108 protein-coding genes and 3 pseudogenes (1 of these 111 cut by a window edge) are annotated in these 113,290 nt (G+C 60.0%); 50 read left to right on the top strand and 61 right to left on the bottom strand.

What is annotated here, in order from left to right:
• The first annotated feature begins 351 nt into the window (after positions 1-351).
• The 5 genes from ACWKV5_RS00005 to ACWKV5_RS00025 all read left to right on the top strand — a co-directional run bounded on the left by ACWKV5_RS00005 (position 352) and on the right by ACWKV5_RS00025 (position 4,458).
• Positions 352-735, top strand: a complete 384-nt coding sequence (locus ACWKV5_RS00005) for a tautomerase family protein (protein ID WP_483839594.1) — start codon at positions 352-354, stop codon at positions 733-735.
• 30 nt (positions 736-765) lie between these two features.
• Positions 766-1,365, top strand: a complete 600-nt coding sequence (locus ACWKV5_RS00010; RefSeq protein ID WP_483839595.1) for a TetR/AcrR family transcriptional regulator — start codon at positions 766-768, stop codon at positions 1,363-1,365.
• Between the two features lie 103 nt (positions 1,366-1,468).
• Positions 1,469-2,434, top strand: coding sequence for a 2-hydroxyacid dehydrogenase (locus ACWKV5_RS00015; RefSeq protein ID WP_483839596.1), 966 nt, complete (start codon positions 1,469-1,471; stop codon positions 2,432-2,434).
• Positions 2,435-2,578: 144 nt separating this feature from the next.
• On the top strand, positions 2,579-3,646 hold the full coding sequence (locus ACWKV5_RS00020) for a phosphotransferase family protein (RefSeq protein WP_123435664.1): 1,068 nt from the start codon (positions 2,579-2,581) through the stop codon (positions 3,644-3,646).
• A gap of 44 nt (positions 3,647-3,690) precedes the next feature.
• Positions 3,691-4,458 (top strand): SDR family oxidoreductase, encoded by a 768-nt coding sequence (locus ACWKV5_RS00025; protein ID WP_007948679.1) that lies wholly within the window; start codon positions 3,691-3,693, stop codon positions 4,456-4,458.
• A 205-nt stretch (positions 4,459-4,663) separates the two neighbouring features.
• Here the strand turns inward: ACWKV5_RS00025 and ACWKV5_RS00030 are convergent, their stop codons facing one another.
• The 5 genes from ACWKV5_RS00030 to ACWKV5_RS00050 all read right to left on the bottom strand — a co-directional run bounded on the left by ACWKV5_RS00030 (position 4,664) and on the right by ACWKV5_RS00050 (position 11,115).
• Positions 4,664-5,233 (bottom strand): hypothetical protein, encoded by a 570-nt coding sequence (locus tag ACWKV5_RS00030; protein WP_483839597.1) that lies wholly within the window; start codon positions 5,231-5,233, stop codon positions 4,664-4,666.
• Positions 5,234-6,042: 809 nt separating this feature from the next.
• The gene (locus ACWKV5_RS00035; protein WP_483839598.1) at positions 6,043-6,294 is read right to left on the bottom strand and encodes a DUF1652 domain-containing protein; all 252 of its coding nucleotides are present in this window, start codon (positions 6,292-6,294) and stop codon (positions 6,043-6,045) included.
• A 197-nt stretch (positions 6,295-6,491) separates the two neighbouring features.
• Positions 6,492-7,988, bottom strand: a complete 1,497-nt coding sequence (locus tag ACWKV5_RS00040) for a helix-turn-helix transcriptional regulator (RefSeq protein ID WP_483839599.1) — start codon at positions 7,986-7,988, stop codon at positions 6,492-6,494.
• Between the two features lie 217 nt (positions 7,989-8,205).
• Positions 8,206-9,489, bottom strand: coding sequence for a Zn-dependent hydrolase (locus ACWKV5_RS00045; protein ID WP_483839600.1), 1,284 nt, complete (start codon positions 9,487-9,489; stop codon positions 8,206-8,208).
• Positions 9,490-9,630: 141 nt separating this feature from the next.
• A complete protein-coding gene (locus ACWKV5_RS00050; RefSeq protein WP_483839601.1) occupies positions 9,631-11,115 on the bottom strand; it encodes an NCS1 family nucleobase:cation symporter-1 in 1,485 nt (494 codons plus the stop codon).
• Positions 11,116-11,656: 541 nt separating this feature from the next.
• On the opposite strand from ACWKV5_RS00050, the gene hydA reads away from it, so the two are divergent.
• The 3 genes from hydA to preA all read left to right on the top strand — a co-directional run bounded on the left by hydA (position 11,657) and on the right by preA (position 15,893).
• Positions 11,657-13,096 (top strand): dihydropyrimidinase, encoded by a 1,440-nt coding sequence (gene hydA / locus ACWKV5_RS00055; RefSeq protein WP_483839602.1) that lies wholly within the window; start codon positions 11,657-11,659, stop codon positions 13,094-13,096.
• Positions 13,097-13,250: 154 nt separating this feature from the next.
• Complete coding sequence (locus ACWKV5_RS00060) at positions 13,251-14,618, top strand: NAD(P)-dependent oxidoreductase (protein ID WP_483839603.1); 1,368 nt, start codon at positions 13,251-13,253, stop codon at positions 14,616-14,618.
• Complete coding sequence (gene preA, locus ACWKV5_RS00065; RefSeq protein ID WP_483839604.1) at positions 14,619-15,893, top strand: NAD-dependent dihydropyrimidine dehydrogenase subunit PreA; 1,275 nt, start codon at positions 14,619-14,621, stop codon at positions 15,891-15,893.
• A 116-nt stretch (positions 15,894-16,009) separates the two neighbouring features.
• On the opposite strand, the gene ACWKV5_RS00070 is transcribed toward preA, so the two are convergent.
• Entirely contained in the window at positions 16,010-16,630 is a 621-nt protein-coding gene (locus ACWKV5_RS00070) for a TetR/AcrR family transcriptional regulator (RefSeq protein ID WP_483839605.1), read from the bottom strand.
• A 138-nt stretch (positions 16,631-16,768) separates the two neighbouring features.
• On the opposite strand from ACWKV5_RS00070, the gene copC reads away from it, so the two are divergent.
• The 6 genes from copC to ACWKV5_RS00100 all read left to right on the top strand — a co-directional run bounded on the left by copC (position 16,769) and on the right by ACWKV5_RS00100 (position 22,491).
• On the top strand, positions 16,769-17,131 hold the full coding sequence (copC, locus tag ACWKV5_RS00075) for a copper homeostasis periplasmic binding protein CopC (RefSeq protein WP_483839606.1): 363 nt from the start codon (positions 16,769-16,771) through the stop codon (positions 17,129-17,131).
• A gap of 3 nt (positions 17,132-17,134) precedes the next feature.
• Positions 17,135-17,995 carry a copper homeostasis membrane protein CopD gene (gene copD, locus ACWKV5_RS00080; RefSeq protein WP_483839607.1) on the top strand — a complete coding sequence of 287 codons (861 nt, stop codon included), beginning with the start codon at positions 17,135-17,137 and terminating at the stop codon, positions 17,993-17,995.
• Between the two features lie 187 nt (positions 17,996-18,182).
• Positions 18,183-19,481, top strand: a complete 1,299-nt coding sequence (locus ACWKV5_RS00085) for an OprD family porin (protein WP_483839608.1) — start codon at positions 18,183-18,185, stop codon at positions 19,479-19,481.
• Between the two features lie 209 nt (positions 19,482-19,690).
• Entirely contained in the window at positions 19,691-20,512 is an 822-nt protein-coding gene (locus tag ACWKV5_RS00090; protein ID WP_483839609.1) for an NAD-dependent epimerase/dehydratase family protein, read from the top strand.
• Between the two features lie 35 nt (positions 20,513-20,547).
• The gene (locus tag ACWKV5_RS00095) at positions 20,548-21,456 is read left to right on the top strand and encodes an SMP-30/gluconolactonase/LRE family protein (RefSeq protein ID WP_483839610.1); all 909 of its coding nucleotides are present in this window, start codon (positions 20,548-20,550) and stop codon (positions 21,454-21,456) included.
• A 162-nt stretch (positions 21,457-21,618) separates the two neighbouring features.
• Positions 21,619-22,491 (top strand): aldose 1-epimerase, encoded by an 873-nt coding sequence (locus ACWKV5_RS00100; protein WP_483839611.1) that lies wholly within the window; start codon positions 21,619-21,621, stop codon positions 22,489-22,491.
• Here ACWKV5_RS00100 and ACWKV5_RS00105 read toward each other — a convergent pair.
• From ACWKV5_RS00105 to pedF, 13 genes are all read right to left on the bottom strand, one after another.
• Entirely contained in the window at positions 22,484-24,217 is a 1,734-nt protein-coding gene (locus tag ACWKV5_RS00105; protein ID WP_483839612.1) for a PAS domain-containing hybrid sensor histidine kinase/response regulator, read from the bottom strand. The two genes, ACWKV5_RS00100 and ACWKV5_RS00105, sit on opposite strands and share 8 nt — an antisense overlap.
• A complete protein-coding gene (ercA, locus tag ACWKV5_RS00110) occupies positions 24,201-25,364 on the bottom strand; it encodes an alcohol dehydrogenase-like regulatory protein ErcA (protein WP_059180994.1) in 1,164 nt (387 codons plus the stop codon). The genes ACWKV5_RS00105 and ercA overlap by 17 nt, the downstream gene beginning before the upstream one ends.
• Before the next feature lie 119 nt (positions 25,365-25,483).
• Positions 25,484-26,626 carry a pyrroloquinoline quinone biosynthesis protein PqqE gene (gene pqqE / locus ACWKV5_RS00115; protein WP_483839613.1) on the bottom strand — a complete coding sequence of 381 codons (1,143 nt, stop codon included), beginning with the start codon at positions 26,624-26,626 and terminating at the stop codon, positions 25,484-25,486.
• Positions 26,604-26,876, bottom strand: coding sequence for a pyrroloquinoline quinone biosynthesis peptide chaperone PqqD (gene pqqD, locus ACWKV5_RS00120; protein ID WP_483839614.1), 273 nt, complete (start codon positions 26,874-26,876; stop codon positions 26,604-26,606). Before pqqD ends, pqqE begins: the two co-directional genes overlap by 23 nt.
• A complete protein-coding gene (gene pqqC, locus ACWKV5_RS00125) occupies positions 26,873-27,625 on the bottom strand; it encodes a pyrroloquinoline-quinone synthase PqqC (protein WP_483839615.1) in 753 nt (250 codons plus the stop codon). The genes pqqD and pqqC overlap by 4 nt, the downstream gene beginning before the upstream one ends.
• 117 nt (positions 27,626-27,742) lie before the next feature.
• Positions 27,743-28,657: a pyrroloquinoline quinone biosynthesis protein PqqB gene (gene pqqB, locus ACWKV5_RS00130; protein WP_483839616.1), complete on the bottom strand. Its 915-nt coding sequence runs from the start codon at positions 28,655-28,657 to the stop codon at positions 27,743-27,745.
• Between the two features lie 55 nt (positions 28,658-28,712).
• The gene (pqqA, locus tag ACWKV5_RS00135; RefSeq protein ID WP_003253598.1) at positions 28,713-28,784 is read right to left on the bottom strand and encodes a pyrroloquinoline quinone precursor peptide PqqA; all 72 of its coding nucleotides are present in this window, start codon (positions 28,782-28,784) and stop codon (positions 28,713-28,715) included.
• A 258-nt stretch (positions 28,785-29,042) separates the two neighbouring features.
• On the bottom strand, positions 29,043-30,563 hold the full coding sequence (gene exaC, locus ACWKV5_RS00140; protein ID WP_483839617.1) for an acetaldehyde dehydrogenase ExaC: 1,521 nt from the start codon (positions 30,561-30,563) through the stop codon (positions 29,043-29,045).
• A 151-nt stretch (positions 30,564-30,714) separates the two neighbouring features.
• Positions 30,715-32,490 carry a PQQ-dependent methanol/ethanol family dehydrogenase gene (locus ACWKV5_RS00145; RefSeq protein ID WP_483839618.1) on the bottom strand — a complete coding sequence of 592 codons (1,776 nt, stop codon included), beginning with the start codon at positions 32,488-32,490 and terminating at the stop codon, positions 30,715-30,717.
• A gap of 143 nt (positions 32,491-32,633) precedes the next feature.
• Positions 32,634-33,572, bottom strand: a complete 939-nt coding sequence (locus ACWKV5_RS00150) for a quinoprotein relay system zinc metallohydrolase 1 (protein ID WP_483839619.1) — start codon at positions 33,570-33,572, stop codon at positions 32,634-32,636.
• Between the two features lie 16 nt (positions 33,573-33,588).
• Positions 33,589-34,350: a quinoprotein dehydrogenase-associated SoxYZ-like carrier gene (locus tag ACWKV5_RS00155; RefSeq protein WP_483839620.1), complete on the bottom strand. Its 762-nt coding sequence runs from the start codon at positions 34,348-34,350 to the stop codon at positions 33,589-33,591.
• Positions 34,351-34,359: 9 nt separating this feature from the next.
• Complete coding sequence (locus ACWKV5_RS00160; protein ID WP_483839621.1) at positions 34,360-35,235, bottom strand: substrate-binding periplasmic protein; 876 nt, start codon at positions 35,233-35,235, stop codon at positions 34,360-34,362.
• Between the two features lie 4 nt (positions 35,236-35,239).
• Positions 35,240-35,701 carry a cytochrome c-550 PedF gene (gene pedF, locus ACWKV5_RS00165; protein ID WP_483839622.1) on the bottom strand — a complete coding sequence of 154 codons (462 nt, stop codon included), beginning with the start codon at positions 35,699-35,701 and terminating at the stop codon, positions 35,240-35,242.
• 280 nt (positions 35,702-35,981) lie between these two features.
• Between pedF and ACWKV5_RS00170 the strand changes: the two genes are divergently transcribed.
• From ACWKV5_RS00170 to ACWKV5_RS00195, 6 genes are all read left to right on the top strand, one after another.
• Positions 35,982-37,166 (top strand): ABC transporter substrate-binding protein, encoded by a 1,185-nt coding sequence (locus tag ACWKV5_RS00170; protein WP_483839623.1) that lies wholly within the window; start codon positions 35,982-35,984, stop codon positions 37,164-37,166.
• A gap of 40 nt (positions 37,167-37,206) precedes the next feature.
• Positions 37,207-38,181 (top strand): YVTN family beta-propeller repeat protein, encoded by a 975-nt coding sequence (locus ACWKV5_RS00175; protein ID WP_483839624.1) that lies wholly within the window; start codon positions 37,207-37,209, stop codon positions 38,179-38,181.
• On the top strand, positions 38,178-38,909 hold the full coding sequence (locus ACWKV5_RS00180; RefSeq protein WP_483839625.1) for an ATP-binding cassette domain-containing protein: 732 nt from the start codon (positions 38,178-38,180) through the stop codon (positions 38,907-38,909). Before ACWKV5_RS00175 ends, ACWKV5_RS00180 begins: the two co-directional genes overlap by 4 nt.
• A complete protein-coding gene (locus ACWKV5_RS00185) occupies positions 38,906-39,697 on the top strand; it encodes an ABC transporter permease (RefSeq protein ID WP_483839626.1) in 792 nt (263 codons plus the stop codon). Before ACWKV5_RS00180 ends, ACWKV5_RS00185 begins: the two co-directional genes overlap by 4 nt.
• Positions 39,698-39,816: 119 nt before the next feature.
• Positions 39,817-40,374: a PQQ-dependent catabolism-associated CXXCW motif protein gene (locus ACWKV5_RS00190; RefSeq protein WP_483839627.1), complete on the top strand. Its 558-nt coding sequence runs from the start codon at positions 39,817-39,819 to the stop codon at positions 40,372-40,374.
• A 56-nt stretch (positions 40,375-40,430) separates the two neighbouring features.
• Complete coding sequence (locus tag ACWKV5_RS00195; protein ID WP_483839628.1) at positions 40,431-41,096, top strand: response regulator; 666 nt, start codon at positions 40,431-40,433, stop codon at positions 41,094-41,096.
• 110 nt (positions 41,097-41,206) lie between these two features.
• Here ACWKV5_RS00195 and nahK read toward each other — a convergent pair whose 3' ends face one another.
• The 4 genes from nahK to ACWKV5_RS00215 form a co-directional block, all read right to left on the bottom strand.
• A complete protein-coding gene (gene nahK / locus ACWKV5_RS00200) occupies positions 41,207-43,840 on the bottom strand; it encodes a hybrid sensor histidine kinase/response regulator NahK/ErcS' (RefSeq protein ID WP_483839629.1) in 2,634 nt (877 codons plus the stop codon).
• A complete protein-coding gene (gene nosP, locus ACWKV5_RS00205; RefSeq protein WP_483839630.1) occupies positions 43,770-44,933 on the bottom strand; it encodes a nitric oxide-sensing protein NosP in 1,164 nt (387 codons plus the stop codon). Before nosP ends, nahK begins: the two co-directional genes overlap by 71 nt.
• Before the next feature lie 154 nt (positions 44,934-45,087).
• The gene (locus ACWKV5_RS00210) at positions 45,088-46,272 is read right to left on the bottom strand and encodes a porin (RefSeq protein WP_483839631.1); all 1,185 of its coding nucleotides are present in this window, start codon (positions 46,270-46,272) and stop codon (positions 45,088-45,090) included.
• A 209-nt stretch (positions 46,273-46,481) separates the two neighbouring features.
• Positions 46,482-47,288, bottom strand: a complete 807-nt coding sequence (locus ACWKV5_RS00215; RefSeq protein ID WP_483839632.1) for a sulfite exporter TauE/SafE family protein — start codon at positions 47,286-47,288, stop codon at positions 46,482-46,484.
• A gap of 163 nt (positions 47,289-47,451) precedes the next feature.
• On the opposite strand from ACWKV5_RS00215, the gene ACWKV5_RS00220 reads away from it, so the two are divergent.
• Positions 47,452-48,315 carry an MBL fold metallo-hydrolase gene (locus ACWKV5_RS00220; RefSeq protein WP_483839633.1) on the top strand — a complete coding sequence of 288 codons (864 nt, stop codon included), beginning with the start codon at positions 47,452-47,454 and terminating at the stop codon, positions 48,313-48,315.
• 21 nt (positions 48,316-48,336) lie between these two features.
• On the opposite strand, the gene bkdR is transcribed toward ACWKV5_RS00220, so the two are convergent.
• Positions 48,337-48,825, bottom strand: coding sequence for a Bkd operon transcriptional regulator BkdR (bkdR, locus tag ACWKV5_RS00225; protein ID WP_027923281.1), 489 nt, complete (start codon positions 48,823-48,825; stop codon positions 48,337-48,339).
• Positions 48,826-49,010: 185 nt separating this feature from the next.
• On the opposite strand from bkdR, the gene ACWKV5_RS00230 reads away from it, so the two are divergent.
• The 5 genes from ACWKV5_RS00230 to ACWKV5_RS00250 all read left to right on the top strand — a co-directional run bounded on the left by ACWKV5_RS00230 (position 49,011) and on the right by ACWKV5_RS00250 (position 55,254).
• Entirely contained in the window at positions 49,011-50,246 is a 1,236-nt protein-coding gene (locus ACWKV5_RS00230; protein WP_483839634.1) for a thiamine pyrophosphate-dependent enzyme, read from the top strand.
• 1 nt (position 50,247) lies between these two features.
• Positions 50,248-51,306: an alpha-ketoacid dehydrogenase subunit beta gene (locus ACWKV5_RS00235; protein ID WP_123435708.1), complete on the top strand. Its 1,059-nt coding sequence runs from the start codon at positions 50,248-50,250 to the stop codon at positions 51,304-51,306.
• Positions 51,307-52,584, top strand: coding sequence for a dihydrolipoamide acetyltransferase family protein (locus ACWKV5_RS00240; protein ID WP_483839635.1), 1,278 nt, complete (start codon positions 51,307-51,309; stop codon positions 52,582-52,584). It begins immediately after the preceding gene.
• A gap of 18 nt (positions 52,585-52,602) precedes the next feature.
• Positions 52,603-53,985 (top strand): dihydrolipoyl dehydrogenase, encoded by a 1,383-nt coding sequence (gene lpdA / locus ACWKV5_RS00245; RefSeq protein WP_483839636.1) that lies wholly within the window; start codon positions 52,603-52,605, stop codon positions 53,983-53,985.
• 249 nt (positions 53,986-54,234) lie between these two features.
• Positions 54,235-55,254 carry a branched-chain amino acid aminotransferase gene (locus tag ACWKV5_RS00250; protein WP_483839637.1) on the top strand — a complete coding sequence of 340 codons (1,020 nt, stop codon included), beginning with the start codon at positions 54,235-54,237 and terminating at the stop codon, positions 55,252-55,254.
• 102 nt (positions 55,255-55,356) lie between these two features.
• On the opposite strand, the gene ACWKV5_RS00255 is transcribed toward ACWKV5_RS00250, so the two are convergent.
• Complete coding sequence (locus ACWKV5_RS00255; RefSeq protein WP_483839638.1) at positions 55,357-56,112, bottom strand: ArsR/SmtB family transcription factor; 756 nt, start codon at positions 56,110-56,112, stop codon at positions 55,357-55,359.
• A gap of 82 nt (positions 56,113-56,194) precedes the next feature.
• Here ACWKV5_RS00255 and ACWKV5_RS00260 point away from each other — a divergent pair, with 82 nt between their 5' ends.
• The gene (locus ACWKV5_RS00260; RefSeq protein ID WP_483839639.1) at positions 56,195-57,301 is read left to right on the top strand and encodes a cytochrome P450; all 1,107 of its coding nucleotides are present in this window, start codon (positions 56,195-56,197) and stop codon (positions 57,299-57,301) included.
• Here the strand turns inward: ACWKV5_RS00260 and ACWKV5_RS00265 are convergent.
• A complete protein-coding gene (locus ACWKV5_RS00265) occupies positions 57,260-58,123 on the bottom strand; it encodes a LysR family transcriptional regulator (RefSeq protein WP_483839640.1) in 864 nt (287 codons plus the stop codon). The two genes, ACWKV5_RS00260 and ACWKV5_RS00265, sit on opposite strands and share 42 nt — an antisense overlap.
• 117 nt (positions 58,124-58,240) lie before the next feature.
• Between ACWKV5_RS00265 and ACWKV5_RS00270 the strand changes: the two genes are divergently transcribed.
• Both ACWKV5_RS00270 and ACWKV5_RS00275 read left to right on the top strand, forming a co-directional pair.
• Positions 58,241-59,272, top strand: coding sequence for a D-cysteine desulfhydrase family protein (locus ACWKV5_RS00270; RefSeq protein ID WP_483839641.1), 1,032 nt, complete (start codon positions 58,241-58,243; stop codon positions 59,270-59,272).
• Between the two features lie 103 nt (positions 59,273-59,375).
• Positions 59,376-59,678: a pyocin S6 family toxin immunity protein gene (locus ACWKV5_RS00275; protein ID WP_483839642.1), complete on the top strand. Its 303-nt coding sequence runs from the start codon at positions 59,376-59,378 to the stop codon at positions 59,676-59,678.
• 8 nt (positions 59,679-59,686) lie between these two features.
• Here the strand turns inward: ACWKV5_RS00275 and ACWKV5_RS00280 are convergent, their stop codons facing one another.
• The 3 genes from ACWKV5_RS00280 to ACWKV5_RS00290 all read right to left on the bottom strand — a co-directional run bounded on the left by ACWKV5_RS00280 (position 59,687) and on the right by ACWKV5_RS00290 (position 61,384).
• A complete protein-coding gene (locus ACWKV5_RS00280; RefSeq protein ID WP_483839643.1) occupies positions 59,687-60,025 on the bottom strand; it encodes an FKBP-type peptidyl-prolyl cis-trans isomerase in 339 nt (112 codons plus the stop codon).
• A 70-nt stretch (positions 60,026-60,095) separates the two neighbouring features.
• Entirely contained in the window at positions 60,096-60,614 is a 519-nt protein-coding gene (locus ACWKV5_RS00285; RefSeq protein WP_483839644.1) for a hypothetical protein, read from the bottom strand.
• Between the two features lie 35 nt (positions 60,615-60,649).
• Entirely contained in the window at positions 60,650-61,384 is a 735-nt protein-coding gene (locus ACWKV5_RS00290) for a hypothetical protein (protein ID WP_483839645.1), read from the bottom strand.
• A gap of 157 nt (positions 61,385-61,541) precedes the next feature.
• On the opposite strand from ACWKV5_RS00290, the gene ACWKV5_RS00295 reads away from it, so the two are divergent.
• Positions 61,542-62,615 (top strand): diguanylate cyclase domain-containing protein, encoded by a 1,074-nt coding sequence (locus ACWKV5_RS00295; protein WP_483839646.1) that lies wholly within the window; start codon positions 61,542-61,544, stop codon positions 62,613-62,615.
• Here the strand turns inward: ACWKV5_RS00295 and ACWKV5_RS00300 are convergent.
• Both ACWKV5_RS00300 and ACWKV5_RS00305 read right to left on the bottom strand, forming a co-directional pair.
• Positions 62,597-63,085, bottom strand: coding sequence for a hypothetical protein (locus ACWKV5_RS00300; RefSeq protein WP_483839647.1), 489 nt, complete (start codon positions 63,083-63,085; stop codon positions 62,597-62,599). The genes ACWKV5_RS00295 and ACWKV5_RS00300 overlap by 19 nt on opposite strands.
• A 99-nt stretch (positions 63,086-63,184) precedes the next feature.
• A complete protein-coding gene (locus ACWKV5_RS00305) occupies positions 63,185-63,493 on the bottom strand; it encodes an RcnB family protein (protein ID WP_483839648.1) in 309 nt (102 codons plus the stop codon).
• Positions 63,494-63,645: 152 nt separating this feature from the next.
• Between ACWKV5_RS00305 and ACWKV5_RS00310 the strand changes: the two genes are divergently transcribed.
• Both ACWKV5_RS00310 and ACWKV5_RS00315 read left to right on the top strand, forming a co-directional pair.
• Positions 63,646-64,251, top strand: a complete 606-nt coding sequence (locus ACWKV5_RS00310; RefSeq protein ID WP_483839649.1) for a DJ-1/PfpI family protein — start codon at positions 63,646-63,648, stop codon at positions 64,249-64,251.
• 204 nt (positions 64,252-64,455) lie between these two features.
• Positions 64,456-66,267 (top strand): monovalent cation:proton antiporter-2 (CPA2) family protein, encoded by a 1,812-nt coding sequence (locus ACWKV5_RS00315; RefSeq protein ID WP_483839650.1) that lies wholly within the window; start codon positions 64,456-64,458, stop codon positions 66,265-66,267.
• A gap of 130 nt (positions 66,268-66,397) precedes the next feature.
• On the opposite strand, the gene ACWKV5_RS00320 is transcribed toward ACWKV5_RS00315, so the two are convergent.
• Complete coding sequence (locus ACWKV5_RS00320; RefSeq protein ID WP_483839651.1) at positions 66,398-66,937, bottom strand: hypothetical protein; 540 nt, start codon at positions 66,935-66,937, stop codon at positions 66,398-66,400.
• A gap of 212 nt (positions 66,938-67,149) precedes the next feature.
• Positions 67,150-68,079 carry a hypothetical protein gene (locus ACWKV5_RS00325; protein WP_483839652.1) on the bottom strand — a complete coding sequence of 310 codons (930 nt, stop codon included), beginning with the start codon at positions 68,077-68,079 and terminating at the stop codon, positions 67,150-67,152.
• Between the two features lie 278 nt (positions 68,080-68,357).
• On the opposite strand from ACWKV5_RS00325, the gene ACWKV5_RS00330 reads away from it, so the two are divergent.
• Positions 68,358-69,041, top strand: coding sequence for a response regulator transcription factor (locus ACWKV5_RS00330; protein ID WP_140669879.1), 684 nt, complete (start codon positions 68,358-68,360; stop codon positions 69,039-69,041).
• Entirely contained in the window at positions 69,019-70,413 is a 1,395-nt protein-coding gene (locus ACWKV5_RS00335) for a sensor histidine kinase (RefSeq protein WP_483839653.1), read from the top strand. Before ACWKV5_RS00330 ends, ACWKV5_RS00335 begins: the two co-directional genes overlap by 23 nt.
• A 137-nt stretch (positions 70,414-70,550) precedes the next feature.
• On the opposite strand, the gene ACWKV5_RS00340 is transcribed toward ACWKV5_RS00335, so the two are convergent.
• The 3 genes from ACWKV5_RS00340 to ACWKV5_RS00350 are packed head-to-tail and all read right to left on the bottom strand — an operon-like array spanning position 70,551 to position 72,804.
• Entirely contained in the window at positions 70,551-70,961 is a 411-nt protein-coding gene (locus tag ACWKV5_RS00340) for an SRPBCC family protein (RefSeq protein ID WP_483839654.1), read from the bottom strand.
• A gap of 26 nt (positions 70,962-70,987) precedes the next feature.
• Complete coding sequence (locus ACWKV5_RS00345; RefSeq protein ID WP_483839655.1) at positions 70,988-71,785, bottom strand: SDR family NAD(P)-dependent oxidoreductase; 798 nt, start codon at positions 71,783-71,785, stop codon at positions 70,988-70,990.
• 2 nt (positions 71,786-71,787) lie between these two features.
• Positions 71,788-72,804, bottom strand: a complete 1,017-nt coding sequence (locus tag ACWKV5_RS00350; RefSeq protein WP_483839656.1) for an aldo/keto reductase — start codon at positions 72,802-72,804, stop codon at positions 71,788-71,790.
• Positions 72,805-73,022: 218 nt separating this feature from the next.
• On the opposite strand from ACWKV5_RS00350, the gene ACWKV5_RS00355 reads away from it, so the two are divergent.
• Entirely contained in the window at positions 73,023-73,913 is an 891-nt protein-coding gene (locus ACWKV5_RS00355) for a LysR substrate-binding domain-containing protein (RefSeq protein WP_483839657.1), read from the top strand.
• 176 nt (positions 73,914-74,089) lie between these two features.
• On the opposite strand, the gene ACWKV5_RS00360 is transcribed toward ACWKV5_RS00355, so the two are convergent.
• Positions 74,090-74,455, bottom strand: coding sequence for a DUF6124 family protein (locus ACWKV5_RS00360; protein WP_483839658.1), 366 nt, complete (start codon positions 74,453-74,455; stop codon positions 74,090-74,092).
• 400 nt (positions 74,456-74,855) lie between these two features.
• On the opposite strand from ACWKV5_RS00360, the gene ACWKV5_RS00365 reads away from it, so the two are divergent.
• Positions 74,856-75,785, top strand: coding sequence for a LysR substrate-binding domain-containing protein (locus ACWKV5_RS00365; RefSeq protein ID WP_483839659.1), 930 nt, complete (start codon positions 74,856-74,858; stop codon positions 75,783-75,785).
• Here the strand turns inward: ACWKV5_RS00365 and ACWKV5_RS00370 are convergent.
• The 3 genes and pseudogenes from ACWKV5_RS00370 to ACWKV5_RS00380 form a co-directional block, all read right to left on the bottom strand.
• Entirely contained in the window at positions 75,697-76,293 is a 597-nt protein-coding gene (locus tag ACWKV5_RS00370) for a DinB family protein (RefSeq protein ID WP_483839660.1), read from the bottom strand. The two genes, ACWKV5_RS00365 and ACWKV5_RS00370, sit on opposite strands and share 89 nt — an antisense overlap.
• Positions 76,294-76,385: 92 nt before the next feature.
• A pseudogene (locus tag ACWKV5_RS00375) lies at positions 76,386-76,583 on the bottom strand (FAD-dependent oxidoreductase); the annotation flags it as partial.
• The gene (locus ACWKV5_RS00380) at positions 76,576-76,704 is read right to left on the bottom strand and encodes a hypothetical protein (protein WP_483839661.1); all 129 of its coding nucleotides are present in this window, start codon (positions 76,702-76,704) and stop codon (positions 76,576-76,578) included. The pseudogene ACWKV5_RS00375 and the gene ACWKV5_RS00380, both read right to left, overlap by 8 nt.
• A 361-nt stretch (positions 76,705-77,065) precedes the next feature.
• Between ACWKV5_RS00380 and ACWKV5_RS00385 the strand changes: the two genes are divergently transcribed.
• The 5 genes and pseudogenes from ACWKV5_RS00385 to ACWKV5_RS00405 all read left to right on the top strand — a co-directional run bounded on the left by ACWKV5_RS00385 (position 77,066) and on the right by ACWKV5_RS00405 (position 82,762).
• Entirely contained in the window at positions 77,066-77,329 is a 264-nt protein-coding gene (locus ACWKV5_RS00385; RefSeq protein WP_483839662.1) for a hypothetical protein, read from the top strand.
• Between the two features lie 303 nt (positions 77,330-77,632).
• Positions 77,633-80,353: a magnesium-translocating P-type ATPase gene (mgtA, locus tag ACWKV5_RS00390; RefSeq protein ID WP_483839663.1), complete on the top strand. Its 2,721-nt coding sequence runs from the start codon at positions 77,633-77,635 to the stop codon at positions 80,351-80,353.
• 149 nt (positions 80,354-80,502) lie between these two features.
• Positions 80,503-82,158, top strand: coding sequence for a Na/Pi cotransporter family protein (locus ACWKV5_RS00395; RefSeq protein WP_483839664.1), 1,656 nt, complete (start codon positions 80,503-80,505; stop codon positions 82,156-82,158).
• A 32-nt stretch (positions 82,159-82,190) separates the two neighbouring features.
• Positions 82,191-82,364: pseudogene (locus tag ACWKV5_RS00400) on the top strand (hypothetical protein); the annotation flags it as partial.
• Positions 82,365-82,459: 95 nt separating this feature from the next.
• Positions 82,460-82,762, top strand: a complete 303-nt coding sequence (locus ACWKV5_RS00405; RefSeq protein ID WP_483839665.1) for a DUF2388 domain-containing protein — start codon at positions 82,460-82,462, stop codon at positions 82,760-82,762.
• 43 nt (positions 82,763-82,805) lie between these two features.
• Here ACWKV5_RS00405 and ACWKV5_RS00410 read toward each other — a convergent pair.
• Together ACWKV5_RS00410 and ACWKV5_RS00415 are read right to left on the bottom strand one after the other, a co-directional pair.
• Positions 82,806-83,716: pseudogene (locus ACWKV5_RS00410) on the bottom strand (pyridoxal-phosphate dependent enzyme).
• 216 nt (positions 83,717-83,932) lie between these two features.
• A complete protein-coding gene (locus ACWKV5_RS00415) occupies positions 83,933-84,724 on the bottom strand; it encodes an SDR family NAD(P)-dependent oxidoreductase (protein WP_483839666.1) in 792 nt (263 codons plus the stop codon).
• Between the two features lie 124 nt (positions 84,725-84,848).
• On the opposite strand from ACWKV5_RS00415, the gene ACWKV5_RS00420 reads away from it, so the two are divergent.
• A complete protein-coding gene (locus tag ACWKV5_RS00420; protein WP_483839667.1) occupies positions 84,849-85,796 on the top strand; it encodes a GlxA family transcriptional regulator in 948 nt (315 codons plus the stop codon).
• On the opposite strand, the gene ACWKV5_RS00425 is transcribed toward ACWKV5_RS00420, so the two are convergent.
• Entirely contained in the window at positions 85,731-86,633 is a 903-nt protein-coding gene (locus ACWKV5_RS00425; protein WP_483839668.1) for an MBL fold metallo-hydrolase, read from the bottom strand. The genes ACWKV5_RS00420 and ACWKV5_RS00425 overlap by 66 nt on opposite strands.
• Positions 86,634-86,940: 307 nt before the next feature.
• Here ACWKV5_RS00425 and ACWKV5_RS00430 point away from each other — a divergent pair, with 307 nt between their 5' ends.
• Positions 86,941-87,600 carry a methyltransferase family protein gene (locus ACWKV5_RS00430; protein WP_483839669.1) on the top strand — a complete coding sequence of 220 codons (660 nt, stop codon included), beginning with the start codon at positions 86,941-86,943 and terminating at the stop codon, positions 87,598-87,600.
• Between the two features lie 107 nt (positions 87,601-87,707).
• On the opposite strand, the gene ACWKV5_RS00435 is transcribed toward ACWKV5_RS00430, so the two are convergent.
• From ACWKV5_RS00435 to ACWKV5_RS00465, 7 genes are all read right to left on the bottom strand, one after another.
• Positions 87,708-88,376 carry an HAD-IA family hydrolase gene (locus ACWKV5_RS00435; protein WP_483839670.1) on the bottom strand — a complete coding sequence of 223 codons (669 nt, stop codon included), beginning with the start codon at positions 88,374-88,376 and terminating at the stop codon, positions 87,708-87,710.
• Between the two features lie 88 nt (positions 88,377-88,464).
• Complete coding sequence (locus tag ACWKV5_RS00440) at positions 88,465-88,872, bottom strand: response regulator (RefSeq protein ID WP_483839671.1); 408 nt, start codon at positions 88,870-88,872, stop codon at positions 88,465-88,467.
• A 113-nt stretch (positions 88,873-88,985) separates the two neighbouring features.
• Entirely contained in the window at positions 88,986-90,593 is a 1,608-nt protein-coding gene (locus tag ACWKV5_RS00445) for a GMC family oxidoreductase (protein WP_483839672.1), read from the bottom strand.
• A gap of 190 nt (positions 90,594-90,783) precedes the next feature.
• Positions 90,784-92,001, bottom strand: a complete 1,218-nt coding sequence (locus ACWKV5_RS00450) for a mandelate racemase/muconate lactonizing enzyme family protein (protein ID WP_483839673.1) — start codon at positions 91,999-92,001, stop codon at positions 90,784-90,786.
• 1 nt (position 92,002) lies between these two features.
• Positions 92,003-93,322, bottom strand: coding sequence for an MFS transporter (locus ACWKV5_RS00455; RefSeq protein WP_483839674.1), 1,320 nt, complete (start codon positions 93,320-93,322; stop codon positions 92,003-92,005).
• A gap of 84 nt (positions 93,323-93,406) precedes the next feature.
• Positions 93,407-94,831, bottom strand: coding sequence for an aldehyde dehydrogenase (gene aldA, locus ACWKV5_RS00460; RefSeq protein ID WP_483840301.1), 1,425 nt, complete (start codon positions 94,829-94,831; stop codon positions 93,407-93,409).
• 232 nt (positions 94,832-95,063) lie between these two features.
• Entirely contained in the window at positions 95,064-95,996 is a 933-nt protein-coding gene (locus ACWKV5_RS00465) for a LysR substrate-binding domain-containing protein (RefSeq protein ID WP_483839675.1), read from the bottom strand.
• A gap of 185 nt (positions 95,997-96,181) precedes the next feature.
• On the opposite strand from ACWKV5_RS00465, the gene ACWKV5_RS00470 reads away from it, so the two are divergent.
• Positions 96,182-97,360 carry a hypothetical protein gene (locus tag ACWKV5_RS00470; protein WP_483839676.1) on the top strand — a complete coding sequence of 393 codons (1,179 nt, stop codon included), beginning with the start codon at positions 96,182-96,184 and terminating at the stop codon, positions 97,358-97,360.
• Between the two features lie 143 nt (positions 97,361-97,503).
• A complete protein-coding gene (locus ACWKV5_RS00475; protein WP_483839677.1) occupies positions 97,504-98,379 on the top strand; it encodes a LysR substrate-binding domain-containing protein in 876 nt (291 codons plus the stop codon).
• Positions 98,380-98,504: 125 nt separating this feature from the next.
• Here ACWKV5_RS00475 and ACWKV5_RS00480 read toward each other — a convergent pair whose 3' ends face one another.
• The 7 genes from ACWKV5_RS00480 to ACWKV5_RS00510 form a co-directional block, all read right to left on the bottom strand.
• Entirely contained in the window at positions 98,505-99,869 is a 1,365-nt protein-coding gene (locus ACWKV5_RS00480) for an MFS transporter (protein ID WP_027924704.1), read from the bottom strand.
• A 72-nt stretch (positions 99,870-99,941) separates the two neighbouring features.
• Positions 99,942-101,375: an NAD-dependent succinate-semialdehyde dehydrogenase gene (locus ACWKV5_RS00485; RefSeq protein WP_483839678.1), complete on the bottom strand. Its 1,434-nt coding sequence runs from the start codon at positions 101,373-101,375 to the stop codon at positions 99,942-99,944.
• Positions 101,372-102,406 (bottom strand): aldo/keto reductase, encoded by a 1,035-nt coding sequence (locus tag ACWKV5_RS00490; protein WP_483839679.1) that lies wholly within the window; start codon positions 102,404-102,406, stop codon positions 101,372-101,374. Before ACWKV5_RS00490 ends, ACWKV5_RS00485 begins: the two co-directional genes overlap by 4 nt.
• A 10-nt stretch (positions 102,407-102,416) precedes the next feature.
• The gene (fae, locus tag ACWKV5_RS00495; RefSeq protein WP_008043405.1) at positions 102,417-102,929 is read right to left on the bottom strand and encodes a formaldehyde-activating enzyme; all 513 of its coding nucleotides are present in this window, start codon (positions 102,927-102,929) and stop codon (positions 102,417-102,419) included.
• Positions 102,930-103,303: 374 nt separating this feature from the next.
• Entirely contained in the window at positions 103,304-103,573 is a 270-nt protein-coding gene (locus ACWKV5_RS00500; RefSeq protein ID WP_483839680.1) for a pentapeptide MXKDX repeat protein, read from the bottom strand.
• 46 nt (positions 103,574-103,619) lie between these two features.
• Positions 103,620-104,405, bottom strand: a complete 786-nt coding sequence (locus ACWKV5_RS00505) for a molybdopterin-dependent oxidoreductase (RefSeq protein ID WP_483839681.1) — start codon at positions 104,403-104,405, stop codon at positions 103,620-103,622.
• On the bottom strand, positions 104,402-105,022 hold the full coding sequence (locus ACWKV5_RS00510) for a cytochrome b/b6 domain-containing protein (protein ID WP_483839682.1): 621 nt from the start codon (positions 105,020-105,022) through the stop codon (positions 104,402-104,404). The genes ACWKV5_RS00505 and ACWKV5_RS00510 overlap by 4 nt, the downstream gene beginning before the upstream one ends.
• A 165-nt stretch (positions 105,023-105,187) precedes the next feature.
• Between ACWKV5_RS00510 and ACWKV5_RS00515 the strand changes: the two genes are divergently transcribed.
• On the top strand, positions 105,188-106,129 hold the full coding sequence (locus ACWKV5_RS00515; RefSeq protein ID WP_483839683.1) for a class I SAM-dependent methyltransferase: 942 nt from the start codon (positions 105,188-105,190) through the stop codon (positions 106,127-106,129).
• 67 nt (positions 106,130-106,196) lie between these two features.
• Here the strand turns inward: ACWKV5_RS00515 and ACWKV5_RS00520 are convergent, their stop codons facing one another.
• Entirely contained in the window at positions 106,197-106,970 is a 774-nt protein-coding gene (locus tag ACWKV5_RS00520; RefSeq protein WP_483839684.1) for a helix-turn-helix transcriptional regulator, read from the bottom strand.
• Between the two features lie 111 nt (positions 106,971-107,081).
• Here ACWKV5_RS00520 and ACWKV5_RS00525 point away from each other — a divergent pair, with 111 nt between their 5' ends.
• Positions 107,082-108,185 carry a polyamine ABC transporter substrate-binding protein gene (locus ACWKV5_RS00525; RefSeq protein WP_483839685.1) on the top strand — a complete coding sequence of 368 codons (1,104 nt, stop codon included), beginning with the start codon at positions 107,082-107,084 and terminating at the stop codon, positions 108,183-108,185.
• Positions 108,186-108,362: 177 nt separating this feature from the next.
• Positions 108,363-109,481 (top strand): DmpA family aminopeptidase, encoded by a 1,119-nt coding sequence (locus tag ACWKV5_RS00530; protein ID WP_483839686.1) that lies wholly within the window; start codon positions 108,363-108,365, stop codon positions 109,479-109,481.
• 37 nt (positions 109,482-109,518) lie between these two features.
• Here ACWKV5_RS00530 and ACWKV5_RS00535 read toward each other — a convergent pair whose 3' ends face one another.
• Both ACWKV5_RS00535 and ACWKV5_RS00540 read right to left on the bottom strand, forming a co-directional pair.
• Entirely contained in the window at positions 109,519-109,974 is a 456-nt protein-coding gene (locus ACWKV5_RS00535; RefSeq protein WP_483839687.1) for a cupin domain-containing protein, read from the bottom strand.
• Between the two features lie 220 nt (positions 109,975-110,194).
• Positions 110,195-110,728, bottom strand: coding sequence for a winged helix-turn-helix transcriptional regulator (locus tag ACWKV5_RS00540; protein WP_483839688.1), 534 nt, complete (start codon positions 110,726-110,728; stop codon positions 110,195-110,197).
• Positions 110,729-110,828: 100 nt separating this feature from the next.
• Here ACWKV5_RS00540 and ACWKV5_RS00545 point away from each other — a divergent pair, with 100 nt between their 5' ends.
• Both ACWKV5_RS00545 and ACWKV5_RS00550 read left to right on the top strand, forming a co-directional pair.
• Positions 110,829-111,464 carry a cysteine hydrolase family protein gene (locus ACWKV5_RS00545; RefSeq protein ID WP_483839689.1) on the top strand — a complete coding sequence of 212 codons (636 nt, stop codon included), beginning with the start codon at positions 110,829-110,831 and terminating at the stop codon, positions 111,462-111,464.
• The gene (locus ACWKV5_RS00550) at positions 111,461-113,026 is read left to right on the top strand and encodes an aldehyde dehydrogenase (NADP(+)) (protein WP_483839690.1); all 1,566 of its coding nucleotides are present in this window, start codon (positions 111,461-111,463) and stop codon (positions 113,024-113,026) included. Before ACWKV5_RS00545 ends, ACWKV5_RS00550 begins: the two co-directional genes overlap by 4 nt.
• 16 nt (positions 113,027-113,042) lie before the next feature.
• Here ACWKV5_RS00550 and ACWKV5_RS00555 read toward each other — a convergent pair whose 3' ends face one another.
• On the bottom strand, positions 113,043-113,290 hold the 3' end of the coding sequence (locus ACWKV5_RS00555; RefSeq protein WP_027924718.1) for a Ppx/GppA family phosphatase. The gene runs 688 nt beyond the window's last position; the window shows 248 of its 936 coding nt (coding positions 689-936); its start codon lies off the right edge, out of view; the stop codon is at positions 113,043-113,045.

Below are 113,290 nucleotides of genomic sequence, written 5' to 3' on the forward strand. Positions count from 1 at the left end.
CGCCCTGCTGAACGGGCAGAGCGAATACCAATCGAAAACCAGTTGAGGGCTTCCCCTCAACCATAGAATCTCCCACATTGGTTTCGGGGTGTCAGCAAATCCCTCGCCCCACACAGATCCCCTGTGGGAGCGAGCCTGCTCGCGAAGGCTGACTGACATTCAACATCAATGTCGACTGAGCCACCGCTTTCGCGAGCAGGCTCGCTCCCACATTGATTTCGGGGTATCAGCAAAGCCTCCTGGCCACCCACAAAGACATGCAGGTGTTTCATCGCCAGACAACAGCTTTCGCTTGATAAAGGACATCCGTCATGTATTTTTATCTGACCAGCCTTTTTCTGGAGACATCCCATGCCACTGGTTCGTGTCGACATCAAAAAACACCAAGACCCTACCTTCGCCAAACGCGCCGGCCAGCTGATTTACGCGGCCATGCACAGCGCCATTGCGGTCCCGGAGAACGATAACTTCCAGATCCTGACGGAACACGATGAACACCATTTCATCTTCGACCCCGGATACTTGGGCATCGACCGCACCGACAATCTGATCATCATCCAGATCACGCTGAGCGAAGGCCGCACGGACGAGAAGAAAAAACTCCTCTACAAAACCATCGCCGAGAGCCTGAATCGCGAACTGGCGGTACGCCTGGAGGATGTTTTCATCAATCTGGTGGAAGTGAAAAAAGAGAACTGGTCGTTCGGCAACGGGATTGCCCAATACGCCCTTTGATTCCCCACCTTTTATACCTGTGAGCCACTGATGCCCCGAGTTTCCCGCAAGCAAGCCGACCTCAACCGCGAAATCATCGTCGAGGCCGCCACGCGGCTGTTTCGCGAGCGAGGCGTGCACGGCATCAGTGTCGTCGACGTCATGGGCGCCGCAGGCCTCACCCATGGCGGCTTCTATGGGCATTTCGAGTCCAAGGAGGCATTGGCGCAGGAAGCCAGTGGTCGGGCGTTCGAGCAGTCGGCTGAACGCTGGCGTGAACGGATCGCCGCCCATGTCGACGACAAGGATGCCGCCCGTCGTGCGCTGATCGAGCCTTACCTGTCGCAGGCCAGCCGCGACAACCCGGGGGACAGTTGCCCGGTGGCGGCCTTTGCCGGGGACATGTGCCACGAAGCGGCCGACAGTGGTTTGCGTCAGACCTTCATGGAGGGGCTCAACCGGTTGCTGAAATCCTATGGCTCGCTGCTGGACTCAGGCGATATTGATGCCGATCGGCAACAGGCGCTGGTGGAGTACTCGCTGATGGTGGGTGCGCTGACCCTGGCCCGCGCCAGCCGCGGTGAGGCGGTATCGGATGAAATTCTCGACGCCGCACGCACCTTTCTGACCTCAAAGGGTTCATCAAACTGAACATCCGCGTGTGCGACTGTTGGCCGTTGCTAAACTGTTCGGGAGCCCGCAATCTGAAGCAACGTTCGAGCCCCGACAATTCCGATGCCCACAGGAGCGCAGCATGCCTGCAACCGTTCTGGTACTGGTTGAAACCATCAATGATTACTTGCCGATTCTCGAACATCAGGGTTTCCACCTGATACTTGCCCCGACCCCCGCCGAACGCGCGGCGGCCATCAGCCGTCATGGCGCGCAGATCGATGCCGTGCTGACACGCGGCCCATTGGGTCTATATGCCGATGAAATCGCCGCCCTGCCCAATCTCAAGATCATCTGCGTGATCGGCGCCGGGTACGAACACGTCGACCTGCAAGCCGCCGCCGACCGCGGCATTACAGTGACCAACGGTGCCGGGGTGAATGCGTCATCGGTCGCCGACCACGCCATGGCCATGCTGCTGGCGCTGGTGCGTGACATCCCGCGCTGTGATGCGGCGGTGCGTCGCGGTGAGTGGCCAAAGATCATGCGCCCTTCCCTCGCTGGCAAGCGCCTGGGCATCCTGGGCCTCGGCGCTGTCGGCATGGCCATCGCCAAACGCGCCGCCAATGGCTTCGACATGACGGTCAGCTACCACAACCGCCAGCATCGCAGCGATGTGCCCTACACCTTCTGCTCAACGCCCACCGAACTGGCGCGCACCTCGGATTTCCTGATCATCGCCACCCCTGGCGGCATTGGCACCAAACACCTGATCAACAAGCCTGTCCTTGAGGCCTTGGGGCCCAACGGGTTCCTCGTCAACATCGCCCGCGCCAGCGTGATCGTCAGCACCGATCTGATCAGTGCGCTTGAGCAACGACGCATTGCCGGTGCCGCACTCGACGTGTTCGATGCCGAACCGCATGTGCCGGAGGCGCTCAAGTCGCTGGCCAACGTGATCCTGACACCTCATGTGGCGGGTTTGTCCCCGGAAGCGACACAAGGCACCGTCGAACTGGTGGGACGCAATCTGGCGGCGTTCTTCTCCGGCAACCCGGTGTTGACCCCCATCGAACTGCCGTCATCGCTGAGCAGCGCTGTGATTTGAGGTTCATTCAAACAGGTGTATCAAAAGCAATGATTGCCCGGCAACACGCTCACCTATAAGGGCCGTTCATGGTTGTGGGTGCCGGGTGCGCGGATTAGATTAGCCAATAGTCGCAGGCCTCCAAAATAAGCAGAAGGGATAAGCATGGCGCTTACTGACCAGTCCACCCGTATCCGCTCTGGCGAAGAACTTGATGCCAGCCTGATCGATCCGTACCTCAAGGCACACATTCCGGGCCTCAGTGGTTTGCCGCAGATCAGCCAGTTTCCCGGCGGCGCGTCGAACCTGACGTACCTGCTGGAATACCCTGAGCAGGAATTCGTCCTGCGTCGCCCGCCGTTCGGCCACAAGGCCAAGTCCGCCCACGACATGGGCCGCGAATTCCGCATTCTCAATCAGCTCAAGGACGGCTTCCCGTACTGCCCCAAAGCCTACGTGCACTGCACCGACGAATCGGTGATCGGCGCCGAGTTCTATGTGATGGAACGGGTCAACGGGATCATCCTGCGCTCCGAACTGCCGCCGGAACTGGGTCTGGATTCGGCAAAAACCGAAGCCCTGTGCAAAAGCTTCATCGACAAGTTCGTTGAACTGCACCGCGTCGACTACAACGCCTACGGCCTGGGTGATCTCGGTAAACCCGAAGGCTATGTCGCCCGCCAGATCAAAGGCTGGAGCGATCGCTACGAAAAAGCCCTGACCCCGGACGCACCACAGTGGGACGTGGTCAAAGCCTGGCTCAACGACAAGATGCCGGCCGACCACCCGACGTCCAGCATCGTCCACAACGACTATCGCTTTGACAACGTGATCCTCGACCCGCAAAACCCGATGCAAATCATCGGTGTGCTCGACTGGGAACTGACGACACTCGGCGACCCGTTGATGGATTTGGGCAACACCCTCGCCTACTGGATCGAAGCCGGCGACCCGGCACCGGTGCAGCTGATGCGCCGCCAGCCCAGCCACGCACCGGGCATGCTGACCCGCCGTGAATTCGTCGACTACTACGCTGAACGCTCGGGCATCCAGATCGACAATTTCGACTTCTACTACACCTATGGCCTGTTCCGCCTGGCGGGCATCGTGCAGCAAATCTACTACCGCTTCTTCCATGGTCAGACCCAGGACAAACGCTTCGCGCAGTTCATTCACATGAACAAACTGCTGGAGCAGATGAGCCTGCAAGTCATCCAGAAATCCAGCCTTTGATTACGCGCCTGGCCCAATAACAAGACTTTTCATAAGAGAACCCCATGTCCAAGACTCAGTTGTTCGACCTCGACGGCAAGATCGCTTTCGTTTCCGGCGCCAGCCGTGGCATCGGTGAAGCCATCGCCAAACTCCTGGCCCAGCAAGGCGCCCACGTCATCGTCTCGAGCCGCAAGCTCGACGGTTGCCAGCATGTGGCCGACGCGATCATCGCCGCCGGCGGCAAAGCCACCGCCGTCGCTTGCCACATCGGTGAAATGGAACAGATCAGCCAGGTCTTCGCCGGCATCAAGGAACAGTTCGGCCGTCTCGACATTCTGGTCAACAACGCAGCGACCAACCCACAGTTCTGCAACGTGCTGGACACCGACCTCAGCGCCTTCCAGAAAACCGTCGACGTCAACATCCGCGGCTACTTCTTCATGTCGGTGGAAGCCGGCAAAATCATGCGCGAAAACGGTGGCGGCAGCATCATCAACGTCGCCTCGATCAACGGCGTCTCGCCGGGCATCTTCCAGGGCATCTACTCGGTGACCAAGGCCGCTGTGATCAACATGACCAAAGTGTTCGCCAAGGAATGCGCGCAGTTCGGCATCCGCTGCAACGCCCTGTTGCCGGGCCTGACCGACACCAAGTTTGCCTCGGCGCTGGTCAAGAACGATGCGATCCTGAAGACTGCATTGCAGCAGATTCCGCTCAAGCGTGTTGCTGATCCGAGTGAAATGGCGGGCGCGGTGTTGTATCTGGCGAGTGATGCGTCGAGCTACACCACTGGGGTTTCGCTGAATGTGGACGGTGGGTTTTTGTCCTGATTTGATTTGCAGGGTGAGCACAAGGCAACCTTGAAACTAATGCCAGTCAGTTAAGCTGACTGGCATTTTTATTTCTGGAAACGAGAAAAGCCTTGGACACTTAGACCTACAGGGCTTCTCGGCAGACTGAGCATTCGAACCCTATGTCAGTATGAGCATCGAATTTTCATTGTCTAGGCGCAACAGTCGCAGCCATACCAACTAACTATTTGGAGAAAGAAAACCCAACTAGAGCACGCTCGAAGGCAGCCACAAGCATAATATAATCTCCAGGGCTTATTTTAAATTCAAGAGCGGCATCAAGCATAACAGCTTCTTCCGGAGTAATTTTACGCCTAAAATAAGCTACAAACTCAATAGCACGCTCAGCACTCAATGGATCAAATACACCAACTTTATCATAATCTACATATTCACTAACCTCTTCAAAATAAATATTTTTTAAAACGCCAGTAACAAAATGAGCTTTCAAATATCCATCATTCCAAAATTTAAAATCATCAGGCTTGCTAGGAAACTCATAAAAATCAGGAATATCAGGAACTTCACTTCCATTCTTCAAGATTGAATCGATAGTTGAGAACTTTATTACTTCAGGCACCTGCTTCCCATTAACAAACATAGAATATGGGCTCAGGATAGATACAGACGTATCATCGAAACTAACAAGGGTTGCCTTTCGCTCACCGCCCCTACCAAAGCTCCCCTTAAGCTCTATCGGATTCCCTACACCTATTACAACAGTGAGTTTTTTCTGCGCTTTGTTGCTGTCCATAATCAAAGCTCCAATTGCCCCAATGAAAACAGACTGTAGCCGTTCGGGTACTTGGCTTCACCTGTCATAACTGACAGTTTTTTAGAGCTATTTGAAATTAAAACCTGTTCTTGCCCCGGAAGCTTTAACCCATGAATCGGCGGAACTGAGTGCGCCAACTGTAGAAGTCGTTCCAGCAACGAGTATGTTTTGCCTGCAATTTCTTAACTGACCGGCATTAATTTCGGGGTAGCCTTTTTCATGGATATTTTTTCAGATAGATAGCGGGTGTCCGGGCGGGCCTCTTCGCGAGCAAGCTCGCTCCCACCATTGCTGTGATCCATTGTGGGAGAGGGCTTGCTCGCGAAGCAGGCAACTCGGTCTATCAGACTTTACCCAGAAGCTTCGGCAGTCTGGGCAGAATTATTCAAGCACCCAGACTTATTGGGTAATGCAACGCGTAGTCGTAGTCATCCGGGTTACTTGCCCATTCTCCGCTCTCGGTTCACCCAACACTTCGGTATTGTCGAGTTTTTCGCAGTGGCGTTCTACCGGGGGAAGCGGAGGTGGTGGAGGCGGCGGACTGGAGCAACCACTGAGGATCGCAATGCAGAAGGCAAGCGACAGCGGCGAAAAAGCACGTTTTCCAAGACTGTTCATAGGCTGACCTGTGGTAAGTAATCGACGTTTTCCGCGACACGACAACAACACCGCGAAGTCGCGGAGCGGTCACAGAAAATTTTACCCTCGCATTTCTTATAGCCCAGCTACCGGCCAATGCCAGCAAATGAACCCCTCAGGCCGATTTTTATCCCGAAAAACGACAGCTCTTACTGATTCTCGCCTGGGCGATGCAAACTATTGCTCTGCAACTCGTAACGCAGCTCTTCAATCAGCGACGCCACCGCTTGCGGCGAACTGAGGCTCGACACCTTCAACCCGCTGACCACAAGGTCGACCTCACCCGAGTCCGGGTGATACAGCTTTACCGTCACCGAGTTGTCTCCCGAGACGCTGCATTCGCAGGCACGAGGTGAAAAGTGTTGCTCCAGCAGCGTACGCAATTGCGTCAGGTAAATCATTGCGATTCTCCCTTCGGCTGACTCGCAACCTCGTCGATTGAAACGCTGTTGAGTGGGCGACACATAGGGCAGTTCCTTGAGCTGTTTCGTAGAGGACGCGAAGGGGTCAAAGACTCCTTTCGCACCCTGACAGCCTAAGGACTGGCGTCTGGCACCAACACCCCCATTTGCACCGCCTGCGCTAGTGCATTTGCACCCTAGCGCTGGCCCTTTGGGCGCCATTCACTGGAGAACAATCCGCGTTCGCGCGCCCACACGATCGCCTCGCTGCGACTGTGAACGTCCAGTTTGGAATACACCGTCGACACGTGGTTGCGCACCGTGTTCAGCGCCAGTTTCAGGCGGACGGCGATCTCCTTGTCGGCCAGCCCTTCGCAGATCAGGCCGAGCACATCGCGCTCGCGAGCCGTCAGGTCGGTGAAGGACACGCTGGGTAACTTTGGTGAGTTGACGCTTTTCACGTTGGCGAGTTTTTCGATCAGCGTACGGCTGAACCAGGAGGCATCTTTCATCACCTCCTCGATCGCCGCGACCAGTTCAAGCTCGGTGCGTTTGCGTTCTGTGATGTCCATCAACACCAACAAATAGCAGGGACTGTCTTGAATATTCACGGTGTCGGCCGAGATCGTGCAGTCGATCAGGAGCGTGTCTTTCTTGCGGACCCTGACATCGACGCGGTCCAGGCTCCCGGCCTTCTCCAGCGCCGCAAACAGCTGCGTGCGTGCGGCCTTGTCGTCGATGAAGTCGATCTCGGCGAGGGTCTTGCCGAGCACTTCCTCACTGGGATACGCCAGGGTGTCGAGAAAGGCTTCGTTAACGTCGATCACCACTTGATCCTGCGCGCTGCACACCAGCGTTGGCACCGGTGTCAGGCGAAAGGCCTTGGCGAAGCGCTCCTCGCTCTGGCGCAGGGCAATTTCGGCTTTATGCCGGGGCTCCATGTCGACGAACGAAAACAGCATGCAGTCTTCTTCGTTCAATTCCAGCGGCTGCCCGGCAACGATCACCTGTTTGCTGCCACCGTCAGCCAAACGCAACTCCGCCTGCATCTGTGGAATCGTGGCGTGCTCGCGCAGACGCTCGATGGCCAGGTCTTTCTTTTCGGCGCCTTCAAGGATGTCCAGTTCATAGGTTGATACGCCGATCACCTGATCGCGGGTGAAACCGGTCATCTCCAGAAAACCGCTGTTGACCTTGATGTAACGCAAATCACTGAGGCGACAGATCACGGCCGGAGCCGGGTTGGCATTGAAGGTCTTTTCGAAGCGCTGCTCGGCACTGGCCCATTCAGTGACGTCGTCCATGATCAGCACCAGCGACTCCGGCTCACCGGCGCTGTCGGCCAGCACCATGCTGCGCACCCGGTGCACCCACAGGCGCTCCTCATCGCCGGTCGGACTCACTTCAACCAGCACATCACTGAACGTTTCGCCCCGGGCGACGCGACTGATCGGATAATTTTCCTTCGGCACCGGGTGATTGTTGCGATAGCGCAAGGCGAAGCGCTTGGCGTACTCCCGGGCGTTGGCGCCCAGTTCGCTGATCTGCCCGAGACCGTGCATGGCCAGCGCTGCGTCATTGGCCCAGAGGATCGTCTGATCGAGCTCCAGCAGAATCACGCCGTCGGACAAACCGGCAATAATCTGCTGTAGCTGGCGACGATTGGTTTCGGTGCTCAGGACGTCCTGGCTCATTGGATCTCCACACATTTAGCGGCACCCATGCACGGCGCCCAGTGAAGATTACGACCGCGCAGGAGTGGGATCGTGCAAAGAACCTGTGCGAGCGAGCTTGCTCGCTCCCACAGGTTTCGAGGGGTGTCAGTCGGGGCCGGACTGCATGTCCAACGAATCCCGCAACCCCGCCAGTTTGCCCGGATTACGCATGATGAAAATCCCCAAGTCAGGCATTTCAGGCCGCCAGTTCACCGCTGGCAATCGCCGCCGACGCCGCCAGCATCGCCCGCAGCAACACCGCACACCCCGCCGCCAGATCATCCGGCGCGGCGTTTTCGATTTCGTTGTGGCTGATGCCGCCTTCGCATGGCACGAAGATCATCCCGGCAGGGCCGAGTTCGGCGAGGAAGATTGCGTCGTGCCCTGCTCCGCTGACGATGTCCATGTGCGACAAGCCCAGGCCTTGCGCGGCGTTGCGCACCGCGTCGACGCAGCCTGGGTCGAAGTACAGCGGCGGGAAGTCTGCCGTCGGGGTGAGTTCGAAGGTCAGGCCGTGTTCATCGCAGGTGGTTTCGATGATTTGGTGGACTTCGGCGATCATCGAGTCCAGGCGTGCCGGCTCCAGATGGCGGAAGTCGAGGGTCATGCGCACTTCGCCGGGGATGACGTTGCGTGAGCCCGGGTAGGCTTGCAGGCAACCGACGGTGCCGCAGGCGTGGGGTTGATGGCCCAGCGCGGCGCGATTGACCGCACCGACGATCACGGCGGCGCCGACCAGGGCGTCCTTGCGCAGGTGCATAGGGGTCGGGCCGGCGTGGGCTTCGACGCCGCGAAGTTTCAGATCGAACCACTTCTGGCCGAGCGCGCCCATCACCACGCCGATGGTTTTGTGCTCGTCTTCGAGGATCGGCCCTTGCTCGATGTGCGCTTCAAAATAAGCGCCGACCGCATGGCCGCTGACCTGACGCGGACCAGCGTAGCCGATGGCGTTGAGTGCCTGGCCCACGGTGATGCCTTCGGCGTCGACCTTGGCAAGGGTTTCTTCGAGGGTGAATTTTTCGGCGAAGACCCCGGAGCCCATCATGCATGGGGCGAAGCGCGAGCCTTCTTCGTTGGTCCAGACCACCACTTCCAGCGGCGCTTCGGTTTCGATGTTCAGGTCGTTGAGGGTGCGTAGCACTTCGACGCCGGCCAGCACGCCGAAGCAGCCATCGAACTTGCCGCCGGTGGGTTGGGTGTCGATGTGGCTGCCGGTCATGACCGGTGGCAGGCTCGGGTTGCGGCCCGGACGGCGGGCGAAGATGTTGCCAACGGCGTCGACGCTGACGGTGCAGCCGGCGTCTTTACACCAGTTGACGAAGATGTCGCGGGCCTGGCGATCGAGGTCCGTCAAGGCCAGGCGGCAGACGCCGCCCTTGACCGTGGCGCCGAGTTTGGCGAGCTCCATGAGGGATTGCCACAGGCGGTCGCGGTTGATGTGCTGATGGGTGGATTGCAGAACGTCTACGGCTGCGTTCATGGTGATCTCCTCAGGCAGTTGTTATAGATTTTTTCTGGTAGTGCTTTGGTGTTGTCGAGGCCGTCTTCGCGAGCAGGCTCGCTCCCACAGGGGACCGTATTCCTAATGTGGGAGCGAGCCTGCTCGCGAAGGGGCCATCCGCTACACCGCAGATTTCGCGACAGAGGGGCTAGGCCGCAACGAGCACAACCCGTAATAAATCACCCCACCCAACGCCGAGCCGGTAAACCAGCCGTAGCTGTAAAACCAGCTGAACGCGTCGCTGCCCAGCGACAGCAGCGTCAACACCACCGGCACACCGAACGCGATAAAGCCGAACCAGTTCCACGCCGGGTAAACGTCATCGCGATACAACCCGGCCAGGTCCAGTTGCTGTTTCTTGATCAGGAAATAGTCCACCACCATGATCCCGGCAATCGGCCCGAGCAAGCTGGAATACCCCAGCAACCAGTTGGAGTAGACCGTCTCCAGGCTCAGGTCTGAAACGATCAACCCAAGCTTTTTCAGCAGCTCATGCCCCATCAGCAACAACCCCACCACCCCGGTGAGTAACACCGCTTTGGTACGGTTGATCAACTTGGGCGCGACGTTCTGGAAATCGTTGGTTGGCGACACGATGTTGGCCGCGGTGTTGGTCGACAGCGTGGCGATGATGATCAGCGCCATGGCCAGCGCGACCCAGACCGGGCTCTGGATATGCCCGATCAGCGTCACCGGGTCGGAGACGGTCACGCCCACCAGTTTCACCGAAGCGGCGGTCATGACCACGCCCAGCGAGGCGAACAGGAACATGGTCAGCGGCAGGCCGATAATCTGCCCGATGATCTGGTCTTTCTGGCTTTTGGCGTAGCGGCTGAAGTCGGGAATGTTCAACGACAAGGTGGCCCAGAAACCGACCATCGCGGTCAGGCCGGCGGCGAAGTAACCCGCCACGCTCGCGCCCTCAGGACGCTTGGCCGGGATCGCCAGCAACTCGGTCATCGACACATTCGGCAGCGCCCACACCAGCAGGCCTGCACCGACCAATATCAACAACGGCGCGGACAGGGTTTCCAGCCATTTGATCGACTCGGCGCCGCGAATCACCACCCACAGGTTAAGCGCCCAGAACACCATGAAACCAATGACTTCGCCGGTGCCGCCCAACGACTTCCAGCCCTCAAATACCGAGCCCAGGAACAGGTGAATGGCCAACCCGCCGAACATCGTCTGAATCCCGAACCAGCCACACGCGACCAGGGCGCGGATCAGGCAAGGAATATTGGAACCGAGAATGCCGAAGCTCGAACGCAGCAGCACCGGAAACGGAATGCCGTACTTGGTGCCGGCGAAAGCGTTCAGCGTCAGGGGGATCAGCACGATGATGTTGGCAAACAGGATCGCCAGCAGCGCCTCACCCACGGACAGCCCGAAATACGCGGTGAGCACGCCACCCAAGGTGTAGGTCGGCACGCAAATCGCCATGCCGATCCACAGCGCGGTGATGTGCCATTTGTTCCAGGTTCGCTCATGCAACTTGGTGGGTGCCATGTCGTGGTTGTAACGGGGACTGTCGAGGACGTCGCTGCCGGCTTCGAGTTCATATAAACCGTTGCGCTCGGTCACTTGCGATCTGATCTGTTGCATGGCCGCTCCACTGTTCTTTGAATTATTTTTTGCTCATCAAGGTGCCGGGACATCAATAAACGTGCCGGTCCACTCGATTACGCATCGGGCAGTTCCATAAAACGTTACAACCAACTGTTTTTATTCATATATCCAGCAAGTCTTCGGCGACATGCCTGTTCACTCAGGCTGAATGCCAGGCAAGTTGTCCGAATCGTCAGGACTCAAACTGGTGCATCAAACTTTTTTGAAACGTTGCGCATCAACCATAGACCATCCTCAAGCGGCTGATTTCACATAGAAAATCTCGTCTATTTTTGGAACCTGTCAAGTGCGTCAAAATGGTGAGAAGCCTCACCATTTTGGTGATTTGTGTATTTAATCCTTATTAATCAAATAGTTAAAACAGATATAAGCTTATAAAAAATATTCTTGCTGATTTCATAAACTCAGACTAGCTTCAATTCCTGACAGCGTTGACAGGAATACACCTGTTGGCGGCAGTTTTATATAAAACACCTAGAACCGGCATAAGCCGGTCATTGCCTGCGAGGAACTCGGAATGTCTCTGTTGATCCGTGGCGCCACCGTTATTACCCATGATGAAAGTTATCGCGCCGACGTCTATTGCGCCGACGGCGTGATCAAAGCCATTGGCGATAATCTTGATGTTCCGGCAGGTGCCGAAGTGCTCGACGGCAGCGGCCAGTACCTGATGCCCGGCGGCATCGATCCGCACACGCACATGCAACTGCCCTTCATGGGCACCGTGGCCAGTGAAGATTTTTTCAGTGGCACGGCGGCAGGACTGGCCGGTGGCACCACGTCGATCATCGACTTCGTGATTCCCAATCCGCAGCAATCGCTGATGGAAGCGTTTCACCAGTGGCGCGGCTGGGCCGAGAAGTCAGCCTCGGATTACGGCTTCCATGTGGCGATCACCTGGTGGAGCGAGCAGGTGCGCGAGGAGATGGCGGAGCTGGTCAGCCACCACGGGGTCAACAGCTTCAAGCATTTCATGGCCTACAAGAACGCGATCATGGCCGCTGACGACACGCTGGTGGCGAGTTTCGAGCGTTGCCTGGAGCTCGGCGCGGTGCCGACCGTGCATGCGGAAAATGGCGAGCTGGTCTATCACCTGCAACGCAAATTGATGGCCCAGGGCATCACCGGCCCGGAAGCGCATCCGCTGTCACGGCCTTCGCAGGTGGAAGGCGAAGCCGCCAGTCGGGCGATCCGCATTGCCGAGACGCTGGGCACGCCGCTGTATCTGGTGCACGTCTCGACCAAAGAAGCCCTCGACGAAATCACCTACGCCCGCAGCAAGGGCCAACAAGTCTACGGCGAAGTGCTGGCCGGGCATTTGCTGCTGGACGACAGCGTTTACCAACACCCGGACTGGCAGACCGCCGCCGGTTACGTGATGAGCCCGCCCTTCCGTCCTCGCGGCCATCAAGAGGCACTGTGGCATGGCTTGCAGTCCGGCAACCTGCACACCACCGCGACCGACCATTGCTGCTTCTGCGCCGAGCAAAAAGCTGCCGGCCGCGACGACTTCAGCAAAATCCCCAACGGCACCGCCGGTATCGAAGACCGCATGGCGGTGCTCTGGGATGAGGGGGTCAACACCGGGCGTCTGTCGATGCAGCACTTCGTGGCGCTGACCTCTACCAACACTGCGAAGATCTTCAACCTCTACCCGCGCAAAGGCGCGATTCGAGTGGGCGCCGATGCGGACCTGGTGCTGTGGGACCCGGAAGGCACGCGGACGATTTCAGCCAAGACCCATCACCAGCAGGTCGACTTCAACATCTTTGAAGGCAAGACCGTGCGCGGCGTGCCGAGCCACACCGTCAGCCAGGGCCGCGTGGTCTGGGCCGATGGTGATTTGCGCGCCGAGCGGGGGGCGGGACGGTATGTCGAACGGCCGGCGTATCCGGCGGTGTTTGATTTGCTGACAAAGCGGGCTGAGTTGAACAGGCCTACTGCTGTGAAACGCTGAAATCGAGGCCTGCGGCCTTCGCGAGCAGGCTCGCTCCCACATTTGGAATGCGTTCCCCTGTGGGAGCGAGCCTGCTCGCGAAGGGGCCAGAACTGGCAATACAAAAACCAATGCCCACCAGAGGCAGCACCTCCATCACCGTGAGGCCACTACCGTGATCAAGACCCTGAACCACCTCCCGCATCCTTACGAGAATGCCGCCGCCCTCGCCGGCCATTTCACCGACCTGGCGCCGCCGCTCAACGACCGCCAGGCTCACCTCGAAGCCTCGCGCTGCCTGTATTGCTACGACGCGCCCTGCGTAAACGCCTGTCCCAGCGAGATCGACATCCCGTCCTTCATCCGCAATATTCATCAAGAAAACGTTCAGGGCGCCGCGCAGAAAATCCTCTCGGCGAACATTCTCGGTGGCAGCTGCGCCCGTGTGTGCCCGACGGAAATCCTCTGCCAGCAAGCCTGCGTGCGCAACAACGACCATGAATGCGCCCCGGTCTTGATCGGCTTGCTGCAACGTTACGCCGTCGACAATGCGCACTTCAGCGAACACCCGTTCCCGCGTGCGGCCTCAACCGGCAAACGCATCGCCGTGGTCGGTGCCGGCCCGGCCGGTTTGTCCTGTGCGCACCGCAGCGCGATGCATGGCCATGACGTGGTGATTTTCGAAGCCCGGGAAAAGGCCGGCGGCCTCAACGAATACGGGATCGCCAAGTACAAACTGGTGGACGATTACGCGCAAAAGGAACTGGAGTTCCTGCTGCAAATCGGGGGCATCGAAATCCGTCACGGGCAAAAACTCGGCGACAACCTGACCCTCAGCGACTTGCATCAACAATTCGACGCGGTGTTTCTCGGCCTCGGCCTGAATGCCAGCAAACAACTCGGCCTGGCCCATGAAGAGGCGCCCGGCTTGCTCGCCGCCACCGAGTACATTCGCGAACTGCGCCAGGCCGATGACCTGACGCAACTGCCGCTGGCCGATCACTGCATCGTCCTCGGCGCCGGCAACACCGCCATCGACATGGCCGTGCAAATGGCTCGTCTCGGCGCTCGCGACGTCAATCTGGTGTACCGCCGTGGCGTTGAAGAAATGGGCGCCACCGGTCACGAACAGGACATCGCCAAGGCCAATCAGGTGCGTTTACTGACGTGGGCGCAACCGGAAGAAGTGCTGCTCGACGACCAAGGCAAGGTGCGCGGCATGCGCTTCGCCCGCACGCATCTGGTGGACGGCCGCCTGCAAACCACTGGACAAACCTTCGAACTGGCCGCTGACGCCATCTTCAAAGCCATCGGCCAGGCCTTTGACGGCAGCGCCCTCGCCGACCCGCTGGCCCGTGAACTCAAGCGTCAGGGCGAACGGATTCAGGTCGACGACCAGCTGCGCACCAGCATCCCCGGCGTGTATGCCGGCGGCGACTGCACCAGCCTCGATCAGGACCTCACCGTGCAAGCCGTACAACATGGCAAACGCGCCGCCGAGGCGATCAACGCTCAATTGATGCTCAACGTGGAGGCTGCGTAAATGGCCGATCTCTCGATTGTCTTCGCCGGCATCAAAGCGCCCAATCCGTTCTGGCTTGCGTCCGCGCCACCGACCGACAAAGCGTACAACGTGGTCCGCGCCTTCGAGGCAGGCTGGGGCGGCGTGGTCTGGAAAACCCTGGGTGAAGACCCGGCGGCGGTCAACGTGTCGTCGCGCTATTCGGCGCATTTCGGTGCCAACCGTGAGGTGGTGGGCTTCAACAACATCGAGCTGATCACCGACCGCTCGCTGGAGATCAACCTGCGGGAAATCACCCAGGTCAAAAAGGACTGGCCGGACCGCGCGTTGATCGTGTCGCTGATGGTGCCCTGTGTTGAAGAGTCATGGAAATTCATCCTGCCGCTGGTGGAAGCCACCGGCGCCGACGGCATCGAACTGAACTTCGGCTGCCCTCACGGCATGCCGGAACGCGGCATGGGCGCGGCCGTTGGCCAGGTGCCGGAGTATGTCGAACAGGTGACTCGCTGGTGCAAGACGTATTGCTCGCTGCCGGTGATCGTCAAGCTCACACCGAACATCACCGACATCCGCGTCGCCGCCCGCGCGGCCCATCGCGGGGGTGCGGATGCGGTGTCGCTGATCAACACCATCAACTCGATCACCAGCGTCAACCTCGAGCGCATGGTCGCCAACCCGGTCGTGGGCAGCCAAAGCACCCATGGCGGTTATTGCGGGTCGGCGGTGAAGCCGATTGCGCTGAACATGGTCGCCGAAATCGCCCGTGACCCGCAGACCCAGGGCCTGCCGATCTCTGGCATTGGCGGCATTGGCAGTTGGCGCGATGCGGCGGAATTTATTGCGTTGGGCAGCGGCTCGGTGCAGGTCTGCACGGCGGCGATGCTGCACGGCTTCAGGATTGTCGAGGAGATGAAGGACGGTTTGTCACGCTGGATGGACAGTCAGGGCTACGCCAGTATTTCGGAGTTTTCCGGCCGGGCCGTGGGCAATACCACGGACTGGAAGTACCTCGATATCAACTATCAGGTGATCGCCAAGATTGATCAGGAAGCATGCATCGGTTGTGGGCGCTGCCACATTGCTTGCGAGGATACGTCGCACCAGGCGATTGCCAGCGTGAAGCAGGCGGACGGGACGCATCAGTATTCAGTGATTGATGAGGAGTGTGTGGGCTGCAATCTGTGCCAGATTACCTGCCCGGTGCAGGATTGCATCGAGATGGTGCCGATGGACACGGGCAAGCCGTTTCTGGATTGGAATCATGATCCGAGGAATCCGTACCATGTAGCTGTCTGAGTTTTGCTGCGCCTGAACTGGCCCCTTCGCGAGCAGGCTCGCTCCCACATTTTGAATGCATTTCAACTGTGGGAGCGAGCCTGCTCGCGAAGGGGCCTACAGCAACACCGCACAAATCACGGCTCCAACCCGATCCCCCGCAAAATCACACTGGTCACCGTCTGCACCGCCCGCTCGAACTGCATGTCCGACAACGGCTGGTGATCATTCAGGATATTCACCTGATGATCAAAGTCCGCGTAGTGCTGGGTCGACGCCCAGATCATGTACAGCAGGCTCGAAGGCTCCACCGGCAGGATGCGTTTATCGCACACCCACTGACGGATTTTCGCTTCTTTCATCTTCGCCCAGTCGTACAGGCTGACGTCCAGCGCCTCACCGAGTGTCGGCGCGCCGTGGATGATCTCGTTAGCCCAGACTTTCGACCCGTAAGGCCGGCTGCGTGAATGGTTCATCTTGGCGCGGATGTAGCTGCTGAGGACCACACGCGGATCGTCGAACATCTCGAAGCACAACGCGTCCTGCTTCCACACTTCCAGCAGATCGAACAACACCGCGCTGTACAGTTCGGTCTTGGTGCTGAAGTAGTAATGCAGGTTGGAGCGCGGCAGTTGCACCTCGGCAGCGATGTCGGCCATGGCGGTGCCGCCAAAGCCTTTTTCGGCGAAGACCTTTTCCGCTCCCAGCAGAATTTTCTCGACGTTACTGCGACGAATCCCGATCTTGTGATTGCCCATGAGGGCTCCCTGACGCCAGCGTTGACCAAGACTAGCATCCGGCTCCACGTCACGGCGACAGGCTAAAACGAAACTTCGACACTCAGCTGTCGGCGGGTAAACTGGCGTCACTTCGAACCTGCCTCAGAGGTATTCACGATGCTCAAGAAAGCCCTGGTCACCACCGCCCTCCTCGGCTCGCTGCTGGCCGCTTCGTCGGTATGGGCCCACGCCCATCTCAAAGGCCAAACCCCGGCCGCCGACAGCACCGTGAGCGCGCCATTAGAGTTGCGCCTGGAATTTTCCGAAGGCGTTGAAGCGACGTTCACCAAGGTCACGATCACCAAGGACGGCGTCGCGGTGCCGCTCAAGAGCCTCGCCACCGAAGGCAGCGACAAGAAAATCCTGATCGTCACGCCTGCCGCGCCGCTGACCGCGGGCGCCTACAAAGTCGAGTGGCACGCGGTGTCCGTCGACACCCACAAAAGCGAAGGCGCCTACGGCTTCAAGGTTGGCCAGTAATTCATGACGAGCGCGATGGTGCTGTGTCGCTTTGTGCATTTCACCATGGTGCTGATGCTGTTCGGGGCGTGGGTGTTTCGGCCGTTGTTGCTCAACGGCAGCGCTGAACACCTGGATCGAAAGCTGGCGTTGACCAGTCGTTGGCTGGCGACGGTGGCGCTGGGCAGCGGCGTTGCCTGGTTGCTGCTGATCACCGCGAGCATGGCCGGTGCGTGGGACGCGGCGTTCGATCTGTCGACCCTGCACCTGGTGTTGGGCAATACGTTTTTTGGCCAGGTCTGGCGCTGGCACTTGCTGCTCAATGGGGTGTTGGTGGCGTTGCTGATGAGTCCGTGGCGGGCCAACATGCCGCTGCGAATCGGCCTCGCCAGCCTGTTGCTGGCGACCCTCGCGCCGGTCGGTCACGGCGCAATGCTCGACGGGCTCAATGGCCAATTGTTGATGCTCAACCAAGTCGTTCACCTGACCTGCGTGGGCGCCTGGCTCGGCGGATTGATGCTGTTGGTGATGATCTTGCGTCAACCGGCAGAGCAACCCGTCAAAGCGATATTGCAGCGGTTTAGTGGTGTCGGTTACGCCTTGGTGGCGGGATTGCTGATCACAGGGTTGATCAACGTCCGGGTCTTGACCGGGGTGTTTTGGCCGACACCATTGTTCACTGGATTTGCGTTGATCCTGTTGATCAAAGTGGCGCTGATTGCGGCGATGCTCGGTTTGGCGCTGTTCAATCGCCTGCGCATCAACGATTGCGAGCAGCGTCTGTCGACACTGAAAACCAGCGTGATTCTCGAATGGCTGCTGGGCATGGGCGCGGTCGCAGCCGTGTCCCTCCTCGGCACCATGCCCCCCATGATTTCCGCCTGATAATCCAATCCCTGTGGGAGCGAGCCGGCTCGCTCCCACAGGGTTTTTCTGTGTCCAGACCAATGGCGACAGGTCATCGTACAACTTCTGATTGACAAGCCCTCAAGCCCTCGCAAATAATCGCCGGCAATGTTGTACGACGACGTATGACAAAAATAAAAACAACAAGAAGTATGGGAGCGTCACAGTGAGCAAGCTCGTCCGCAATTCGTCCGCCCGCACCCCAAATCCGATTTTCAAACGCCGTCATACCCTGAGCCTCATTGGTTGCAGCGGCCTGGCCCTCGCCCTGCCGATGTCCGGCCATGCCGAAGGGTTCACTGACGACGCCAAGGCCACGCTGAACCTGCGCAACGCCTACTTCAACCGCAACTACACCAACCCGGCGTATCCGCAGGGCAAGGCTGAAGAGTGGACGCAAAACTTCATCCTCGACGCCAAATCCGGTTTCACCCAGGGCACCGTCGGGTTCGGCCTGGATGTGCTGGGACTGTACTCGGTCAAACTCGATGGCGGTAAAGGCACCGGCGGTACCCAACTGCTGCCGCTGGACCATGATGGCCGCCCGGCGGACACCTTCGGTCGCACCGACGTAGCATTCAAGACCCGGCTGTCGAAGACCGAGTTGAAGATCGGTGACTGGATGCCGGTGCTTCCGATCCTGCGCTCCGATGATGGTCGTTCCCTGCCGCAAACCTTCCGCGGTGGCCAGGTGACGTCCACCGAGATCAGCGGTCTGACGCTGTATGGCGGCCAGTTCCAGAAAAACAGCCCGCGCAATGACTCGAGCATGGATGACATGTTCATGAACGGCAAATCCGCCTCCATCACCTCAGATCGTTTCAACTTCGGCGGCGGTGAATACACGTTCAACGACAAACACACTCAGGTCGGCGTTTGGTACGACGAGCTCAGCGACATCTACCAGCAACAGTATTTCAACCTGAACCACACCCAACCGCTTGGCGACTGGACCCTCGGCGCCAACCTTGGTTACTTCATCGGTAAGGAAAACGGCAGCGCCCTGGCCGGCGATCTCGACAACAAAACCGCGTTCGCCATGCTCTCGGCCAAATACGGCGGCAACACTTTCTATGTCGGTCTGCAAAAGCTGACCGGCGATGATCAATGGATGCGCGTCAACGGTACCAGCGGCGGCACCCTGGCCAACGACAGCTACAACTCCAGCTACGATAACGCCAGGGAAAAATCCTGGCAGGTGCGCCACGACTACAACTTCGTTGCCCTCGGTATTCCCGGCCTGACCATGATGAACCGGTACATTAGCGGCGATAACGTACACACCGGCACGATCACCGACGGCGAAGAATGGGGCCGTGAATCCGAACTGGCCTACACCGTACAGAGCGGGCCGTTGAAAAACCTCAACGTCAAATGGCGTAACGCGAGCATTCGCAAGAGCTTCAGCACCAACGAATTCGATGAGAACCGTATTTTCATCAACTACCCGATTTCGCTGTTGTAATAGCAATCTTTCACTGACTGGGATGAACCCTGTGGCGAGGGGGCTTGCCCCCTCGCCACAAAATTAATGTGTTTATGATGAGAAACGACCCTCCGTCCATTTCAACCAACGTCGCGTTGACAAGACCCGGAGAGCCTTACGATACTTCAGCAAAGTCGTACGACAACCTACAACGACTCAATAACAACAACTGTTTGTCCAGGATTCCCATGACTACTACAACCACCCGCCTCCCTTTCAATCGCCTGCTGCTGACCGGTGCCGCCGGTGGCCTGGGTAAAGTCTTGCGCGAAACCCTGCGCCCTTATGCCAATGTCATTCGCCTGTCCGACATCGCTGACATAGCCCCGGCCATCGATGACCGCGAAGAAATCGTGCCGTGCGATCTGGCAGACAAGCAGGCCGTGCATCAACTGGTCGAAGGCGTGGACGCGATCCTGCACTTTGGCGGCGTTTCGACCGAGCACTCGTTCGAGCAGATCCTCGGTGCCAACATCTGCGGCGTGTTCCACATCTACGAAGCCGCGCGCCGCCACGGTGTGAAGCGCGTGATCTTCGCCAGCTCCAACCACGTGATCGGTTTCTACAAGCAAGACCAGGTCATCGACGCCCACTCCCCACGTCGCCCGGACAGCTATTACGGTTTGTCCAAGTCCTACGGCGAGGACATGGCCAGTTTTTACTTCGATCGCTACGGCATCGAGACCGTCAGCGTGCGTATCGGCTCCTCGTTCGCAGAACCGCAAAACCGCCGCATGATGAGCACGTGGCTGAGCTTCGGCGACCTGACCCAATTGCTGGAGTGCGCGTTGTACGCCCCGAACGTCGGCCACACCGTGGTGTATGGCGTGTCCGACAACAAGAACGTTTGGTGGGACAATCGCTTCGCATCCGGCCTGGGTTATCAACCACAGGACAACTCCGAAGTATTCCGCGAAAAAGTCGAGGCCCAACCGATGCCGGCCGCTGATGACCCGGCGATGGTTTACCAGGGTGGTGCGTTTGTCGCGTCGGGTCCGTTCGGCGACTGACCCCCAACAACAAAAAACCAAGGGAATGAGTGGCCATGCAAGCCGAATTGATTGTCGATGCCCGTAACGCTGTCGGTGAATGCCCGGTGTGGGTCCCTGAGGAAAACGCCCTGTACTGGGTCGATATTCCTGCCGGCGCCCTGCAACGCTGGAGTGCCGCGAGCGGAAAAGTCGATACGTGGACCGCGCCGGAAATGCTCGCGTGCATCACCCGCCACCGCGACGGTGGCTGGGTGGCCGGGATGGAAAGCGGGTTCTTCCATCTGCACCCGCACACTGACGGCAGCCTCGACAGTCAATTGCTCGCCCACGTCGACCACGCCCGCACGGACATGCGTCTGAACGATGGTCGTTGCGACCGTCAGGGACGTTTCTGGGCGGGCAGCATGGTGCTGAACATGGGCGCCAACGCGGCGGACGGTACGCTTTACCGCTACAGCGCCGGTCAACACGGGCCGATTGAGGCACGACTGGGCGGGTTTATCGTTCCCAACGGCCTGGGTTTCAGCCCGGATGGGCGGACGATGTACCTGTCCGACTCGCATCCTCACGTTCAGAAAATCTGGGCCTTTGACTACGACCTCGACAGCGGCACGCCGTCGAATCGGCGGTTGTTTGTCGACATGAATCAATTCGCCGGTCGTCCTGACGGTGCGGCGGTGGATGCCGACGGTTGCTACTGGATCTGCGGCAATGACGCCGGGGTGATTCACCGCTTTACCCCTGACGGCCGACTGGATCGCTCCCTCGCCGTCCCGGTGAAAAAACCCAGCATGTGCGCCTTCGGTGGCAGTCGCCTGGACACGCTGTTTGTGACCTCGATCCGCCCCGGTGACGACCAGGATGAGCAGTCGCTGGCCGGCGGTGTGTTTGCCCTCGATCCGGGTGTCACCGGGTTGCCGGAACCGCTGTTCAATGATTCCCTGACTGCATTTAAAAGATAAGCCCCAGCCCCCTGTGGCGAGGGAGCTTGCTCCCGCTGGGTCGCGCAGCGGCCCACGACAATCTTTCATTTGTAACGAGGCAGCTTTATTGGCGACTGCTTCGCAGCCGAGCGGGAGCAAGCTCCCTCGCCACGATGTCCTCATTGAGCCAGGCATTTCACAATGACAATGACACTTCTCGAACTCGAAGACGAACTGACCCACCTCACCCTCGCGCCCGAGCTCGGTGGCAGCCTCGTCAACTGGACGGTTCGCAGCACCGGTCAACCGCTGCTCCGTCACAATGACGCCCAGGCGCTGAACACTGGCCTGCCGGGCAAACTCGGTTGCTATCCCCTGGCGCCGTGGTCCAACCGCATCGCCGAAGGTGGTTTCGATTGCCCCGAGGGCTGGCTGGCCTTGACGCCCAACAGCCTCACCGATCCGCTGCCGATTCACGGCAGCGCCTGGCAGCAACCGTGGCAAGTGGTGTCGCAATCAGCCAACGAAGTGGTCCTGCAACTCGACAGCAGCACGCCGTTCGCTTATCGCGCCCGGCAACGGTTTCATCTGAGCAAGGGCCAGCTGAGCATCGATTTACAGGTCACCCACCTGGCCGACCGCGCCGCGTGGCATGGCCTCGGTTTGCACCCCTACTTTCCGCGCACGACGAACACGCAGCTACAGGCCAAGGCCGAAAAAGTCTGGTTGTGCGATGGCTCGAAACTGCCGACCGAGTTGATCGAGTTGCCCGCCGATTGGGACTTCCGTCAACTGGGCGCCTTACCCGCAACCCTGGTCGACAACGGTTTCTGCCACTGGGACGGTCATTGCCTGATCCAGCAACCCGACCTTGGATATACGTTGGAATGCCAGGCCACGGGAAGCGATTACTACCTGCTCTACTGCCCGGTCGGTCTGGGGTTTTTCTGCATCGAACCAGTGAGCCACCCCGTCAACGCGCATCACCTGCCCGGCCGGCCAGGGCTGCGGTTGCTGGAGCAAGGTCAGTCGGCGGAACTTGGGTTCAGCCTGCAGTATCGAGCGCTCAGATAACGCCAAGCATCTGACTCAGCGCCGCACGCAGCTTGCCGGGTTTCACCGGTTTGTTCAGCAGCGGCGCGCCGAGTCGCTGCAACGAGCGTCGACACTGATCCGTGCGGTCCGCCGTGATAATCACCGCCGGAATCACCTGGCCGTAATGCTCACGCAAATGCCTGACCACATCGCAGCCCACTACGCCATGATCGAGGTGATAGTCCGCCAGGATCAGTTCCGGGGCTTGCCCACGCAGCGCCGCCAACGCCGAGGATTCATCCGTGGCCGTGACCACCTCGCACCCCCACTGCCCGAGCAGCGCGCTCATGCTCTCAAGAATGCTGACTTCGTTGTCCAGCACCAGCAGGCGTCGGCCCGGCAAGGGATTGCCCGTGGTCAACTGAGGCGCAGCCTGACGGATCGGCAGCGGTATCTCATGGGAAATCGGTACGTCGATGCTGAACATCGAACCTCGTCCCGGCACCGACTTAACCCGAATCCGATAACCGAGAATCTTGCCGATGCGCTCGACAATGGCCAGGCCCAACCCCACGCCTTTGCGGTCAGAGGCGCGTCCGACGTCGAGTTGGTTGAACTCCAGGAAAATCGAGTCCAGTCGGTCCGCGGCGATGCCACGCCCGGTGTCCCAGACCTCCAGGCGCAGCATTTCGCCGCGACGCCGTGCGCCCAGCAGGATGCTGCCCTCGTCGGTATAGCGACAGGCATTACTGAGGAAGTTACGCAGGATGCGCGTCATCAGGCGCAAGTCGGTGCTGATGGCGTGCTCGCCCACATGCACGCGCAGGTTCAACCCGGCCGCCTCGGCGACCGACTGGAATTCGGACACCAGCGGCCCGAGCAATTCGTCGAGACGATAAAGGGCAACGTCGGGTTTCACCGCGGCCTGATCGAGCCGGGAAATATCCAGCAAATCAGTGAGCAAATCTTCCGCACCTTCCAGCGCCTGATGAGTGCGCTCGACCAGGACCTGTTCAACGTCCGGCAGTTTTCGTTCACGCAACGTCGAGATCAGCAAGCGCGCGGCGTTAAGCGGTTGCAGCAGGTCGTGACTGGCCGCCGCGAGGTACTTGTCCTTGCTGCGATTGGCGGCCTCGGCGGCGTCGCGGGCATCGCGCAAGGCTTCGGCGATCTGCTTGCGCTGGGTGATTTGCTGTTGCAGGTTACGGTTGGCTTCCAGTAACTCATCGGTGCGTGCAGTGACCCGTTGCTCCAGCTCATCGTTGAGTTGTTGTAAACGCTGCTGCGCTTGTTTGCGTTCGGTGATGTCGGCGACAAACCCTTCAACCAGGCCTTCCTGATCGGGCTTGAGCAACAGGTTCATCAATACATCGAGGCTGCTGCCGTCCTTGCGCCGCAACTGGGTTTCATACCCGTGCAGGCTGCGTTGATGCTTGAGGATCTCGCCGATATTTTCCAGCTCACTGGCCCCGCCGACAAACAGGTTGCTCGCCAGATCCGCCAGGGAAAACAGCACCTCTTGCGGGTCCTGATAGCCGAGCATGTGCGCCAACGCCGGGTTGGCGGCTCGCATGCCTTCTTGCAGGCTGGCCTGGAAAATCCCCTGGACTGCGTTTTCGAACAACCATTTGTAGCGATTGCGCTCGGCTTCCAGTTCGTCGAGCCGCGCGGCCAGTTCCGGGTAATGGCTCTTGCGCGCCGAATGGCTGCCTAACCCCAGTAACCCCGCCAGCGCCCGTTGCTGATCGTCAGAGGGCTTCGCCATAGACGACCTCGACATCACGCTGACTGGATTCGCGCGGATTGGTCAGGATGCACGGGTCGTGCATGGCGTGTTGTGACAGGAACGGAATGTCCGCCGTACTGACCCCGTGCAAGCCCAGGGTCTCGTGGAAGCCGATTGCGTGTTTGAGCGCAATCAGGTGCTCCACCAGCCGCGCGCAGATCTGCCGATGGTTCAGGCCACGGCAATCGATGCCGAACGTCTCGGCGATGACCTTGAAGCGATCGGGCGCCGAGCTGTAGTTGAACGCCACCACATGTTCCACCAACACCGCGTTGCACAGGCCATGGGGCAGGTCGAGAAACCCGCCCAGGCTATGGGACATGGCGTGCACCGCGCCGAGAATCGCGTTGGAGAACGCCAGCCCGGCTTGCATGCTGCCGAGCATGATCTTCTCGCGCAGGGCGATGTCCGTGGGGTTGGCAATCATTTGCACCAGGTTGCCGTTGATCAACCGCATCGCTTCCAGCGCATGGGGATCGGTCAGTGGCCCGTGGCCGGTGGAGACAAAGGCCTCGATGGCGTGCACCAACGCGTCGATGCCGGTACACGCCGACAGGAACGGGTCCATGCTCAGGGTCGTTTCCGGGTCGATCAACGAGACGTCCGGCACCACCGCTTTGCTGACGATGGAGAACTTCATGCGTTCTTGCTGGTTGGAAATGATCACGAACTGCGACACATCAGCCGACGTGCCGGCGGTGGTCGGAATCAGGATCAGGGGCGGGCTGGGCACGCGAATGGTGTCCACGCCTTCGAATTCGAGAATGCTGCGTCCGTGAGCCACGACAATGCCGATGCCTTTGCCGCAATCCATCGGGCTGCCACCGCCGACGGCGACGATCACATCGCAATGGTTTTCCCGGTACAGCTCGGCGCCGAGCATCACTTCTTCGACCCGTGGGTTGGGCGAGACATCGGCGTACAGGAAGTAATCGATACCCAAGGCTTGCAGGCTGGCCTCGACATCGGCGACCCAACCGGCGGCAATCACCCCGGGGTCGCTGACCACCAGCACTTTGCGGGCACCGAAGGTCTTGGCGTAATTACCGACGTTGTGCCGACAGCCGGCACCGAAGATGATTTCTGGAGACACGAACTTACGCAGCTGGCTGAGACTCTGGCTCATTGGAAAGCCTGTTTTTATTGTTTTGGAAGTTAGAACCCACACTAAACCATCCGGCTGCGAATGCAATCAGACCAAAGAACACTCTGAATTCACCGCAAAGCTCGCTCCCACAAGGGCGACTATCCGCGGTAGATCAGCTGCGAAGCCTTCTCGTTGCGCAGCGTCAGGTGTTCCATGCCCTGCCCCACCGCCTCGGCTTCTTCCCGGGCCTTGAGGATCACGCCGTGGTGCGGTGACTTGCTGCACACCGGGTCGGCATTGGCGGCATCACCGGTGAGCATGAACGCCTGGCAACGGCAGCCGCCCAGATCCTTGTGCTTTTCATCGCAGGAGCGGCACGGTTCCTTCATCCAGTCATCGCCACGAAAACGGTTGAAGCCAAACGAATCGGTCCAGATGTGCTCGATGCTGTGCTCGCGCACGTTGGGAAACTGCACCGGCAACTGGCGGGCGCTGTGGCAAGGCAGCGCGGTACCGTCCGGGGTGATGTCGAGAAACAGATTGGCCCAACCATTCATGCAGGTTTTGGGGCGCTCTTCGTAATAATCCGGGGTGACGAAGATCAGCTTGCACGGATGGCCCTGGGCCTCAAGCCGCGCGCGATACTCGTTGGTGATGCGCTCGGCCCGCTGCAGTTGTTCGCGGGTTGGCAGCAGGCCGACGCGATTGAGTTCGGCCCAGCCGTAGAATTGGCACGTAGCCAACTCGACAAAATCCGCTTCCAGCGCCAGGCACAAGTCGATGATCTGTGCGATCTGGTCAATATTGTGCCGATGGGTGACGAAGTTCAGCACCATGGGATACCCCTGCGCTTTTACCGCGCGGGCCATGGCCAGTTTCTGGGCGAAGGCCTTGCGGGAGCCAGCGAGCATGTTGTTGACCGCTTCGTCCGCCGCCTGAAAGCTGATCTGGATATGGTCCAGCCCGGCCACCTTGAAGTCGCGGACCTTCTGCTCGGTCAAGCCGATGCCCGAGGTGATCAGGTTGGTGTAGTAGCCCATGTCTCGCGCGGCTTTGATCAGTTCGGCCAGGTCCTGTCGCACCAATGGCTCTCCGCCGGAAAAACCCAATTGCGCGGCACCCATTTCGCGGGCCTCGCGAAACACCCGAATCCACTCTTCGGTACTCAGTTCCTCGCCATGCCGGGCAAAATCCAGCGGGTTGGAACAATACGGGCATTGCAGCGGGCAACGGTAGGTCAGCTCCGCCAACAGCCACAGCGGTGGGCCGACGGGTGAATCATTCAATCCAGAATTGCGCATGGGCCACCTCCAGGAATGCCAGCACATCCTCATCAATCCCAGGCACACCCGGAAAACTCGCGGTCAGTAGCGCAATGATCGCCGAGACACTGCGCCGGCCATTCACCAGATCGAGGATCTGCCCGGCGCTGGCGTTGAGTTTGATCATGCCTTCGGGGTACAGCAGCACGTGACAGTCCTGACGGGGCTCCCATTGCAAACGAAAGCCCTGGCGCAACGACGGCAATAACTCGCGATGGATCAGGCTCACAGGGCAATCCCCCGGTGCCAGACGTTGCTGGCCGTGACGGTGTGATAAGGCGGGCGTTCCAGCTCGTAGGCCATGCTCATGGCGTCGAGCATGCTCCACAGCACGTCAAGTTTGAATTGCAGGATCTCGAGCATGCGTTGCTGCGCCTCGCGCGTGACGTAGTGCGCCAGGGTAATGCGCAAGCCGTGCTCAACATCGCGCCGGGCCTGACTCAAACGGGTGCGAAAATAGTCATAACCGGCAACGTCGATCCACGGGTAATGCGTCGGCCAGGCGTCGAGTCGAGACTGATGGATCTGCGGGGCGAACAACTCGGTCAGCGAACTGCTCGCCGCTTCCTGCCAGCAGGCACGACGGGCGAAATTGACATAGGCATCGACGGCGAACCTCACGCCGGGCAGCACCCGTTCCTGGGACAGAATCTGTTCGCGATCAAGCCCCACCGCTTCGCCCAGACGCAGCCAGGCTTCGATGCCGCCTTCACTGCCGGGCACGCCGTCGTGGTCGAGAATCCGTTGCAACCACTCACGGCGCACCTCACGGTCCGGGCAGTTGGCGAGGATCGCGGCATCCTTGAGCGGAATGTTTACCTGGTAGTAAAAACGATTGGCGACCCAGCCCTGAATCTGCTCGCGGCTCGCGCGGCCGGCGTACATGGCCTGGTGGAATGGGTGATGGATGTGGTAGTAGGCGCCTTTCGCGCGCAGGGCGGCTTCGAATTCGGTGGGGGTCATGGGTGTGTCAGTCATTTTTATTCTCCTTCGCGTTCTGCGGTGCCCGGACTGTCCTCTTCGCGAGCAGGCTCGCTCCCACAAGGTTCGAGGTGATCCCTGTGGGAGCGAGCCTGCTCGCGATGGGGCCATCCGCTACAGCTCGATACTCATGCCGTCATAAGCCACTTCAATCCCGCGCCGTTCCAGCAAGGCCCGTTCGGCCGAGTCTTCGTCGAGGATCGGGTTGGTGTTGTTGATGTGGATCAGCACCTTGCGCTGGCGGGTAAAACCTTCCAGCACCTCAAGCATCCCGCCGGGGCCGCTTTGCGACAGGTGGCCCATTTCGCGGCCCAGGCTCTGACCGACTTCGCAGACGCGCATTTCGTCGTCACGCCACAGGGTGCCGTCCAGCAGCAGGCAATCGGCACGCCGCATCCAGCCCAGTACTTCGTCATCGACTTGCCCCAGGCCCGGTGCGTAAAACAACGATGCGCCGCTGCGTCGGTCTTCTATGAACAAACCAATGGTGTCGCCCGGTTGCGGATGGCCGCGGTTGGGCGAGTACGGCGGTGCGTTGCTCACCAGGGGAATCGCACGCCAGCGCAAGTGCTGGCAGGCAGGAATGCTGAACGGCTGACGATCCAGGCCGATCGGTTGCCACTGCAACCCGCCGTTCCAGTGGCGCAGCATGTTGAACAGCGGGAAGCCGCTGCTCAGGTCCTGGTGAACCCGTTCGGTACACCAGACGGCATGCGGACAGCCTTCGCGCAGGCTCAGCAAGCCGGTGCAGTGATCGATCTGGCTGTCGAGCAGCACGACGCCGGCGATGGCGCTGTCACGCAACTGGCGAGCCGGCTGCAACAGCGGAAAACTCGCGAGCTGCGCACGAATGTCCGGTGAGGCATTGCACAGCACCCAATCCACACTGTTGTCGCTCAGGGCAATCGAGGACTGAGTGCGCGGTTGTGCCCGCAGGCTGGCATTGCGCATCCCGGCGCACTGGTAGCAGTTGCAATTCCACTGCGGGAAACCGCCACCAGCAGCGGAGCCGAGAACGCGAATGTGCATGGAAGAGGCTCCAGAAGGCAGGCCCGGCCAACCCGATGGCTGGCCGGGTGAGCAATCAACGATTGGCGAAATACATCGTCACTTCGAAGCCAATGCGCAGATCGGTAAACGCGGGTTTAGTCCACATGGGTCAATCCTCTTCTTGTGCCGGGCGATTCCGGTAAAGCCATTAATGCACGGGGCGTCGGGCGCCCGAATGCTACTTTCGAAGGAGAATGCGGGGTGCGTTGGTAGGGGGTGTTGCAGATCTTCAAGGACATCCAAAACCTAATGTGGGAGCGAGCCTGCTCGCGAAAGCGGTCTATCAGTCAACAGTGATGTTGAATGTGATGCCGTCTTCGCGAGCAGGCTCGCTCCCACAGGGGGGTTGCGTTGATTCCGAGGGTTAGAAGAACCCCAGCGGATTGATGTCGTAGCTCACCAACAGGTTTTTGGTCTGCTGATAATGGTCGAGCATCATCTTGTGGTTTTCCCGCCCGACGCCGGACTTCTTGTAACCACCGAACGCCGCGTGCGCCGGATACAGGTGGTAGCAGTTGGTCCACACGCGCCCGGCCTTGATCGCCCGGCCCATGCGGTAGGCGCGGTTGATGTCGCGGGTCCAGAGGCCGGCACCGAGGCCGAACTCGCTGTCGTTGGCAATCGCCAGCGCTTCAGCTTCGTCCTTGAAGGTGGTGACACCCACCACCGGGCCAAAGATTTCCTCCTGGAACACACGCATCTTGTTGTGGCCCTTGAGCAGCGTCGGCTGGATGTAATAGCCGCTGGACAGGTCACCTTCAAGCCGCTCGGCGGCGCCACCGGTGAGGAGTTCAGCACCCTCCTCCTGAGCGATTTTGAGGTACGAGAGGATCTTGTCGTATTGCTGCTCCGACGCCTGGGCGCCGACCATGGTTTCGGTGTCCAGCGGGTTGCCGCGTTTGATCTTGACGATCTTCTTCATCACCTCGGCCATGAACGGCTCGTAGATCGACTCTTGCACCAGCGCCCGCGATGGACAGGTGCAGACTTCGCCCTGGTTGAAGAACGCGAGCACCAGGCCTTCGGCGGCTTTTTCGATGAACTGTGGCTCGGCGTTCATGATGTCTTCGAAGAAGATGTTCGGCGACTTGCCGCCCAGCTCGACGGTGCTCGGGATAATGTTCTCGGCGGCGCAATGCATGATGTGCGCGCCGACCGGGGTGGAACCGGTGAAGGCGATCTTGGCGATGCGCTTGCTGGTGGCCAGCGCTTCGCCGGCTTCACGGCCGAAGCCCTGGACGATGTTCAACACGCCCGCCGGCAGCAAATCGGCGATCAGTTCGGCGAAGACCATGATCGACAGCGGCGTCTGTTCTGCCGGTTTGAGCACAACGCAGTTACCGGCGGCCAGGGCCGGGGCGAGTTTCCAGGCCGCCATCAGCAGCGGGAAATTCCACGGAATAATTTGCCCGACCACGCCCAGCGGCTCGTGAAAATGGTAGGCGGTGGTCAGTTCGTTGATCTCGGCAGCGCCGCCTTCCTGGGCGCGAATGCAACCGGCAAAGTAACGGAAATGGTCGGCAGCCAACGGCACGTCGGCGTTCAGGGTTTCGCGCACGGCCTTGCCGTTGTCCCAGGTTTCGGTGACCGCAAGAATTTCCAGGTTTTGTTCGATGCGATCGGCGATTTTCAGCAGCACCAACGAACGGTCCTGGGCCGAGGTCTTGCCCCAGGCATCCGCAGCGGCGTGTGCCGCGTCGAGGGCCTTTTCGATGTCGGCGGCGCTGGAGCGTGGGAATTCGGCGATCACCTCACCGGTCACCGGCGAGGTGTTGGTGAAGTATTCGCCATTGATCGGCGCGACAAACTCGCCGCCGATGAAGTTGCCATAGCGCGGCTTGAAGGAAACAACGGCGCCTGGGGTTCCGGGTTGTGCGTAGATCATGATGGGCCTCTGTCTGGGTCGATGCCTGTCGTGCCGACAAGCGATGAATCGATACTAGAGAGCCCCGCCTGCCGGACGAATGCGCCGTTGGCAGGAGGGCTCTCGTTATTTGGTCGTAGGTTTCCCACAGGGGTTATGCGGTGGGCTTGGGTTAGTGCTTGGCCACCAGGTCCTTCGGTAATTTGAAGGTCCAGAGCATGCCGCCCTGGTTGAAATCCTTGATCCGCTTGGCCACTTCCCCGCCCCACAACGGTACGGCGCCGCCCCAGCCGGAGAGGACAGACACGTACTGTTCGCCGTCCATTTCCCAGGTCACAGGCGAACCGAGTACGCCGGAACCGGTCTGGAATTCCCAGACTTTCTCGCCGGTCTTGGCGTTGAACGCCTGGAGGAAACCTTCCGGCGTGCCGGTGAACACCAGGTTGCCCTTGGTGGTCAGTACCCCGCCCCACAGCGGCGCGTAATTCTTGTGACGCCAGACTTCCTTGCCGGTTTTCGGGTCGATGGCGCGCAACACGCCGATGTAGTCCTCATTCAACGGTTTGATGGTGAAACCGGCGCCGAGGAATGCCGCGCCTTTTTTGTAGGCGATGCCTTCGTTCCAGATGTCCATGCCCCACTCGTTGGATGGCACGTAAAACAACCCGGTGTCGCGGTTGTAAGCCATCGGCATCCAGTTTTTCGCGCCCAGGAACGCAGGCGCTACAAAGACTGAACTGCCCTTGGGTTCGGAACCCGGAGCGCCTGGGCGGCTGGCTTCGTTGTAGATCGGCCGGCCGTCTTTATCCAGGCCGGTGGCCCAGGTGATCTTGTCCACGAACGGGAAGCCGCGGATGAATTTGCCATTGGTACGGTCCAGCACGTAGAAGAAACCGTTGCGGTCCGCCGTGGCCGCGGCTTTGATTTCCTTGCCGCCCTCGGAGTAGTTGAACGAAACCAGCTCGTTCACGCCGTCATAGTCCCAACCGTCGTGGGGTGTGCTCTGGAAGTGCCATTTGATGGTGCCGTCGTCCGGGTTGAGCGCCAGACGCGACGACGAATAGAGGTTATCGCCAGGACGCAAATGCGAGTTCCACGGAGCCGGGTTGCCGGTGCCGAACAGCAGCAGATTGGTTTCCGGGTCGTAGTAACCGCCGAGCCAGGGCGCGGCACCGCCGGTCTTCCACAGGTCACCCGGCCAGGTCTTGCCGGCTTCACCGCCGGAGATGCCGTTCTCGATGGCTTTGCCGTCCTTGTAGACGTAGCCCATATGGCCTTCGACGGTCGGACGGACCCACAACAGGTCGCCGTTTTTCGGGTCGTACGCCGAAATCTTGCCCACCACACCGAACTCGCCGCCGGCCACGCCGGTAATCAGCTTGCCGTTAATCACCAAGGGCGCGGCGCTGATCGAATAGCCTTCCTTGTGGTCGGCCACCTGCTTGCTCCACACCACCTTGCCAGTGTCTTTATTCAGGGCCACCAGCTTGGCGTCGAGCGTGCCGAAGAACACCAGGTCGCCATACAGCGCCACGCCTCGGTTGATCACGTCGCAGCACGGACGGATGTCATCCGGCAGGCGCGCATCGTATTGCCAGAGTTTCTTGCCGGTACGGGCATCGACCGCGAACACTCGCGAGTAGGACCCGGTCATGTACATCACGCCGTCCTTGATCATCGGCTGTGCTTGCTGGCCACGCTGTTTTTCGCCGCCGAAGGAGAATGCCCAGGCAGGTCGCAACTCCTTCACGTTGTCGACGTTGAGAATATCCAGCGGGCTGTAGCGTTGCCCCTGGACGCCGAGGCCGTTGGTGACGATTTGCTCCGGGTTTTTCGGGTCCTGGAGAATGTCCTGGTCGGTGACCGCGGCCAATGCCTGGCCAGACAACAGCATGGCACTGAGCAGCAGGCTCAAGACGAAGGGCTGGCGACGTGCGGGTTGAGTCATGACGGCTACCTCTGCGGTTTTTTGTTATTCGCGGGAAAGTTTCCCGGCGTAGTGCAGATTCTTGGGCGCCGTCGCCCCGACAACAATTACCCGCAATATGGAGATTCCTAATCCCTTAGTAGCGGGTCGAATGCGTTCAAGCGTTACTTGGCAGCAGCGGAATCAACCCGCGTCATCTGCCCACGCTCGTAGCGCGGGTACAAATGACTGACGCTGCGGATCAATTCATAACGGCTCAGGGTGATCCCGGCGAAACGTTCGGGGATCGGACTGCGGATCATCTCGGCCATGTCGCTGCCGGTAGCCGCCCCCGCTTGCAGCAGCTGGTCGAGCCAGGTCAGGTAATCGCGCATTTGTTCGAAGGGTTGTGGGTCGCTGGACACGGGGCCGTGACCCGGCACGATCAGCGTCCAGGGCAAGCCCTGCAGGGTGGCAATGTCCGCCAGCCACACAGACAATCCGGGGCTGTTGGGGGTGGTCAAGGCTCGTTGATAAAACACCAGGTCCCCGGCAAACAGCACGCCGGTTCGCTGGTCGAGAATAGCCAGATCCGCTCCCGTATGCCCACCCAGGCCCAGCAAGCGTAAATCGTGATTCCCAAAACTGCGTACCCCTGGCGTCACGACTTGATTGGGCAACACCACTTCGGTGCCACGCATCCAGTCACCCACCATTCGATACATGTTCTCAGCCAGCGCATCACCTTGTTGATGCAGCAGCTCGGCCGTCCCCGCCAGTGCGCCGATGGGCACATCAGCAAACGCCTGATTGCCCAGCACATGATCCGGGTGATGGTGGGTCAGGAATACCTGAACCACCGGTTTATCCGTAATCCCGGCAATCGCCTTGCGCATCGCTTCGCCGTAGCGCTTCGACGGCCCGGTGTCGATGACCACTACCCCGCCCTCGGTAACAATGAACGCGGTGTTGACGATATTGCCGCCGTTGGCCTTAGCGAAATTATCCGTACTGCCTTCCAGCAGCCAAGTGTCTTCGGCGATCTGCCGTGGCTTGAGCGAATACTCAAGATCGGCCATGGCCGGCAGGCTGATGCTCAACACCAACAGCAGTATCCAGCGCATGAGGCGCTCCTCTGGCTCAGGGAATCGACGCATCAAATTCATTGCCGCTGTTGTCCCGAATAATCAGACGCGTCTGCCCTGCCCCTTCGATGTCGAAGGCCAGGTTGGGGTTTTCACTGACGGCAGGAAACAGCTCCAGCCGCGCCAACAGCTGGTCATCAGCGCTTCGCAGTTCGGCATGGTTGATGAAAAATTCCGGGATGCCACTCACCATGCCGTTGTCCATCGGATGCGCCACCTGCACGCGCAATCGGCTGAAGTCATTACGCGGATAGCGCGCGCCCAACACTTCGCCAATGTGTTCCTCCCAGCCGGGCTGGGTACGCACCACACTGGGCGCGGTGCAACCACCGCCCGCCGCATCGATCAGGGTCGAACCGACATGCCACAGCCCATCGCGCGTCAGGACCGCGGCGCGCAAAGGGGTGGCCTGTTCGATACGGATACGGATCGACAACCACGGCAACACGCGGTCCAGCGGCTGGAAGTCGACGATCTTCGGCAGCGGATTGAGCTCGGCCCAGGCGAAGATTTTCACCACCTCGCCCTTGAACGCTCGCGCATCGATTTCCAGTGGCACCTGCCGGGCATCTTCGGCGAACGGCGGCGCCAGCAGCTTGACCCGGTCATCGAAGACAAAAGGAGCGTCGCCAAGCATTTGCTTGTGATAGAACGCCCACATCACCGAGGGCACCGGGTCTTTGCCCGGATCGATACTCGCGGCGTGCGCGGCCAAGGGTAACCAGCAGGCCAACAAACACTTGATTCGCCAGCTCATCACCCGCTCCTATTGATACATCTCCGGGACGTCATACCGCAGGCCGTAATGGCTGTAGATCGTCTTTACGGCACCCTCACGGATCAGGCCTTCCAGCGCCTCTTCCACGGCATAGGCCAGTTGCCGGTTGCTTTCGTGCACGGCCATGCCGATTTCCCAGAGTTGCTTGCCCATGTTCGGATAGGCGTTTTGCGCCAACGCCAGTTGCGGGTCGGCCGCCTCATGCACCTGCCAGTCGATTTCGCCACGCATGGCCATGACCGCGTCGACCTCACCGGCCTTCATCGCCGCAAAGGCCTGCGGTACGCCCGGGTAGTGGTGGGTTTTGCCCGCGAGCATGCCGTTGAACACCGACGTCAGGTAAAACGACGGCACACTGTCGACTTCCACGCCTATCGGATGCGAGTCGAACACCGCCACGCTGCCGACCTTATCCAGTCGGCGCTGATCGTAGGCCACCTGCCATTGTTCGGTCTGATAGGGCCCGAACATCACCACATGACCGTTTTCCATTTCACCGAACTCGTTGCGCTTCTGGGCGTAGTCACGGTCATAAGGCACACGCATCATCAGGTCGGCCAGTTGCTGGTTGTGCAAGGCACTGGTACGCCAGATGTAATCACGCAGGTCGTCATCGAGTTTTTCCCCGGCAGGGGCCCAGATCAATGTTAGGTGTACACCGAGCGCCTTGGCCAGCGCCTCGGCGAGCTCGACATCGACGCCCCGGGCCTGACCGGCCTGCTCAAAACTGTAGGGGGCGAAGTCCTTGTAGACCGCCACTTTCAGCTCCCCGGCGGCGATCATTTCGTCATAGTTGCGAACCTGCGCCTGCACCGTCTGGCAACACAGCCACAGCGCACTGATCAACACCGCGAGCAGACGCATGGGATCACTCCTCGACGTGAACGCTGTCCAGGTACGTGCGCACTGCCCACAACGCTTCCTGGCTCAGGTAATCGGCCATTTTCGGCATGTAGACCCGACCGTCACGCACGGCGCCATGACGCACGCGCTCGACAAACCATTCGTCACCCGCCTCACCGACATCGAGCATGCGCAAGTCGGGGGCGATCCCACCCGACTTGGCTTCCAGACCATGACACGCCGCACAGTTCTGGTTGTAGGCGGACGAGCCGATTTCCAGGGCTCTGTCGTGCTCCGGGGAGGTTCGATAGGGGTTGGCCGCGGCCCAGCCATCGCCGTCCACCGTTACACCGGCGTCCTTGATCGGTGTCAGACCTTGGGTTTCAACCGCTTGCGGCACCACGTTGCCGTGAGCCCACACGGACCCCGCACTGATAAAGCCGGCCAGCAGACCGACGACGAGCAAGGCGTTGCGTTTTGTTGTCATTGTTATGCCCTCAGGATTGCACGCAAAACCTCTTGGCAGAGGCTATGGCACTCATCTTAGAAACGGCATCGCCAACACCCCATGCTGCTTTGGTGGTCGCCTTCTAGTCCCTTGGTAGTAAGGCGTTGGATGCACACCTCAGGGACGTCGCCAACAGGCCTGGTGTCCCGGCGCAACCGGCAGAATGCTTACGACCTTGGTACTGGCTCACCGGTACTTTCTGCATATTTCTTCTGTTCCGCAGGCTTCCTATGCTGGCGCTACCTGAAAGGAGTGCCTTATGCGCCTGCTTGCCCCTTACGCCTTGCTGTACCTGCTGGCGATTGCCTGCGCCGCCGGCGTGGCCACCCAGAGCCAGGCTGCGCAGGCGCCACTGGAGGTGCGGATCGGCTACCTGGGTTATCGCCCTGATCCGGGGCCGCTCCTGTCGAACGTGATTCCCGAACCGACCGATGCCGGATTGCGCGGCGCCGAACTGGCGATCACCGACAGCAACAGCACCGGACGTTTTCTCAACCACAGCTACGCCCTGGTCAGCGCCAGCGTCGACAGCCCCGAAGCCTTGCTCGATGCGGCCAACGCCCAACACGCGCAGGGTCTGCGGCTGTTTGTAGTGAACGCCCCGGCCGACAGCTTGCGCCAGCTCAGCGCCGCCCTGCCCGACAGCCTGATATTCAACGCCGGCAGCCCCGACGACCGCTTGCGCAGCACCGATTGCCTGTCGAACGTGCTGCACACCCTGCCGAGTCGCGCGATGCTCGCCGATGCGCTGGCGCAATTTCTGGTGGTACGCAAATGGCAGCGCGCGCTGCTGATCGTTGGCCCGACCGCCGACGATCAAGCCTACGCCGCCGCCCTGCGTCGCGCGGCAAAACGCTTCGGCCTGCAACTGGTGGCGGAAAAGGCCTGGAGCTTTGATAACGACCAACGTCGCAGTGCCCAGGCCGACATGCCGCTGTTCACTCAGACGGCCGAATATGACGTGGTGCTGGTGGCCGATGAACGCGGCGACTTCGGCGAATACGTGCCCTACCAGACCTGGTATCCGCGCCCGGTCGCTGGCACCCAAGGGCTGACCCCGGTGGGTTGGCACAAAACCGTGGAAACCTACGGTGCCGCGCAGTTGCAAAAGCGTTTTGAAGCATTCGCCGGTCGCTGGATGAACGACCGCGATTTCGCGGCCTGGATGGCCGTGCGCAGCCTCGCCGCCGCAGTGACCAAACTGCGCCAGACCGAACCGATGGCGATCCGTCAGCTGGAAATCAGCGATCAACTGCCGCTGGACGGCTTCAAGGGACGCAAGCTCAGTTATCGCCCGTGGAACGGCCAGTTGCGCCAACCGATTCCCATCGTCCAGCCCCGCGCCCTGGTCAGCACGTCGCCGCAGGACGGCTTTCTTCATCCCTTCAACGAAATGGACAGCCTGGGTTACGACAAACCCGAGGTCAGTTGCCGCTTTCCCTGATCCAGCTTTCCGCAAGAACGACAACAAAAAGGAATCCGCCATGCGTCGCACCCTGCTCTGCCGCTCCCTGCTTTCCTGGGCCCTTCTATTCGCCGCCGGGCATGCCGCCGCCAGCACCGCGTGGGTGTCCAACGAAAAGGACAACAGCCTGAGCCTGATCGACATGCAGACCCTGCAAGTCACCGACACCCTGCCTGTCGGGCAGCGCCCACGTGGCCTGTTGCTGTCCCATGACAACAAGTTGCTGTACATCTGCGCCAGCGATTCCGACCGGGTCCAGGTGATGGACGTGGCCACGCGCAAGATCATCAAGGAACTGCCCTCGGGCAAAGACCCCGAGCAATTCGCCCTGCACCCCAACAACCGTTGGCTGTACGTCTCCAACGAAGACGATGCGCTGGTCACGGTGATCGACACCGAAACCTCCAAAGTGCTCAGCCAGATCAACGTCGGCGTCGAACCCGAAGGCATGGCCGTCAGTCCCGATGGCAAGTGGGCCGTGAACACCAGCGAAACTACCAACATGCTGCACTGGATCGACACCAGCACCCAGACCCTGGCCGACAGCACGCTGGTGGACCAGCGGCCACGCTTTGTCGAGTTCAATCAGGACGGTTCACAGCTCTGGGCGTCAGCGGAAATCGGCGGCACGGTGACGATTCTCGACGTCGCCAGCCGCAAGATCCTCAAGACCCTGAACTTCCAGATCAAAGGCGTACACCCGGATAAAGTCCAGCCTGTGGGCATCAAACTCAGCGCTGACGGCAAGTACGCTTTCGTCGCACTGGGCCCGGCCAATCATGTGGCGGTGATCGATGCCAGGACGTTCGAGATTCTCGACTATTTGCTGGTCGGACGACGGGTCTGGCAGCTGGCGTTCACGCCCGATCAAAAGCAACTGCTCGCCACCAACGGCGTCAGCGGTGACGTGTCGGTGATTGATGTCGACAGCCTGAAGGTGAGCAAATCGGTGAAAGTCGGCCGCTACCCTTGGGGCGTGGTGGTGACGCCATGAACGCTCTGGAAGTCAGCGAACTGAGTTTTGCCTATGGGGCTCGGGAAGCCTTGCGCCACGTGAACTTCGATCTGGCCCCGGGGCGTTTCGCCGCGTTGCTGGGGCCCAACGGCGCCGGCAAATCGACCCTGATCGCCCTGTTGACCCGGCTTTATGATCTTCAGCACGGCGACATCCGGGTCGGCGGCTGTTCATTGCGCGATGCGCCCCGCCCGGCGCTCAAGCAGTTGGGCGTCGTGTTCCAGCAAAGCACCCTGGACCTGGACCTCAGCGTCGAGCAGAACCTGCGGTATCACGCCGCGCTGCATGGTCTGTCCCGGCGTCAGAGCGGTGTCCGGGTTGACGCCGAGCTGGCCCGTCAAGCCCTGACCGAACGCCGCCGCGAACGGGTGCGCGAACTCAATGGCGGCCACCGTCGCCGGGTGGAAATCGCCCGGGCCCTGCTGCATGAGCCGCGCCTGCTGCTGCTTGACGAAGCCAGTGTCGGCCTCGATCCCGCCAGTCGCCTGGCGCTCAATCAACACATGCGCACCTTGTGCAGTGAACACGCCATCAGCGTGCTCTGGACCACGCACTTGCTCGACGAAGTGCAGTCCAGCGACGATTTGCTGATCCTCCATCAAGGTCGGCTGGTGGCCAGCGGACAGGCCGATGCACTGAGCCTGGAACATGGCGGCGACCTGGGTTCGGCCTTCACTCACCTGACCACTTCAGGAGCGGCGCGATGAATGCGTACTGGCATTGCTTCAGCGGAATCGTGCTGCGCGAATGGCTGCGTTTTGTGTTGCAGCGCACGCGGTTTCTCAGTGCCCTGGTGCGGCCGCTGTTATGGCTGCTGGTGTTCGCGGCCGGTTTCCGGGCAGCCTTGGGGATCGCCATTATCGAACCCTACGACACCTACATTCCTTACGAGGTCTACATCATCCCGGGCCTTGCCTGCATGATCCTGCTGTTCAATGGCATGCAAGGCTCACTGTCGATGGTCTATGACCGCGAGATGGGCAGCATGCGCGTGCTGCTGACCAGCCCACTGCCCCGGACCTTTCTGCTGTGCAGCAAGCTGCTGGCCACGTCGCTGATTTCCCTGTTGCAGGTGTATGCCTTTTTGGCGATCGCCTGGCTCTATGGCGTGCAACCACCGGCCATGGGGTTATTGATCGCGCTGCCGGCGTTACTGCTAGTGGCGTTGATGCTCAGCGCGCTGGGCCTGCTGCTGTCGAACGCCATTCGGCAGTTGGAGAACTTTGCCGGGGTCATGAATTTCGTGATCTTTCCGTTGTTTTTCCTGTCCTCGGCGCTGTATCCGCTGTGGAAAATGCGTGAGGCTAGCGAGTGGTTGTACTGGCTGTGCGCGGTGAACCCGTTCACCCATGCAGTGGAGTTGGTGCGGTTCGCCCTTTATGAACGTTTCAATCCGCTGGCGCTGGCGGTGTGTGCAGGGTTGACCGTGGTGTTCACGCTACTCGCCATACTCACCTTCAACCCACAGCACGCAGCCCTGCGCAAATCCACCTGACCCCGCAAAGGTTCTCCATCAATAATTACTACTTTAGTACTGGTTTCCCTGTCTATCGTCGCATTCCCAATGCGCCCCGCCTGGCATGTAATAGGTCCATAACTATAAGGATCGAACCCATGCCGCGTGCCCGACGTTGTCTGTTGCGCCCTTCTCTCGCTGCGCTGCCGCTCTGCCTGTTGCTGAGTACCGCGCACGCCGAATCACCGCTGTTTTCCGCCGACGGCTATCGCATCAACCTGTACCGCAGCCCGACGCCGGACAGCCTGCAAGGCGCGACCATCGTTGACACCCCGGCCTTGCAAACACTGCTCAGTCAAACGCCGCCACCGGTGCTGATCGATGTCTACCGCCGCCAATGGCTGCAAGGCCAATTCATCGAAGACCAGCCCCATGAAAACCTGCCCGGCAGCCACTGGCTGGCCAATACCGGCGACGGTGACCTGACACCCGACTGGCAAGGCTATTTTGCGCGTAACCTCAAGGCATTGACCGCCGAGGATCCGGCACGACCGCTGGTCTTTTACTGCCGCGCTGACTGCTGGCTGAGCTGGAACGCCGTCAAACGAGCGTCCGCCATGGGCTATAAGACACTGTATTGGTATCGCGACGGCCTCGATGCCTGGCAAGCGGCCGGGCTTGCCGTGACACCGGCCCGGCCCGAGCCTTTCCCCTGATCTTTACGCTGGCGTGTTGTTGCCACACCCTAATCAAAATAATGAGGTGAAAGGCTATGTACAAAATTCTGATTGCCGACGATCACCCGCTGTTCCGCGAAGCGATTCATAACGTCATCAGCGACGGTTTCCCGGACTCCGAAGTCATGGAAACCGCCGACCTCGACAGTGCCCTGGCCCTGACCCAGGAACACGACGACCTGGACCTGATCCTGCTCGACCTGAACATGCCTGGCATGCATGGGCTCAATGGCTTGATCAACCTGCGCAATGAAGCCCCGACCATTCCGGTGGTGATCGTCTCGGCCGAGCAGGACAAACAGATCGTCCTGCAAGCCATTACCTACGGCGCGGTCGGTTTCATCACCAAGTCGTCCCCGCGCACGCAAATGACCGAGGCCATCCAGCAAATTCTCAATGGCAACGTGTATCTGCCCCCGGACATCATCCGCACCACCCGAACCAACACCCCCCGCCGGATGAACGACACGCCGAGCTTCCCCCCTGAATTGCTCCAGGCCCTGACCCGCAAGCAATTGCAGGTGCTTGAACGCATGACCAAGGGCGAATCGAACAAACAGATCGCCTACACCCTGGAAATCGCCGAGACCACCGTCAAGGCACACGTCTCGGCGATCCTGCGCAAACTCAACGTGCACAACCGGGTGCAGGCGATCCTGAGTGCAGGGGATATTGATTTCGGGTCTTACATGCGGCGTTGAGTCAGCTAGACCGCGTAGCCCCATTCGCGAGCAGGCTCGCTCCCACATTTGATCTGTTTAATGTGGGCGCGAGCCTGCTCGCGAAGAGGCCGGTACAAGCGCCCGTGGAATCAAGGTCGTGCGAGCAAATGACTCATCGCCGTCTTCAGCTTCATCGGCCGCACCGGTTTATGCATCAGGGTGTGGCCCAGTTCGCGGATCTGCTGTTTGAGTTCGTTGCTGTAGTTGGCGGTGATCATCATGGCCGGGATCGGTGATGTACGACAGGCATTGATCCGGGCCACGGCGTCCACGCCGTTCTGATCGTTGTCCAGATGGTAATCGGCGATCAACAGGTCAACCCCCGCGTGGTAGTTGTCCACTTTTCGCGCCAGGTCCTCTTCCGACAGCGCCGTCACCACCCGACAGCCCCAGCCTTCGAGCAAGGTGCGCATGCCGGCGCAAATGGTGGCGTCATTGTCCAGCACCCACACTCTCGCCCCGCGCAGGCGTTCAAGCATCGGTTCGCTCATTTGCAAGGCCGGCAATGGCTTGGGCGCGGTTGCGCTCAACGGCACTTCCACCGAAAACATCGAGCCCCTGCCTGGCCATGAGCGCACATGAATCCGATGCCCGAGGATGCCGGCGATTTTCTCGACAATGGCCAGGCCCAACCCCAGGCCGCGATCCTGATCCGGACGCTGCACGTCACCGCGTTTGAACTCCTGAAAAATCTCCTCCAGGCGGTTGTCGGCGATGCCCATGCCGGTGTCCCAGACCTGGATCAACAACCGCTGATGCAAGCGCCGGCACCCGAGCACCACCCGGCCACTGTAGGTGTAGCGAATCGCATTGCTCAGCAGATTGCGCAGGATACGCGCCAGCAACTGGATGTCACTGCGTACCAGCGCCGAACAGGCAATGAAATGCAGCTCAAGGCCCTCGCTGCGTGCCACCTGAGTGTATTCAGCCGCGAGGTTTTCCAGCAGCTCGCTCAGGGCGAACGGCGCCACATCGGCTTTGATGACCCCGGCATCGAGCTTGGAAATGTCCACCAGCGTGCCCAGCAGGTTCTCCACATCTTCCAGGGAATTACTGACATTACGCACCAGAATCTCGTTGCAGATGGGTTCGCGTCGTTCCAGCAACGCGCTGGTAAACAAGCGGGCGGCGTTTAGCGGTTGCAGCAAATCGTGGCTGACGGCCGCCAGAAATTTGGTCTTTGACAGATTGGCGTGCTCGGCTTCGAGCTTGGCCTCGCGCAAACGTGACTCGACCTCGCGGCGCTCTTCGATTTCACGCAACAACTGATCATTGAGGGTGGTCAGCTCTGCCGTGCGTTCACGCACCCGCAGCTCAAGATTCTGATACGCCTGATGCAGCGCCTCGGCCGTGCGGCGACGCTCGGTGATGTCGCGGATCAACACGAAAATCCCCACCACTTCCCCGGTGGCCAGGCGATTAGGCACGTAGGAGCGCAGCATGTAGCGTTCCTGATTATTGACGTTGGTCTCGGCGAACTCGAACGTCACGCTTTCGCCGGCCAGCGCTCTCGCCACGTAAGACTCCAGACGCTGGTAATGCTGTTCGCTGTGCACTTCGCGCAGGCTTTGGCCGAGCATCACGCCTCGGGGCCAGCAATACCATTCCTCATAGACCTTGTTGGTGAACTCGTACACCAGATCGGCATTGAGGTAGGCGATCAACGCCGGTACATGGTCGGTGATCAGGCGAATCCAGCGCTCGCTTTCACTCAGCGCCTGGGCGTGCTGATAGCGTTCGGTGATGTCGGTGAAGGTGTTGACGAAACCGCCGGTCGGCAACGGGTGCGTGCGGATTTCCAGGACTCGTCCGTCATAGAGGCGTTGCTCGCATTCCTGTACTGGCCGTCCATTGCCATCGTGACTGGCCGGGGTCAGCAGGTTCAATTCACTGTCCACCATCACTTCAGCAAACGGTCGGTGGGCCGCAACCGGCGCCAACCCGCTCAATTCGAGGAAACGCCGGTTCCACAACTCCAGAATGCCCTCGGCGTTGACCATGGCCACACCCTGGGACAGGTTATCGACCGCCCGCTGTAACAAATGCGACTTCTGCGCCACGGCTTGTTCGCGGCGAACGGTTTCACTGAGTTTGACCTCGGTAATGTCGGTGAACAGAATCACCCGCCCACCTTCCTGGGTCGGCCGCTCGCTGACTTGCAGCCAACGCCCGTTCTGCAAGCGATACAGCAGACTCTCGTCGGCATGCCCGCGCGGTTCTTCGGTGAAAAGCCCATTGCTCATCATCAGGCGCTTGACCTCGGTCAGGCGCATGCCCGCGTTGATCCGCACCCGGCTACTGCGCCAGAACGCCTTGAAGCGACTGTTGAACAGGACGATGCGCTGCTCGGCGTCGAACAATACGAAGGCATCGGAAATGCTCTCGATGGCATCGATCAGATGTCGATGCGCGGTCTCGGCGCGCAGGCGGGCCTCGCTGAGCAAATGGTTGCCGGCCTTGAGTTCGGCCATGGCCTGGTTCAAGGCATCGGTGCGCTCACGGACCTGCTCGGCCAGCACCACCGAATGCTGGAACGCCGCGTACGGGTCATTGCCCCGGGTGATGCCCGACTCGATGCGCTCGATCAGCGCCGCGTTGATGCGCTGCAGTTTATGGTTGTCGTGGCGCAGGCTGGCCAGTTCGGTCTGCAGCTCAGCGATGTCCTGGGGCACGGCCGCGGGCAATGGCAACGCCGGTGAAGGTCTGGTTGATGTGCATGCCATTGAACTGTTCTCCGTAGGTGTTGAAACCCATCACCCGTTGCTCGCGCAAAAACGTCCCGATCTCATCGAGACTGCCGTCGACTTCCAGCTCCAGACGCCTGAGAAAACAGTCGCAACCGATGGTCAGCAACAACTCACCCAAGCGTTCCTCCAATCCTTCGAACAGGCTTTTCAGGTTCGGCAGCATGGGCCCCGGGGTCATGGCGGTCAGCACGATGCCATTCTCCACGGCGCAGTAAAAACTCAGGCTCAAGTCCGCGTGCACCTGCTGGATGGCCCGCACGTAATACTGTTCGTTGATCCTCACGGCCAACGGGTGCGCGGCGAAAATCCGGTGATCCAGTTCGTTCACGGGTACGCCGATGAGCCGCGCGTACTCGGCGGCGGCGGGTTCCGCATTGAGTTCATAGACACGGCGCGAGGCGCTGTCGGCCCCGGTGACCACCAGTTTCTCGGCCCGGGGCAGCATGTGGTGGGTGGTGAACACTTCGAAATCCAGCCAGGTGTTGACCAGCACGACGACCGCCGCGCCACTGTGGAACTCGCCGTCGAAGTAGACGTGGGTATGGGTCAGGTAATTGTCGTCGCCAGCGGAACCGCCGAAATGCGGAATGTCGCCCAATGCCGCACTCAAGGCCGCGAGGACCATTTCTTCACGGCTGGACAAACCATCGAGCAGGGTCAGGGCAAAGCTGTTGCCCTTGATCGGTGCCAGGGTGTTACTGCGACAACCGCTGACCAGGCGCTCGACCATCTGCTGCGCATCGATCAGGCTGAAGCGCTCCATCTCGTCGATCAACTCGAGCGCAATGGAAAAGTGCCGGTGATCGAACCCCACTGCCGTCACGCAATTGCGTCCATAGCCCAACGGGGTGATTTCCCCGGCGCTGGTGCAACCCACCAGGCGAATCCCCCCGAAACTGTCTTGCAAGGCTTGACCCAGTGCTTGCAAGTCATACTCCGCGGAACAGAAAAACAGCACGAAGCCCAGATGCGGATGCAGCAATTGACGCGCCAGTTCCTGCGCCACTTGCCGGGCATCGGTGGCCTGGGACATTGCGCTGACGACACCTTCACCCTGGACCTGCTGCATCGTCGCCTCCCGCAGGTGCGTATGGTTGAGCAGGGAGTTTACGAAACCCCTGGCGTGCAACGAATGCTACTTGGGTAGCAGTCAGACGCTTCGATGGGATGAGAGCGGTGGCGGCCCTGGCTGCGATGCGCACAGTCAGGGCCGCCACCGAGGGTTACCAGGTCAACACGGCGCCCACCGCAAAGGTGTCGGTGTCTTCGTTCTGGGCGCTGGTGTCGTGACCGTCGATTTGGAACTGGTTGTATTCGGCCACGAGCTTGAGGTTGTCGTTCACGTCGTGGAACAGCGCAATACCCCGCGTTTCGTAGTCCGCACCACTGCCGACCACCCCATTGCCATCGTCGTTGGTCTTGCCATAGGACAAGGCCAGACGGTTCTTGCCCAGTTTGTAGGAGCCTTGCATCAGGTAGCCGTCACTGTCGACGTTGCGCAAGGTCGGTTCGCCGGCGTTGTTGGTGAAGAACGGATTGATGCCCTTGGCCTGAAACCCGGAACCGGTGAGTGACAACCCGCCCATTTTCGCCTGCACACCATAGCCGACGCCTTTGGACGTCACGGTATTGACCGTGGAATCGGTATTGTCAGAGGTCTGGTAGCTGCCGTTGACCCAGCTGTAGATCTTCGCCCCGGCGACGTCAAACTGATAAGTGATCTCGCTCTCGGTGCGCGGGTTTTCCTGATAGGCCTTGCCCGTCGGACTGCTGTCGTTGGTGTCCACCGGGTCCATGATCCCGACCGCGACGCGCAAACCTTCAATGATCGGTGTGCGGTAGGTAATCTGCGAGGTCGGGAATGGATACGGATAGCCGGTGCCGATGTTGCCGAATGAAACGCCACCGCCATCGACCAACCCCAGGGTGTCGCTGACCTGGCCGTAACCGGCGAGCATTTCATCGAGCAGGATATTGGAGCGGGCGAACAGGCCGAAGTCTTTGCCGATCAGCACCTCGCCCCATTCCGGGTTCGCCACGGTGCCGTAGAACTGCCGCACATCAATGGCGGTGTCGGTGCCGTTGGTTTGACTGTCGTTGATGGTCACCCAGAACGAGGCCCGGGCGCCGAGTTTGAGATCATCAATCTGCTTGCCCATGTTGAAGCCCAGGTAGTTGGGCAGAAACCCCATTTTCACCCGCGCCTGCCGGCGGTCGTATTGATCACCGGCACGGTCGACATTGCTGTTCACGTAAAAGGCGTTGATGTAGCCGTCGGTGGAAAACGTGGTCTGGTCTTTGTCATAGAGCATGATCTCGGCCTCGGCGATCGAGCTCAGGCCAAGAGAGGACAAACTGGCTACGAAGGCAGGTAGCAAGCGGTATTTGACGTTCTTATTGTTGTGCATGGTGCGCTCCGCGACAGGGGACGAGATGTCGGGAGCGATTATCGAAAGGTGACCGGCGGCGCCATACGCTGCGTTGGGCGCGATATTCAAGTGCTTTGGCGTGGCCGGGCAACTACGGCAACAACGGTGTAAGACCGGTCGTCGGCAAGGCCCGGAACTTGAGGTGTACACCTGTGGACCCGACTGGGGGTCACAAGCATCGTTGTTGCCTAGACGCCGGCCCTGAACAGCATGAAAGCGGCGATCACAATGCAGACGCTGGCGAAGCCGATTTGCAACGCTCGCGCCGGCACATGGGCGCACAACTTGCGGCCGATGACCATGCCGACAATGCTGGCGACGATGAAACTCGCGCCGAGGCTGTCGATGCGCACACCGGCGTGAAACGCGCCGACCACCCCGATCGCGGAAATCAGGCTGATCACCATCAAGGAGGTGGCAATGATCCCGCGCATCTGCACGTCAGTCAGTTGCTTGAACGCCGGGACAATCAGAAAACCACCCCCCACGCCCAGAAGCCCGGACACCACCCCCGTCACCGCGCCGAGTGCCGCCAGCGTCGCGGTGCATTTGGCGGTCCAGGAAAAGCGCCCGGTCTGCTGATCGAGCATGCAGTTTTTTTGCCCCCAGTTGGCGTGGCCGTGATCGCTTGGCCCCTCGTCCTTACGCTCACGGCGCAGCATCCGCCAGGCGACCATGACCATCAGCAGGCTGAACAGAATCATCAGGATTTTTTCCGGCAACTGATGGGCAAAGTAAATGCCCACCGGGGAAAACACCGCGCCAAGCAGCGCGATCAGCATCGCCGCTCGATACCGCACCAAGCCATGGCGCAAGCCGTCAATCGCCCCGACCGCCGCCGCACTCCCGACCGCAAACAAGGCGACGGGCGCTGCCTGGGTCATGGTCAAACCCAGCCCCAGTACCAGGGCCGGTACCGCAAGAATCCCGCCACCCGCCCCGGTCAAACCGAGGACCAGGCCCATGACCACCCCAAAAAAACTCGCCAGCAACATAAAGCACTCGTGATCTGCACAAAAAAGGCCGGGAACGCCCGGTATCGATGTTTGACAGGATAGAGCCCGCGCAGATTTTTTCATCAAATGAATTGATGCGGTGCTGGCCAATGCAGGGAGAATGAATCTACCCTCAGTGCTTGTTCAGATAGAAATATTCACCATGCCTGCCTTGATTGAAGCTTTCCTCGACCCTGCCTCGTCGACCTACAGCTACGTGATCTACGAAGCCGATGGCGGCCAGTGCGCCATCGTCGACCCGGTGCTGGACTACGATCCTGCGGCCGGCAGAACGTGCACTGTTCAGCCCGACAAAATCATCGCCTTTGTTCGCGAACATCAGTTGCAGGTGCAATGGCTACTGGAAACCCATGCCCATGCCGATCACTTGTCTGCCGCGCCTTATCTGCGTCGCGAGCTGGGTGGCAAGATCGCGATCGGGCAGTCGATCAGCAAGGTTCAGGGAGTGTTCAAAGGCCTGTTCAACCTTGAGCCGGAATTTCGCGTTGACGGTTCGCAGTTCGATCATCTGTTCGCGCCGGACGAGTCGTTCATGATCGGCAATCTCAAGGCCACCGCCCTGCATGTGCCTGGCCACACGCCGGCGGACATGGCCTACCTGATTGATGGTGAGCAGATCCTGGTGGGCGACACGCTGTTCATGCCCGATGTGGGTACCGCGCGTTGCGATTTTCCGGGCGGCAACGCCAATCAGCTGTTTGCCTCGATTCGCAAACTGCTGGCGTTCCCGGCCAGCGTGAATTTGTACGTCTGCCACGATTACCCGCCCGAAGGCCGGGAATCCCAGTGCATGTCTACCGTCGGCGAACAACGCAAAAGCAACATTCACGTGCATGACGGCATTGATGAGGCGGCGTTTGTCGACATGCGCACCCGACGCGATGCCGGGTTGGGCATGCCAAACCTGTTACTGCCAGCGATTCAGGTAAATGTACGGGCCGGGAATTTGCCACCGGCCGAGAGTAACGGCGTGACCTACCTGAAAATCCCTATCAACAAACTGTAAACGCTCCCACAGGGGTTTCGGTTAGCTCGAGAGGGTCAAGCCATTGGCCGGCAACGGCAGTGCGGTTTTGTAGCGCACCTGCTTGAGGGCGAAGCTCGAACGGATGTTCGCCACGCCGGGGACTTTGGTGAGGAAGTCCATCATGAAGCGCTCCAGCGACTGAATGGTCGGCACCAATACCCGAATCAAGTAATCCGGGTCGCCGGCCATCAAATAGCACTCCATCACTTCCGGGCGATCCGAGATCGCTTCCTCGAAATGCTGCAACGCCTCTTCCACCTGTTTCTCCAGGCTCACATGAATGAACACGTTCACGTGCAGCCCCAGCAGGTCGGCATCCAGCAGCGTCACTTGCTCGCGAATCAGGCCCAATTCTTCCATCGCCTTGACCCGGTTGAAGCACGGCGTGGGCGACAGGTTGACCGAGCGTGCGAGGTCGGCGTTGGTGATGCGCGCGTTCTCCTGAAGGCTGTTCAAAATGCCGATATCGGTACGGTCCAGTTTGCGCATGAGACAAAACCACCTGTTTTTTGTGTTTATGCAGATTTTTTATCCTCAAATGATCGCCAGCGCAACGAAACAGAGATAAATATTCTTCTTCGCCGGGCCTATGATTGTTGTAGGACAAGATTTCTTCCACAGAAGAATGACGGTCAGCTCACTACAAGAAATTCACAAGATCGAGCGTAGAAGCCATGAACCAAGCGTACGAACCGCTGCACCTGCACGTTCCCGAACCTTCGGGCCGTCCTGGCTGCAAAACCGACTTCTCCTACCTGCGTCTGACCGACGCCGGCACGGTGCGCAAACCCCCAATCGACGTTGAACCGGCCGACACCGCCGACCTGGCCAAGGGCCTGATTCGCGTGCTCGACGACCAGGGCAATGCCCTCGGTCCGTGGGCTGAAGGCGTACCGGTCGAGATCCTGCGTAAAGGCATGCGCGCCATGCTCAAGACGCGGATCTACGACAACCGCATGGTGGTCGCCCAGCGTCAGAAAAAAATGTCGTTCTACATGCAGAGCCTCGGCGAAGAAGCCATTGGCACGGGTCAGGCCCTGGCCTTGAACATCGACGACATGTGTTTCCCGACTTACCGCCAGCAAAGCATCCTGATGGCCCGCGACGTTCCGTTGGTCGGCCTGATCTGCCAACTGTTGTCCAACGAGCGCGATCCGCTCAAGGGTCGTCAGTTGCCAATCATGTATTCGGTCAAGGACGCCGGTTTCTTCACCATTTCCGGCAACCTCGCGACCCAGTTCGTCCAGGCAGTAGGCTGGGGCATGGCCTCGGCGATCAAGGGCGACACCAAAATCGCCTCGGCCTGGATCGGCGACGGCGCCACCGCTGAATCCGACTTCCACACCGCTCTCACCTTCGCCCACGTCTACCGTGCACCGGTGATCCTCAACGTGGTGAACAACCAATGGGCGATCTCCACCTTCCAGGCCATTGCCGGTGGTGAAGCCACTACGTTTGCCGGTCGTGGCGTCGGCTGCGGCATTGCCTCCCTGCGGGTCGATGGCAACGATTTCGTCGCGGTCTACGCCGCCTCTGCCTGGGCCGCCGAACGTGCGCGCCGCAACCTCGGCCCGACCATGATCGAGTGGGTCACTTACCGTGCCGGTCCACACTCCACCTCCGACGATCCGTCCAAGTACCGTCCTGCCGACGACTGGAGCTACTTCCCGTTGGGCGACCCGATTGCGCGCCTCAAGCAGCACCTGATCAAGATCGGTCACTGGTCCGAAGAGGAACACACCGCCGTCAGCGCCGAGCTCGAAGCCGAAGTCATCGCCGCGCAGAAAGAAGCCGAACAGTACGGCACCCTCGCCGGCGGCCAGATTCCAAGCGCCGCGACCATGTTCGAAGACGTCTACAAAGAGATGCCGGAGCACTTGAAGCGCCAGCGTCAAGAGTTGGGGATCTGACATGAACGACCACAACAATAATATCGAGCTGGAAACCGCCATGACCACGACCACCATGACCATGATCCAGGCCCTGCGCTCGGCCATGGATGTGATGCTTGAGCGTGACGACAACGTCGTGGTGTTCGGCCAGGACGTGGGCTACTTCGGCGGCGTGTTCCGTTGCACCGAAGGCCTGCAGGCCAAGTACGGCACCTCCCGCGTGTTCGACGCACCGATCTCCGAAAGCGGAATCGTCGGTGCCGCCGTGGGCATGGGCGCCTATGGCCTGCGCCCGGTCGCCGAGATCCAGTTCGCCGACTACGTGTATCCGGCGTCGGACCAGATCATTTCCGAAGCCGCCCGCCTGCGTTATCGCTCGGCCGGCGAGTTCACCGCCCCGATGACCCTGCGCATGCCTTGCGGCGGCGGCATCTACGGTGGCCAGACCCACAGCCAGAGCATCGAGGCGATGTTCACTCAGGTCTGCGGCCTGCGCACGGTCATGCCGTCCAACCCGTACGACGCCAAAGGCCTGCTGATTGCCTCCATCGAAAACGATGACCCGGTGATCTTCCTCGAGCCAAAACGCCTGTACAACGGCCCGTTCGACGGTCATCACGACCGCCCGGTAACCCCGTGGTCGAAACACCCGGCCGCCCAGGTGCCGGACGGTTACTACACCGTGCCGCTGGACGTCGCTGCCATCGCCCGTCCTGGCAAGGACGTGACCATCCTGACTTACGGCACCACGGTTTACGTGTCGCAAGTTGCTGCTGAAGAAACCGGTATCGACGCTGAAGTCATCGACCTGCGCAGCCTGTGGCCGCTGGACCTGGAGACCATCGTCAAGTCGGTGAAGAAAACCGGCCGTTGCGTGATCGTTCACGAAGCGACCCGCACGTGTGGCTTCGGTGCCGAACTGGTCGCCCTGGTGCAAGAGCACTGCTTCCACTACCTGGAAGCGCCTATCGAACGCGTCACCGGTTGGGACACTCCCTACCCGCACGCACAAGAGTGGGCGTATTTCCCTGGTCCGTCCCGAGTGGGCGCGGCTTTGCATCGGGTTATGGAGGTCTGAATGGGCACGCACGTTATTAAAATGCCGGACATTGGTGAAGGCATTGCAGAAGTTGAATTGTCGGTATGGCACGTCAAGGTCGGCGACCTGGTCGTCGAAGATCAGGTGCTGGCCGATGTGATGACCGACAAGGCGATGGTCGACATCCCTTCGCCGGTCCACGGCAAGGTGATTGCGCTGGGCGGTGTGCCGGGCGAAGTCATGGCGGTGGGCAGCATCCTGATCAGCATTGAAGTGGAAGGCGCGGGGAACGTTAAAGAGTCGACGCAGCCTGCTCCAGTCAAAGAAGCGCCGGTTGCAGCACCTAAAGTAGAAGCCGTGGCGCAAAGCAAACCGGCCGCAGCCGCAGCCGCAGCGCCGCGAGCTGACGTTTGCCAGGGTCCGATGGTAGCCCGCGAGGCCGACGACCGTCCGCTGGCCTCCCCGGCCGTGCGCAAACACGCACTGGACCTCGGCATTCAATTGCGTCTGGTGCGTGGCAGCGGCCCTGCCGGTCGCGTGCTGCACGAAGACCTCGACGCCTACCTGGCGCAAGGTCAGTCGAATGCATCGACCGTGTCCTCCGCTTACGCCCAGCGTAACGACGAAGAACAAATCCCGGTCATCGGCATGCGCCGCAAGATCGCCCAGCGCATGCAGGACGCCACCCAGCGTGCTGCACACTTCAGTTACGTCGAAGAAATCGACGTCACCGCCGTCGAAGAATTGCGCGCGCACCTGAACGAAAAACACGGTGCCACCCGTGGCAAGCTGACCTTGCTGCCGTTCCTGGTCCGTGCCCTGGTCGTTGCCCTGCGTGACTTCCCGCAGATCAACGCCCGTTACGACGACGAAGCCCAGGTCATCACCCGCCTCGGCGCGGTGCATGTGGGCATCGCCACCCAGGCCGACATCGGCTTGATGGTGCCGGTGGTGCGTCACGCCGAAGCCCGCAGCCTGTGGGACAACGCCAGCGAAATCTCCCGTTTGGCCACGGCTGCACGCAATGGCAAGGCAGCCCGCGATGAGTTGTCCGGTTCGAGCATCACCCTGACCAGCCTCGGTGCGTTGGGCGGCATCGTCAGCACCCCGGTGCTGAACCTGCCGGAAGTGGCCATCGTCGGCGTCAACAAAATCGTCGAACGCCCGATGGTGGTCAAAGGCCAGATCGTGATTCGCAAGATGATGAACCTCTCCAGCTCCTTCGATCACCGCGTGGTCGATGGCATGGACGCGGCGCAATTCATTCAGGCCGTTCGTGGCCTGCTCGAACAACCCGCCACCCTGTTTGTGGACTGATTTTTGTTGGAGAGCAGCATGCAAACTTTGAACACCACACTATTGATCATCGGCGGCGGCCCTGGCGGTTATGTCACGGCAATCCGTGCCGGCCAGCTGGGCATCTCGACCATTCTGGTGGAAGGCGAATCCCTCGGTGGCACTTGCCTGAACATCGGCTGTATTCCGTCGAAAGCGCTGATTCACGTCGCCGAGCAGTTTCATCAAACGCAACACCACAGCCAGCATTCGGCCTTGGGCATCAGCGTTTCGGCGCCCACCCTCGACATCAGCAAAAGCGTCGAGTGGAAAGACGGTATCGTTGATCGCCTGACCACCGGCGTCGCGGCATTGCTGAAGAAGAACAAGGTTCAGGTCATTCAAGGCTGGGCCAAGATCGTCGACGGCAAAACCGTCGACGTCGGCGACACACGCATTCAGTGCGAGCACCTGGTGCTGGCGACCGGATCGAAAAGCGTGAACCTGCCGATGCTGCCGATTGGCGGCCCGATCATCTCCTCCACCGAAGCCTTGGCGCCGACCTCCGTGCCGAAGCGGCTGACGGTGGTCGGTGGCGGTTACATTGGTCTGGAACTGGGGATTGCCTATCGCAAGCTCGGCGCCGACGTCAGCGTGGTCGAGGCACAGGAACGCATCCTGCCGGCGTACGACGCCGAGCTGACCCAGCCGGTCCACGACGAACTGAAAAAACTCGGCGTGAAGCTTTACTTGAAGCATAGCGTCCAAGGCTTTGATTCTTCGAGTAACTCCCTGCAAGTATTGGCTCCGGATGGCGACACCCTGAACCTCGAAACCGATCAGGTATTGGTAGCCGTCGGCCGCAAACCGAACACTCAGGGCTGGAACCTCGAAGCGCTGAACCTGGCCATGAATGGCTCGGCGATCAAGATTGATAATCGCTGCCAGACCAGCATGCGCAATGTGTACGCCATCGGCGACTTGAGCGGTGAACCGATGCTCGCGCACCGGGCCATGGCTCAGGGCGAGATGGTGGCCGAACTGATCAGCGGTAAAACTCGCGAGTTCAACCCTACCGCCATCGCCGCCGTGTGCTTTACCGACCCGGAATTGGTGGTGGTCGGCCAGACCCCGGACGAAGCCAAGGCCGCCGGCCTGGACTGCATCGTTTCAAGCTTCCCGTTCGCGGCCAATGGCCGGGCGATGACGCTGGAATCGAAAAGCGGCTTCGTGCGGGTGGTCGCTCGTCGGGACAATCATGTGATTGTCGGCTGGCAAGCGGTGGGTGTCGGGGTGTCCGAACTGTCCACGGCATTCGCGCAAAGCCTGGAAATGGGCGCGCGGCTGGAAGACATCGGCGGCACCATCCATGCGCATCCAACGCTGGGCGAGGCTGTGCAGGAAGCGGCGTTGCGTGCTCTCGGTCACGCTCTGCACCTGTAACTAGCGCATTTGATGGCGGCAGTGATTGCCTCTTCGCGAGCAGGCTCGCTCCCACACTGGATTTGTGGCGTTCACATAACCCTGTGGGAGCGAGCCTGCTCGCGAATCTCAAGGACAACACAATTTATCTGTCAGTCATCCGATAGTCCGGGCTGCGAAATGGGTCCGGAATGAAGTATTGTTGTCCCCATCCAAAAAACGTCAGAAGCCTTGAACCGTTTCGGCGGTTGTTCAGTGATAGAGGGTGTCATGGGTAACGAAAGCATCAATTGGGACAAGCTGGGTTTTGACTACATCAAGACAGACAAGCGTTTCTTGTCGTACTGGCGCAATGGCGAGTGGGACAAAGGCACCCTGACCGAAGACAACGTGCTGCACATCAGCGAAGGCTCCACCGCCCTTCACTATGGCCAGCAATGCTTCGAAGGCATGAAGGCCTATCGTTGCAAGGACGGCTCGATCAACCTGTTCCGCCCGGACCAGAACGCCCTGCGCATGCAGCGCAGCTGTGCACGCCTGCTGATGCCGTTCGTGGAAACCGAGCAGTTCATCGAAGCCTGTAAAGCAGTGGTCCGCGCCAACGAGCGTTTCATCCCGCCTTACGGCACCGGCGGCGCGCTGTACCTGCGTCCGTTCGTGATCGGCGTGGGTGACAACATCGGCGTGCGTACCGCCCCCGAGTTCATCTTCTCGATCTTCTGCATCCCGGTCGGCGCCTACTTCAAGGGCGGCCTGACCCCGCACAACTTCCTGATCTCCAGCTTCGACCGTGCAGCCCCACAAGGCACCGGCGCGGCCAAGGTCGGTGGCAACTACGCCGCCAGCCTGATGCCAGGTTCCCAGGCCAAGAAGGCACACTACGCCGACTGCATCTACCTGGACCCGATGACCCACACCAAGATCGAAGAAGTCGGCTCGGCCAACTTCTTCGGGATCACCCACGACAACAAGTTCGTCACCCCGAACTCGCCGTCGGTCCTGCCAGGCATCACCCGCCTGTCGCTGATCGAGCTGGCCAAATCGCGTCTGGGCATGGAAGTGATCGAAGGTGACGTGCTCATCGACAAGCTCTCCGACTTCAAGGAAGCCGGCGCTTGCGGTACCGCGGCCGTGATCACGCCGATCGGTGGCATCAGCTACAACGACCACCTGCACGTGTTCCACAGCGAAACCGAAGTCGGCCCTGTTACCCAGAAGCTCTACAAAGAGCTGACCGGTGTACAGACGGGCGACGTCGAAGCGCCAGCGGGCTGGATCGTCAAGGTTTGATCTGACGCTACTGTACGCTTGAGCTTAAGCAAAAAAGCCCGGTTATCGATTGGATAGCCGGGCTTTTTTTCGTCTTGAACTGCTGACAGTTATTATTATGAATCAATGAGTAACAGCAATATCCTGATGTTTGTTATCAATAGGCAGTGTGGTACCGCTTGAAGACGGCAGCACCAGATCGAACTGCGTGCCTAACGCCTTGCGCCCCGCCGCCGTCAACGTCAGCGCCCGGCTATCCAGATCCTGCGTCACCCATTTGCGCTTGATCACAGATTGCAGCAACGCCGCCCCCAGCGAACCACCCAGATGTGGCCGACGCATGCTCCAGTCCAGACACGGGCAGGCGAAACGGCGGCGCAGCGTGCTCAGGTCCTTGACCTCGATACCCAGCCCTTCAAACAGTGCCTCGCCACTGTCGCTCAGCCGATATGCATGCTCATCGGTTTCCAGCAACCAGCCTTTTTCCAGCATCCGGTCATGCAGTAACACCGCCAGCGTGCCGGCCATGTGGTCGTAGCAGGTGCGGGCGAATTGCAGGCGATCCGGCGTGCGCGAGTGGTACGCCGGTGCGCTGTTCTGGCCAAGCACCATCAGCGCTTCCAGCGCCTGGGCCACGCGCTTGTCCGCCAGGCTGTAATAACGATGGCGGCCCTGCACGTGCAGCCGCACCAGCGCCTGTTCCTTGAGTTTGGCCAGGTGTGCGCTGGCGGTGGAGGCGCTGACTTCGGCAATCGCTGCCAGCTCGGTGCTGGTACGGGCGTGGCCGTCCATCAGCGAACAGAGGATTTTCGTCCGGGCCGGCTCCGCGATGGCGGCCGCGACCTGAGAGACGCCGATGTCGTGTTGTTCTGCGTTCATATTTCGCTCCCGGACGAATCAAGGGTCTTTGGGACTGGAGATAGTAGCAACACTTTCCCCACCCCGAACAAGGCTGCGACCCATGGACCCGATCATCGCTGCGACTCATGTCGACCCTTATCCCTATTACGCGCAACTGCGTGCCCAAGGAGGACTGATTTTTCACGCGGGACTGAACCTGTGGGTGGCCAGCAGCGCCCGAGCGGTTGCCGCCGTACTGGCCCATCCTGATTGCCATGTTCGCCCGCCCGCAGAACCGGTGCCCAAGGCGATTGCCGGCGGCATGGCGGGCAAGGTCTTCGGGCAGTTGATGCGGATGAATGAAGGCGAACGGCAGCGTTGCCCGAGGTCGGCGATTGAGCCGGGCCTGGGGCTGATTGACGCGAATGAAGTCAATGCACTGGTGGCTGCGCGGCTGATCACGCCGGATGCCGACGGTTTGTACAACGCCATGTTTCGCGGGCCGGTGTGCGTGGTCGCAGCGTTGTTGGGGTTCACGCCGGCTCAGGGGCGGACGATCAGTGCGCTGACGGCGGAGTTCGTGGCGTGCCTGTCGCCGCTGAGCAACCAGGCGCAACTCGACGCTGCGCAGGCTGCGGCTGAACATTTGCGGGGTTACTTCGTTGAATTGCTGGATGACCCGGACAACAAAAGCGCGCTGCTCGCCAGGATTCGTGGGCGCTTCAGCGGTGACCAAGAAACGCTCACCGCCAATCTGATTGGCTTGTTTTCCCAGACTTTCGAGGCCACTGCGGGACTGATCGGTAATGCACTGCTGGCGGTGATGAGAAATCCATTGCTGCACGAGGCTCGGGTGGAGGATTTGATTGCCGAAACCCAGCGCTTTGATCCGTCGGTGCAGAACACTCGGCGGTTTGTGGCTGAACCGTGTGAAATCGAGGGGGAGAATGTCCAGTCGGGCGATGTGATTTTGCTGCTGTTGGCGTCGGCCAATCGTGATCCACTGCTGAATGACAGCCCTGATGTTTTTTTGGTGGATCGCCCGCAGCGCCGCAGTTTTACCTTCGGCGCGGGGCGGCATCAGTGTCCGGGGCAAGTGTTGGCGTTGGGGATTGCCAGTGCAACGTTGCGGGAGATTCTGGTGCATCGGTCTGCGCTGGAGCGGCTGACCTGGGAATATCGGCCTTCACTGAATGGGCGGATTCCGGTGTTTCGTGACCAGGCTTGAGACCGAGTTATCGTTCATCGCGAGCAGGCTCGCTCCCACATTGGATCTGCGTTGTTCACAAATCCCCTGTGGGAGCGAGCCTGCTCGCGAAAGCGTCTTCACATTCGCTACATCACCAACCGCCCCACCACAAAATCCACAAACGCCTTCAACTTGGGCATTGCTCTTCAACACCGCACTTTCAGGCCAAGGCACCTCGCTGGCGCCGTTGCGCAGCGGCCAGGCAAACCGGTTATTCCACGAGGTGTGCGTGAGAATCCGATGCCGATGCAGGTCTTCGGGGGACGTGGGCTCCTGCCATTTCTGCAGGTAAGCGGGCGATGCACAGATCACCATGCGATACGGCGGCAATGGCTTGGCCAGCAGATTGACGCCAATCAGCTCGGAAATCCTGAAAGCCAGGTCGAACGACGTTTCGTACAGATCCACCACTTCATTGCTCAAGATCAGCTCAACCTGAATCTGCGGATAAAGCTGCATGAACTCCGCCACCAACGGGCCGACCAACGACACGCCCAGGCTCATCGGCGCGGTAATTCGCAACAGGCCACTGGGCTCCGGGTTCGATGCTTCGACCCGACTAAACGCGTACTTCACCTGTTCCAGCGCCAGCTTGGCCTCTTCATAAAACAATCGGCCCTCGGTCGTGATCGATTGCCGCCGCGTGGTGCGCTGTATCAGCTTGGTGTTGAGGGTTTTCTCCAGGCTCTGGATATGCCGCCCGACCATCACCGCCGACATGCCGACTGCATGGGCCGCATCGGCGAAGCTGCCCGCCTCGACCACCGCGACGAAGACTTCCATTTGCCTGAGTTTGCTCATGAACATGCCTTGCATTAAATACATCAGGTTAAAGGAGTAATAACCGGCGATGCGTTTATCCGCCGGGGCTTTCTCCCTAGAGTCACGGTAATAACACTGAACAACGAGGCGTCATTGATGCAAACCCTACTGGACACGTCACTGAGTTCTTTTGCCCGGGCCGACCTTTTGCAAGGCCCGACACCGATCCAGCGCGCCGAACGCCTCGAACAGCAACTGGGTTTGAAAGCGCAAGGCATCGGCCTGTTCCTCAAGCGCGATGATCACATGCTGATCGGCGGCGGTGGCAACAAACTGCGCAAACTCGAATTTCATCTCGGCGCAGCGCTGGCGACCGGCGTCGACACCGTCATCACCATCGGCGGCCTCCAATCCAACCATGCGCGCCTGACCGCTGCCGTGTGCGCCCGCCTCGGGATTGCCTGCGAATTGATCCTGACCCGTTCGGTGCCCAAAACGGAAGTGGACTACGAACTCAACGGCAACATCCTGCTCGACCAGTTGTTCGGCGCAACCCTTCGCGTGCTGGCCGGCGGCAGCGATTCGCTGGCCGAAGCCGAGAAACGTGCCGAACACCTTCGGCTTGAAGGGCACAAGGTGCTGGTAATTCCCACGGGGGGCTCGACACCGCTGGGCAGTCTTGGCTATGCGCGTTGCGCGGCGGAGATCGCGCAACAGGAAAGCGAACTGTGCCTCACCTTCAACCAGGTCGTGGTGCCCAACGGCAGCGCCGGCACCCACGCCGGGCTTGCGGCGGGGTTTGAGTTGCTGGATAGGGGGACTTCACTGGTGAAGTCGTATTCGGTGTTGTCTGACAGAGAGTCGTCAGCGGCCCGAACCCGGCAATTGACTCAGGATGTACTGGCGTTGTTGGGCAGCAGTGCGGTTGTTCAGCCTTCGGGGATCGCTATCGACGGCAGTCAGTTGGGCAACGGTTACGGCCTGCCGACGCCGGCCATGCAGGAGGCGGTGCGCTTAATGGCTCGAGCTGAAGGGTTGCTGATTGACCCGGTGTATTCCGGCAAGGCGTTTGCCGGGTTAGTGGCCGACCTCCGGGACGGGCGTTTCCAGCGCGGGGACAATGTGTTGTTTGTGATGACTGGGGGTACGCCGGGGTTGTATGCGTATCGGGAGGCGTTTCAGGATTGAGCCCTCTGAAATAACAGCCGCAAATTCAGAACTCTCCTACATCTATCAAACGCCCATTGAGATAGCGTTCGCATCGCTTTTATAGGATGAGAGAAGAACGCTAATGGCTCGTATAGCAGAGACACCTTTGGTTCAAAACCTGACGTCGGTCGATGGGCACCCTGCTCATTTTTTTTGGATCAGCGGATTTTTAAAAGGTGATCAGGCAGGTGACTTTCTAAAATACGAACTCACCGTTCCGCCCGAGTCAGAAGCCGTGATACTGGGTGTACTGGGCTGGGAAAACCTTGATCAAAGCGAGGACGGGGACTGTTTATTGACGGCCGGGCAGGTCCAACAAATCGCAATAGCGCTCAATGAGCCGCTACCGACTGAGTTGGACCTTTTCATAGGGCTACGGGGGTAGGTTTTCAGTCAATCATCCCGCGTCAGTACTTCCAGCAATTCAATCTCGAAGATCAGGTTCGAATTCGGCGTGATTGCGCCCATCGAACGTTCGCCATACGCCAGATGCGCAGGCACCAGCAGCTTGCGCTTGCCGCCGACTTGCATGCCGACGATGCCCTGATCCCACCCTTTGATTACCCGGCCAGTGCCAATCACGCACTGAAAAGGTTTGCCACGGCTATAGGAAGAGTCGAATTCGGTGCCGTCTTCCAGCCAGCCACGGTATTGGGTGGTGATCAGCGCGCCTTTGACGGCGGCTTTGCCGTCGCCTGGCTGGAGGTCGATGATTTGCAGTTCGTTATTCATGACGGTGTTTATCTGTTTGCAGAATTCGAGGGGCGTGGTTTTCCCAGAAAATCAGCTTGATGGCAACTATTCAGGTGCCTTTATCGGGGTGGGACAACATTTCCACGACTTTTTTGTCTTCCTTCTGCTTCGCATCGACCGCGAAGTCCTTGCCGAAGATCGCCTCAGGAAGGATCCATTTGCCCGTACTGTTTTTCTGGTCGGTCACAATCCCGATCTGGTCTCCTTTGGTGAAATCAAACCAATGCAGGTCCGGGAACTGTTTCAAGTCGAGGGTTTGGACTGTATTGCCCTCCATCACTTCGATTTTTTTAGTCGTAGGGTCCACGCTGACCACCTCTAGCGGTGATCGAGTAATCAACGATGGCGCCCCGACAACGATGACGTTGTTGTTACACCGTTGGCTCGTCGGCTGGATCTTGCCGTCCGCCGAACTATGGGGTTTGTTTGCGCAATCAACAAAAATGCCTGAGTGGTCCACGGTTTCGTTGCCAAGGTACTGGTCGCCGTTGGGCATCTTCAATATCTGTTCGCCCTGCGCCGCACTCACGAACAGAGCGAGGGTCAGGGCAATCGTCAGTCTGGTCATAGCGCACCTGCCATTAGTCCAGTCCCGCGTGGTGACTATAGGAACTCGTCTAAAAACAATGTTCGGGTCACACGCGGCATATTGGGCACATCCATTTCAACGTAAATCACCTGTTTCTTCGGCACTTGGTACACCGTGCCGAATGAGTCGTAACGTTGCGGCTGCTTATCGGTTTTCATCAGTACCTTTTGAACCAGCACGTAATACGTCTCGTCCGTTTCAATCAGCAGCACGGCTTCTTTAACTCCACCATCCTTGATGACGGTCGCCGTCGACAATTCAGTCGGAAAGTTTTTCGCCTGTTTGTCGTCGAAGTGCAGGCGAATCGGGTGCAATACACCGCCGTCGCGGACTTGCTGGGCCTGTAACGTACCGAGGTACTCGGCCAGGACGGACGTGCCCCAGAGACCCAAGACCAAAAAAAGCGCGAATAACACTTTGTGCAGAAAGTGCGCAAACAGCTTGTGGTCCGAAGACCAGCCTCCGTTAAGCGCGACATAGAGGATGGCACCGCCGCCCAGAATGAGAGGGATCCAGCCCCCGAACTGTTTCACAGCCGTCCAGGCAAATGCCAAATAGAAATACAGCGAGATATCCAGCGATACCAGCGGTATGCCGAACGTTTTGAAGTAATAAAACAAATGCAGCCACGAATAGAAAAACAGATAAGCCGCAAACAGCAGCGTCGGCCCACCAAAGTGCGCCGACAACTGTGAGCTCTCCGGCGCAGGTGGTGGGGGCGTAGGGCCAGACGGGGTGACCTGAGTCATGCTGAGGATCTCCTGCCAGACGGACGATCACGAAGCAGATGGCGTGCACGGAAAGTCTAGCGCTCGTCAGGCAGAAAGCGACTGCGACCAAACAGTCCGGTGAACTAACATAAGCACCAACGTTTCCTTCGGTTTAATACTCAATGACTATCCCTGAATGAATCTGGCCTGGACCAGCGCAGCCATCGGCTCAGTCATGCTTGCCCTGCTCATCGCGATGATCTATCGCGTGCGCTCGCTGAAACAGCAATTGGTCGAATGTCGTGCGCTGATTGCCAGCCTGTCCGAGGGCCCGTCCGTGCGCCAGGACGGCGATATCGAACGTTTCAAACGCAGCCAATACTTCGCCCGCATCGGCACCTGGGACTGGGACGTCGACACCGACAAGCTCTACTGGTCGGATGCGATCTACGGCATGTTCGGCTTCAAGATCGGCGAAGTGACACCCTCCTACGCCCTGTTTTGCGCCTGCGTACACCCGGAAGACCGCGCCAGCGTGCGGGCCGGGGAACTGCGCTGCCTGGAAACCGGCGAAAACCATGACGAGGAATACCGCGTCGTCTGGCCCGACGGCAGCATTCACTGGCTGCGAGAGACCGGCAACGTGGTCAAGAACGACCACGACGCCACCATCAAGATGATGGGCGTGGTGCGCGACATCACTGAGGAAAAAGCCTCCGCCAGTTACCTCCAGCACCTGGCTCACTTCGACCCGTTGACCGGCCTCCCCAATCGCCTGGTGCTGGAAGAGCGGTTGTCCGAAGCGCTGGAACAAGCGCGCATCGGCGCTACACGGGTGGCGCTGGTGTTCGTCGACCTCAACGGTTTCAAGGCTATCAACGATCACTACGGTCATGCGGCCGGCGACCGTGTCCTGATCACCACCGCCACACGGCTGAAGAAAATCCTGCGTTCAACCGACACCGTCGCCCGCATCGGTGGTGACGAATTCGTGGTGATCCTCCAAGGGTTGCCCCAAGGCATCAGCCTGCAGGATGAAGCGCGCAGCATCTGCCAGAAAATCTTCGTCGAACTGTCACCGCCCATCACCATCGGCAACGACCAGCGCCACATCGGCACCAGCCTCGGTGTCGCGGTGTACCCCGACCACGCACCGAGCATGGACCGGCTGATTCATATTGCGGACCTGGCGATGTATGAGGCCAAGCGCAGTGGCAATAATCAGTATCGGTTGGGCGAACAGGTGGGCATTCACAGCCGGGTTGATTGACCTCCCCTGTCCTTGCGTTGGCCAAAAAGTACGCCGTTGAATGTGTGGGTGCAGCAATGACAGTAAGGCGTCATGTTCTGCGCCGTCAGTTTGGGGTTAACGATCTGCAGAACTCCCAAGTCATCCACATACAGGCCACTGAAATAGCTCGACTCCCCCAGACACACCGTCTCAAGCCTTTCGCTTTCATGCAGGGCAACCATCCAGAACACCGGCTCGGACCTGTCAAGACGAGCTACCGCCTCACTGAAAACTTCATCCCATTGCCTACCGACGCGGGACAACAAAAACCGAAACAAAGGCGTGTAATCGAACCCATGACGGCGCGTTCCGTGCATCGAACCCCGTAACACATCGCTCTGAATTTCAGCCTTGGTATTACGCTGGTGTCGATACGCGCCCGTAATGTCGTTGCGCCAAACGCCCCAAGTACGGGTGTTTACCTTGCGGTAGAGAGGTTTCTTTTCCAACGAGCCGCTCCTGACATCCAGTCAATGAAATCGCAGCAGAGATTCACCGGAACGGCTGGCGAATTCAATTAACCATCCATGGCTAATTGTTGCAGATGGCTAACGCTCCACCGGCGTGATGTCCACAATCGTCCCGTTGGTGATCATCACCATCATGTACTTGTCATTGATTTGCACCCACTGCGCCTGATCCTTCGGGGCTTTCAGGCCTTTGGCCTGCCAGTTGGCGAGGGCTTTTTCGCTGCGTTGGTAGATGTCCGGAGCGCGGTCGCCGATCACCAGTTCGCGGGAGTTGTTGACACCGGGCTGCACGGTTTTCTGAGGGGACTCGGCCGCCTGAACGATGGGGGTGATACCGGCTACGCCAGCGGCAATCGCCAGGGCGGCGATGAGGGTTTTGCAGTTCATGGGTGATCCTCCAGTAATGTCATGGCACCTGAACTCCGACTGTGCTCGCGGTGAATCATTCCTTACTGTTGCGATGAATCTGTGCCGGACTGTACCGGGAATCGCGCCTCGGGTCGGCGTAGGCTGCGTGAATTCACTCAGGATCAACCGCCATGCACATTGCCATTCTGACCTTCGACGGTTTCAACGAACTCGATTCCCTGATCGCCTACGGCATGCTCAGCCGCGTGTCGCTGCTGGGTGACAAGGACTGGCGCGTGAGCATTGCCTCGCCGACGCCGCGCGTCACGTCCATGAATGGTTTGACCATTGATGCGCACATTGATCTGGCCGAAGCCTGCCAGGCGGATGCGGTGCTGGTCGGCAGTGGCCGCAAGACCCGTGAAGTGGCTGAGGATCCGACGATCATGGATCAGTTGCGCTTTGACCCTAGTCGCCAGTTACTGGCCGCGCAGTGTTCGGGGACCTTTTTGCTGGCCAGGCTCGGCTTGCTCGGTGATGCCCCTGCTTGCACCGATGCCATCAGCAAGCCCTGGGTGCAGGCGGCTGGGGTCAATGTGGTGAATCAGGCGTTTTATGCCAATGGGAATATCGCCACGGCGGGTGGATGTTTGTCGGCGCAGTATTTGGCGGTGTGGTTTCTGGCTCGGTTGAAAAGCACTGAAGCTGCGCGGGAGGTGTTGCACAACTTCGCGCCGGTGGGTGAGAAGGAAGAATATGTGGCTCGGGGGATGGCGCATATCGAGGCGTTTATCTGAGTGATGGGTTGCCCGTCCGGGCGTCTTCGCGAGCAGGCTCGCTCCCACAGTTGATCTTCAGTGAATACACATTTTGTGCCCGACTTAGATCCAATGTAGGCGTGAGCCTGCTCGCGATAGCGGTAGATCGGTCAGCAATGGCTGACGCATCCGGCCGCAGCCTTTATCCTTGGCGCTCCGCCGTATCGAGTGTTGGAGTAAGCCATGCCCCATGAAGGCAACCTGTTGCAAGCCGCTGTCGTGTTTCTGTTCGCGGCGGTGCTCACCGTGCCCTTGGCCAAGCGCCTGCAATTGGGAGCCGTGCTGGGTTATCTGTTTGCCGGCGTCCTCATCGGGCCGTCGGTGCTGGGGCTGATCGGCAATCCGCAAAGCGTCAGCCATATTTCCGAACTCGGCGTGGTGTTGCTGCTGTTCATCATTGGCCTGGAGCTGTCGCCACGACGCCTGTGGGTGATGCGCAAATCGGTGTTCGGCGTGGGCCTGGCGCAGGTGCTGCTGACCGGTTCAGTGATCGGTGTGCTGGCGCTGCTCGTCTTCGGCCAGCCGCTGAACAGTGCCATCGTGCTCGGTCTTGGCCTTGCCCTGTCGTCCACTGCGTTTGGCTTGCAAAGCCTGGCCGAGCGCAAGGAACTGACCAGCCCCCACGGTCGATTGGCGTTTGCGATCCTGCTGTTTCAGGACATCGCTGCCATCCCGCTGATTGCCATGGTCCCCCTGCTGGCCGGTGGTGACCACACCTCCACCGCTGCTGAAGACTTGAATCACGGTTTGCGGGTACTGGGCAGCATTGCGGTGGTGGTCATCGGTGGACGCTATCTGCTGCGCCCGGTGTTTCGCATCGTTGCTAAAACCAGTTTGCCGGAGGTGTCCACCGCCACGGCGTTGCTGGTGGTGATCGGCACGGCGTGGCTGATGGACCTGGTCGGCGTGTCCATGGCGCTCGGCGCGTTCCTCGCCGGGCTGCTGCTGGCGGACTCTGAATACCGGCATGAACTGGAAGCGCAAATCGAGCCGTTCAAAGGCCTGCTGCTGGGTCTGTTCTTCATCAGCGTCGGCATGGGCGCCAACCTCAGTCTGCTGCTCAGTGCCCCGCTTGCGGTACTCGGGCTGACCCTGTTGTTGATCGCAATCAAATTGCCGCTGCTGTTTGTGGTCGGCCGATTGGCCGGTGGCCTGGGTAAAGTCAGTGCGCTGCGTCTGGGTATCGTGCTGGCGGCCGGTGGTGAATTCGCGTTTGTGGTGTTCAAGATCGGCCGTGATCAAGGCCTGTTCGAGCCGCACCTGTACGATTTGCTGGTGCTGACCATCACCCTGTCCATGGCGGTGACGCCACTGTTGCTGCTGCTGTGCGCCCGGTTGTATACACCCAAGGTGCAACCGGTGGTGGTGCCGGAGAAATTCCGCGACATCGACACCGATGCGCCGCGCGTAGTGATCGCCGGCATGGGCCGGATGGGACAGATCGTTGCGCGGATTCTACGGGCGCAAAACATCAAATTCGTGGCGCTCGATACGTCGGTGGAAACCATCGAGCTGTCCCGCAGTTTCGGCGGCGTGCCGGTGTTCTATGGCGACCCGATGCGCCCGGAGATCCTCAGCGCGGCCAAGGTCGAACAGGCGGAATATTTCATCATCGCCACCGATGACCCAGACACCAACATCAAGACCGCCGAGGTGGTGCATCGGCTGTACCCGCACATCAAAATCATCGCCCGCGCACGTAACCGCCAGCATGTGCATCGCCTGGTGGACCTGGGTGCCGAGGCGATTCGTGAAACCTATTATTCGAGCCTGGAAATGAGCCGGCGCACGCTGGTTGGCCTGGGACTCACCCAAGCGCAGGCGGATGCGCGGATCAAGCGCTTCAAACATCACGATGAGCAGGTGTTGGAGGCCCAGCACGCGGTGTATGACGATGCGGCGAAGGTGTTGCAGACGGCGCAGGAAGCGCGGGCGGAATTGGCTAAGTTGTTTGAGTCGGATCAGTTGGAGGAGCAGGAAGCGGGCAAGATTTAAGTGCTGTGGCGGCAGGTATGCCGCCATCTCGAGCAAGCTCGCTCCCACAGTAGACCGCATTCTCCTGTGGGAGCGTGGCTTGCCCGCGATGAACGATAACGCGGTGCAATGCCAGGCCCCCACCCGAGCATCAGTTGGAAAACACAAACTGCCCCTTGACCTTTTTCGAACCGACAAACCCCAGGTCCGGGAACAGCAACGCCTTCACCCAGGCCACATAAAACACCATGGCCAACGTGATCACCACACCGACCACTGTCATCACCGGATCTTCCTCATACCCCTGAAACATCCGCCCGATCTGGCTGACGGTCAGAATCATGTAAAGGGTGTAGGCCTGCGCCGCGTTCTTGTAGAACCCCCAGGCAAACGCCAGCGGCACCAGCGCCGCAAACAGGGTGAAAAACACCACGGCACCGGGGCCGATCATCGAGCCCAGATAAAATCCGGTGACGGCTCCCAGCAAGGCTTGAAGGCAGGTCAGTGCGAGCAGGATGTTGACCTTGAGCGAGTGTTTTTCCCGCAGCGCCGGATCCGGCCTGGCGCCGATCCAGTAAGCGAGTACCCGGTCCTTGACCGTCCCGCCAGAGAACGCCTTGAACGTCGCGGTTTTGGAGTTCCCGGCGTCGAGTGCCGCCATCAGTTGCCGCTTGATTTCCTTTTTGTCCAACGCACGTATCCCCTTTTAAAAACAACCCACTGTTGCAGGGCATCTTCGCTTTATTGGGGGCCACAAAGCAAAACGCCGCTTCCACCAGAGGTGGAAGCGGCAGAGGCATGAGCCTCAGCGGATCAATGCATGAACAGGGCGATCAGGATAATGATCGGGATCGGCACGCCAAGAAAGAACAGCAGTAATGAGCGCATGATGATTCTCCTGGGTTAGCGGACTGGGGTAGTGGTGACGTAAGTGTCGGTTTCCACGTACACAACGGCATCCCGACGACGACCGCCAAAGGTCGCAGCAAGGCTGGCGAAAAACGCGCCGATCAGTAGTGCGATGAACATCCACAGCGACGTCCAGGCAGCGACTTTCGCGGCTTTGTCAGCGGCTTGCTGGGCAGCCACCTTTGCGTCGGCCACGGCTTTTTGTGTACGGGCATAGACTTCATCGACACGACGCTCGGCGTCTGCCTGGGTCAGGTTGGTGCGTTGGGCGACCATTTGTGCGAGGTAGGTCCGGTCTTCGGCGCTCAGGCCGTTGTTGCCCAGGCTGCGCACAAAGATGCGCGTCACGGTGCCTCGCGCGGCGTCATCGCTGACGGCGGCCGGACGATCGTCACGGAACAGGCTGTCGACGAAATAGCCGTACTGATCGCTATTGGTATTGGCAGCCGCGGTGCCGGCGGCTTGAGTGGCCGCACTGGCTGCGCCGCCGACCATATTGGCCCCGGCCTGCATGCCACCACTGACAACACTGCTGACCGAGCCGACCACCAGGGTCGCGGTCACCAGCGTCGCCACGCACCAAGCGAGGAAGCCATGGGCGGTATCACGGAAATACACTTCATCCCCGTGCATGTTGGACCACTTGACCCGCAAGCGACCGGCAATGTAACCACCGGCCCCGGCCGCCAAAATTTGCGTCACCGCCAGCCACACGATGGTTGAAATGCCCAGACCCTTGGCACTCACACCTTCATTGGCCCACGGCGACACCGCCGAAAAACCCAGGCCGAAACCTAGCAGCACCAGGATCAGCGACAACGCTGCCGCCGCAGCGGCCCCGGCGAAGATCGCCCCCCAGGACACACCCGAGAGCGTGCTCGTTTCTTCTGCGACGTTATATAAACCATCAGAAGATCTATTCATTGTTGTATCGCTCCAGGCAGGAAAGATGGTGTTACAACTCTTCAAATGCACCATTGCAGTCAGCGTGCCAGTCGCGTCTTTTAAATATTTCTATATTTTTCAAAAGCTTATAAAGATTGAACTTCCTTTTCTCATGCAATTTGCAAGGAATGCCTCAACACAGCGGGTTTTCTGCATTGATCAAAATAATCAGCGCATGAAGTTTTATTTAGAAAGACTGCGATCATTTCTTGGCAAAATGCTGCACATCATTGAGAACCGCTAATCAGGCCAGCCCTATGACCCGCATCTTGACCATCGAAGACGACGCCGTGACCGCCCGGGAAATCGTCGCCGAACTGAGCAGCCACGGCCTCGATGTCGACTGGGTCGACAATGGCCGCGAAGGCCTGGAGCGTGCGGTCAGTGGTGACTACGACCTGATCACCCTCGACCGCATGCTGCCGGAGCTCGATGGCCTGGCGATTGTCACCACGCTGCGAACGATGGGCGTGGCCACGCCGATCCTGATGATCAGCGCCCTCTCCGACGTCGATGAGCGCGTGCGCGGGTTGCGCGCCGGTGGTGACGATTATCTGACCAAGCCATTTGCCACCGATGAAATGGCCGCCCGCGTTGAAGTGTTGCTGCGCCGCCAGAACACCGTGACCGCCCAGGCCACGACGTTGAAAGTAGCTGATCTGGAACTCAACCTGATCAGCCATGAAGCCAGCCGTGCCGGCCTGTTGCTGACGCTGCTGCCGACCGAATACAAACTGCTCGAATTCCTGATGCGCAACACCGGGCAGATTCTGTCGCGCATGATGATTTTCGAAGAAGTCTGGGGTTACCACTTCGACCCCGGCACCAACCTGATCGACGTGCACATCGGCCGTCTGCGCAAGAAAATCGACCCACAAGGCCAGGCCCCACTGATTCGGACCGTGCGAGGCTCGGGTTATGTCATTGCCGAACCCGTCTAAAGGCTGGCGCTCTTCCAGCAGCCGCTTGCTGGCGCTCTACAGTTCGCTGTTCGTGATCTGGAGCGCGATCCTGATGGGCGTCATGTACTACGAGGTGTCCGCTTACCTCGACAACCTGGCCAAGCACTCGCTGATGCAACGTCAGCATCTGTTTTCGCGCTTCCAGGGCGAGCAACTGGTGGACGCCCTCGCCGTCAGCATGACCTTCGACATTCGTGGCATCGATGCCTATGGCCTGTTCGATCACCAGCATCGCTACCTCAGTGGCGCCCTGCGTTTTATCCCCGAAGGCCTGCCGCTGGACGGCAAGATCCACATGCTCCGCGACTGCACCGACTCCGACGACCCGATCCTGCCCGCCGACAGTTGCGATGCGGTAGCGACCCAGACCCGCGACGGTCGCTGGCTGGTGCTGGTGCGCGACAACGGTTCGTTGTTCGCCGTCACCCGGATCATCCTTCATGCGTTGTTCTGGGGCGTGACCTTGACCATCATTCCGGGCATCGCCGGGTGGCACCTGTTGCGCAGACGGCCCCTGCGGCGCATCCGCGCGATCCAGGCCAGCGCAGAAGCCATCGTCGCCGGCGATTTGACCCGGCGCCTACCCTTGTCCAACCGGCGCGATGAACTGGACATGCTCGCCACCATCGTCAACGCCATGCTCGAACGCATCGAGCGCTTGATGCACGAGGTCAAGGGTGTCTGCGACAACATCGCCCATGACCTGCGCACCCCGCTGACACGCCTGCGGGCACAGCTTTACCGGATTCAGCAGCAGGCCGGAGATGACTCGACGCTCGGCGTACAACTGGATTCTGTGCTCGGTGAAGCCGACACCTTGATGGCGCGTTTTCGCGGGTTGTTGCGGATTTCCGAGCTGGAAGATCGCCAGCGCCGCTCGGGTTTTGTTCAACTGGACCCGGTGCCGTTGCTGCAAGAGCTGCACGACTTCTACCTGCCGCTGGCGGAAGAAGGCGAACTGGTTTTCAAGCTGCAACTGCCAGTGTCGTTGCCAGCGCTTAACGGGGACCGGGCGCTGTTGTTCGAAGCGGTGGCGAATCTGCTGAGCAACTCGATCAAGTTCACGCCGCCGGGGGGCGAGGTGATTTTGCGTGGGGTCAGCGAGGGCGGGTTTACGCGGATCGAAGTGCTGGATTCCGGGCCCGGGATTGCGGAGGCCGAGCGCGAAGCGGTGTTTCAGCGGTTCTATCGGGCTGAGGGTGGCAATCAGAAAAGCGGGTTTGGTTTGGGGTTATCGATTGTTGCGGCGATTGCCAGTTTGCATGGGTTTGCGCTGGAGGTCGGCAGCAGCGAACTCGGTGGAGCGCGGTTGGTGCTGGATTGCCGGGAGAGTCTGATATCCCAGTCCTGACCCGAATCTCCCTGACAAAACCAAAACCCTGTGGGAGCGAGCCTGCTCGCGAAAGCGGACTGACATTCAACATAGATGCCGACTGTTAGACCGCCTTCGCGAGCAGGCTCGCTCCCACAGGGGGAATTGGGTTTTCGTCAGGCCGGGTAGTTGGCCCGTAAAGCCTGAAGCCCACCCTGATAAATCCCGTCGAACAACGCCACCACTTCTTCCTCACTCACCCCCACAGGCGTGAACCGACCCGACCACGTCACTCGAGCACCCTGCCCCTGAGCTTCAACCTTGATCGTCGCCAAATACTCAGTCGCCGGAAATGGTGCCTGCGCAATCGAATAGCTGTACGTCTTCCCGGCGTTATCAAACGCCTCAAGCCGCTCGACGATCACCGCGCCATCCGCGGTTTGCAGGCTGCGCACCCGCCCGCCTTCGCTCAGTTCGCTTTTCGGAATAAACGGCAGCCAGTCCGGCAACGAGTTGAAGCCGCCGATCAATTGCCACACGTCATCGGCCGAAGCCGGGATATCAACAAACGCTGATGCAGTTGCCATGTAACCCTCTCTGTTAATCAAAAAATTCAAATCGCCATGCTGTCGACAACACCGCCATCAACCCGCAATGCAGCGCCGGTCGTGGCCGAGGACAGCGGCGAAGCGATGTACGCCACCAGGTTCGCCACCTCTTCGACATCCGCCACGCGCTGGATGATCGACGTCGGCCGCGCTTTCAGCACAAACGCATCGGCTTCTTCGCGAACGCTGCGACCGGAGGCGGCGGTGGTGTCCTTGAGCATCTGCTCCAGGCCATCGGTCAGTGTCGGGCCGGGCAGGATCGCATTGACCGTCACGCCAGTGCCCGCCAGCCGTTTGGCCAGGCCATGGGACACCGCCAGGTTGGCGCTTTTGGTCACGCCATAGTTGAGCATGTCGGCCGGGATCGAGATGCCGGATTCCGAGGACACGAAGATCACCCGGCCCCAACCCTGCTTGACCATGTCCGGCACGTAATGCCGGGACAGGCGCACGCCGGAGATCACGTTGACCTCATAGAAGCGCGTCCACTCGCTGTCCGGTGTATCGAAGAAATCGACGTCGTTGAAAATCCCGAGATTGTTCACCAGGATGTCCGCGCGCGGCTCGGCGGCGAACAGCACTTCGGCGCCTTCGGCAGTGCCCAGGTCGGCGGTCAGGCCACGCAACTGCGCGTCCGGTACGCTTTGACGAATGCTCGCCAGCGCCTGTTCGACCTTGGCCGTCTCGCGGCCGATCACCACCACCGTAGCGCCGGACTCGGCCAACGCCTTGCTGATGCCCAGGCCAATGCCGGCGGTGCTGCCGCTGACAATGGCGAGTTTTCCACTCAGATCAATCTTCATGCTCAAACTCCTGTGATCGGCAATGGCGCGCGGTCGGAGACCAGTTTTGCCTCACGCATTGCCTGCCAGAATGCGGCGGGAATGACCGCCGACAGCGCGGCAACGTCTTCGGCAATACGCTCCGGACGGCTGGAACCTGGAATCACCGCCGCCACCGCCGGGTTGGCTAACGAGAACTGCAAGGCCGCCGCTTTGATGTCGACACCGTGCGCGGCGGCGATGCGTTTGATGTGCTCGACTTTGTTGATGATCGCCGGGCTGGCTTGCTGGTACTCGAAGTGCGCACCACCGGCCAGAATGCCCGAGCTGTAAGGACCACCGACCACGATCTCGACGTTCTGCGCCAGGGCTGCGTCCATCAAACGTTGCAACGCGCGGTCGTGGTCGAGAAGAGTGTAGCGACCCGCCAACAGAAAGCCGTCCGGTTGCGCTTCGGTCAGATCAAGGGTCAGTTCGCACGGCTCGACCTTGTTCACGCCCAGGCCCCACCCCTTGATCACGCCTTCTTCGCGCAAGCGGGTCAGCACTTTGAACGCGCCGGTGCGGGCCTGGTTGAAGTACTCCAGCCATTGATCGCCGTAGAAATCCTGTGCGATGTCATGCACCCAGACGATGTCCAGACGGTCGGTTTGCAGACGCTTGAGGCTGTCCTCGATGGAGCGCATCGTCGCGTCGGCGCTGTAGTCATTGACGATCTTGTTCGGGAGGCCGTGTTCGAATACCCCGCTTTTCTCGCCCAAATCACGGGCCGCAGTGTCTTCGACTTCATCCAGAATGACCCGGCCGACTTTGCTGCTCAGCACGTAGTCGTCGCGGTTGTATCGGGACAACGCGGCGCCCAGGCGGATTTCCGACAGGCCCGAACCGTAGAACGGCGCGGTGTCGAAGTAGCGCACGCCGGCATCCCAGGCGGCGTGCACGGTGGCGAGCGCTTCGTCTTCAGGAATCGCGCGGAACATGTTGCCCAAGGGTGCGGTACCAAAACCCAGCGCGCCGGGCAGTTTGTCTTTCAAGCTCATGGGTAATTCCTCTTGAATGTCTCGTGAACCTGTAGGAGCCGGCTTGCTGGCGATGGCGTTGAAACAGTCAACACAGTTATCGCTTGATTAAGCGCCATCGCCAGCAAGCCGGCTCCTACAAAGAGCGGTTTTTGCTTTACCGTTGAGCAGATCCTAGATTGCGACGGTCGGACCGTCCAAGACATAATGCGCAGCACTTGAGTCCCCAGAGGTCTGACATGATCGACATCCGCCAGCTGCGCTACTTCGTCGCCGTCGCCGAAGAAGAACACGTCGGTCGCGCCGCCGAACGCCTGCACATTTCCCAGTCGCCGTTGAGCCGGCAGATCGCCCAGCTCGAAGAACGCCTGGGGTTGACCCTGTTCGAACGCAGCCAACAACGCATCCGCCTGACCCGCGACGGCCAGACCTTCCTCGCCGAAACCCGCGCCCTGCTGACCCACGCCAGTCGCCTGGAATCCCTCGGCAAACGCCTCGGTCGCGGCGAAGAAGGCGGTTTGTGCATCGGCTACATCGAAAACGCCATGCACGCTGGCGTGTTGCCGAATGCCCTGCGCGTGTTGCGCGTCGAGCGGCCGAACGTGCATGTCGCGCTGTACAACCTGCGCTCCACTGAACAGCTTGAAGGCCTGCGCCAACGCAGCCTCGACATCGCATTGGTCAGCGAACCACCGGCCAAAAATGATCCGGATCTGCTGGGCTTTCAAGTGCTGGACGACCCGATGCTGCTGGCATTGCCTGAGCATCATCCACTGGCCAATCAGACCACATTGACCCCGGCCGACCTCGCCGACCAAGAGTGGATCGGCGTGCAGCACCACCAGAATGTCACCAACCGCGAAGACTTCGTCAGCGCCTGCATCCGCGCCGGCTTCACCCCGGACATCCGCATGGAAGCCACCGGTCCCTTCACCGCCATGGCTCTGGTGGCTTCGGGACTGGGCATCGCGATGATTCAGAAAGGCTTGAGCCGCAACGCTCCGCCAGGAGTGGTGCTACGGGAAGTGCCGTGGATTGCCTTCACCCGACCATTGTGGGCGGCGTGGCACCGGATCAATTTGCGGCCGTTGGTGGAGACGTTCCGCAAAGTGCTGACGGAGCCAAGATGATCGTTCCCATGCGCTTTTGTGGCGAGGGGGCTTGCCCCCGTTGGGCAGCGCAGCAGCCCCAAAACCATTGAACGCGATGTGCCTGAAGGAATGGATTGTCAGTGACAGGGGCCGCTGCGCTGCCCAGCGGGAGCAAGCTCCCTCGCCACAGGACAGCGCACCACCACAATTTGGCGTTAGCTATGCGGATCGACGTTATCGAGCATCCGGTTCACCGCCAGTTCGCCCAACATCACGGAGTTTTGAATGCCCAGCAGGGTATGGCGCTGCGGGCCGTTCAGTTGCCCCGCGAAGTCACTCAACATCACGCTCGCTGACGCCAACGTCTCACAGGCGTTGACCAATAGGGTTTCGTGATCGGTGTCGGGGCCGACGAAGTAAATGGTGCTGGGTTTACGCGGGGTGTCTTTGGGAATGACCGGTTTGAGGTAGTAGTCGAGGGCGCGGTCGGCGGCAGTGTTGAGTTTTTTGGAATCGGTGGATTCGTACGGGGAAACATCGTCGGTGTCGGTTTCTGGCGGGTTGGGTGTGATCTTGAACATAGTGAAGCTCCTTGATTAGTGGCGCCGCCACCGTCCGCGGTCAAACGAATCAAGGTGGCAGCTGTACGCGGGTTGACCGACCGGAAATCAAGGTATCCGGCACACCCGAAGGTGTCCCGCGCACAGCCGCCGCAAAAAGCCTGAACTTTCTTGGGCACTGGTACGCCTTGATTGAGTCGGACGGTCAAATCCGATCGCTGATTTGTCAGCGACCCGCAAACGATAAAGTCCCGGCCCAAGGCGCACAAGCCGGCGGATTCTGGCGTAGTCGTAGGCAACGGCGCAAGGTTGTGTAGCCCCGGAGAGTATCTGGAGATGTGTGTTAAACATCGCCGTTTAATGACTCATTCAGGTTTGATGCTTTACTGAACAGACCCTCAAAATCCTGCGAGCCATCCCCATGAACCGCAACGACCTGCGCCGCGTGGACATGAACCTGTTGGTAATTTTCGAAACCCTGATGTTCGAGAAAAACCTCACCCGCGCCGGGGAGAAGCTGTTCCTCGGCCAACCCGCCGTCAGTGCCTCATTGGCCAAGTTGCGCGATTTGTTCGACGACCCGCTGCTGGTGCGCAATGGCCGTACGCTGGAACCGACCCAGCGCGCATTGGCGATCCTCCAGGAGCTGAAGCCAGCGATGGATACCATTTCCGGTGCGGTCAGCCGGGCCAAGGATTTCGACCCGGCCACCAGCCGTGATGTGTTTCGCATTGGCCTGTCCGACGACGCCGAGTTCGGCTTGTTTCCGCCGTTGCTCAAGCAGATTCGCGAAGAGGCGCAGAACGTGGTGGTGGTGGTGCGGCGGGTGAATTTTCTGCTGATGTCGTCGATGCTCGCCAGCGGCGAGATTTCGGTCGGGATCAGCTACACCACGGAACTCCCGGCCAACGCCAAGCGCAAGAAATTGCGCGACTTGAGCGTGAAGATTCTGCGCGGCGATGACCGCCCCGGCCCCCTGACGCTGGATGAGTTTTGCGAGCGCCCCCATGCGCTGGTGTCGTTTTCCGGAGACTTGACCGGGGCCATCGATAACGATTTGGCGCGCATCGGTCGTTCGCGGAGGGTAGTGTTAGCGGTGCCCCAGTTTGCCGGATTGCGCTCGTTACTGGCCGGCACCGATATGCTCGCCTCGGTGCCGGATTATGCCGCGTGTGCGTTGATCGAAGGCAGCAACCAGTTGCGTGCCGACGACCCGCCGTTTGACATCGTGCTGTCCGAACTGTCCATGGTCTGGAACGGCGTCAACGATAACGATCCGGCAGAACGCTGGTTGCGCTCGAAAATTGCACAGCACATGGCGGCTCCAATGCCGGGGCATGCAGCGACTTGAAAGCCGTTGGCTGAGTTTCGCGCAAGTACACCGGCAAGTCCGTAACCGGTGGCATGGCCGGGATCTCGAAGTACATCTGGATCACCCAGCCACGGTGATAGCTGGCGTGGTTGACCACATGCATCAGTATCGCGCCAGCACTCATGGTGCCGCTTTCACCGGAGACAAACGTGAATTCGACGGGTTTATCCAGCGACGCTTCGGTCTGGCTTTCGCTCCAGTCGCAATACCAGTGATCAATCTCCCGCTGCGCCATGCGCAGTTCGGCAAGGTCGGCGTGCAACAGATCATGCGAAGTTTTGAAGCCGTGCCCTCGGCCTTCGAGGTGGGCCTGCCAGATGCAGTCCACGACGTAGATGTGGTTCAGGGTGCCTATCATGTTCTTGAACACCGACACGCGATCTTTGCTGACCTCACCCGCCGGCAATGCCGCCAGGCTGTCAAAGAGGCGCTGGTCGGCCCAGTTCTTGTAATCGGCAAGCATGCGGGCCGTACGTACGTTGATCATCAGAGGTCTCCCATGGTGATGGGCGCACTGCAAAGCATAGCCCTCATGGCTCACGGCATCGCAACGACTGATAACCGGCAACTGCTACGGGGTTACGTAAGTTGCTGCACCACCCGCTCGGCCAGCGCCAGGCAACTGGTCAGGCCCGGTGATTCGATGCCAAACAGGTTCACCAGCCCTGGCACGCCGTGTTCGGTCGGGCCGCTGATGATGAAATCGGCTGCGGGTTCGGTCGGGCCGGTGATTTTCGGGCGGATGCCGCTGTAGGCCGGTTGCAGGCTGTTATCGGGACAGTGCCGGTTCAAACGCTCGGGCTTGCGCGGCATCCAGCCACTGCAAGTCATCGACGCCAACCACGCCGGCCCCGACCACGACGCAGTCGGTATCGATGTTCGATTGTCCTGTACTCATTTTCAAACCGGCCCTCGCTGCACTCCGTCACATGAAAGACAACTTACTGTCATTTGGCTGAACTCAATAATCAAATGTGCAACTTTTCCATTTAATACACTATTAATCGGGCTTTTAAGGTTGACGTACTCCACCTCGCTGAGTAAATTGCCCGGGCCTTCGACGAAGGCCTTTTTTCAACTCACTACGGAATCCAATGGACACAGTATCTAGTCGCTGTCGGGTTACTGCGAAACTGCAGAATCTGGCACATAACCCAGAAAATGACGGGACTCGACTTTTCGGTCGGGTGAGCTGCGCTAGAGCTTGATGCTCCACCGTAACTTGCCTCACCGGCGTCCGTCCGGTCCAGAGGCATGTTATGAACTTCAACACCACCGTAATGCCCGGCGTACGCGCCTTTGCTTCGACCATGCGGGTCAAGCCCTGCCGTGAGCCTACGCTCGCGAACCGCGCCATTGCGCCGTTTTCCAGCCTTTCCTCCCCTGCCAGGGCACACCCGCGTGCCAACTGGCGCGTCTGCCCGATGACGGGTCGACTTCAGCAACGCTGGAGCCTGGACGACAACCAGGAACCACCGAGTCAACGCATCGCTCGTCGCTTCCGGTTGCGAAGCCGAGCCTGACGGGCCACACATTCAATTGATCTGAAGGCACTTTAAAGTCCTTCCCTCAACGGTTTTCTGATATTGGAAACCGACAACTTCTTATTGCCTTTTAAAACATCAGTTAATTGGAGTTAGTTATGGACGAAGCCAGTAGACGGTTCGCTGCCTGTCACTTTCCTGTTGATAGCCAGCGAACGTTAAAACAACAAAACATTACTTCCGACATCGATCGCTTGTTTGCGGCTCGACATACATTCGCTCGCCTGTAGTTGGCTGAGCCGGCTGTGTGTCGTGCCGCAAGCAGCGGCAGGAGCACACGCGATGACCACAGTAAAAACCCCCGATTCCCGCACCAAAGGCACCCGCAGCGACAACGCCAAACTGTCGATGCGCGCCGCACGAGAAGCCCAAAATGGCCTGGCCGTCACCCTCGCCAACCTCAATGCAACCCCGGACGGCCTCACCGAACTGGAAGCCGAGGGCCGTCTGGCCCGGGGCGGTTACAACGAAGTCGCCCACGACAAGCCGCCTCACGCCTTCGTCCAACTGCTGAAAGCCCTGAACAATCCCTTCATCTATGTATTGCTGACCCTGGCCGGCATCAGTTTCTTCACCGATTACTGGCTGCCGATCAGCCAGGGCGAAAGCGACGACGCCGACCTGACCAAGGTCATTATCATCATGACCATGGTCACCTTGAGCAGCCTGCTGCGGTTCTGGCAGGAATACCGCTCGGCCAAATCAGCCGAAACCCTCAAGGCCATGGTGCGTACCACCGCCACCGTGCTGCGGCGCGGACAACGCGGCCAGGAGGCGACGCTTCGCGAAGTACCGATGCGCGAGCTGGTGGCCGGCGACATCGTGCAACTCAGTGCGGGTGACATGATCCCCGCGGACATTCGCCTTATCGAATCCCGCGACCTGTTCATCAGCCAGGCCGTGCTCACCGGTGAAGCCTTGCCCGTCGAGAAATACGACACTCTGGGCAACGTCGCCCAGAAGTCGGCCACCGGCAGCGCCGCCGATCAGTCGAACCTGCTCGACCTGCCGAACATCTGCTTCATGGGCACCAACGTGGTCAGCGGCACCGCCAAAGCCGTAGTGGTCGCGACCGGCTCGCGCACTTACTTCGGTTCGCTGGCCAAAGCCATTGTCGGCTCGCGCGTGCAAACGGCGTTCGACCGAGGGGTGAGCAGCGTCAGCTGGCTGCTGATCCGCTTCATGCTGGTGATGGTGCCGATCGTGTTCTTGCTCAACGGTTTTTCCAAGGGCGACTGGAGCGACGCGTTATTGTTTGCACTGGCCGTGGCGGTCGGGCTGACCCCGGAAATGCTGCCGATGATTGTCAGCGCCAACCTGGCTAAAGGCGCGATGGCCATGGCCAAGCGCAAAGTGGTGGTCAAGCGCCTCAATGCGATCCAGAACTTCGGTTCGATGGACGTGCTGTGCACTGACAAGACCGGCACCCTGACCCAGGACAAGATCATTCTGGAGCACCACGTCGACAGCCATGGCCGGCGCGACGATGCGATCCTCGAACTGGCGTGGCTCAACAGCCATCACCAGAGCGGTTTGAAGAATCTGATGGACCAGGCGGTGGTACAATTTGCCAACGCGAATCCAAAGTTTAAAGTGCCGTTCGCCTACAGCAAGGTCGACGAATTGCCATTCGACTTCGTCCGCCGGCGCCTGTCGATCATCGTCAAGGACAGCCGCGACGATCATCTGATGGTGTGCAAAGGCGCGGTCGAGGAAATGCTGTCCATCGCCAGTCACTTCCATGAAAACGGCAGCGTTGTCGCCCTCGATGATCAGCGCCGCAAAGACCTGCTGGCTCTGGCCAACGAGTACAACGAAGACGGCTTCCGGGTGCTGCTGGTCGCCACCCGCGAGATCCCGAAAGCGCAGAGCAAAAACCAGTACACCACCGAAGATGAACGCGAGCTGGTGATTCGCGGCTTCCTGACCTTCCTCGATCCACCGAAGGAAACCGCAGGCCCGGCGATTGCTGCGCTGCGGGACATGGGCGTGACGGTCAAGGTGCTGACCGGCGACAACGCGGTCGTCACCTGCAAGATCTGCCGCGACGTCGGCCTGGAACCGGGCACCCCGCTGCTCGGCCAGGACATCGAAAACATGGACGACACCACCCTCAAGCTGCGTGTCGAAGAACGCACGGTGTTCGCCAAACTGACACCGCTGCAAAAGTCGCGGGTGCTGAAGGCGTTGCAGGCCAATGGTCACACCGTGGGTTTCCTCGGTGACGGCATCAACGATGCCCCTGCCCTGCGCGATGCCGACGTCGGTATTTCGGTGGACAGCGGCACCGACATTGCCAAGGAATCGGCCGACATCATCCTGTTGGAAAAGAGCCTGATGGTGCTCGAAGAAGGCGTGCTCAAGGGCCGCGAAACCTTCGGCAATATCATGAAGTACCTGAACATGACCGCCAGTTCCAACTTCGGCAACGTGTTCTCGGTGCTGGTGGCCAGTGCGTTCATTCCGTTTTTGCCGATGCTGTCGATCCACCTGCTGCTGCAAAACCTCATGTACGACATCTCTCAGCTGGCGCTGCCGTGGGACAAGATGGACAAGGAATTCCTCAGCAAACCGCGCAAGTGGGACGCGAAAAACATCGGCCGTTTCATGCTGTGGATCGGTCCGACCTCGTCGGTGTTCGACATCACCACGTTTGCGCTGATGTGGTACGTGTTCGCCGCCAACAGCGTGGAAATGCAGGGCCTGTTCCAGTCCGGCTGGTTCATCGAAGGGCTGCTGTCGCAGACGCTGGTGGTGCACATGTTGCGCACACAGAAGATCCCGTTCTTCCAGAGCACGGCGGCGTTGCCGGTGATTCTGATGACCGGGTTGGTGATGGTGCTGGGCATCTACATTCCGTTCTCGCCGCTGGGCACGCTGGTCGGTTTGCAGCCATTGCCGTGGGCGTACTTCCCTTGGCTGGTGGGCACCTTGCTCAGCTACTGCGTCTTCGCGCAGGTCATGAAAACCCTCTACATCCGCCGCTTCAAGCAGTGGTTCTGATGACCTGAACACCCCAACCCCTGTGGGAGCGAGCCTGCTCGCGAAGGCAGAGTGTCAGGCAACATCATCGTTGGCTGATACGCCGCTTTCGCGAGCAGGCTCGCTCCCACATGAACCGCGCTTAACCCTACTGAAAAAGGAGAGTTCTCATGTCGGGAACGACTCTACTGATCAACCTCGCAGGCGCCATCGCATTGTTGCTGTGGGGCACTCACATGATTTCTTCGGCGCTGCTGCGCGGCTTTGGTTCGCCATTGCGCCAGTGGCTGGGCCATAACCTGAACAACCGCTGGATGGCGTTGCTGTCGGGGATCGGCATCACCGGCCTCCTGCAAAGCAGCACCGCCGTCAGCCTGATGGCGACCTCGTTCACCGCCGCCGGCACCCTCGCGCTGGCCCCGGCACTGGCCATGATGCTGGGCGCCAATATCGGTTCGACCCTGGTGGTGCAACTGCTCAGCCTCGACATGTCGATGCTCATGCCGCTGATGCTAATGACGGGGTTGATCGTCTTTCGCCTGCGCGATGACTCACGCTTTGAAAGTGTCGGCTGTGCGCTGATCGGCCTGGGGCTGATGCTGCTGGCCCTGCACATGCTCGGTTCAACCCTGGCGCGGGTCGAAAGTACGCCGGTGTTTCAATTGATCATGCAAAGCCTGGACGGTGACCTGCTGATTGCACTGTTAGTGGCGCTGCTGCTCACCTGGCTCTGCCATTCCAGCGTGGCCGTGGTGTTGCTGATTGTCTCGCTGGCCGCGACCGGCATGCTCTCGGCGACCACCCTGGTGGCGTTGGTCCTGGGCGTGAACATTGGCGGGACCTTGCCGTCAGTGATCAACGCTGGATCCAGCGTCGGTCGACGTTTGCCGCTGGGTAATCTGCTGGTGCGGGTGGTCGGTGCGCTGGCGGTGTTGCCGTTTGCCGGGTGGCTGGCCGAGACGAACCTGAATCCGTCGACGCTGGTCGTGGTCCTGCACAGCGGTTTCAATCTGGTGTTGGCGCTGGTGTTCATCGGTTTGACCGACGTACTCGCCAATGCCCTGACCCGGCTGCTGCCGGATCCGGTGCGGGAAGTCGATCCCGGAATGCCGCACTACCTGGACGAGGCCGGTCTGGAAGTGGCCAACATCGGTTTGTCCAACGCGGCCCGGGAAGCCCTGCGCATGGCCGATATGTTCTCGGCGATGCTCGGGCGCCTGTTGCAGCTGTTCCACACCTCGGCGCCGACCTGTGTCGACGACGTACGACGCATCGATCAATCCCTGGACCTGCTCAGCGCAGCGATTCGTGCCTATCTGGCCGACATCGGCAAGGAAGGCATCAGCGACGACGATGCCGATCGCGCCCAGGAAATCCTCTTGTTCGTGATCAACCTCGAACACGCGGCGGACATTCTCTGCAGCAGCCTCGCGCAATTGGCCATACGCCGGGTGCGCCGTGGCGAACAGTTCTCGGCATTCGAGCTGGGCAACATCGCCCCGCTGCACGACGCCTTGCTGGAAAGCCTGAGCCTGGCGATCAGCGTGTTCCTGCGCGAAGACATTGCCATCGCCCATCAACTGATCAGTCGCAAGGAAACCGTCAGGCAGCTGGAAGCGCACGCCAGCCGTGAGCACTTTCGCCAATTGCAGGAAGACAAAAACACCTGGGCCGAATCCGGTGACCTCTTCCAGCGTGTGCTGCGCGATTATCGCCGCGTCCACCACCACATCGCCGCCCTCGCCTATCCACTGCTCGAGCGTGCCGGAGAGCGAGTGATCGAGAACAACGGCCCGGCGAAGGAAACCCCGCAATGCGCCTGCTGATAGCTGTGGAGCGGCGCAATGTGTTGTTCGTCAGTCTCACCCTGAGGATTGCCGAACGTTATGGCCAACAAGGTGCTGAACAGGCATGGCAGGCCGGGCCACGGTTTCACCTCGGCGAGCGTATCGACGTTGATGTGGTGGCGGGCCGCTACCTGACAGGAGAGCGTGATCGGTGGTTGACCACTGGAGCAACCCTGCGGTTTTGAACGAAATCGCGCGGTCAAGGAACTCCTGGCGATCGCCGCGCATCCTAAGCTATGAGGTACTTCCTATTTGCTTCACGCTTTCAGAGGACACCGTCATGCGCCGTCTGATTATCATCTCTTCCCTGATGCTGTGTTTACCCTTCGGCTCGGCTATGGCCAAAGTGGATGCGGGCGATGTTGCCACGTCGGCCGGGGTCTCGGCTTCGCTGTACTCGACGTTCAAGGACCATAAACTGATGATTCCCGCCCGGGATGACGCCTCCAGCTTCGTCGCCAGTGGTGGTGCGATTCGCGGGGTTTATCTGGAATCGGTGCTGAAAAAAATCCGTCAGGACAATCCCGGCCTCAACGCCACTGATGAAGACCTGGCTCGGGCCATTCTGATTCAGGGGGAATGAAGGCAGCGGTGGGGCTTGTGACACCTGGATAGCGTTTCCAGCCCTACTTCGCTTTCCCTGCGGATAAACGTGCCCACCCGGCGACTAATTGCGCACTGACACTCACCCCGCCACAGACCACGATCACCACGTCGTGCGCATCGGCTATGGCGGGATGGTCGAGGTACGCCACCGCCAATGACACACCGCACGCAGGTCGCTGGCGAAACGCACGACGCCCATGATCGCGTCCTCATCGCTGAGCACGACGCATTGGTGAGGGAAATCGCGCAGGTGCTGCACCGGCCAGGGCGCAACTTTTGCCGCGCCCAGCGAGGTCGCCACAGTGTCGATGCGCGGCAACCGGACCGGATGCCCAGCCTTCATGGCCGCCGCGAAAGAAGCCGAACCCTCGGTTTCGCAAGCGATGATCCGGCAATCGGTGCGCCCATGGCGCATCAACCCCGTGAGAATTCCCGCCAGCAAGCCCCCGCCGCCCACCGACGTCACCATCGCATCCATTTGAGGACACACTTCCAGCACTTCATCGACCAGAGTGCTGTGCCCTTCCCACAACACCGGGTGATCGAAGGCCGGTACGTATTCGGTGTCAGCATCCTGTGAAAGTTCTTTGGCGCGTTGATTGGCCTCGTCCCAGACCTTGCCGTGCACGATCACTTCAGCACCGGTTTTGCGGATCCTCGCGCGGGTCGATTCAGGGGTGGTGTGCGGCACCACAATGCAGGCGCTCAACCCCAGGCTCGCGGCAGCAATGGCGGTGGCAAACCCGGCATTGCCGCCCGAAGGACACACCACTCGGCGTTTGCCCTGCGCCTTGGCCTGACTGCACAGAAACCCCATGCCACGCAGCTTGAACGAACCGCTGGGTTGCAGGTTTTCCATCTTCAACCAGATCCGTCGGGTCGGTGTCGACAGGCCCAAGTGCAGAATCAACGGTGTCTTGATGTGAAGCATCGCGGGTGTCCCAAAGGTGAACCCTTCTTATCCAAGCTTAGTTCACCCTGCCCAGCTCACGGCCCTGCGCTGAACACTGTGGCGAGGGAGCTTGCTCCCGCTGGGCAGCGAAGCGGCCCCAAAGATGGGCCTGCTGCGCAGTCCAGCGGGAGCAAGCTCCCTCGCCACAGGTTTTGTGTCATGGCCGAAATTACTGGCGACGCCCTGACCCCTTGTTTAGCGATAACGCGGTGCGGCGCTGGAGTTGCCGAACAACCCGGAAAGGGTCTGGCGCTGGGCTTCATAACGGTCCCATTGCTCGCCATCGTGCAGGCTCGGAATGGTCACCACTTCGCCGTTTGCCAAACCCGCCAGCGCGGCATCGACCATGTCTTGCGCCGACATCACGATCTCTTGCGGCAGGTTTTCCACCGGGTTGCCGGCCTCGTTCCAGAAATCGGTTGCGGTCGCACCGGGCAATACCGCCTGGATACGAATGCCTTTATCCGCCAGTTCGTGGTGCATCGACTGGCTCAAGCCCAACACGAAAGCCTTGGTCCCGCCGTATACGCCGTTGAGGATTTCTGGCGCGACGGCAACGATCGACGAAATGTTAACCACGGTGCCAGTGCCACGGGCGACGAAGCCTGGCACCACGGCGTATGCCAGACGCATCAGCGCGGTAACGTTAAGGGTGATCATGTCTTCCATCTCATCCACCGGGCTGCCCAACAATGGCATGACAGCACCGACGCCGGCGTTGTTGACCAACAAGGTGATGCTGGCGTCGTTACGCAGGATTTCCTCGACCCGCAGCACATCGGCTTTGACTTTCAAATCGGCAGCGACCACTTCCACCGCGCGCCCGGTTTCGTTGCTCAGGTGGTTCGCCAGCGCGTTCAGTTTGGTCTGGCTGCGGGCGACTAGAATCAGGTCGTAACCTTGCCGGGCGAGACGGTCGGCATACACCGCGCCGATGCCCGAAGAAGCGCCAGTGATCAGTGCGGTGCCTTTGGATGAGAGAGCCATGTCGAGTTTCCTTCACAGTGGGGCGATCAGTTCGCCGGGTGTGAACAGTTATAGAGACTCTTACACTTGTCTCAAATGACGTTTAAAGTACGTTTTCAGGACATGTCCTTTTGAGGGTCTGGCAATGACTAGCGTGGCATTTGTGGTATGCGAGGGCTTCCAGTCCATGGCGCTGGCCGCGATGCCGGTGTTCGAGTACGCCAATTTCAGCGCCGGCGAGACGCTGTATGACGTCAACGTGATCTCCGAGGATGGCAGCACGCTGCGCGCCTCCGGGGGATTAAGCGTCGGGACCCAGGCGTTCGGTGAGCGGGTATTCGATACGGTCATCGTGGTCGGTGGCGACTGCATCGTCGAACAGGCGCCCGACAGCGTGCTGACCTACCTGCGCGACAACGTGAGCACTGCACGGCGGATGGCATCGATTTGTTCCGGGGCGTTCGTGCTGGCCCAGGCGGGTTTACTCGACGGACGGCGGGCCACCACGCACTGGGCTTATGCCCGGGACCTGCAAGCGCGGTTTCCCTCGATCAAGGTGGAAGAAGACCGCATCTACGTGGTCGACGGCTCGATCTGGACCTCGGCCGGCATGACCGCCGGCATTGACTTGGCGCTGGCCATGGTCGAGAAGGATCACGGTGCCGAACTGGCGCGCTCCGTGGCGCAGAAGCTGGTGATGTACCAACGTCGTGCGGGAGGCCAGTCCCAGCATTCGGCACTGCTGGAATTGGCACCAAAATCCGACCGTATTCAGACCGTTCTTGGCTACGCCCGGGAGCATTTGGCTTCGCCGCTGTCGGTGGAGCAACTGGCCGACGTGGCGCGCCTGAGCCCGCGCCAATTCAGCCGCAGCTTTCGCGCAGAGACCGGGCAGACGCCGGCCAAAGCCATCGAAAACCTGCGGCTGGAAGCGGCGCGGCAGATGCTCGAACGCGGGCGCCTGACCCTCGATCAGATCGCCACCGAAGCCGGATTCACGGATAGACGCCGCATGCGCGAAGCCTTTCTAAGGGCATTCGGCCAACCGCCGCAGGTGATCCGGCGCAATGCCAGGGCCGACATCAACACCTGAACGCGAGTGCACCGCCAGCGCTGCCCGCACATCGACCGGCTCAAACAGCGGCATCAATCGCAGGGTCACGCCATCGGCCAGGGCCATCGGCATTAGTCTCTGCATCGCAACATCGAAAGGGTCCATCCACTCAGGCATGGGTTGCAAGCCCTTGTCGAGTGATTCGAAAAAATCATCCCAGTGAATCGGAATCACCAACCGCGCGCCGGTGGTTTGCACCACTTCATGCCAGTAGTCCTGCGCGAACCGCAGGTCTTGCTTGCCGAGGGTGCCGATGCCCAGAAACACGATGTCTGCCTTGACGCCCTTGAACAGGCCCGGGGTGAAGTTGGCACTGGGATGGATGAGAATCCGCAAACCGTTGTGGTCGATCAGATAGGAGTAATTGCCCCCCTCCTTGTACGCGCTGGCTCTGGCGGGAGCGGTCAGCGGCGCAGTGATGGTCCCGGGGAATTTCGCGTCAGGAGAGTGTGGCGACTGGAACGCTTGCACCTTGAAGTCGCCGAACCTGAAAGGACCTTGAGTGTCGACGGACTTGATTCGTTCTGGCGCCAGGCCCGCCCCCAGGCCGATATTGGCCACCGATGCCGATCCCACCAACACGGCCCCGGTACGCGATGCGACCACCGCCGAGTCGAGCGCATGATCGAAATGGGAGTGCGCCACCATCACTGCGGCCAATCGCGGATTGCAAAGGGTGTGCAACGCCGCATCGATGCGTTCGTTGTCCGGCCCGATCCGACCGAGCAATACCTTGAACAGCTCCGGCCGGGAAAAAAAACCGTCGGTCATGATTGACGTCTGTCCATCGCTGAGCATCAGGGTCGACACGCCCATGAATCGCACACTCAGCTCACCTGGCGATGACGATGTCCGCGGGAGAACGATCACTGAATAAGGTGAAAGCGAGGATGGCGGACGTGAAGCGCACGCGACGATGCCTGCGCCAATGACGGCAAGCAGTATCGCCAGCACCATGGAATGTCTGGTGATGCCATCGTTTCGGGTCTTCTCGCTCGCTCGCTTGTAAGGCCACATTGTCCCTCCTTCGCTTGACCCGACCGTCAGATGAGGCTAGCTCAATCCGGCGGAACAGCTTGAGCATCTACACTCAACGTATCGGTCCAGACCTGGAACCTGCGCCATGAAAATCTCGGCCAAACTGGCGTTCTTCGCCATCGTCGGCACCCTCGCCTACCTCGGTCTTGCCGTGTGGGGCATGGGCGGGTTTGCGGCGTTTTTTGCGCATGGGTCGCTGGTGGTGGTTGCCCTCGTAACCGTAGTGATGACCGTGTTGTCGTTGTTCACCGAGGTCAATCTGAGTTCCGGTGAACGTGAAGACCGGGCCAATCGCTGGGTGCTTCCGGCGTTCGGGGTGATCGGGTTGCTCAGCGGATTCCTGCCGGCCTACACCGACCGGATCGACTTCTGGACCTTTGGCGGTGAAGGCCTGCGCTGGATCGGCGCATTGCTGTTCTGCCTCGGTGGCGCACTTCGCTTGTGGCCAGTGTTTGTATTGGGCAAACGTTTCAGTGGATTGGTGGCGATTCAGCCGGGGCACACGCTGGTTACCGACGGGATTTATCGGCGCCTGCGCAACCCCAGTTACCTGGGGATGCTGGTAATTGCCGTGGGCTGGGCGCTGGCCTTTCGTTCGGGTGTCGGGTTGCTGCTGGCGGCGTTGACGGTGATTCCGCTGATTGCGCGGATTCACTCGGAAGAAGCGTTGTTGAGGGCGCAGTTTGGCGGGGAATACGACAGTTATTGCGCCAGCACATGGCGGCTGATACCCGGACTCTATTAGCGAGTACAAAGAACCATTGTGGGAGCGAGCCTGCTCGCGAATGCGGTGGGTCAGTCACATCAATATCGACTGATCCACCGCTTTCGCGAGCAGGCTCGCTCCCACATTTAGATTTGTTTGAGGCGCAGAGAGTGGTCGGGATCGACGGATGCGGTGACCGACTGATAGTTGGCCAACGTCGCATGTTGCGTCTGGATCGGATGCTCATGCGTCTCGGTGATGATCACCAAATCCGCCCCCGCCGCTTCTGCCGCGAGAATGCCTACGGTGGCGTCTTCGAAGATCAGGCAGTCCGTCACCTCGACACCCAGCCGCTTGGCCGCCAACCGGTAACCTGCAGGATCCGGTTTCCCGGCGCTGACCTCCTCGGCAGTCACCATGACCTCAGGCTCGGGTATTCCCGCCGCCGCCATCCGGCGCAACGCCAGCGCTCTGGGTGCGGACGTGACGATCGCCCATTGACCGGCCGGCAAGGTCCGAAGAAATTCCGCCGCCCCACGCACCTCGACAACCCCTTCCACGTCCTCGATTTCCGCCTCGGTAATCCACGCGGCTTCAGCTTCGGCATCCACGCCCGGCAAACCCTGGCGGTTCACCGTATCAATGGCGCGGGCGCCGTGAATGGTTGGCAGGAACGACGCGACCTCCACCCCATGGCGCACGGCCCAGATCGTCCAGATCCGCTCGGCGGCGGCAATGGAGTTGAGCACGGTGCCGTCCATGTCGAACAGGAACGCGCGGTACGGTGTGTTGAAAACGGATCGATGAGCAGACAAGGATGAGCTTCCTCTCGCAAGGCCTGGCGGGTGTGCCGGGCAATGTAGCATTTACTGGCGAGACGGACTCATGCAGCGCAACAACGTTTCAGCCAAGGGGTTTTGACTTCAAGGCGCCTTCGACGCAGTCGAGCAATTGGCCGAGCGCCCAGGGCTTCTTGATGAACGAGACGGCATGCCGGACACCGGAGCTTTGCGGGGTTTCGAAACCGGACATGATCATGATCGGCTTGTCGGGCCAGCGGTCGCCAAACTGATTGGCCAAGTCAGCGCCATTGAGCTTGCCCGGCATGGTGATGTCGGTGAGCAACAGGCGGACGTTGTCCGAGTGCTGCTCCAGGTACACAGAAGCGGCGTCCGCGCTGGTTTGTGGCTGAACCACGAACCCCTCTTCCTGAAGAATTTCGCAGAGAAATTCCAGGATCAGCGGGTCATCCTCGACCACAAGAATCAACCCGCCAGTTACGTTCGTGCCCACCGTCGATACTGGCCCCATGATTTCAACACTCCCTGAATACACCCATGATTTCGCGCAATAAATCCGCTGCCTATCAGGTATGAGCAGCGGACTTGGCGGAAATTCATTTTTGATACACAGAGGTTGTGAAATCAGGCGTCCTGCAAAATCAGGTCGGCGCCCTTCTCGGCCACCATCAACACCGCCGCGTGGGTATTCCCCGACGTCACGTTAGGAAAAATCGATGCATCGACGATGCGCAATCCCTCAAGACCATGGACTTTCAAGCGCTGGTCGACCACGGACTTCTGCTCGTCCGAACCCATGGCGCAGGAGCCGCACAGGTGGTAGATCGAACCACTGTTTTCGCGGAAATACTGCAGCATCTGCTCGTCGGTTTCGACGACCGGCCCCGGCAACACTTCTTCAACAGTGATGCCCTTGAGCGCCGGTGCCTGCATGATCTTACGCATCAAGCGGCTGCCCTGAATGACCTCGTCGATGTCCTTCTGGGTGCTCAAGTAGTTCGGGTCGATCAGCGCCGCGTCCCGTGGGTTTTTCGAGGCGATCTCGATGTGCCCGCGACTGGTCGGCCGGCACGGGTTGAAGCACAACAGGAAACCCGAGTACGGCTCCGGCTTGAGGCTGGCCTTGTTGTTTTTCGGGATCTGGTACGACAGCGGGTTGAAGTACAACTGCAGGTTCGGATCGGTTTGCTGCTCATTGCCACGGAAGAATCCGCCGGCCTGATTGACGCTCATCGCCAGCGCGCCCTTGCGGGTGAACAGGTACTTCAAACCGAGTTTGAACTGACCGAACAGCGAACTCAGTTCATCGTTGAGCGTCGGGATATTGGCCTTGTAGTAATAGCTGGCACACAGGTGATCCTGCAGGTTCTGCCCCACCGCTGGCAGGTGCTTGACCATCGGGATCTTGTGTTTGGCCAGCAGCGCCTGATCCGCGACACCGGACAGTTGCAGGATCTTCGGCGTGTCCACCGCGCCGGCGCAAAGAATCACTTCCTTGTTGGCGGTGAAGGTTCGCACCACGCCATGCTGGGTGATCGAAATCCCGGTCGCGCGGCCATTGTCGAACAGCACTCGGTCGACCAGCGCGTAATGCTCGACGGTCAGGTTTGGTCGGCTCAAGGCCGGGTGCAAATGCGCAAAGCTGCTGGAGCAACGCTGGCCATTTTTGGTGTTGACGTCATAGATACCCGAGCCTTCGAATTTCGGCCCGTTGAAATCGTCGCTGTGGGGGTAGCCGAGTTCATCGCAGCCTTTGAGGAACACATCGCAGATCGGATGGGTCTGGCCCTTCATCGGCGTGATGCTGATCGGACCGCTGCCGCCGTGGTATTCGCTGTCGCCCAGCGGATGGTTTTCCAGTTTGCGGAAATACGGCAGTACATCTCTAAAGCCCCAGCCTTCATTGCCGTTGGCTGCCCAATCGTCAAAGTCGTGGGCCTGGCCACGGACGTAGATCATCGCGTTGATCGAGCCCGAACCGCCCTGCACTTTGCCGCGTGGTGCGTAGATTTCGCGGTTGCCCAGTTGCTTTTGTGGCTGGCTGTAATACATCCAGTTGAAGGTCGGGTTGTAATACATTTTGGCGAAGCCGACCGGAATCTTGAACCACAAGGAACTGTCCTTGCCGCCCGCTTCCAGTAGCAACACCGAATGTTTGCCACTGGCCGAGAGCCGGTTGGCCAGGATGCAGCCTGCGGCGCCAGCGCCAGCGATGATGTAGTCGTAAGTCATGCAGGGTTACCGCGTAAGTCGTTGTACAAAAAAACCACCCATCCATCAGTCAAAACGCGAACCCTGTGGGAGCGAGCCTGCTCGCGAAGGCAGCAGCACATTCAACATCAATGTTGACTGACCTGACGCTTTCGCGAGCAGGCTCGCTCCCACTAGGGCACTGCGCCATGTCCGTAAAGGAGGTATCCCATCAGCCTCTGGCTGGCGATGTGTCTTTGACGTCCGCCGGGGTCGGCGCCATTTGCAGGTGCAGGCGCTCGCCGGTATACGGCGAATGCTTGCGCACCACATCCATATTCAGTTCCACGCCCAGGCCCGGTTCGGTGGACGGGATGATGTAGCCGTCCTCCCATTGCAGCGGCTTGGTCAGGACTTCCGCATGGAAACCGCCCCAGGTCATGATGCTTTCCTGGATCAGGAAGTTCGGTGTGCAGGTCGCCAACTGGAAACTCGCAGCCGCGCCAATCGGCCCGTTGTAAAGGTGTGGGGCGATCTGCGCGTAATAGGCTTCAGCCATGCTGGCGATCTTTTTCGCTTCCAGCAGACCGCCGCAACGGGCGACGTTCATCTGCAGAATCGACGCGCCGCCGGCTTGCAGCAGCTTGAAGAATTCGTACTTGGTGGTCAGGCGCTCACCGGTGGCAATCGGAATCGAAGTCTTGGCCGCGACCTGCGCCATGGCTTCTTCCTGACCTGGCGGCACCGGCTCTTCGAACCACAGCGGATCGTACTTCTCCAGGCGCTTGGCCAGGCGAATCGCCGAGGACGGCACCATTTGCCCGTGCGTGCCGAACAGCAGGTCGCACTTGTCGCCGACCGCTTCGCGGATCTTGCGGCAGAAGGTTTCGCAGCGCTCCAGCACTTCCAGGGAAATCTGATGCCCGGAGTACGCGGTGTACGGCCCGGCCGGGTCGAATTTCACCGCGGTGAAGCCTTTGTTCATGTTCTCGATGGCGCACTCGGCGGCCAGGTCCGGGTCGTCGTAGTCATACTCGCCCTGGCTGTTCACCGGGTAGAGGTAGGTGTAGGAACGCAGGCGCTCGTTGACCTTGCCGCCGAGCAATTCGTAGACCGGTTTGTTCGCCGCTTTGCCAATGATGTCCCAGCAGGCCATTTCCAGGCCGCTGACCACGCCCATCATGGTCAGGTCCGGACGCTGGGTGAAACCGCTCGAATAAGCCTGACGGAAGAAGCGTTCGATGTGGTGTGGGTCGTGGTTGAGCAAGTAGCGTTCGAACACGTCTTCGATGATCGGCAACATGGCTTTGGGGCCGAAGGTCGCGGCGTAGATCTCGCCCACGCCTTCGATGCCGCAATCGGTTTTGATCTTGACGAACAGCCAGTACATCCCGCCGATGTGCGGTGGCGGTACGGCAACGATATGGGTTTCAAGGGCGACGATTTTCATCTCAGGCACCTGTCTTGATCAGGGATTTACGATTGATACGAGCACGCAAGGTCAGCGCCGCGAGAGTGCCCAGCAGGCCGACGAAAGCGATGTAGCCGAAATACAGCTTGTAACCAAAGGCACCCGGGAAATGCTCGGTGAGGTAGCCGTTGATCAAAGGAATGAAGGCGTCCGGCAGGTAACCGACCACCGAGACAATGCCGATGGCCAGCCCCGTGATGCGCAGCGGAATGTTGCAGGTGTCGAGGATCGCCCAGTACAAACCGCGAATCGCATAGGTCATCAGGCCGATGAAAATCACTGTGCCGACCAGCAGGCCCATGCTGTTAAGCGCCGGGAACACGATCAGGCCGACCATCGCCAACGTCGCGCAGAACAGCGCCACGATCAGCACCGAGATGTTCGAAAACTTGTCACCCAGCCAGCCGCCGCCGATGCCGCCAATCGGGCGCATCCACAGCTTGATCGTGGTGATCGTGCCGGCCATGACCGCGGTCATGCCGCCGCCCTGCAGGTAATCGGAGAAGCTGTAGGTGGCCCAGAAGATGTGATAACCGCAGAACACAATGGCGGTGACCAGCCACAGCTCCGGGATTTTCACCAGGGTGGTCAGGTCGCTGAGCAGGTTGTATTTGCCCTTCTCCACCGCCGCCGTGTCTTCCATCGACTTCGGGTCCTTGATCAACACCAGCACACAGCCGATGGCGATACAGGTGAAGGCATACAGGTAGACCACGTGCTTGAAGCCTTCAGCCGCCGACTCGCCGCGCGTCTCGGTGGCGAAGGCAAACAGCCCCAGCGCAACCGTTGCCAGCAAGGCTTCGACCAGCCCGCGACCGCCATCGAGGATGCCGAAGAAGCGGCCCTGCTCGGTGTGATGGGCAATCATCTTCACGCGCTTGAGCACCGAGGCCCAAAACGTCAGGCCGGTGGTCAGGCCCCAGCAACCGAAGATGATCATCAAACCGGTCATCGACGGCGCGGTGGAGTACCACAGGCCCAAGGCACCGGTGGCCACCAGCGAGAAGAAAATCAGGAAGCGTGGGGCGATGCGATCCGCCAGCCAACCGCTCGGCAAATAGCTCAAAAGGAAAATCGTACCGAGCATCGAATACAGATAACCCAGCTCGCTGTGGTTGATCTGGAACACGTCGAGCATGGTGGTCTGGTAGACCTGGCGCAGGTACAGGATCGGGTAGATCGCACCGGCGGCCAGCACCAATAACATCAGTTGGACATAGCGACTGCCCTTGTCGCTCTGGCTGATTGAACCCGCATTCGAACCCTGAACAGCGGCAGCAGTGGATGCTTGCTTGGACATCTAGGTGACCTCTGGCCGCCCGGTGGTCCGGGTGGCCCTGTTAATTGTTTTTATGGGTGTTGCGTGAGGCGTGTGGCCGGTGGATCAGTACTTCATCACTACGAGACGGGTCTGGGTGAATTCGAGCATGCCGTGCTTGCCGTCATCGCCGCCCAGGCCGGAGCGTTTCCAGCCGGCGTGGAAGCCCTGGTACGGGTCGGCCGGAGTGCGATTGACGTACAGCTCGCCGGCTTCGATGGCGTTGGCGACTTTCATCGTGGTGCGGTAGTTCTCGGTGTAGAGCACCGAGGACAGCCCGAACTGATGGTCGTTGGCCATCGCCAGCGCTTCGTCGATATCGCGGTACTTGAGCACCGGCAGCACCGGGCCGAAGATTTCTTCCTGGATGATTTCCATGTCCTGGCGGCAGCTGCTGAGCAGGGTCGGCGGATAGAAATGGCCGTTGCCTTGCGGGATAAAACCACCGGTTTCCAGGACCGCGCCGTCCGCGATGGCGCGCTCGACCATGGCGTGGATGTTCTGCTGCGAACTGGCGTTGACCAACGGGCCCATCAGGCTGGCGTCGGTGGCACGGTCGCCGAACTTCACGGCGCTGATTTTCGCTTTCAGCAGCGCGAGAAATTGTTCATAGACGCTTTCCTGCACGTAGACCCGCTCCACCGCCGTGCACAACTGGCCGCAGTGGGTGGTTTTCGAGGCGACGATGGCCGTCGCGGCGGCTTCAAGGTCGGCGTCGGCTTCGATGATCGCCGGGGTTTTACCACCCAGCTCCAGCGATGGCTTGGCGATATTGGCCTTGCAGTAATCGAGCACGATGCGCCCGGCGTTGACGCTGCCGGTCAAGGTAATGAGGCCCACAGCCTTGTGCGTGCACACGGCGGCCGCGGTGGCGTGATCCATGGTCAGGATGTTCACCACACCCGCCGGCAGTCCGGATTGCGCGACGGCCTTGGCGATTTCAAAGGCCGAGGTCGGTGTGTTGTTGCTCGGGCGCACCACCACGGTGTTGCCGGCAATCAGCGCCGGGGCGATTTTGCGCAGCAGCGTATAGACCGGGTAGTTGAACGGAATCAGGCACGCGACCACACCAATCGCTTCGCGGTGCAGGAAAAGGTTTTCGTTCGGGCTGTCGCTGGGAATGATCTCGCCTTCTATGCGGCGGGCCCATTCAGCGTGATAACGGGTGATCTGCGCGGCGTAACGGGCTTCGTTACTGGCATCGGCCACGCTTTTGCCGGATTCGGCGGCCAGAGCGGCGCCGATGTCTTCAGCGCAGGCGTCCAGGGCATCGGCGAAGGAACGCAGGTGCTCGGCGCGTTCGATGCTGGTGAGTTTGCCCCAGACCTTTTGCGCAGCGGCAGCCGCTTCTACCGCGTTGACCGCTTCGACAGCGGTGGCTGCCGAGACGTGGCCGACCAGTGCTTCGGTCGCCGGGTTATAGACTGCGATCAGCGCGTCGCTGGCAGGTTCGATGAAGTGGCCGTTAACAAAATTTCGCTCGAGTCGCATGTGCATCGCCCATCGTTGTTTTTATCCAGTTCGAGCAGTCTTGGCATCCTGAGCGGGTTGAACAAACGATTTATTGAGCGGGCAAACATTCGAAAAACGCAGGTTACCTCGAAAGAACGCAGTCCCATGTGGGAGCGAGCCTGCTCGCGAAGGGGGTGGATCCGCTGCATTGATAGTGCATGACACTCCGCATTCGCGAGCAGGCTCGCTCCCACAGGGGGATTTGTGTGGGTTAGAGAGCGGCGGTTGAGGGTTCGAGCTGCCGTTGTGCCAGCCAGATTTCTTCCTGCAACCACTGGCTGAACACCTGCAATTGCGGCATCAGGGTCTGCTCCGGCCGGGTCACCAGCCAATAGGACTGGTGCCCTTCCACATGCACATTGAGCACCTGGGTCAGATGCCCGCTGGCCAGTTCCGGGGCGACCATGTGCCAGTCGGCGATGGTGATGCCCAAGCCGTCTACGGCCGCACGAATGGCCAGGTCCAGCAGGTCGAATTCATACCCGCCCTGGGTATCGACCCCGGTGATGCGTGCGGCGTCCAGCCAGTGTTTCCAGGTCAGGTAGCGCTGGTCCTCCCGAGCCAGCACATGCAGCAATGTCAGGCGATTGAGGTCGATGCCCTGCTCGCTCCACTCCCGCGCATACAAGGTCGGCGCGCACACCGCGATGTGCCGTTCCTGAATCAGCATCGAGCTGTCCAGGCCATCCCATTCGCCGTCGCCGAAACGGATCGCACAGTCGAGGGTGCTGGTTTCCGCAAGGCTGTCCTGCAAGCGCGTGGTGATGCTCAGTTCCAGCTCGGGATGCTTCTCGCGCAACCGCCCCAGACGTGGCATCAGCCAGCGGTTGGTAAAGGTGGGCGGCGCGTTGATGTGCAGGCGATTGGAATGGGTTTTCTGCTGGATGCTGCGCACCGTCAGCTCGATCTTGTCGAAGGATTGATGCAACGCCCGCAGCAGCACTTTGCCGGCGCTGGTCAGTTCGAGGTGATGGTGGCGGCGCTCCAGCAGGCTCTTGCCCAACTGTTCCTCCAACTGACGCACCTGGCGACTGACCGCACTCTGGGTCACGTTCAACAACTCGGCGGCGCGGGTAAAACTACCGGTGCTGCCGGCCACTTCAAACGCCTTGAGGGCATTAAGACCGGGCATTTTGCGTTTCATGAAAAGCACTCGAGGACGTTAGCTGATCGACCAAGCATCCCATGGCCGCTACGCATTGTCCTACAGGATTTTCTAAGTAACATGCATCGAAGGAAGGTTCCCGTGCATTTTTAATCGTTTGTTCAACCCACCGTTCATCGCAAGACTGGCCGGCATCTCATATAAAAATAACCGAGAGCTGCCCCATGCCCTTCTCTGCTTCCCTGCGCCTCAGTCCTCTGTACATCGCTCTGTTCTGCACCTTTGCGGCCCCTGCCATGGCCGTGCAAGTGACCGACAATCTTGACCTCGGCGGTGCAGTTCGGGCGCGCTGGGACTACGACCCGGATCGCGACATTCAGAAATTCGGCCTGGACACCATGTTCCTCAGCGCCAAATACAACTCCGACACCTGGATCGGTGAAGCCCAATATCGTTTTTATGGCCGGTCCTATCCGTATCAGTACACCAGGAATTACGGCGATATCCAGTTCGCCAAGTTCGCGTGGGCCGGCTACAAGTTCAATCCCGACCAGCAAGTGCAAGTGGGCCTGAACACGGTGCCGTTCGGTTTGCAGCCGTATTTCGGCAGCACCTTCTACGAAACCCTGGGCAACGTCATCGGCCTGGAAGATGTGCAACAGGTCGGCGCCAAATACATCCAGCAATCGGGCGACTGGAACCTCCAGGCCGGTTACTACTTGCGCCCGGCGTGGCAAGGCAAAGGCACCAGCAACGGGGTCACCTATTCCAGCGTGGTGTCCGAAGCCGACAGCTACGTCGCCGACGGCAGCAACAATCAGGAGCGCAACACCGTGGTGCTTCGGGTGGCCAAGGCACTGGACCTGGGACCGTGGAAATCGGAAATTGGCCTCTCGGGCCTGAGCTCATCGCTGGAGAACAAGGACACCAATGATGATGGCCGGCGCAACGCCGTGGCCATTCACTACCTGGGCAAGAACGGCCCATGGGGCGTGCAATTGCAGGCGGCGCGGCAACAGATGTCGCCGCGCAATCCTGGCACTGATGAGTTGGTGACTCTTGGCGGTTATGACGGCACGTACAACGTCGCCAGCCGCGGCAATCTCTATGTGGCGGATCTCAGCTACGACGTGGCCGGGAAATACCTGTTCGATCAGGTCAGCGGGGTCAAGCTGTACGCCAACTACAGCGCCTTCGATAAATCCGCCAGCGAGTTCAAGACGTCGGAGCGGATGATTCTGGGCAGTTCGTTTTCGGTGAGTAAATTGTGGGTCGCTGCAGAGTGGTTGTTTGGCAAGAATGATCCGTATATCGGGGGTAGCAGCTATACACAGAGTCTGGGGGCTGGCGGGAGTGATCAGTGGGAGAATCAGTTGTATGTGAACGTTGGGTATTACTTCTGATTCCATTTATTTAGCGTCCTTTAGGACGAATCAACACTTGCATCAACCTTTGGCAAATAGTCAGATAGGCACCACAGAGACCGCCACCAAAACAATAAACCGGCCCGACGCAACACCTGAGGCCGGTACGGAGTCCACCTTCGATGCGTCAACTGCCCTCGCTCAACATGCTGCGCGTCTTCGAAGAGGTCGCGCGTCATCGCAGTTTCAGCCAGGCAGCGCTCGGCCTGAACGTCACTCAAGGCGCAGTCAGCCGCCAGATCAAGCAGCTGGAAGACTACCTCGGCGTCGCGCTGTTCGTGCGCACGCCCCAGGGCTTATCGCTGACCGACTCCGGCATCGCCCTCTCCCCGCATCTCGCGGAAGCTTTCGATCACATTGAACGCGCCCTGCAAGCCGTGCGCGTGCCCAACCTGCGCCAGCGCCTGAGAATCCTCGCGCCACCGACCTGGGCGACGCGTTGGTTGTCGGCGCATTTGCGCGTGTTCTGTCAGCGTTATCCCGACATCAGCCTGAGTGTGACCAACCAGGCCAGCCACGACAGCCTCGCCGAAATCGACTGCCACATCCGCTTTGGCCTCGAAGCCAACAGCCATTGCAGCAGCCAATTGTTGGTGATGGAACGGCACATCGCCGTGGCCAGCCCGGAGCTGTTCAGCGACGGTCAGCCACCGGATCTGCGGGGCTTTCCGCTGCTGCACATCCTGCACGATGGCAAACGCCTGAAGGTCTGGGAAAACTGGCTGACGGCCATGGGGCGCGATGATGTCGATGCGGGGCAAGGGCTGGAATTCAGCACGCTGGATCAGGTGATCCACACCGCGCTGGCGGGAGGTGGGCTGGCGGTGATTGACCGGCAGATGATCGAAAAGGAACTGGCCAATGGCAGCCTGCTGCCGATTACCCCGGTGGAGGTGATCGGTCCGTATGGCTATTGGCTGGATGTGGCGAATGACAAGCAGGGGTTGTCGAAAGTGCGGTTGTTTACCGATTGGTTGGGACTGGTCAGCAATCCCTAGAGTCACCGACATTCCCTGTGGGAGCGAGCTTGCTCGCGAAAGCGGTGGATCAGTCAATATTGAGGGTGACTGACACTCCGTCTTCGCGAGCAGGCTCGCTCCCACAGTGGAACTTTGGCAGTCAGTTAGATCGGGGCTGGGACTTTCACCGCCACCGCAGCACCACCCTCCACCGGGCTCTGCGCCTTGCACGCCTGGCTCAGTGTCAGCGATTTGGTCTCTGGCGCCCACGCCCAGGACAGCCAGGCGCCGATGGCCAGGATCGCCGCCAGAATCCCCATCGTCGGGCTCAAGCCAATACCCGCCACACTCACCGGCAACAGGAACGTGCTGATCGCCGAGCCCAAACGGCTGACCGCCGTGGCCAGGCCGATCCCGCTGGCCCGCACTTCAGTCGGGAAGCTCTCGGCCGGGAACACGCCCACCAGGTTACTCACCGCTGACAACACCAGCGTGAACAGCCCGAACACCAGCACCATCAGGAACGCTGCACTGCTCGGCAACACCGCCAACATGAACAACGCGACCGCCAGGATGATGAACGAGTTGATCAAGAACCCGCGGCGCGAGAATTTGATCGTGCACCAGATCCCGATCAACGCGCCGAGGATCAGCAGCATGTTCAGCATCAGCTCGGTGCCGAAACCTTCCGCCAGGCCCATTTTCTGCAGAATCGACGGCAGAAAGGTGTAGATGGCGAAGTACGGCATGACAATGCAGACGAAGAACAGGCAGTTGAACGCGGTACGTTTGCGGTACTCACGGCTGAACAACACCGCGTAGCCGGAACGGGTTTCGGTGGATTGGGTTTCGTCGAGTTCGACGTTGGCGCCCAGGTGCTTCTTGACGATCGCCCGTGCTTCGGCAATCCGGCCCTGGTTCACCAGCCAGCGCGGCGACTCTGGCGTGCCGATGCGCGCAATCAGAATCAACGCCGCCGGGATCGCCGAAGACGCCAGCATCCAGCGCCAGGCGTCATCGCCGAGGCTGAGCATGGCGGTACCGACAAACGTCGCGGCAACGTAGCCGAACGTCCAGATCACGCTGAACGAACCGAGCAGCACGCCGCGATGTTTTTTCGGCGCGAACTCGGCCAGCATGGCGTGGCCGACACTGAAATCCCCGCCCAGCCCGATGCCGATCAATACCCGGCACAGGAACAGGCCCATCGCGGTTTCGGCGTAGAACTGCATCACCGAGGCGATAGTGATCAGCACGAAGCTGACCAGGAAGATTTTCTGGCGGCCGACCTTGTCGGAGATCCAGCCGAAAAACAGGCTGCCGAGGAACAGACCGATCAGGGCCGAAGCGCCAATCAGGCCTTGCCAGAACGCATCGAGGTGCATCTGCGGGCTCAGCAAGGTGAACGCGATGCCGATCAGGCCGAGGATGTAGCCGTCGGTGAAGTGTGCGCCGAAGGTCAGGCCGGCGATTTTCAGGTGAAAGCGCCCGATGGGCAGGTCGTCGATTTTTACCGGTTGTACGGACATGTAAATCTCCAATTGTTGTTATTGACGGAGAAATGAAACCGATCGCTGTTTTTGTAGGAGTGGTGGTGGGGGTTAGAGGCCGCCCATCAACAGGTATTTGATTTCCAGGTAGTCATCCAGACCGTACTTCGAACCTTCGCGACCGAGGCCCGATTCCTTGATGCCGCCGAACGGTGCCACTTCCGTGGAAATGATTCCTTCGTTGATCCCGACCATGCCGGCCTCCAGGCCTTCGGCCATGCGCCATACGCGGCCGATGTCGCGGCTGTAGAAGTAAGCCGACAAGCCAAACGGCGTGTCGTTGGCCTTTTGCAGCACTTCGGCTTCGTCCTTGAAGCGGAAGCAGGCCGCCACCGGGCCGAAGGTTTCTTCCTGGGCGATGAGCATTTCGCTGCTGGCTTCGGCGAGGATGGTCGGCTCGTAGAACGTGCCGCCGAGCGCATGACGACGGCCGCCACACAACAGCTTGGCGCCCTTCTCCAGCGCATCGCCGACGTGCAGTTCAACCTTGGCCAGCGCCGTCGCGTTGATCAGCGGGCCTTGCTCGGTTTCCCCGTCCAGCGCACTGCCGACGCGCATCGCCGCCACCGCTTCCGCGAGTTTGCCGGTGAAGGCTTCGTAGACGCCGTCCTGAATGAAGAAGCGGTTCACACAGACGCAGGTCTGTCCGGTGTTGCGGAATTTCGAGGCCATCGCGCCTTTGACGGCGGCATCCAGATCGGCGTCGTCGAAGACAATGAACGGCGCGTTGCCACCCAGTTCCAGCGAGACCTTTTTCAGGGTTTCAGCCGCCTGACGCATCAGCAATTTGCCGGTGCGCGTTGAGCCGGTGAACGACAGTTTGCGCACGATGCTCGACGCTTGCAGCGCCCCGCCAATGGCCACCGCATCGCCAGACACAATGTTGAACACCCCCGCCGGAATACCGGCCTGTTCTGCCAACACCGCCAGGGCGAAGGCCGACAGCGGCGTCTCTTCCGAAGGCTTGAGGATCATCGTACAACCGGCCGCCAGTGCCGGGCCGACCTTGCGCGTGACCATGGCCAACGGGAAGTTCCACGGAGTGATCGCGGCGACCACACCGATGGCTTCCTTGACCACGATGATCCGCGCATCAGCCTTGTGGCTCGGGATCACGTCGCCATAAGCACGCTTGGCTTCTTCGGCAAACCACTCCAGAAAACTCGCGGCGTAGACAACCTCGCCCATGGCTTCGGCCAACGGTTTGCCTTGTTCGCGGCTGAGCAGGGTCGCCAGGTCCTTCTGGTTGCTCAGCATCAGCTCGCTCCAGCGCTTGAGTTTCTGGCTGCGCTCCTTGGCGGTGAGCTTGCGCCACGCCGGTATTGCGCGGTTGGCGGCGTCAATGGCCCGATTGGTTTCTTCGGCACCAGCCTTCTGTACATCGATGATCAACTCGCCGTTGGCCGGGTTGAGCACCGGGTAAGTCGGGCCGCCGGACGACCATTGGCCGTCGATGAAATTACCCGTGCGGATCAGCGCGCTCATGCCACAGCCTCAGTCAAGGTGAAGCGTTCCAGGCCCGGACGGGACGAACGCAAGATACGTTTGCCGGCGGTGTAATCGTTGATCACGTCGCACGGGGTGTAATTGCGTTCCAGTTCGTGCAGTTCTTCGGCGTCGAGCCTGGTATCGAGCGCGGCCAGTGCACTATCGAACTGTTCGGTGGTGTCAGCCCCCACCAGCATGCAATCCACACCAGGATGATTGGCCACCCAGGCCTGGGCGATTTGTGCGTTGGACACGCCACGGGCACGAGCCACGCGTTGCACCGAATGGGCGATTTCGAACGAGGCTTCGTCGCTGTACATCTGCTGCGTGAAGAAGTCGGTCTGGTTGCGGGTCGACTGCACGTCGCCGGTCAGCAAGCCACGGGCCAGCGGGCTGAACACCGAGACGCCGAGGCCTTGGTCGCGGCAGAACGGGATCATCTCGCGCTCTTCTTCGCGGTAGGCGCAGTTCAATTGCAGCTGCATGTTGATCGGCTTGACCCAACCGTTGCGCTCGCAGGCCATGAGGATTTTCGCCAATTGCCCGGTGAGCATGGTCGAGACGCCGATGTAACGAGCCTTGCCGGAACGGACGATGTCGTTCATGGCGCTCATGGTTTCTTCGACCGGGGTGTTCACATCGAAGTAATGCAGCATGAACACGTCAACGTAATCCATGTTCAGGCGCTTCAGCGAAGCGTCGATGCTGTCCATGATGTGCTTGCGCGAATGACCGCTGGCGTTGATGCCATTGCGAGTGCCGTAGCCGACTTTGGTGGTGATGACCAAGTCTTCGCGACGGGCCAGGCGCTTGACGATACGCCCCACCACTTCTTCGCCGACGCCGGCAGAATAGAAGTCCGCGAGGTCGATGAAGTTCACGCCGTTGTCGAGGGCGTGCGCGACGATTGGCTCGCTCTTCTTCTCGTCGAAGATCCACGGTTTCCAGTCCGGGGTGCCCATGTTCATGGTGCCCAGGCACAGGCGGGAGACTTGCAGGCCGGAGTTGCCCAAACGAATGTATTGCATGGCGCGGACCTCAGGCTTTTGGTGTGTAGAAAGGGTTGCTGATGTGATTGACCACATCCGCCAGTTGCGCGGTTTCCGGCTTGCCGGTCAGCGCGGCACGGATTGCCGTGCGGCAGGCGTTGTAGTTATTCAGGTAGACCGCATCGAGGTCATCGCAGGCCGGGTTGACCCAGTTGGCGGTGACGATGGCCCATTCGTCTTCGGCTTCCGGCGGCAAGGTGCCGTCCAGCAGCGCTTCGAGTACAGCCTTGGCGATACCGGCCTGGGACGCGCCCCAGGTGGCATTGCCGTGCAGGTCGCTGCTGATCGCGGCTTTGTTGACGTAAAGGGTCATTGGCTTGACCGGAATGTTCGGCTGGGCGATCACCATGAACGGGCAATGTCCCTGGCTTGGCGACGCCAGGCTGTTGGCAAACGCCTGGCCGGCCGGGCCGTTGCGCGGGCCGATCAGGATGTTGATGTGCGCGGCGTTCACGCCCGGGCCTTCGAAACCTTCACCGATGTACAGGTCGAGTTCTTTCATGAGTCGTTACTCTTCAGGGAGTTGAGGTTGATCAGAAACGCACGCAGGCAGCGGGCCTGGCGTGGCAAATGTCGGGGTTCGAAGAGCGCAGCAGGTCGCTGGCGAAGACGCGGCAGTGATGATGAGTCATGGTTGCAAACGCTCTTTTTTGTTGTTGATGAGCTGGTTTGCGATTTTTTAACACCGGGGGTTGGCGGGGCTGTAACCATTAAAAGTCATGAGGGTATGAGTTCAGGTCATACCCTTGGGCGTAATGGCGGGGAACTGTGGGAGCGAGCTTGCTCGCGATTGCGCAGTGTCAGGCAATACAACTCTGGCTGATCAACCGCAATCGCGAGCAGGCTCACTCCTACAGGGGGGTGAGCTGTATTGAATTACTGCGACGTGGCATCTTTTTTCATGGCGTCTTTGCTCATGCTGTCCTTGGACATTGCATCCTTGGACATGCTGTCTTTTTTCATCGTGTCCTTGGCCATGGAATCCTTTTTCATCGTCGTGTCTTTTTTCATCGTGTCTTTGGACATTGCATCCTTGGACATCGAGTCTTTGCTCATGCTGTCGCTGCTGGTGGTATCGGCAGCAAAAACGCTGGCGGCGCCCAGTGCGATGCACATGGACAGTACGGCGGTCGCTAACTTTTTCATGATGTAACTCCTTGAAGCTCAGGTTGCGGACGAGTGAAGCTGCCTGTCAGCTGCCACCGAACCAGTTGTAACCCTGGTCTTCCCAGTAGCCACCGCTGTAGGTGTTGCTGACGAAAATCGCCTGGATGTGTTTGGGGTTTTTGTAGCCCAGCTTGGTGGGCATGCGCAGCTTCATGGGGAAGCCGTACTGGCGAGGCAACACCGCGCCGTCATAGGTCAGCGTCAGCAAGGTTTGCGCATGCAACGCCGTGGCCATGTCGATGCTGGTGTAGTAATCGTCTGCACATTTGAAACCGACATATTTGGCACCGGTGTCGGCGCCAACGCGCTTGAGGAAGTCGCTGAACCGCACGCCTCCCCAACGTCCGATGGCACTCCAGCCTTCAACGCAAATGTGCCGGGTGATCTGTTCGGTCTGCGCCATGGCGCGCAGTTCTTCGAGGCGCCAGCTGTGTTTGTCACCGACCAGCCCGGTCACTTCCAGCCGGTAACTCTCCTCCTCCACCGTCGGCGCTTCGTCGATGCCGTAGAAAGCGTTGAACGGAAACGGCCGGGTGATCATGGATTCCGGGTAGGTCGGTGCCATGGCGTTGGGGTTGAACAACCAGCCTTGCACCCGATCGTTGAAGCGGGACATGGACGACAATGCAGTGTCTACGCTTTCGTTGTCGGTGATGTTGCAGCCGGACAACATCGCCACGCCGCCGAGGGTCAGGCCACGCAGCAGGAACGAACGACGCGAGCGGTCAGTGATCTGCGGGGCGAGGATTTTTCGGGCGTCTGTCAGGATCGATGACTCGTCCAGGCCGGAACTTTGGTTAGGCTTTTTCATACCCGCTCCTTGCGACCGGCAATCATGGCCCACAACGTTTTTGGAACCAGTGCGACCATCACCAGATGCACCGCAACGAACGCCACCAACAGCGACATCGCGAAGAAGTGCACCCGTCGTGCACCTTCGTAGCCCGCCAGCAGTTCACGCAACAGCGGGAACTGGACCGATTTCCAAAGCACCAGTCCGGACATCACCAACAGCGCGATGTCGACCATCACGAACAGGTACGCCACCCGTTGCACCTGGTTGTAATGACTCAGGTCGGCATGGCTCAACCGCCCGCGCAATGCGGCCCACAGGTCATGCAGGACACCTTTGGGCGAGACCGGTAGGAAACGGCGTTTCAGACGACCGCTGAACAGGTTGATAGCGAGATAGACAAGGCCATTGATGGCCAGAAACCACATCGCCGCGAAGTGCCATTGCAATGCGCCGCCGAGCCAGCCGCCCAGCGTGATCGATTTGGGAAAGCTGAAGTCATAAATCGGCGAGGCGTTATAGATACGCCAACCGCTGGTGACCATGACCAGCACGGCCAAGGCGTTCAGCCAATGGGTCAGGCGTAACCAGCGAGGATGGCTACTGACAGCGGGTGTAGCAGATAACTGCGACATGTCCGGCTCCCTGCGATTGATCATTGGAGCCGAGTATGGGAGCCGATTGATCGCCAAATCCTCACGTAGAGTTAAATTAAACGTGATAACTCCCGACGCGTTGAAACACGCCTCACCCGCAATTGTGGTTAAAATGCCGCCCCCTCAAATTGCCGACCCAGCCCGATGAACTCAGACGCACTTGCCACCCTCCACGCCAACCTGCTGACAGCCCTGGCAACGGCCCCTGCGGAAACCCGCCGGCTGTTTCACGGCCGTGGCCGCTGCTGGCCGGGGCTGGAGCAGTTGACCGTCGACTGGTTGCAGGGCGTGGTGCTGGTCGCGCTGTTCAAAGAACCGGAAGCGTCGCAGCTGGAAGATTTGAAACGACTGTTGATACAGATCACCCAGTCACCCGAGTGGGCACAATCCGGCGCGCACACCTTGCTGTTGCAACATCGTTACCTTTTGCAAAGCACCACCGAATGGCTGCTGGGCGAGGTGATTGACGAGATGACGATCACCGAGGGTGGCTTGCGTTATCGCGTGGACCTGGGCCGCAAGCAGAACACCGGGCTGTTCCTCGACATGCGCTACGGCCGTGATTGGGTACGGGCCAATGCCCAGGGCAAGCGCGTGTTGAACCTGTTTGCCTACACCTGCGGCTTTTCGGTTGCCGCCATTGAGGGTGGCGCCGAGCACGTGGTCAATCTGGACATGTCCAGCCCGGCCCTGAGCCGTGGGCGCGACAATCACCGGCTCAATGGACACGACTTGAGCCAGGTCAGTTTTCTTGGCCATGACCTGTTCAAGTCCTGGGGCAAGGTGATTGGCAAGGGGCCCTATGACCTGGTGATCATCGACCCGCCGTCCTTTCAGAAAGGCAGCTTTTTGCTGACCAAGGATTACCAGCGTGTGTTGCGCCGGTTACCGGAATTGCTCAGCCCTGAAGGCACGGTGCTGGCCTGTATGAATGACCCGGCGTTTGGGCCTGACTTTTTGATCGACGGGGTGATGCGTGAAGCGCCGAGTTTGCGTTTTGAGCAGCGGCTGGAGAATCCGCCGGAGTTTGCGGATGCGGATGTTGAGTGCGGATTGAAGGCGTTGGTGTTCAAACTGGGCGATTGAGTCTTGCTTTACCTGTGGGAGCGAGCAGGCTCGCCCCCACAAGGGGATCTGGTGAGTGCTGCCGTGTTCAACGCGGTTGCAGCACCAACGCAAACAACTCCCCATGCCCAGTCACATTGAGCTTGTGATAGACATTGCGCCGATGCACTTTCACCGTCTCCGGTGAGATGCCCATGTGCTGGGCGATGGCTTTGCTGGAGAAGCCCTGAAGGATCAGCCTGGCGGTTTCGATTTCCCGTACCGACAGGCGCGCGTCGAAGCGATCCAGCAACGTCGCGAGATCGCCAGCCACCGGTTCAGCGGTTGCGCCTTCCGGTGGCATCAATTGCAGATGCCGGCGCATCGCCGACAGCACCCAGTCCCGCACACACAGCAGGCGGCCCTGCTCTTCGAGGCTGAATCGCGTCGAACGTCCCAGCGACAAACCCAACACCGCGCCATCCACATTGACCATGAACTGCAACTCGTCCGCCCCCACCACCGAGCGAAAGTAGCTCAGGTAGTACTCGCTCTGCTGGAACTGGTCGGGGGCCACCGATTCGAGGCTGTGCAGGCCCTCGGCAATACCGGCGCAAGCGGCCTGGTAAAAGGGGTCGAGCAGGTACATGCCGGCGCTGTAGTCCGCCAGTTCTTCGTGCTCGGCGGCACCGCCCTTCGAGTCGAAATCAATCAGCAAACGCGGGACCCGCCCCGAGCGCATCACCGCGACCAACGCATTGTCCAGCGGGACCAGCAGCCGCAACGTGTCGACCAACGCCCGCCAGAAACCGTCCTGTCCCAACGCGCCAAACACCCGCGCCAGCGACTGGTGCACCGGCAGCTCTTTCAACAATGCGTCCACGCACTACCCCTTTCGAGTAACCCATGATGGGAATGGGTGAGTCCCCCGCCTGCCAGTACGCTGCAAGCACCTGTTCATCACCGGCCTGCAGCAGGCCAGGAGTGCCGCATCATGAGTCGTCACCGCTCGCATATCAATCTTGGACTGGGCGCCTGTTTGTGCGTCTCGTTGTCGGCCATGGCCACCGATGCCCCGACGGTGCATGTCTACAACTGGTATGACTACATCGGTCCCAACACCTTGCACGACTTCAAGCGCGACACCGGGATCGAACCGGTCTACGACACCTTCGACAGCGCCGAAGTGCTGGAAGGCAAACTGCTGACCAGCCGCAGCGGCTACGACGTGGTGGTGGCGAGCAACTTCAGTTTGCCGACGCTGATCAAGGCCGGCGCCCTCGCCCCGTTGCCCCACGCGCAAATGCCCGACTTCAAAAACATGGACAGCGACCTGCTGGCGAAACTCGCCAACAACGATCCGGGCAACCAGTACGCGGTGCCGTACCTGTGGGGCACCAACGGAATTGGCTACAACATCGACAAGGTCCGCGCGGCGCTAGGCGACAAGGCGCCGGTGAATTCCTGGGACCTGGTGTTCAAGGAAGAGAACCTGGCCAAGCTCGGCCAATGTGGCGTGGCAATGCTCGACTCGCCGTCGGAAATGCTCCCGGTCGCCCTGCACTACCTCGGCTTGCCACCGAACAGCACCAACCCCGAAGACTACAAGAAGGCCGAGGCGCTGCTGCTCAAGCTGCGCCCACACATTGCGTACTTCAACTCGTCCAAGTTCATCAGCGACCTGGCCAACGGCAACATCTGCGTGGCGGTGGGCTGGTCCGGCGCGATGCTGGAAGCCAAGACCAACGCCGAGCAGGCCAACAACGGCGTGAAGATCGCCTACAGCCTGCCGAAGGAAGGCGCCCCGGTCTGGTTCGACACGCTGGTGCTGCTCAAGGACGCACCGCATCCGCAACAAGGCCTGGCCTTTATCGACTACCTGATGCGCCCCGAAGTCATCGCCCCGGTCAGCGATCACCTGAACTACCCCAACGGCAATCGCAGCGCGACGCCGCTGGTGGCCGAAGCGACCCGCACCAACCCGGCGGTGTATCCGTCGGCTGAAGCGCTGGCCACGTTGTTCACCCTTCAACCGCTGCCACCTGCGACCGAACGGGTGCGCACGCGGGTCTGGAGCAAGGTCAAGAACGGTCAGTAAGTGGATGTGCGTCGAACACCTGTGGCGAGGGAGCTTGCTCCCGCTGGACTGCGCAGCAGGCCCGGCTTTTTAGGGGCGCTTCGCACTTAGCGGGAGCAAGCTCCCTCGCCACAACAGCGCCCTGATCACAACCCGGTCACATTAATTTTCTGCCACGAATTGAAGATGAGAAACCCCATGAAACCACGTGCCCGTGACCTGAACATTCAGTTCGGCCAACTGCAACCCGGCCCTCTCAACGCCATCACCGATGTACCCGGCGTCCGCGTCGGCCACAGTGAAGTGCGTGGCCGCACCGACAGCGGCCGCGACATCCACACCGGCGTCACCCTGATCGAACCGCGTGCCGGTTCCACCAACCAGCAACCGTGCTTTGCCGGTGTGCACGTGCTCAATGGCAACGGTGACGCCACTGGCCTTGAATGGATTCGCGAAGCCGGCCTGCTGACCAGCCCGATCGCCTTCACCAACACCCACAGTCTCGGCGTGGTGCGCGATGCACTGATTGCGCTGGACCGACAAGCCCAGCCCGATGACGGCCGTCTGTACTGGAACATGCCAGTCGTGCTGGAGACGTTCGATGGCTTGCTCAGCGATATCAATGGCTTCCACGTCAAACCCGAGCATGTGGCCCAAGCCCAACGCAATGCCGTCGACGGACCCGTGATTGAAGGCGCCGTTGGAGGTGGCAGCGGAATGATCTGTCATGAATTCAAAGGCGGGATCGGCACGTCCTCGCGGCGATTGAGCCCTGCGCAAGGCGGCTGGACGGTCGGCGCCATCGTCCAGGCTAACCACGGCATTCGCAACGAGTTGCGCGTCGATGGTTACCCGGTCGGACGCTACATGGAACAGGTCGACTCGCCGTTCCTCAAAGCCTCGCTGCCGTATCCGGGCATGGGTTCGATTGTCGTGTGCCTGGCCACGGACGCGCCGTTGTTGCCGCACCAATGCACACGCCTCGCACAGCGCGCCAGCCTGGGACTGGCCCGCACCGGTGGCGGTAACGAGGACCACAGCGGTGACATCTTCATCGCCTTCGCCACCGGCAACCAGCACGTGCCGCCCGCCGCCTATGAAGGCAAAGGCGCGCCCACCTGCGACAACCTGCGCATGGTCAACAACGATCACATCAGCGAGTTGTTTCTGGCCGCCACTGAGGCCGTGGAAGAAGCCATCATCAATGCGCTGCTGGCGTCTGACACGGTGGAAGGCAACGGCCATACGGTGAAGGGACTGGATGCGGATACGCTGCTCAAGGCATTGCGCCAGGCGGGTTGGCCGGGGCAGCGCTGACGGAATCGCCCGATGCAACGGATCGGGCAAACACGGCTTACTCTTCCAGCACCAGCAGCGGCGTGCCTTTCTTCACGATGTACGTCGCCAGCTCCGACGCTTTGCCGCCACCGACGTTCTTCGCGACATGCGCCGTGCCTTCCGGGATGTACAGCGAATCGCCCGCCTTGAGCGTGACCGGTGGCTGGCCCTCCAGTTGATACTCAAACGAACCTTCGATGACATAAGCCACTTCCACGCCCGGATGCGAGTGTTTAGGCGAGGCCACGCCAGCGTCGAAATCGACACGCACCTGAATCACTTCACGCTCGGCGGCACCCAGGTCCTTGCGCACCAGATCGGTACGGTGGATGCCGGCCTGCCAGTTTTTCGCAGGCTGTGTTTCGTGGTTTGCGTCGCCAGCCTGCGAAAAGCTCGCGAAGGCTGCCAATGAAAGTACGGCAAGGGCGATGCCTGACCGGCCAACAGTGTTGCGGGAAGTGATACGGGACATCGCGATTCTCCAATGATTGCCGCCAATGCGGTTGAGCCCATTTAGAGGGTGCGGTGTATCCCGCTCGTGTCACGCAGGCCATGGTTTTGTATGCGAAGTTGGCTGCCGGCACCGGGGATACGTAGCGATACAAACAGGCGTCCGTGAAGACCGACTATCTGAAGAAATGCCCACCGTCACCAGACAGCTAACATTCACCGGGGATCTCACTTCAATGCGCTCATTGATCCTGAACCACTGTGACCGGATCCGCCCCGCGCCCACTCTTGAAGGCGTCACGTCGTGCTTTGCGTTCGGCTGCGTAGGCTTCGCTGGGTGTGCTGATCAGTTCGCCACGGCGCAACGGTTCGCCGCAATGTGCGCACACCGGACCCAGCCCGGCAGGATGGCGACAGGTGGCGTGGGTGTAAACGACCGCCAGCCCCTCCTCCTCTGACTTGCACCAGGTTTCCCCCCAGGCGCGCAGTGCCAGCACCACCGAATAGAACGCATCGCCTTTGGGTGTCAGGTGGTACTCGTAGCGCGGCGGCCGCTCGCTGTAGGCGCGGCGCGCGACCAGCCCGTCAGCCTCCAGACGCTTGAGACGGGTGGCGATCATTTGCGGGGTCCCGGCGGTTTGCGCCTGGATCTCGTCGAATCGATGACTGCCCATGAACAACTCGCGCAGCACCAGAACCGTCCAGCGGTCGCCGACGACGGCTTCGGCCCGTGAAATCGGGCACAGGGTTTCAGGAACAGGTGTATTTACCGACATGCGGTCTTGCCTCTTTTACAGTTACTATGATTATCATATCAACATGATGTCCGGGCAAGCGCCGGACATCGGTCAATCAACATTCCTGGAGAACATCGCCATGTCAAAAGCCCTCTATCCTCTCGACAGAACCGCTTATCTGTTGGTCGATCCCTATAACGACTTCCTCTCCGAAGGCGGCAAAGTCTATCCGCTGATCGAACCGATCGCCGCGCAAGTCGGCCTGCTCGACAACTTGCGCGCACTCGATCGCACCGTCCGCGCCCTCGACATTCCGGTGGTCATCGTACCGCACCACCGCTGGGAAAAAGGCGACTACGAAAACTGGGATCACCCAAGCCCCAGCCAGTGCAAGATCATGCACATGCATCACTTCGCTCGCGGCGAATGGGGCGGCGAATGGCACCCGGATTTCGCGCCCAAAGAAGGCGACATCGTCGTTCAGGAGCACTGGGGCTCGAGCGGTTTTGCCAACACCGACCTGGATTTCCGCCTTAAGCAGAAAGGCATCACCCACGTGATCATCGTCGGCTTGCTGGCCAATACCTGCATCGAGGCGACCGCCCGTTACGCCCAGGAACTTGGCTATCACGTCACCCTGGTGCGCGACGCCACGGCCGCCTTCAAGCCAGAAATGATGCACGCGGCCCATGAACTGAACGGTCCGACGTTCGCCCATGCCATTGTGACCACGCCAGAGCTCATCGCCACCCTGACCCAAGGTGACCGCCCATGACTTTGACAGGCAAACTCCTGATCGGCGCCCGTGATGTTCCCGGTTCTGAAGGAACTATGAAGGCGCTCAACCCTGCCACGAACCAATTGATCGAACCGGATTTCGCCTTGGGTAGCGTGGCCGACGTCGACCGGGCCGCGACCCTCGCCGATGAGGCGTTCGATGTCTACAGCCACACCTCGCTCAAGCGCCGCGCCGCGTTCCTCGAGAGCATTGCCGACAATCTCGATGCAGTCCGCCGGGCGCTGGCGGCCCGAGCCGCACTCGAAACCGGCATACCAGAGGCACAACTGGAGGGCGAAGCGATAAAAGCCGCCACCCAGTTCCGCCAGTTTGCCGATGTCGTGCGCAGAGGACGCTTCCTGCAACTGGCCATCGATCCGGCACAACCTGATCGTCAGCCGCGTCCGCGCATGGACCATCGCTTGCAGAAGATCGCCCTCGGCCCGGTGGCGATTTTCGGCGCGAGCAACTTTCCCATCGCCTATTCGGTCGCCGGCGGCGACACCGCTTCGGCACTGGCCGCCGGCGCGACTGTGATCCTCAAGGCGCATAACGCGCATCCCGGGGCTTCGGAAATTCAGGCGCGGGCCATCCGCGACGCCGTGCAAGCGCACGGTCTGCCTGAAGGTGTGTTCTCGATGGTGCGCGGTGGCGGAAACGCCATCGGTGAAGCGCTGGTCGATCACCCGCTGATTAAAGCGGTGACATTCACCGGCTCGGAACGTGGCGGCATGGCGCTGTATCGCCGTGCGCAATTGCGTCCGGATCCGATTCCAGTGTTCACCGAGATGACCAGCATCAACCCGACGTTCATCCTGCCTCATGCTCAGGCTGGAAAAGGTGCGTTGATCGGCGACGGCTTTATCGAGCGCATGCTGGTCAACGTCGGGCAAGCCTGCCTGAAACCTGCACTGCTGATTGCCATCGACGGGCCTGGTTTCGAGGCGATGCGCGCCGCGATGATCAAACGCGTCAACGAGACATTGGCGCGACCAATGCTGACACCCGGCATTCACGCAGCCTATCTCAACGGTCTTGGCCAGATAGAGGACGCAGGGGCACGGCGTATTGCCGAGGGTTCACCGGCCAGTGCGGCGCTGGATGGCGCCTCTGCGTTGCTGGAAGTCGATGGCGCGCAGTTCCTGAGCGAAACGCTGCTGGCCGAAGAAGTATTCGGCCCGGCAGCGCTGTTGGTGAAAGTCAGGAATGAGGCAGAAATGCTCGCCGTTGCGCGTTCGTTGCGCGGCCAGTTGTCGGCGGCCATGCACCTTGAGGTCGAGGATTTGCCCTTGGCGCAGCGCTTGTTGCCCGTGCTGGAGCGTCGCACCGGACGCATCGTCGTCAATGCCTTCGCGCATCCGCAGGAAGTGACGTTTGCCACCGTTCACGGCGGCCCGTTTCCAGCCACGTCGGACAGCCGCTTTACCTCGGTTGGCATGACCTCGATTGAACGTTTCTTGCGCCCGGTCGCTTACCAGGGCTTTCCGCAAGCGCTACTGCCTGAGGTGCTGCGAGACGCAAACCCGTTGGCGTTGCCTCGCCTGATTGACGGTGTCTAGAACGGGGGTTCGGGGTTCAATGCCTGGCCATCAGGCCATGCAGGACCCCGAACCTCAACCCGCCCTCTGAAGGCGTCATCTGCGAGATACCAAAGACCTTGAATGCCGCCAGCATCACCACCAGCCCACCCGGCAAGGTGCTCAAGCGATGGTTTTGCAGGCCGGCCAATTTGAGCTGTTTCACATGCCCCACTTCCAGCAGGCGCAACGACAGGCGCAGAAGACCGCTGTAAGTGATGCCGCTCTCGCCGTCGTCGTTCATGC

Source organism: Pseudomonas oplopanacis, assembly GCF_057128725.1.

Coding starts and splice junctions, on each gene's coding strand:
- ACWKV5_RS00005 (WP_483839594.1), top strand. CDS start 352: ATGCCACTGGTTCGTGTCGACATCAAAAAACACCAAGACCCTACCTTC.
- ACWKV5_RS00010 (WP_483839595.1), top strand. CDS start 766: ATGCCCCGAGTTTCCCGCAAGCAAGCCGACCTCAACCGCGAAATCATC.
- ACWKV5_RS00015 (WP_483839596.1), top strand. CDS start 1,469: ATGCCTGCAACCGTTCTGGTACTGGTTGAAACCATCAATGATTACTTG.
- ACWKV5_RS00020 (WP_123435664.1), top strand. CDS start 2,579: ATGGCGCTTACTGACCAGTCCACCCGTATCCGCTCTGGCGAAGAACTT.
- ACWKV5_RS00025 (WP_007948679.1), top strand. CDS start 3,691: ATGTCCAAGACTCAGTTGTTCGACCTCGACGGCAAGATCGCTTTCGTT.
- ACWKV5_RS00030 (WP_483839597.1), bottom strand. CDS start 5,233: ATGGACAGCAACAAAGCGCAGAAAAAACTCACTGTTGTAATAGGTGTA.
- ACWKV5_RS00035 (WP_483839598.1), bottom strand. CDS start 6,294: ATGATTTACCTGACGCAATTGCGTACGCTGCTGGAGCAACACTTTTCA.
- ACWKV5_RS00040 (WP_483839599.1), bottom strand. CDS start 7,988: ATGAGCCAGGACGTCCTGAGCACCGAAACCAATCGTCGCCAGCTACAG.
- ACWKV5_RS00045 (WP_483839600.1), bottom strand. CDS start 9,489: ATGAACGCAGCCGTAGACGTTCTGCAATCCACCCATCAGCACATCAAC.
- ACWKV5_RS00050 (WP_483839601.1), bottom strand. CDS start 11,115: ATGCAACAGATCAGATCGCAAGTGACCGAGCGCAACGGTTTATATGAA.
- hydA (WP_483839602.1), top strand. CDS start 11,657: ATGTCTCTGTTGATCCGTGGCGCCACCGTTATTACCCATGATGAAAGT.
- preA (WP_483839604.1), top strand. CDS start 14,619: ATGGCCGATCTCTCGATTGTCTTCGCCGGCATCAAAGCGCCCAATCCG.
- ACWKV5_RS00070 (WP_483839605.1), bottom strand. CDS start 16,630: ATGGGCAATCACAAGATCGGGATTCGTCGCAGTAACGTCGAGAAAATT.
- copC (WP_483839606.1), top strand. CDS start 16,769: ATGCTCAAGAAAGCCCTGGTCACCACCGCCCTCCTCGGCTCGCTGCTG.
- copD (WP_483839607.1), top strand. CDS start 17,135: ATGACGAGCGCGATGGTGCTGTGTCGCTTTGTGCATTTCACCATGGTG.
- ACWKV5_RS00090 (WP_483839609.1), top strand. CDS start 19,691: ATGACTACTACAACCACCCGCCTCCCTTTCAATCGCCTGCTGCTGACC.
- ACWKV5_RS00095 (WP_483839610.1), top strand. CDS start 20,548: ATGCAAGCCGAATTGATTGTCGATGCCCGTAACGCTGTCGGTGAATGC.
- ACWKV5_RS00100 (WP_483839611.1), top strand. CDS start 21,619: ATGACAATGACACTTCTCGAACTCGAAGACGAACTGACCCACCTCACC.
- ACWKV5_RS00105 (WP_483839612.1), bottom strand. CDS start 24,217: ATGGCGAAGCCCTCTGACGATCAGCAACGGGCGCTGGCGGGGTTACTG.
- ercA (WP_059180994.1), bottom strand. CDS start 25,364: ATGAGCCAGAGTCTCAGCCAGCTGCGTAAGTTCGTGTCTCCAGAAATC.
- pqqE (WP_483839613.1), bottom strand. CDS start 26,626: ATGCGCAATTCTGGATTGAATGATTCACCCGTCGGCCCACCGCTGTGG.
- pqqC (WP_483839615.1), bottom strand. CDS start 27,625: ATGACTGACACACCCATGACCCCCACCGAATTCGAAGCCGCCCTGCGC.
- pqqB (WP_483839616.1), bottom strand. CDS start 28,657: ATGCACATTCGCGTTCTCGGCTCCGCTGCTGGTGGCGGTTTCCCGCAG.
- exaC (WP_483839617.1), bottom strand. CDS start 30,563: ATGATCTACGCACAACCCGGAACCCCAGGCGCCGTTGTTTCCTTCAAG.
- ACWKV5_RS00145 (WP_483839618.1), bottom strand. CDS start 32,490: ATGACTCAACCCGCACGTCGCCAGCCCTTCGTCTTGAGCCTGCTGCTC.
- ACWKV5_RS00150 (WP_483839619.1), bottom strand. CDS start 33,572: ATGCGCTGGATACTGCTGTTGGTGTTGAGCATCAGCCTGCCGGCCATG.
- ACWKV5_RS00155 (WP_483839620.1), bottom strand. CDS start 34,350: ATGAGCTGGCGAATCAAGTGTTTGTTGGCCTGCTGGTTACCCTTGGCC.
- ACWKV5_RS00160 (WP_483839621.1), bottom strand. CDS start 35,235: ATGCGTCTGCTCGCGGTGTTGATCAGTGCGCTGTGGCTGTGTTGCCAG.
- pedF (WP_483839622.1), bottom strand. CDS start 35,701: ATGACAACAAAACGCAACGCCTTGCTCGTCGTCGGTCTGCTGGCCGGC.
- ACWKV5_RS00170 (WP_483839623.1), top strand. CDS start 35,982: ATGCGCCTGCTTGCCCCTTACGCCTTGCTGTACCTGCTGGCGATTGCC.
- ACWKV5_RS00175 (WP_483839624.1), top strand. CDS start 37,207: ATGCGTCGCACCCTGCTCTGCCGCTCCCTGCTTTCCTGGGCCCTTCTA.
- ACWKV5_RS00180 (WP_483839625.1), top strand. CDS start 38,178: ATGAACGCTCTGGAAGTCAGCGAACTGAGTTTTGCCTATGGGGCTCGG.
- ACWKV5_RS00185 (WP_483839626.1), top strand. CDS start 38,906: ATGAATGCGTACTGGCATTGCTTCAGCGGAATCGTGCTGCGCGAATGG.
- ACWKV5_RS00190 (WP_483839627.1), top strand. CDS start 39,817: ATGCCGCGTGCCCGACGTTGTCTGTTGCGCCCTTCTCTCGCTGCGCTG.
- ACWKV5_RS00195 (WP_483839628.1), top strand. CDS start 40,431: ATGTACAAAATTCTGATTGCCGACGATCACCCGCTGTTCCGCGAAGCG.
- nahK (WP_483839629.1), bottom strand. CDS start 43,840: ATGGCATGCACATCAACCAGACCTTCACCGGCGTTGCCATTGCCCGCG.
- nosP (WP_483839630.1), bottom strand. CDS start 44,933: ATGCAGCAGGTCCAGGGTGAAGGTGTCGTCAGCGCAATGTCCCAGGCC.
- ACWKV5_RS00210 (WP_483839631.1), bottom strand. CDS start 46,272: ATGCACAACAATAAGAACGTCAAATACCGCTTGCTACCTGCCTTCGTA.
- ACWKV5_RS00215 (WP_483839632.1), bottom strand. CDS start 47,288: ATGTTGCTGGCGAGTTTTTTTGGGGTGGTCATGGGCCTGGTCCTCGGT.
- ACWKV5_RS00220 (WP_483839633.1), top strand. CDS start 47,452: ATGCCTGCCTTGATTGAAGCTTTCCTCGACCCTGCCTCGTCGACCTAC.
- bkdR (WP_027923281.1), bottom strand. CDS start 48,825: ATGCGCAAACTGGACCGTACCGATATCGGCATTTTGAACAGCCTTCAG.
- ACWKV5_RS00230 (WP_483839634.1), top strand. CDS start 49,011: ATGAACCAAGCGTACGAACCGCTGCACCTGCACGTTCCCGAACCTTCG.
- ACWKV5_RS00235 (WP_123435708.1), top strand. CDS start 50,248: ATGAACGACCACAACAATAATATCGAGCTGGAAACCGCCATGACCACG.
- ACWKV5_RS00240 (WP_483839635.1), top strand. CDS start 51,307: ATGGGCACGCACGTTATTAAAATGCCGGACATTGGTGAAGGCATTGCA.
- lpdA (WP_483839636.1), top strand. CDS start 52,603: ATGCAAACTTTGAACACCACACTATTGATCATCGGCGGCGGCCCTGGC.
- ACWKV5_RS00250 (WP_483839637.1), top strand. CDS start 54,235: ATGGGTAACGAAAGCATCAATTGGGACAAGCTGGGTTTTGACTACATC.
- ACWKV5_RS00255 (WP_483839638.1), bottom strand. CDS start 56,112: ATGAACGCAGAACAACACGACATCGGCGTCTCTCAGGTCGCGGCCGCC.
- ACWKV5_RS00260 (WP_483839639.1), top strand. CDS start 56,195: ATGGACCCGATCATCGCTGCGACTCATGTCGACCCTTATCCCTATTAC.
- ACWKV5_RS00265 (WP_483839640.1), bottom strand. CDS start 58,123: ATGAGCAAACTCAGGCAAATGGAAGTCTTCGTCGCGGTGGTCGAGGCG.
- ACWKV5_RS00270 (WP_483839641.1), top strand. CDS start 58,241: ATGCAAACCCTACTGGACACGTCACTGAGTTCTTTTGCCCGGGCCGAC.
- ACWKV5_RS00275 (WP_483839642.1), top strand. CDS start 59,376: ATGGCTCGTATAGCAGAGACACCTTTGGTTCAAAACCTGACGTCGGTC.
- ACWKV5_RS00280 (WP_483839643.1), bottom strand. CDS start 60,025: ATGAATAACGAACTGCAAATCATCGACCTCCAGCCAGGCGACGGCAAA.
- ACWKV5_RS00285 (WP_483839644.1), bottom strand. CDS start 60,614: ATGACCAGACTGACGATTGCCCTGACCCTCGCTCTGTTCGTGAGTGCG.
- ACWKV5_RS00290 (WP_483839645.1), bottom strand. CDS start 61,384: ATGACTCAGGTCACCCCGTCTGGCCCTACGCCCCCACCACCTGCGCCG.
- ACWKV5_RS00295 (WP_483839646.1), top strand. CDS start 61,542: ATGAATCTGGCCTGGACCAGCGCAGCCATCGGCTCAGTCATGCTTGCC.
- ACWKV5_RS00305 (WP_483839648.1), bottom strand. CDS start 63,493: ATGAACTGCAAAACCCTCATCGCCGCCCTGGCGATTGCCGCTGGCGTA.
- ACWKV5_RS00310 (WP_483839649.1), top strand. CDS start 63,646: ATGCACATTGCCATTCTGACCTTCGACGGTTTCAACGAACTCGATTCC.
- ACWKV5_RS00315 (WP_483839650.1), top strand. CDS start 64,456: ATGCCCCATGAAGGCAACCTGTTGCAAGCCGCTGTCGTGTTTCTGTTC.
- ACWKV5_RS00325 (WP_483839652.1), bottom strand. CDS start 68,079: ATGAATAGATCTTCTGATGGTTTATATAACGTCGCAGAAGAAACGAGC.
- ACWKV5_RS00330 (WP_140669879.1), top strand. CDS start 68,358: ATGACCCGCATCTTGACCATCGAAGACGACGCCGTGACCGCCCGGGAA.
- ACWKV5_RS00335 (WP_483839653.1), top strand. CDS start 69,019: ATGTCATTGCCGAACCCGTCTAAAGGCTGGCGCTCTTCCAGCAGCCGC.
- ACWKV5_RS00340 (WP_483839654.1), bottom strand. CDS start 70,961: ATGGCAACTGCATCAGCGTTTGTTGATATCCCGGCTTCGGCCGATGAC.
- ACWKV5_RS00345 (WP_483839655.1), bottom strand. CDS start 71,785: ATGAAGATTGATCTGAGTGGAAAACTCGCCATTGTCAGCGGCAGCACC.
- ACWKV5_RS00350 (WP_483839656.1), bottom strand. CDS start 72,804: ATGAGCTTGAAAGACAAACTGCCCGGCGCGCTGGGTTTTGGTACCGCA.
- ACWKV5_RS00355 (WP_483839657.1), top strand. CDS start 73,023: ATGATCGACATCCGCCAGCTGCGCTACTTCGTCGCCGTCGCCGAAGAA.
- ACWKV5_RS00360 (WP_483839658.1), bottom strand. CDS start 74,455: ATGTTCAAGATCACACCCAACCCGCCAGAAACCGACACCGACGATGTT.
- ACWKV5_RS00365 (WP_483839659.1), top strand. CDS start 74,856: ATGAACCGCAACGACCTGCGCCGCGTGGACATGAACCTGTTGGTAATT.
- ACWKV5_RS00370 (WP_483839660.1), bottom strand. CDS start 76,293: ATGATCAACGTACGTACGGCCCGCATGCTTGCCGATTACAAGAACTGG.
- ACWKV5_RS00380 (WP_483839661.1), bottom strand. CDS start 76,704: ATGAGTACAGGACAATCGAACATCGATACCGACTGCGTCGTGGTCGGG.
- ACWKV5_RS00385 (WP_483839662.1), top strand. CDS start 77,066: ATGAACTTCAACACCACCGTAATGCCCGGCGTACGCGCCTTTGCTTCG.
- mgtA (WP_483839663.1), top strand. CDS start 77,633: ATGACCACAGTAAAAACCCCCGATTCCCGCACCAAAGGCACCCGCAGC.
- ACWKV5_RS00395 (WP_483839664.1), top strand. CDS start 80,503: ATGTCGGGAACGACTCTACTGATCAACCTCGCAGGCGCCATCGCATTG.
- ACWKV5_RS00405 (WP_483839665.1), top strand. CDS start 82,460: ATGCGCCGTCTGATTATCATCTCTTCCCTGATGCTGTGTTTACCCTTC.
- ACWKV5_RS00415 (WP_483839666.1), bottom strand. CDS start 84,724: ATGGCTCTCTCATCCAAAGGCACCGCACTGATCACTGGCGCTTCTTCG.
- ACWKV5_RS00420 (WP_483839667.1), top strand. CDS start 84,849: ATGACTAGCGTGGCATTTGTGGTATGCGAGGGCTTCCAGTCCATGGCG.
- ACWKV5_RS00425 (WP_483839668.1), bottom strand. CDS start 86,633: ATGGGCGTGTCGACCCTGATGCTCAGCGATGGACAGACGTCAATCATG.
- ACWKV5_RS00430 (WP_483839669.1), top strand. CDS start 86,941: ATGAAAATCTCGGCCAAACTGGCGTTCTTCGCCATCGTCGGCACCCTC.
- ACWKV5_RS00440 (WP_483839671.1), bottom strand. CDS start 88,872: ATGGGGCCAGTATCGACGGTGGGCACGAACGTAACTGGCGGGTTGATT.
- ACWKV5_RS00445 (WP_483839672.1), bottom strand. CDS start 90,593: ATGACTTACGACTACATCATCGCTGGCGCTGGCGCCGCAGGCTGCATC.
- ACWKV5_RS00450 (WP_483839673.1), bottom strand. CDS start 92,001: ATGAAAATCGTCGCCCTTGAAACCCATATCGTTGCCGTACCGCCACCG.
- ACWKV5_RS00455 (WP_483839674.1), bottom strand. CDS start 93,322: ATGTCCAAGCAAGCATCCACTGCTGCCGCTGTTCAGGGTTCGAATGCG.
- aldA (WP_483840301.1), bottom strand. CDS start 94,831: ATGCGACTCGAGCGAAATTTTGTTAACGGCCACTTCATCGAACCTGCC.
- ACWKV5_RS00465 (WP_483839675.1), bottom strand. CDS start 95,996: ATGAAACGCAAAATGCCCGGTCTTAATGCCCTCAAGGCGTTTGAAGTG.
- ACWKV5_RS00470 (WP_483839676.1), top strand. CDS start 96,182: ATGCCCTTCTCTGCTTCCCTGCGCCTCAGTCCTCTGTACATCGCTCTG.
- ACWKV5_RS00475 (WP_483839677.1), top strand. CDS start 97,504: ATGCGTCAACTGCCCTCGCTCAACATGCTGCGCGTCTTCGAAGAGGTC.
- ACWKV5_RS00480 (WP_027924704.1), bottom strand. CDS start 99,869: ATGTCCGTACAACCGGTAAAAATCGACGACCTGCCCATCGGGCGCTTT.
- ACWKV5_RS00485 (WP_483839678.1), bottom strand. CDS start 101,375: ATGAGCGCGCTGATCCGCACGGGTAATTTCATCGACGGCCAATGGTCG.
- ACWKV5_RS00490 (WP_483839679.1), bottom strand. CDS start 102,406: ATGCAATACATTCGTTTGGGCAACTCCGGCCTGCAAGTCTCCCGCCTG.
- fae (WP_008043405.1), bottom strand. CDS start 102,929: ATGAAAGAACTCGACCTGTACATCGGTGAAGGTTTCGAAGGCCCGGGC.
- ACWKV5_RS00500 (WP_483839680.1), bottom strand. CDS start 103,573: ATGAAAAAGTTAGCGACCGCCGTACTGTCCATGTGCATCGCACTGGGC.
- ACWKV5_RS00505 (WP_483839681.1), bottom strand. CDS start 104,405: ATGAAAAAGCCTAACCAAAGTTCCGGCCTGGACGAGTCATCGATCCTG.
- ACWKV5_RS00510 (WP_483839682.1), bottom strand. CDS start 105,022: ATGTCGCAGTTATCTGCTACACCCGCTGTCAGTAGCCATCCTCGCTGG.
- ACWKV5_RS00515 (WP_483839683.1), top strand. CDS start 105,188: ATGAACTCAGACGCACTTGCCACCCTCCACGCCAACCTGCTGACAGCC.
- ACWKV5_RS00525 (WP_483839685.1), top strand. CDS start 107,082: ATGAGTCGTCACCGCTCGCATATCAATCTTGGACTGGGCGCCTGTTTG.
- ACWKV5_RS00530 (WP_483839686.1), top strand. CDS start 108,363: ATGAAACCACGTGCCCGTGACCTGAACATTCAGTTCGGCCAACTGCAA.
- ACWKV5_RS00535 (WP_483839687.1), bottom strand. CDS start 109,974: ATGTCCCGTATCACTTCCCGCAACACTGTTGGCCGGTCAGGCATCGCC.
- ACWKV5_RS00540 (WP_483839688.1), bottom strand. CDS start 110,728: ATGTCGGTAAATACACCTGTTCCTGAAACCCTGTGCCCGATTTCACGG.
- ACWKV5_RS00545 (WP_483839689.1), top strand. CDS start 110,829: ATGTCAAAAGCCCTCTATCCTCTCGACAGAACCGCTTATCTGTTGGTC.
- ACWKV5_RS00550 (WP_483839690.1), top strand. CDS start 111,461: ATGACTTTGACAGGCAAACTCCTGATCGGCGCCCGTGATGTTCCCGGT.